Annotated in this window: 104 protein-coding genes, 1 pseudogene and 1 riboswitch (1 of these 106 cut by a window edge); of the genes and pseudogenes, 22 read left to right on the top strand and 83 right to left on the bottom strand. The window is 71.4% G+C overall.

From position 1 onward, the window contains the following. The 4 genes from LQ326_RS02405 to LQ326_RS02390 all read right to left on the bottom strand — a co-directional run. Nucleotides 1-713, bottom strand: partial view of a glycosyltransferase gene (locus LQ326_RS02405; protein ID WP_234531836.1) — the 5' portion only. The gene continues 493 nt to the left of window position 1, outside the view; the window shows 713 of its 1206 coding nt (coding positions 1-713); its start codon is at nt 711-713; its stop codon lies beyond the left edge, outside the window. Continuing rightward, a complete protein-coding gene (locus tag LQ326_RS02400) occupies nt 710-1840 on the bottom strand; it encodes a glycosyltransferase family 4 protein (RefSeq protein ID WP_234531835.1) in 1131 nt (376 codons plus the stop codon). Before LQ326_RS02400 ends, LQ326_RS02405 begins: the two co-directional genes overlap by 4 nt. A gap of 237 nt (nt 1841-2077) precedes the next feature. Next, complete coding sequence (locus tag LQ326_RS02395) at nt 2078-3496, bottom strand: HEAT repeat domain-containing protein (protein ID WP_234531834.1); 1419 nt, start codon at nt 3494-3496, stop codon at nt 2078-2080. Between the two features lie 301 nt (nt 3497-3797). Continuing rightward, entirely contained in the window at nt 3798-4190 is a 393-nt protein-coding gene (locus LQ326_RS02390) for an ankyrin repeat domain-containing protein (protein ID WP_234531833.1), read from the bottom strand. 294 nt (nt 4191-4484) lie between these two features. On the opposite strand from LQ326_RS02390, the gene LQ326_RS02385 reads away from it, so the two are divergent. Next, entirely contained in the window at nt 4485-4679 is a 195-nt protein-coding gene (locus LQ326_RS02385; RefSeq protein WP_046731976.1) for a hypothetical protein, read from the top strand. A gap of 45 nt (nt 4680-4724) precedes the next feature. Then, nucleotides 4725-6281, top strand: a complete 1557-nt coding sequence (locus tag LQ326_RS02380) for a P-loop NTPase family protein (protein ID WP_234531832.1) — start codon at nt 4725-4727, stop codon at nt 6279-6281. Nucleotides 6282-6361: 80 nt separating this feature from the next. Here the strand turns inward: LQ326_RS02380 and LQ326_RS02375 are convergent, their stop codons facing one another. Beyond that, a complete protein-coding gene (locus LQ326_RS02375) occupies nt 6362-7864 on the bottom strand; it encodes an SCO1417 family PLP biosynthesis transcription factor (RefSeq protein ID WP_234531831.1) in 1503 nt (500 codons plus the stop codon). Nucleotides 7865-7965: 101 nt separating this feature from the next. Here LQ326_RS02375 and yczE point away from each other — a divergent pair, with 101 nt between their 5' ends. From yczE to LQ326_RS02355, 4 genes are all read left to right on the top strand, one after another. Beyond that, entirely contained in the window at nt 7966-8619 is a 654-nt protein-coding gene (yczE, locus tag LQ326_RS02370) for a membrane protein YczE (RefSeq protein ID WP_234531830.1), read from the top strand. Next, nucleotides 8616-9383: a glycerophosphodiester phosphodiesterase family protein gene (locus tag LQ326_RS02365; protein ID WP_234531829.1), complete on the top strand. Its 768-nt coding sequence runs from the start codon at nt 8616-8618 to the stop codon at nt 9381-9383. Before yczE ends, LQ326_RS02365 begins: the two co-directional genes overlap by 4 nt. Before the next feature lie 39 nt (nt 9384-9422). Beyond that, nucleotides 9423-10772 (top strand): MFS transporter, encoded by a 1350-nt coding sequence (locus tag LQ326_RS02360; protein WP_234531828.1) that lies wholly within the window; start codon nt 9423-9425, stop codon nt 10770-10772. Between the two features lie 255 nt (nt 10773-11027). After that, nucleotides 11028-11402: an RNA polymerase-binding protein RbpA gene (locus tag LQ326_RS02355; protein WP_003977404.1), complete on the top strand. Its 375-nt coding sequence runs from the start codon at nt 11028-11030 to the stop codon at nt 11400-11402. An 82-nt stretch (nt 11403-11484) separates the two neighbouring features. Here LQ326_RS02355 and fxsA read toward each other — a convergent pair whose 3' ends face one another. The 4 genes from fxsA to LQ326_RS02335 form a co-directional block, all read right to left on the bottom strand. Continuing rightward, nucleotides 11485-12048: an FxsA family membrane protein gene (gene fxsA, locus LQ326_RS02350; RefSeq protein WP_234531826.1), complete on the bottom strand. Its 564-nt coding sequence runs from the start codon at nt 12046-12048 to the stop codon at nt 11485-11487. A gap of 78 nt (nt 12049-12126) precedes the next feature. Next, nucleotides 12127-12921 carry a polyprenol monophosphomannose synthase gene (locus tag LQ326_RS02345; RefSeq protein WP_234531824.1) on the bottom strand — a complete coding sequence of 265 codons (795 nt, stop codon included), beginning with the start codon at nt 12919-12921 and terminating at the stop codon, nt 12127-12129. Between the two features lie 626 nt (nt 12922-13547). Then, a complete protein-coding gene (locus tag LQ326_RS02340; RefSeq protein WP_234531822.1) occupies nt 13548-15152 on the bottom strand; it encodes an amidohydrolase in 1605 nt (534 codons plus the stop codon). A gap of 161 nt (nt 15153-15313) precedes the next feature. Next, nucleotides 15314-15754 carry an Lrp/AsnC family transcriptional regulator gene (locus LQ326_RS02335; RefSeq protein WP_234531820.1) on the bottom strand — a complete coding sequence of 147 codons (441 nt, stop codon included), beginning with the start codon at nt 15752-15754 and terminating at the stop codon, nt 15314-15316. A gap of 267 nt (nt 15755-16021) precedes the next feature. On the opposite strand from LQ326_RS02335, the gene LQ326_RS02330 reads away from it, so the two are divergent. Then, entirely contained in the window at nt 16022-16480 is a 459-nt protein-coding gene (locus LQ326_RS02330) for a hypothetical protein (RefSeq protein WP_234531818.1), read from the top strand. A gap of 589 nt (nt 16481-17069) precedes the next feature. Here the strand turns inward: LQ326_RS02330 and LQ326_RS02325 are convergent. The 6 genes from LQ326_RS02325 to LQ326_RS02300 all read right to left on the bottom strand — a co-directional run bounded on the left by LQ326_RS02325 (nt 17070) and on the right by LQ326_RS02300 (nt 23799). Continuing rightward, nucleotides 17070-18242, bottom strand: coding sequence for an acyl-CoA dehydrogenase family protein (locus tag LQ326_RS02325; RefSeq protein ID WP_234531816.1), 1173 nt, complete (start codon nt 18240-18242; stop codon nt 17070-17072). A 474-nt stretch (nt 18243-18716) separates the two neighbouring features. Next, nucleotides 18717-19376, bottom strand: coding sequence for a TetR/AcrR family transcriptional regulator (locus LQ326_RS02320; RefSeq protein ID WP_234531814.1), 660 nt, complete (start codon nt 19374-19376; stop codon nt 18717-18719). Nucleotides 19377-19441: 65 nt separating this feature from the next. After that, a complete protein-coding gene (locus LQ326_RS02315) occupies nt 19442-19582 on the bottom strand; it encodes an SCO1431 family membrane protein (protein WP_181803818.1) in 141 nt (46 codons plus the stop codon). 99 nt (nt 19583-19681) lie between these two features. Continuing rightward, complete coding sequence (locus LQ326_RS02310) at nt 19682-21106, bottom strand: C39 family peptidase (RefSeq protein ID WP_234531812.1); 1425 nt, start codon at nt 21104-21106, stop codon at nt 19682-19684. A gap of 200 nt (nt 21107-21306) precedes the next feature. Continuing rightward, nucleotides 21307-22761, bottom strand: coding sequence for an amino acid permease (locus LQ326_RS02305; RefSeq protein WP_234531927.1), 1455 nt, complete (start codon nt 22759-22761; stop codon nt 21307-21309). 87 nt (nt 22762-22848) lie between these two features. Continuing rightward, a complete protein-coding gene (locus tag LQ326_RS02300) occupies nt 22849-23799 on the bottom strand; it encodes a hypothetical protein (RefSeq protein ID WP_234531926.1) in 951 nt (316 codons plus the stop codon). Between the two features lie 245 nt (nt 23800-24044). Here LQ326_RS02300 and LQ326_RS02295 point away from each other — a divergent pair, with 245 nt between their 5' ends. Next, nucleotides 24045-24665, top strand: coding sequence for a uridine kinase family protein (locus LQ326_RS02295; RefSeq protein WP_234531924.1), 621 nt, complete (start codon nt 24045-24047; stop codon nt 24663-24665). Nucleotides 24666-25096: 431 nt separating this feature from the next. Continuing rightward, nucleotides 25097-26962: an AAA family ATPase gene (locus LQ326_RS02290; protein ID WP_234531809.1), complete on the top strand. Its 1866-nt coding sequence runs from the start codon at nt 25097-25099 to the stop codon at nt 26960-26962. A 234-nt stretch (nt 26963-27196) separates the two neighbouring features. Here the strand turns inward: LQ326_RS02290 and LQ326_RS02285 are convergent, their stop codons facing one another. The 10 genes from LQ326_RS02285 to LQ326_RS02240 all read right to left on the bottom strand — a co-directional run bounded on the left by LQ326_RS02285 (nt 27197) and on the right by LQ326_RS02240 (nt 36660). Next, the gene (locus tag LQ326_RS02285) at nt 27197-28285 is read right to left on the bottom strand and encodes a hemolysin family protein (protein WP_234531807.1); all 1089 of its coding nucleotides are present in this window, start codon (nt 28283-28285) and stop codon (nt 27197-27199) included. Further along, on the bottom strand, nt 28282-29610 hold the full coding sequence (locus tag LQ326_RS02280) for a hemolysin family protein (RefSeq protein WP_234531805.1): 1329 nt from the start codon (nt 29608-29610) through the stop codon (nt 28282-28284). Before LQ326_RS02280 ends, LQ326_RS02285 begins: the two co-directional genes overlap by 4 nt. A 256-nt stretch (nt 29611-29866) precedes the next feature. Beyond that, the gene (locus LQ326_RS02275; RefSeq protein WP_234531802.1) at nt 29867-30322 is read right to left on the bottom strand and encodes a PH domain-containing protein; all 456 of its coding nucleotides are present in this window, start codon (nt 30320-30322) and stop codon (nt 29867-29869) included. A 14-nt stretch (nt 30323-30336) separates the two neighbouring features. Then, a complete protein-coding gene (gene hisG / locus LQ326_RS02270; protein ID WP_234531800.1) occupies nt 30337-31185 on the bottom strand; it encodes an ATP phosphoribosyltransferase in 849 nt (282 codons plus the stop codon). A gap of 70 nt (nt 31186-31255) precedes the next feature. After that, nucleotides 31256-31528 (bottom strand): phosphoribosyl-ATP diphosphatase, encoded by a 273-nt coding sequence (locus LQ326_RS02265; protein WP_016434182.1) that lies wholly within the window; start codon nt 31526-31528, stop codon nt 31256-31258. Nucleotides 31529-31562: 34 nt separating this feature from the next. Further along, the gene (ribH, locus tag LQ326_RS02260; protein ID WP_234531798.1) at nt 31563-32045 is read right to left on the bottom strand and encodes a 6,7-dimethyl-8-ribityllumazine synthase; all 483 of its coding nucleotides are present in this window, start codon (nt 32043-32045) and stop codon (nt 31563-31565) included. Between the two features lie 72 nt (nt 32046-32117). Then, a complete protein-coding gene (locus LQ326_RS02255) occupies nt 32118-33497 on the bottom strand; it encodes a bifunctional 3,4-dihydroxy-2-butanone-4-phosphate synthase/GTP cyclohydrolase II (protein WP_234531796.1) in 1380 nt (459 codons plus the stop codon). Continuing rightward, complete coding sequence (gene pnuC, locus LQ326_RS02250) at nt 33494-34144, bottom strand: nicotinamide riboside transporter PnuC (protein WP_234531794.1); 651 nt, start codon at nt 34142-34144, stop codon at nt 33494-33496. The genes LQ326_RS02255 and pnuC overlap by 4 nt, the downstream gene beginning before the upstream one ends. Further along, the gene (locus LQ326_RS02245) at nt 34141-34746 is read right to left on the bottom strand and encodes a riboflavin synthase (RefSeq protein WP_234531793.1); all 606 of its coding nucleotides are present in this window, start codon (nt 34744-34746) and stop codon (nt 34141-34143) included. The genes pnuC and LQ326_RS02245 overlap by 4 nt, the downstream gene beginning before the upstream one ends. A gap of 155 nt (nt 34747-34901) precedes the next feature. After that, nucleotides 34902-35032, bottom strand: a riboswitch (FMN riboswitch). Between the two features lie 272 nt (nt 35033-35304). Beyond that, nucleotides 35305-36660: an ROK family transcriptional regulator gene (locus tag LQ326_RS02240; RefSeq protein ID WP_234531792.1), complete on the bottom strand. Its 1356-nt coding sequence runs from the start codon at nt 36658-36660 to the stop codon at nt 35305-35307. 130 nt (nt 36661-36790) lie between these two features. Between LQ326_RS02240 and LQ326_RS02235 the strand changes: the two genes are divergently transcribed. Continuing rightward, the gene (locus LQ326_RS02235) at nt 36791-37996 is read left to right on the top strand and encodes an MFS transporter (protein ID WP_372496702.1); all 1206 of its coding nucleotides are present in this window, start codon (nt 36791-36793) and stop codon (nt 37994-37996) included. Here the strand turns inward: LQ326_RS02235 and LQ326_RS02230 are convergent. Next, complete coding sequence (locus LQ326_RS02230) at nt 37956-38414, bottom strand: acyl-CoA thioesterase (RefSeq protein WP_234531790.1); 459 nt, start codon at nt 38412-38414, stop codon at nt 37956-37958. The two genes, LQ326_RS02235 and LQ326_RS02230, sit on opposite strands and share 41 nt — an antisense overlap. 656 nt (nt 38415-39070) lie before the next feature. On the opposite strand from LQ326_RS02230, the gene LQ326_RS02220 reads away from it, so the two are divergent. The 3 genes from LQ326_RS02220 to LQ326_RS02210 all read left to right on the top strand — a co-directional run bounded on the left by LQ326_RS02220 (nt 39071) and on the right by LQ326_RS02210 (nt 42284). Then, nucleotides 39071-40450, top strand: coding sequence for a uracil-xanthine permease family protein (locus tag LQ326_RS02220; protein ID WP_234531789.1), 1380 nt, complete (start codon nt 39071-39073; stop codon nt 40448-40450). Nucleotides 40451-40574: 124 nt separating this feature from the next. Beyond that, nucleotides 40575-41261 carry a DUF5995 family protein gene (locus tag LQ326_RS02215; protein ID WP_234531788.1) on the top strand — a complete coding sequence of 229 codons (687 nt, stop codon included), beginning with the start codon at nt 40575-40577 and terminating at the stop codon, nt 41259-41261. A gap of 93 nt (nt 41262-41354) precedes the next feature. Next, the gene (locus LQ326_RS02210; protein ID WP_234531787.1) at nt 41355-42284 is read left to right on the top strand and encodes an LLM class F420-dependent oxidoreductase; all 930 of its coding nucleotides are present in this window, start codon (nt 41355-41357) and stop codon (nt 42282-42284) included. A gap of 105 nt (nt 42285-42389) precedes the next feature. Here the strand turns inward: LQ326_RS02210 and LQ326_RS02205 are convergent, their stop codons facing one another. Continuing rightward, a complete protein-coding gene (locus tag LQ326_RS02205; protein WP_234531786.1) occupies nt 42390-44102 on the bottom strand; it encodes a flavin monoamine oxidase family protein in 1713 nt (570 codons plus the stop codon). 71 nt (nt 44103-44173) lie between these two features. Continuing rightward, entirely contained in the window at nt 44174-44962 is a 789-nt protein-coding gene (locus LQ326_RS02200; RefSeq protein WP_234531778.1) for a carbon-nitrogen hydrolase family protein, read from the bottom strand. A 265-nt stretch (nt 44963-45227) separates the two neighbouring features. Here LQ326_RS02200 and LQ326_RS02195 point away from each other — a divergent pair, with 265 nt between their 5' ends. Beyond that, the gene (locus LQ326_RS02195) at nt 45228-45416 is read left to right on the top strand and encodes a hypothetical protein (RefSeq protein ID WP_234531777.1); all 189 of its coding nucleotides are present in this window, start codon (nt 45228-45230) and stop codon (nt 45414-45416) included. Between the two features lie 25 nt (nt 45417-45441). Here the strand turns inward: LQ326_RS02195 and LQ326_RS02190 are convergent, their stop codons facing one another. From LQ326_RS02190 to LQ326_RS02170, 5 genes are all read right to left on the bottom strand, one after another. Then, on the bottom strand, nt 45442-46911 hold the full coding sequence (locus LQ326_RS02190) for an HAD-IA family hydrolase (protein WP_308401845.1): 1470 nt from the start codon (nt 46909-46911) through the stop codon (nt 45442-45444). A gap of 90 nt (nt 46912-47001) precedes the next feature. Further along, a complete protein-coding gene (locus LQ326_RS02185) occupies nt 47002-48066 on the bottom strand; it encodes an ABC transporter ATP-binding protein (protein ID WP_234531776.1) in 1065 nt (354 codons plus the stop codon). 6 nt (nt 48067-48072) lie between these two features. Continuing rightward, nucleotides 48073-48891, bottom strand: coding sequence for an ABC transporter permease (locus LQ326_RS02180; RefSeq protein WP_234531773.1), 819 nt, complete (start codon nt 48889-48891; stop codon nt 48073-48075). Continuing rightward, complete coding sequence (locus LQ326_RS02175) at nt 48876-49775, bottom strand: ABC transporter permease (protein ID WP_234531771.1); 900 nt, start codon at nt 49773-49775, stop codon at nt 48876-48878. The genes LQ326_RS02180 and LQ326_RS02175 overlap by 16 nt, the downstream gene beginning before the upstream one ends. Continuing rightward, a complete protein-coding gene (locus tag LQ326_RS02170) occupies nt 49772-50932 on the bottom strand; it encodes an ABC transporter substrate-binding protein (protein ID WP_234531769.1) in 1161 nt (386 codons plus the stop codon). The genes LQ326_RS02175 and LQ326_RS02170 overlap by 4 nt, the downstream gene beginning before the upstream one ends. Nucleotides 50933-51168: 236 nt before the next feature. Between LQ326_RS02170 and LQ326_RS02165 the strand changes: the two genes are divergently transcribed. Beyond that, a complete protein-coding gene (locus LQ326_RS02165) occupies nt 51169-51909 on the top strand; it encodes a GntR family transcriptional regulator (RefSeq protein WP_234531766.1) in 741 nt (246 codons plus the stop codon). Between the two features lie 179 nt (nt 51910-52088). Here the strand turns inward: LQ326_RS02165 and LQ326_RS02160 are convergent, their stop codons facing one another. The 3 genes from LQ326_RS02160 to LQ326_RS02150 form a co-directional block, all read right to left on the bottom strand. After that, nucleotides 52089-52541: an Lrp/AsnC family transcriptional regulator gene (locus LQ326_RS02160; RefSeq protein ID WP_234531765.1), complete on the bottom strand. Its 453-nt coding sequence runs from the start codon at nt 52539-52541 to the stop codon at nt 52089-52091. Nucleotides 52542-52697: 156 nt separating this feature from the next. Next, nucleotides 52698-54140 (bottom strand): GuaB1 family IMP dehydrogenase-related protein, encoded by a 1443-nt coding sequence (locus tag LQ326_RS02155; protein WP_234531764.1) that lies wholly within the window; start codon nt 54138-54140, stop codon nt 52698-52700. 277 nt (nt 54141-54417) lie between these two features. Next, nucleotides 54418-55383 carry a Dyp-type peroxidase gene (locus LQ326_RS02150; RefSeq protein WP_234531763.1) on the bottom strand — a complete coding sequence of 322 codons (966 nt, stop codon included), beginning with the start codon at nt 55381-55383 and terminating at the stop codon, nt 54418-54420. A 261-nt stretch (nt 55384-55644) separates the two neighbouring features. On the opposite strand from LQ326_RS02150, the gene LQ326_RS02145 reads away from it, so the two are divergent. Continuing rightward, on the top strand, nt 55645-56952 hold the full coding sequence (locus LQ326_RS02145) for an MFS transporter (RefSeq protein WP_234531762.1): 1308 nt from the start codon (nt 55645-55647) through the stop codon (nt 56950-56952). A gap of 68 nt (nt 56953-57020) precedes the next feature. Beyond that, the gene (locus LQ326_RS02140; RefSeq protein WP_234531761.1) at nt 57021-57611 is read left to right on the top strand and encodes a TetR/AcrR family transcriptional regulator; all 591 of its coding nucleotides are present in this window, start codon (nt 57021-57023) and stop codon (nt 57609-57611) included. Nucleotides 57612-57690: 79 nt separating this feature from the next. Here LQ326_RS02140 and LQ326_RS02135 read toward each other — a convergent pair whose 3' ends face one another. From LQ326_RS02135 to fmt, 4 genes are all read right to left on the bottom strand, one after another. After that, entirely contained in the window at nt 57691-58734 is a 1044-nt protein-coding gene (locus tag LQ326_RS02135; RefSeq protein ID WP_234531760.1) for a sugar-binding transcriptional regulator, read from the bottom strand. A gap of 78 nt (nt 58735-58812) precedes the next feature. Continuing rightward, complete coding sequence (gene rpe / locus LQ326_RS02130) at nt 58813-59499, bottom strand: ribulose-phosphate 3-epimerase (protein ID WP_234531759.1); 687 nt, start codon at nt 59497-59499, stop codon at nt 58813-58815. Nucleotides 59500-59646: 147 nt separating this feature from the next. Then, nucleotides 59647-61065: an RsmB/NOP family class I SAM-dependent RNA methyltransferase gene (locus LQ326_RS02125; protein WP_234531757.1), complete on the bottom strand. Its 1419-nt coding sequence runs from the start codon at nt 61063-61065 to the stop codon at nt 59647-59649. Nucleotides 61066-61148: 83 nt separating this feature from the next. Further along, a complete protein-coding gene (fmt, locus tag LQ326_RS02120; protein WP_234531756.1) occupies nt 61149-62081 on the bottom strand; it encodes a methionyl-tRNA formyltransferase in 933 nt (310 codons plus the stop codon). A 713-nt stretch (nt 62082-62794) separates the two neighbouring features. Here fmt and LQ326_RS02115 point away from each other — a divergent pair. Next, the gene (locus LQ326_RS02115) at nt 62795-63343 is read left to right on the top strand and encodes a hypothetical protein (protein ID WP_234531754.1); all 549 of its coding nucleotides are present in this window, start codon (nt 62795-62797) and stop codon (nt 63341-63343) included. Nucleotides 63344-63521: 178 nt separating this feature from the next. On the opposite strand, the gene LQ326_RS02110 is transcribed toward LQ326_RS02115, so the two are convergent. From LQ326_RS02110 to pyrR, 14 genes are all read right to left on the bottom strand, one after another. Then, nucleotides 63522-65693: a primosomal protein N' gene (locus tag LQ326_RS02110; RefSeq protein ID WP_234531752.1), complete on the bottom strand. Its 2172-nt coding sequence runs from the start codon at nt 65691-65693 to the stop codon at nt 63522-63524. Between the two features lie 282 nt (nt 65694-65975). Then, on the bottom strand, nt 65976-67199 hold the full coding sequence (metK, locus tag LQ326_RS02105) for a methionine adenosyltransferase (protein WP_234531750.1): 1224 nt from the start codon (nt 67197-67199) through the stop codon (nt 65976-65978). A gap of 239 nt (nt 67200-67438) precedes the next feature. Further along, nucleotides 67439-68668 (bottom strand): bifunctional phosphopantothenoylcysteine decarboxylase/phosphopantothenate--cysteine ligase CoaBC, encoded by a 1230-nt coding sequence (gene coaBC, locus LQ326_RS02100; protein WP_181803262.1) that lies wholly within the window; start codon nt 68666-68668, stop codon nt 67439-67441. A gap of 73 nt (nt 68669-68741) precedes the next feature. Next, the gene (gene rpoZ / locus LQ326_RS02095) at nt 68742-69014 is read right to left on the bottom strand and encodes a DNA-directed RNA polymerase subunit omega (RefSeq protein WP_181803263.1); all 273 of its coding nucleotides are present in this window, start codon (nt 69012-69014) and stop codon (nt 68742-68744) included. A 51-nt stretch (nt 69015-69065) separates the two neighbouring features. After that, nucleotides 69066-69659, bottom strand: coding sequence for a guanylate kinase (gene gmk / locus LQ326_RS02090; protein ID WP_234531749.1), 594 nt, complete (start codon nt 69657-69659; stop codon nt 69066-69068). A 60-nt stretch (nt 69660-69719) separates the two neighbouring features. Further along, nucleotides 69720-70043: an integration host factor gene (locus LQ326_RS02085; protein WP_003977346.1), complete on the bottom strand. Its 324-nt coding sequence runs from the start codon at nt 70041-70043 to the stop codon at nt 69720-69722. 310 nt (nt 70044-70353) lie between these two features. Next, entirely contained in the window at nt 70354-71199 is an 846-nt protein-coding gene (gene pyrF / locus LQ326_RS02080; protein ID WP_234531920.1) for an orotidine-5'-phosphate decarboxylase, read from the bottom strand. 8 nt (nt 71200-71207) lie between these two features. After that, nucleotides 71208-72314, bottom strand: coding sequence for a quinone-dependent dihydroorotate dehydrogenase (locus LQ326_RS02075; protein WP_234531748.1), 1107 nt, complete (start codon nt 72312-72314; stop codon nt 71208-71210). A 143-nt stretch (nt 72315-72457) separates the two neighbouring features. Continuing rightward, nucleotides 72458-75766, bottom strand: coding sequence for a carbamoyl-phosphate synthase large subunit (gene carB, locus LQ326_RS02070; RefSeq protein ID WP_234531747.1), 3309 nt, complete (start codon nt 75764-75766; stop codon nt 72458-72460). Then, nucleotides 75759-76901, bottom strand: a complete 1143-nt coding sequence (gene carA, locus LQ326_RS02065; protein ID WP_234531745.1) for a glutamine-hydrolyzing carbamoyl-phosphate synthase small subunit — start codon at nt 76899-76901, stop codon at nt 75759-75761. The genes carB and carA overlap by 8 nt, the downstream gene beginning before the upstream one ends. After that, nucleotides 76898-77467 carry a PH-like domain-containing protein gene (locus LQ326_RS02060; RefSeq protein WP_234531744.1) on the bottom strand — a complete coding sequence of 190 codons (570 nt, stop codon included), beginning with the start codon at nt 77465-77467 and terminating at the stop codon, nt 76898-76900. Before LQ326_RS02060 ends, carA begins: the two co-directional genes overlap by 4 nt. Next, nucleotides 77464-78777: a dihydroorotase gene (locus LQ326_RS02055; protein ID WP_234531743.1), complete on the bottom strand. Its 1314-nt coding sequence runs from the start codon at nt 78775-78777 to the stop codon at nt 77464-77466. The genes LQ326_RS02060 and LQ326_RS02055 overlap by 4 nt, the downstream gene beginning before the upstream one ends. A gap of 5 nt (nt 78778-78782) precedes the next feature. Next, entirely contained in the window at nt 78783-79763 is a 981-nt protein-coding gene (locus LQ326_RS02050) for an aspartate carbamoyltransferase catalytic subunit (protein WP_234531742.1), read from the bottom strand. Nucleotides 79764-79847: 84 nt separating this feature from the next. Then, nucleotides 79848-80465 carry a bifunctional pyr operon transcriptional regulator/uracil phosphoribosyltransferase PyrR gene (gene pyrR / locus LQ326_RS02045; protein ID WP_234531741.1) on the bottom strand — a complete coding sequence of 206 codons (618 nt, stop codon included), beginning with the start codon at nt 80463-80465 and terminating at the stop codon, nt 79848-79850. A gap of 254 nt (nt 80466-80719) precedes the next feature. Between pyrR and bldD the strand changes: the two genes are divergently transcribed. Next, entirely contained in the window at nt 80720-81223 is a 504-nt protein-coding gene (bldD, locus tag LQ326_RS02040; RefSeq protein ID WP_181803272.1) for a transcriptional regulator BldD, read from the top strand. A 255-nt stretch (nt 81224-81478) separates the two neighbouring features. On the opposite strand, the gene nusB is transcribed toward bldD, so the two are convergent. The 16 genes from nusB to LQ326_RS01960 all read right to left on the bottom strand — a co-directional run bounded on the left by nusB (nt 81479) and on the right by LQ326_RS01960 (nt 97793). Then, entirely contained in the window at nt 81479-81910 is a 432-nt protein-coding gene (gene nusB, locus LQ326_RS02035; protein ID WP_234531740.1) for a transcription antitermination factor NusB, read from the bottom strand. Between the two features lie 2 nt (nt 81911-81912). Continuing rightward, nucleotides 81913-82479, bottom strand: a complete 567-nt coding sequence (efp, locus tag LQ326_RS02030; RefSeq protein ID WP_181803274.1) for an elongation factor P — start codon at nt 82477-82479, stop codon at nt 81913-81915. A 52-nt stretch (nt 82480-82531) separates the two neighbouring features. After that, on the bottom strand, nt 82532-83638 hold the full coding sequence (locus LQ326_RS02025; RefSeq protein ID WP_234531739.1) for an aminopeptidase P family protein: 1107 nt from the start codon (nt 83636-83638) through the stop codon (nt 82532-82534). A 336-nt stretch (nt 83639-83974) separates the two neighbouring features. Beyond that, nucleotides 83975-84799, bottom strand: a complete 825-nt coding sequence (locus tag LQ326_RS02020; RefSeq protein WP_234531737.1) for a Pro-rich N-terminal domain-containing protein — start codon at nt 84797-84799, stop codon at nt 83975-83977. 142 nt (nt 84800-84941) lie between these two features. After that, nucleotides 84942-86033 (bottom strand): 3-dehydroquinate synthase, encoded by a 1092-nt coding sequence (gene aroB / locus LQ326_RS02015; protein ID WP_234531736.1) that lies wholly within the window; start codon nt 86031-86033, stop codon nt 84942-84944. Beyond that, nucleotides 86030-86512 carry a shikimate kinase gene (locus LQ326_RS02010; RefSeq protein WP_234531918.1) on the bottom strand — a complete coding sequence of 161 codons (483 nt, stop codon included), beginning with the start codon at nt 86510-86512 and terminating at the stop codon, nt 86030-86032. The genes aroB and LQ326_RS02010 overlap by 4 nt, the downstream gene beginning before the upstream one ends. 32 nt (nt 86513-86544) lie before the next feature. Beyond that, the gene (aroC, locus tag LQ326_RS02005; RefSeq protein WP_234531735.1) at nt 86545-87729 is read right to left on the bottom strand and encodes a chorismate synthase; all 1185 of its coding nucleotides are present in this window, start codon (nt 87727-87729) and stop codon (nt 86545-86547) included. Between the two features lie 237 nt (nt 87730-87966). After that, nucleotides 87967-88806 (bottom strand): shikimate dehydrogenase, encoded by an 840-nt coding sequence (locus LQ326_RS02000; protein ID WP_234531734.1) that lies wholly within the window; start codon nt 88804-88806, stop codon nt 87967-87969. Further along, nucleotides 88787-90493 (bottom strand): endolytic transglycosylase MltG, encoded by a 1707-nt coding sequence (gene mltG / locus LQ326_RS01995; protein ID WP_234531733.1) that lies wholly within the window; start codon nt 90491-90493, stop codon nt 88787-88789. Before mltG ends, LQ326_RS02000 begins: the two co-directional genes overlap by 20 nt. Before the next feature lie 123 nt (nt 90494-90616). Continuing rightward, the gene (gene ruvX / locus LQ326_RS01990; protein ID WP_234531732.1) at nt 90617-91081 is read right to left on the bottom strand and encodes a Holliday junction resolvase RuvX; all 465 of its coding nucleotides are present in this window, start codon (nt 91079-91081) and stop codon (nt 90617-90619) included. Between the two features lie 14 nt (nt 91082-91095). Then, the gene (alaS, locus tag LQ326_RS01985) at nt 91096-93768 is read right to left on the bottom strand and encodes an alanine--tRNA ligase (RefSeq protein ID WP_234531724.1); all 2673 of its coding nucleotides are present in this window, start codon (nt 93766-93768) and stop codon (nt 91096-91098) included. Continuing rightward, a complete protein-coding gene (locus LQ326_RS01980) occupies nt 93768-94115 on the bottom strand; it encodes a hypothetical protein (RefSeq protein WP_234531722.1) in 348 nt (115 codons plus the stop codon). The genes alaS and LQ326_RS01980 overlap by 1 nt, the downstream gene beginning before the upstream one ends. 12 nt (nt 94116-94127) lie before the next feature. Beyond that, nucleotides 94128-94568, bottom strand: a complete 441-nt coding sequence (locus tag LQ326_RS01975; RefSeq protein ID WP_234531917.1) for a DUF948 domain-containing protein — start codon at nt 94566-94568, stop codon at nt 94128-94130. Between the two features lie 240 nt (nt 94569-94808). Continuing rightward, nucleotides 94809-95423: a 30S ribosomal protein S4 gene (rpsD, locus tag LQ326_RS01970; protein ID WP_181803162.1), complete on the bottom strand. Its 615-nt coding sequence runs from the start codon at nt 95421-95423 to the stop codon at nt 94809-94811. Nucleotides 95424-95725: 302 nt separating this feature from the next. Then, the gene (locus tag LQ326_RS01965; protein WP_234531720.1) at nt 95726-97081 is read right to left on the bottom strand and encodes a replication-associated recombination protein A; all 1356 of its coding nucleotides are present in this window, start codon (nt 97079-97081) and stop codon (nt 95726-95728) included. Between the two features lie 55 nt (nt 97082-97136). Beyond that, the gene (locus LQ326_RS01960; RefSeq protein ID WP_181803164.1) at nt 97137-97793 is read right to left on the bottom strand and encodes a vitamin K epoxide reductase family protein; all 657 of its coding nucleotides are present in this window, start codon (nt 97791-97793) and stop codon (nt 97137-97139) included. 156 nt (nt 97794-97949) lie between these two features. Here LQ326_RS01960 and LQ326_RS01955 point away from each other — a divergent pair. After that, nucleotides 97950-98261: pseudogene (locus LQ326_RS01955) on the top strand (ATP-binding cassette domain-containing protein); the annotation flags it as partial. 223 nt (nt 98262-98484) lie between these two features. Here LQ326_RS01955 and hisS read toward each other — a convergent pair. Both hisS and LQ326_RS01945 read right to left on the bottom strand, forming a co-directional pair. Continuing rightward, on the bottom strand, nt 98485-99747 hold the full coding sequence (gene hisS / locus LQ326_RS01950; RefSeq protein WP_234531719.1) for a histidine--tRNA ligase: 1263 nt from the start codon (nt 99745-99747) through the stop codon (nt 98485-98487). A gap of 11 nt (nt 99748-99758) precedes the next feature. Continuing rightward, nucleotides 99759-100469, bottom strand: coding sequence for an MBL fold metallo-hydrolase (locus LQ326_RS01945; protein ID WP_234531717.1), 711 nt, complete (start codon nt 100467-100469; stop codon nt 99759-99761). Nucleotides 100470-100648: 179 nt separating this feature from the next. Here LQ326_RS01945 and LQ326_RS01940 point away from each other — a divergent pair, with 179 nt between their 5' ends. Next, nucleotides 100649-101470 (top strand): peptidylprolyl isomerase, encoded by an 822-nt coding sequence (locus tag LQ326_RS01940; RefSeq protein ID WP_234531714.1) that lies wholly within the window; start codon nt 100649-100651, stop codon nt 101468-101470. Between the two features lie 135 nt (nt 101471-101605). Beyond that, nucleotides 101606-102835, top strand: coding sequence for a DUF349 domain-containing protein (locus LQ326_RS01935; protein ID WP_234531713.1), 1230 nt, complete (start codon nt 101606-101608; stop codon nt 102833-102835). A 111-nt stretch (nt 102836-102946) separates the two neighbouring features. On the opposite strand, the gene relA is transcribed toward LQ326_RS01935, so the two are convergent. The 11 genes from relA to pdxS all read right to left on the bottom strand — a co-directional run bounded on the left by relA (nt 102947) and on the right by pdxS (nt 115290). Further along, complete coding sequence (gene relA, locus LQ326_RS01930) at nt 102947-105487, bottom strand: GTP pyrophosphokinase (RefSeq protein WP_234531710.1); 2541 nt, start codon at nt 105485-105487, stop codon at nt 102947-102949. A 381-nt stretch (nt 105488-105868) separates the two neighbouring features. Next, nucleotides 105869-106408, bottom strand: coding sequence for an adenine phosphoribosyltransferase (locus LQ326_RS01925; protein ID WP_234531709.1), 540 nt, complete (start codon nt 106406-106408; stop codon nt 105869-105871). Further along, the gene (secF, locus tag LQ326_RS01920; protein ID WP_234531708.1) at nt 106405-107514 is read right to left on the bottom strand and encodes a protein translocase subunit SecF; all 1110 of its coding nucleotides are present in this window, start codon (nt 107512-107514) and stop codon (nt 106405-106407) included. The genes LQ326_RS01925 and secF overlap by 4 nt, the downstream gene beginning before the upstream one ends. A 3-nt stretch (nt 107515-107517) precedes the next feature. Beyond that, nucleotides 107518-109314 carry a protein translocase subunit SecD gene (secD, locus tag LQ326_RS01915; RefSeq protein WP_234531707.1) on the bottom strand — a complete coding sequence of 599 codons (1797 nt, stop codon included), beginning with the start codon at nt 109312-109314 and terminating at the stop codon, nt 107518-107520. Between the two features lie 141 nt (nt 109315-109455). Beyond that, nucleotides 109456-109989, bottom strand: coding sequence for a preprotein translocase subunit YajC (yajC, locus tag LQ326_RS01910; RefSeq protein ID WP_234531706.1), 534 nt, complete (start codon nt 109987-109989; stop codon nt 109456-109458). A gap of 517 nt (nt 109990-110506) precedes the next feature. Next, nucleotides 110507-111580: a Holliday junction branch migration DNA helicase RuvB gene (gene ruvB, locus LQ326_RS01905; protein ID WP_234531705.1), complete on the bottom strand. Its 1074-nt coding sequence runs from the start codon at nt 111578-111580 to the stop codon at nt 110507-110509. A 27-nt stretch (nt 111581-111607) separates the two neighbouring features. Beyond that, on the bottom strand, nt 111608-112213 hold the full coding sequence (ruvA, locus tag LQ326_RS01900) for a Holliday junction branch migration protein RuvA (RefSeq protein WP_234531704.1): 606 nt from the start codon (nt 112211-112213) through the stop codon (nt 111608-111610). Continuing rightward, nucleotides 112210-112749 carry a crossover junction endodeoxyribonuclease RuvC gene (ruvC, locus tag LQ326_RS01895; protein WP_234531703.1) on the bottom strand — a complete coding sequence of 180 codons (540 nt, stop codon included), beginning with the start codon at nt 112747-112749 and terminating at the stop codon, nt 112210-112212. The genes ruvA and ruvC overlap by 4 nt, the downstream gene beginning before the upstream one ends. A gap of 204 nt (nt 112750-112953) precedes the next feature. Then, on the bottom strand, nt 112954-113706 hold the full coding sequence (locus LQ326_RS01890; RefSeq protein ID WP_234531702.1) for a YebC/PmpR family DNA-binding transcriptional regulator: 753 nt from the start codon (nt 113704-113706) through the stop codon (nt 112954-112956). Nucleotides 113707-113758: 52 nt separating this feature from the next. Continuing rightward, on the bottom strand, nt 113759-114364 hold the full coding sequence (gene pdxT / locus LQ326_RS01885; protein WP_181801788.1) for a pyridoxal 5'-phosphate synthase glutaminase subunit PdxT: 606 nt from the start codon (nt 114362-114364) through the stop codon (nt 113759-113761). Between the two features lie 20 nt (nt 114365-114384). Then, nucleotides 114385-115290 (bottom strand): pyridoxal 5'-phosphate synthase lyase subunit PdxS, encoded by a 906-nt coding sequence (gene pdxS, locus LQ326_RS01880; RefSeq protein WP_093505318.1) that lies wholly within the window; start codon nt 115288-115290, stop codon nt 114385-114387. Nucleotides 115291-115343: the final 53 nt, after the last annotated feature.

Raw genomic sequence — 115343 nt, 5'->3', positions numbered from 1 at the left:
CGGCCGCGCCGGACCAGCGCCTCCAGGGCGTCGATGGCGGTGCCGGGCCGTTTCTCCACGGACAGCCGGGAGCACATGACGAGCAGTGTCTCGTCCTCGCGCGCGTACCGGGCCCGCAGGTCGGGGTCGCGCAGCGAGGGGTGGCGGCCCACCAGGTCGACGCCCAGCGGGGCGCGTACGACGTTGCGCGCGCCGATGCGGATGAACTCGCGCTCGGCGAACTCGGTGGTGCACACCACGCGCGCGTACGAGTGCGCCGTGCGGATGTTGAGGGCGTCGGCGGTGCGCCGGGACATGTTCTCGGACATGCCCCAGGTGCGCAGGACTCCGTCGGCGGTCTCGTGGGAGACCATCACGGCGGGGACCCGGGCACGCCGGGCCCAGCGGCCGGTCCAGCGCAGGGTGGTGCGGTCGGAGACCTCCAGGCGGTCCGGGGCGAGGTGCTCCAGGAGGCTCTGGACCCGCTTCTTGTCGACGAGGACACGGTAACCGCCGGTGCCGGGCAGCAGCGGGCCGGGCAGCGTGATGACCCGGCCCTGCTCCTCGTACCGGTCCGAGTAGCGCTCGCCCGGCACGATCAGGACCGAGTCGTGCCCGGCCGCCACGAAGCCCTTGCCGAGCTCGCGCAGCGCGGTGCGCAGGCCGCCCGAGGCGGGGGCGACGAAGTTGGCCAGCCGGACGATCCGCAGCGGTCCCGACGAGGTGACGCTCATGCCGCCACCACCGGCCGGCGTGCCGCGAGCACGTCCTCGTAGTGGCCGATCAGCTGGTCGCCGACCGCGGCCCAGGTGCGGCCCTCGACCGTGGTCCGCGCGGCCAGGCCGAACGCGGCCCGCATCCCGGCATCGGCGACGAGGGAGGCCACGGCCTCCCGTACGGCACCGGCGTCGCGTGGCGGGACGAGGAACCCGGTGCGGCCGTGGTCGACCAGGTCGATGGGGCCGCCGACGGCGGGCGCGACGACCGGGACACCGCTGGCCATGGCCTCCTGGACGGTCTGGCAGAACGTCTCGAAGGGGCCGGTGTGGGCGAAGACGTCGAACGAGGCGAAGATCCGGGCGAGGTCGTCGCCGGTGCGGCGGCCGAGGAAGACCGCGCCGGGCAGCGCCTCGGTGAGGTGGGCCTGAGCGGGGCCGTCGCCCACGATCACCACCTTCACGCCCTCCAGACCGCAGACCCCGGCGAGGAGTTCCACCTGCTTCTCGGGGGCGAGACGGCCGACGTAGCCGACGATCACCTCGCCGTTCGGGGCGATCTCGCGGCGCAGCGCGTGGTCGCGGAACTGGGGACGGAAGCGGACGGTGTCCACTCCGCGCTGCCACAGCTGGATCCGGGGGACGCCGTGCGCCTCCAGGTCGCTGATCGAGGCGGTGGAGGGGGCGAGGGTGCGGTCGGCCGCGCCGTGGACGGACCGGATCCGCCGCCAGGCGGCCGCCTCGCCGGCGCCGACGTACGTCCGGGCGTATCCGGCCAGGTCGGTCTGGTACACGGCGACGGCCGGGATGCCGAGCCGGGCGGCGGCGGCCATGCCGCGGACGCCGAGGATGAAGGGGCTGGCCAGGTGCACCACGTCGGGTCGGTGCTCGATCAGTGCGGCGGCGAGCTTGCGGCTGGGGAGAGCCACGCGGACCTGGGGATAGCCCGGGAGCGGAAGGGAGGGGACGTGGACGACAGGGCAGGGCGCGGCGGCCGCGGCGAGCCTGTTGCCGGGGGCGGGGGCCGGAGCGACGACGAGGGGGGCGTGACCGCGATCGACGAGGTGTCGGGCAGTCTGGAACGCGCAGTGGGCCACGCCGTTCACATCGGGGGGAAAGGATTCGGTCACGATGACGACACGCATACCGGTGTTGTCGCCGCGCTGGACGTGGCCGCGCCAAAGTGGATCTTTCCGGCTGTTAAACGTCCCATGAGCGTTGCCCCGCACACCCGAGCGGGCCAGCCGGCGGCCATGCCCGGCCGGCCTGCCGGTCACCGGTTGTTCACCTGGCGGGCGGTCGTCCGCGCAGGAAAGGTGTACGGGATCCCCGCGGTTCCCGTGGTTCCCCGTGGCGGTGCGGTGGTCCGCCACGGTGACATGTCACATGGCGGCGGTGTCCGGTCCGATGCGGCTGCGTACGGCCGTCTGCACCTCCGCCTCCTCGGCAGGGTCGGCGGCGAGCCGGCGGAGCTGCTGCACGACCCGGGCGTCAGCGGTCTCGGCATGCCGGGCGGCGAGTTCGCGGGTGGTCTCCTCGCAGTCCCACAGGCATTCGACGGCGAAGCCGGTGGCGAAGGAGGGGTCGGTGGCGGCCAGCGCGCGGGCGGCGCGGCCGCGCAGGTGGGACGAGGCGGTCTCGCGGTAGACGTGGCGCAGGACGGGCGCGGCACAGACGATGCCGAGGCGTCCGGTGCCGTCGACCAGGGTCCACAGGGTCGGCGCGTCGGGGCCTTCGCCGCGGACGGCTTCCCGCAGCGCGGCGAGGACCAGTTCGCTGTCCTTGGTCCCGCCCCGGCAGGCCAGCATCCGGCCGGCGGCGGCGCCGAGGGCATCGGGCCGCCGGGCCCAGCCGCGGGCGCGCTCGACGGCGGCGATGCTGCGCATCCGTTCGAAGGCGTCGACGGCGGCCTCCATGACGGTGGCCGTGCCTTCGGCCACCGCGACCTCGATCAGGTGCAGCGCGTCGGGGTCGTTGCTGTCGGCGAGGTAGCGCAGGGCGGTGCAGCGGGCTCCGTCGGTGCCGTCCTTGGCGGCCTGGAGAATCTCCGGCCGGTCCTCGGGCCCGGCGACGGCGACCAGACAGCGGGCGGCCGGCACATGGAGGGCCGCGCCCCGCTCGACGCCCTGCTGGGCCCATTCGAAGACGGCCCGCACGCTCCACCCGGGACGGGGCCCGGCAGGTCTCATCTGGCGCTGCCAGCGGTCGAAACAGCCGGTCTCCTGCGCGGCACGCACGCGCGTGGCGATCGGTTCGCGGGGATCCTCGGCCCACAGCCGCCAGGGTCGTGGCTCGAACGCGTCCCGTACGGCGGCGGCCAGCTCGGCCTCGCCCTCGGCGTCCGTGGTGAAGCGCGCGAGCACCGGGCCGGCGAGGGCGCGCAGCCCCGCGTCGTCGTCGCGCAGCGCCAGCTCGTCCAGGGCCCAGGCCCAGTTCGAGCCGGTGGCGGCGTACCTGCGCAGCAGTTCGAGCGCGTCCCGCCTGCCGTAGGAGGCGAGGTGCCCGAGCACGGCCAGCGCGAGGCCGGTGCGGGACTCCTCGGTGTCGAGGACGTCCTCGGCGTCGAAGAGGTGCGCCTCGATGGCGTCCAGCTCGCCGTGCAGGTCGAGGTAGAGACGGGCGTAGTAAAGGGAGCGGTTCTCCACCTGCCAGTCGTGGCGGGGGTCGCGGAGCACACAGTGGTTCAGCGCCGCGAGCGCTTCGGCGCGGGGGGCGGTGAGCGCGTGCAGCGTGCCGTCGCCGCGGCCCCGCTGAAGCAGGCCGAGCAGCGTACCGCTGGGCGCTATGACCGGATCGAACATGGGAAACAGCCTCACATCAAGCGTCGACGCAACCGGAGAACACGAACTACCTGGCCGCGTGACACAACGTCGGGGCGCCCGCCGTCTCTTGCTTGCTGTAGACCATTTCTCTCTGCCTCTCGTCAGTGGCCCATGCGGGCCGCATCACGGCCCGCGCGGTGCGGCAACACCTGCCCAGCCATCGCGTCCGTGAATCACGACGTCATGATGACTCGGCACTCCGACCTGCCGCGACCGAAATTTCGGCGGCCCTGTACCGCCTCCCCCGTTTTGTGTGTTTTAGCTGCTCAGAGCAGATGGGTCAGGAGGTGCCGAACAGTTCCAGAACCTCTGCCTTGCCGAACATCCGTGCTGTGTCGACGGCCGACGGAGTGCCCGCCGCCGGGTCCGCGCCGGCCTCCACCAGCACCTCGACCACTTCCGTCTCACCCTTGAAGACCGCTCCGGCGAGTGGGGTCTGACCTCGGTCGTTGACCCGGTTCGCCTCGGCGCCCCGGGCGAGCAGCTCGCGCACCGCGTCGGCGTGCCCGTGATAGGCGGCGAGCATCACGAGGGAGTCGCCGCGGTCGTTGGTGAGGTTGGCCGGAACGCCCGCGTCGAGGTACGCCACGAGCGCTTCGGTCCGCCCCTGCCGGGCCAGATCGAAGATCTTGGTCGCCAGCTCCACGACCTCGGGGTCGGGGGCTTCGCTCATCGGCCGGACCGCCTCTCCTGTGCGCTGCGGGACTTGGGTGGACTGAGGGAGCGTACGGCAACGGGCGGACCGTGGGGCCGTACGAGTGAATCGCCAGCGTACTGGCCCAGGGTGAACATGACCGGATCTGCCCGAGGTAAAGATCACCGCAGCCACGCCGAACACCCGGGACGATCCACCAATCGGGTGAGATTCCTCCCATTTCACCCGATTGCACCTTTAATCGTATGGATACCTGGTGTGATCCTGGAAGAACTCATGGTGACTGTCCCCCTTCGACACCAGGAGATCTCAATGATCCTCTCCATCTCAGGCGTCATCGTGCTCGGCATCATCGTCTTCCTCTTCTTCCGCAAAGACGGACTGAAGCCGTCGCACGCCACGGTCTCGGCACTCTTCGGCTTCTATCTCGCCAGCACGGCCATCGCACCGAGCATCAAGGCAGGCGGCGAGAGCCTGGCGAGCCTGCTCGGCGGCATCAAGTTCTGATCCCGCTCCCGCCCGCACGCACGCACGCACCATGAGGAGACAGCAGTGGCCCGGCGCTCTCTTCCCCGCATTCTGAGCAACGGCACCGCGCAGCTCGTCCGGAGCCGGGAGCTGGCCCGGACGGCCGCCGACAGCGCCACCGACGTCCTCCACCCGCTCATCACCGTGACCCGCGGGCTGAGCAGGCTGGCCTCGGCCGGGCGGCGCAGGTGGGCGGAGACCCCGAAGGACAAGCGTGGGCCACTGCTGTTCCTGGCCGCCTCGGTCGTCCTGGTCGTGGCGCTGGTGCCGTACGGACCGCTGCTCGCCGTCATCACCCTGATGGCGGCGAGCGCCTGGCAGGGCCGGGACCGCACCCCGCCCCCGACGACGGGCCCCGACGAGTCGCAGACCCAGCGGCTCCAGTCCCTGTACGAGGCCCTGGTGCCCTACCTCTCGGCCCCCGAGGACCCGGCGCCGCTGTACGCGCACGGCGGGGAATGGGAGAAGGCCTTCGTCTCCCACGAGTTCGACGACGCGGGCCGCCTCGGCCAGCTCCTGCTCCGCTATCCCGCGTACTTCCCGGACGGCGAGCCCGAGGCCCGCGCGCGGATCGAGCACCTGCTCACCGCGAAGTCCGGGCGCGGCCGCGAGTACCACTTCGCGTGGGACGAGGAGGGAAACCGGCTCACGGTGACCGTCCTCGCCCCGCTGCCCACCGACATCGCCGCCCAGCGCTTCGTCACCGCGCCGGGCGAGACCGTCCTCGGGTTCACCGACCCCAGCGAGGTGCAGCGCACGCTCCCGCTCGGCTACGGAGACGAGCAGCGTGACGTGCCGCCGGTCGTCTGGCGCACCGGCGCCCGCTCCACCGAGCCGCACCTGCTGGTGCTGGGCCGCCCCGGCAGCGGCGTCTCGACCCTGGTGCGCTCCATCGCCCTGCAGGCCCTCCAGTACGGCGACGTCCTCGTCGTCGAGGGCGGCGGCACCGGCGAGTACATGTGCCTCACCGGCCGGGACGGGGTCCTCGCCGTGGAGTGCGCTCTCGCCGGGGCGCTGGCCAGCCTGGAGTGGGCCGCGAACGAGACGGAGCGGCGGCTCATCGCGCTCCACCGCGCACGCCAGGCGGGCCACCCGCCGCCGGACGACTGCAGGCGGCCCCTGTGGATCCTCCTCGACCGCCCGAGCGCCTTCGTCCACCTGGCCTCGGCGAACGGCCACCAGGACCCCCAGGCCCTGCTCCAGGTCCCCCTCCGGCACGGCCGCGCGGCGAACGTCACCGTGGTGATCGCCGAACAGCTCGACAGCGCGGACGCGCTGAGTGAGGCGGTACGGCAGCACACACGCGCGCGTGTCGTGCTGGGACCGGCGCTGCCGGACGAGCTGACGGCGGCGCTGGGGGCTCCGCCGCACACGACACCGCTGGCCCAGGTGCCGCCGGGGCGGGGCTATGCCCGGCTGGGGCACGGGCCGGTACTGCGACTTCAGGTGCCGGCGACTCCGGATCCGTACGACGACGCGACGAGCGAGGTGGACCGGGAGGCGGTGCTGGCCTTGCTGCCGCCGCGGAGCGAGGTGGTGGAGCAGGAGGTGCCCTTGGAGGCTGCCGTCGCCGAGAGCTGAGGGGGTGGGACGCCTCACCGGCACTCGCCGGGTGGCCGCCCGCGCCCACCCGTGCGTGGCGCCCCGGGGGTACCTCCCCGCTACGCCACAAACATCCGCGGCGCCTCCGCGCTCACCCCGCTCACCCCCGACTCCACCAACCGCGCCGCCGCGGCCAAGCGCGTCGCCGCCTCCTCGGCCACCGCTCCCGCCACGGTGAACGGAAGGCGCACATAGCCCTCGAAGGCCCCGTCGACCCCGAAGCGCGGCCCCGAGGGCACGCGTACCCCCACCCGCTCCCCCGCCTCCGCCAGCCGCGAACCGGACAGGCCCCCGGCGCGGACCCAGAGCGTCAGGCCGCCCTTCGGCACCTCGAACTCCCAGCTCGGCAGCTCCCGGCGTACCGCCGTCACCAGGGCGTCCCGGTTCTCGCGGGCCTGGGTCCGGCGCAGGTCGGCGGCCTGCGCCCAGCCCCCCGTGCTGAACAGCCAGTTCACCGCGAGCTGCTCCAGCACCGGCGTGCCCAGGTCGGCGTAGGCCCGCGCGGCGACCAGACTGCGGATCACGTCGGGAGCCGCCCGTACCCAGCCGATGCGCATGCCCGCCCAGAACGCCTTGCTGGCCGAGCCGACGGTGATGACGGTGGAACCCGCGGGGTCGAAGCCGCAGACCGGGCGGGGCATCTCCACGTCGTCCTCCAGCCACAGCTCGCTCATCGTCTCGTCGGCGACCAGCACCGTGCCCGCCGAGCGGGCCGCGTCCACCAGCCGGCGCCGCTGGTCGTCGTCGGCGAGCGCCCCGGTGGGGTTGTGGAAGTCGGCGACGACATAGGCGATCCGGGGCGCCGCCTCCCGCAGGACCTGGCGCCAGCGGTCCAGGTCCCAGCCGCCCAGCCCCTCGGCCATCGCCACCGGCACCAGGCGGGCGCCCGCCTCCCGCATCAGCTGGAGGATGTTGGCGTATGACGGCGACTCGACGGCGATGCGCTCGCCACGGCCGCCGAAGAGATGGCAGATCGCGTCGATCGCGCCCATCGCACCGGTCGTGACCATGATCTGCTCGGGCATGGTGGGGATCCCGCGCGCCGTGTAACGCTCGGCGATCATCGAGCGGAGGACAGGGAGCCCGGCCGGATAGTCGCCGTGGGTGTGGGCGTACGGCGGGAGTTCCTCCAGGGCGCCCTGGACGGCACGGGTCAGCCACGGCTCGGGGGCCGGCAGCGCGGCGCAGCCCAGGTCGATCACCGAGCCGAGCGCCTCGGGAGGCAGGGGTTCCAGGCCACGCGCCGGGAGCGGGTTGCCCGCCGGGACCGCGGTCCAGCTTCCCGCGCCCCGGCGGGACTCCAGGAAGCCCTCCGCGCGCAGCGCCTCGTACGCCGCCGCCACCGTCGTACGGCTGACGGACAGCGCGAGGGCCAGTTCGCGTTCGGCGGGCAGCCGGGCGGCGACCGGGACACGGCCCTCCAGGACCAGCAGCCGGATGCCGTCGGCGAGGGCGCGGTAGGCCGGCGGACGGCGGGTGCCGGGGCCGGCCGGACGGTCCTGCTGCGAGTTGAGCAGCCGGGCGAGCTGCGCGGGCCCCACCGCCGAGGTCCACTGGGCCATGAGAATCAGTCCACCTTCCCTGAATTGGCCATGGATGCCTTTTCCTTCCGAGCCACAGAGTGACACGGGTCAGGCCACCTTTACCACCAGGGGGGTATCCCTTGCCCGCACAAGACCGTCTCGGCCGGCGGCTGGTCCAGCTCTATACGGGGCTCACGCTGTACGGCGTGAGTTCCGCGCTCCTCGTCGAGGCGGGCCTGGGGCTGGAGCCCTGGGGCGTGCTGCACCAGGGGCTCGCCGAGCACACCGGGCTGGGCATCGGCACGGTGTCGATCATCGTGGGGGCGGCCGTACTGCTCCTGTGGATCCCACTGCGCCAGCGGCCGGGCCTCGGCACGGTCTCCAACGTCTTCGTCATCGGCCTCGCCATGAACGCCGCTCTCGCCGTCGCCCCCCAGGCGCACGCGTTCGCCGTGCGGATTCCGCTGATGGCGGCCGGCATCGTGCTCAACGGGGCGGCGACCGGCCTGTACATCGCGGCGAGCTTCGGGCCCGGTCCCCGGGACGGTCTGATGACGGGGATGCACCGGCGTACCGGCCGTTCGATCCGGCTCATCCGGACGGCGATCGAGGTCGCGGTGGTCGTCACCGGCTTCGTGCTCGGCGGGACCGTCGGCGTCGGCACCCTGCTCTACGCCGTGTCCATCGGCCCGCTCGCCCAGCTGTTCCTGAAGGTGTTCGCCGTCCCGCCGGCATCCGGCCGCAGCACGGTCGTTGCCGCGGGGTCACCCGGGCACGCGATACTGCGCCGGTGAGCACGCCGACCCGCCACCCGTACCTGGACCACCCCGGCCCCATCGCCTTCGCCCATCGGGGCGGAGCCGCGGACGGCCTGGAGAACACCGTGACGCAGTTCCGGCGCGCGGTCGAACTCGGCTACCGGTACATCGAGACCGATGTGCACGCCACGGCGGACGGCAGGCTCGTCGCCTTCCACGACGACACCCTCGACCGGGTCACCGACGGGGCCGGGCGGATCGCCGACCTGCCGTGGGAGGACGTACGGCACGCGCGCGTGGCGGGCCACGAGCCGCTCCCCCTCTTCGAGGAGCTGCTCGAGGAATTCCCGGAGGTCCGCTGGAACGTGGACGCCAAGGCGGAGCCGGCCCTGCGGCCGCTGCTCGACCTGATCGCGAGGACGGACTCCTACGACCGGGTGTGCGTGGGGTCGTTCTCGGAGGCACGGGTGCTGCGGGCGCAACGGCTGGCCGGGCCGCGCCTCGCCACCTCGTTCGGCACCCGCGGGGTGGTCGGGCTGCGGCTGCGCTCCTGGGGACTGCCCGCGGCGGTGCGCCGGTCGGCGGTCGCCGCCCAGGTGCCCGAGTCCCAGTCGGGGGTCCCGGTGGTCGACCGGCGCTTCGTGCGCGCCGCCCACGCGCGCGGGCTGCACGTCCACGTGTGGACCATCAACGAGCCCGAGCGGATGCACCGCCTCCTGGACCTGGGTGTCGATGGCATCATGACCGATCACATCGACACGTTGCGCGAGGTCATGCAGAAGCGCGGCGTCTGGTTCTGAGGCGCGGGCTGCACCGCTGCGGGAGAGGCGAGGGCACGGGTGGGCAACACCGAAACCGTGCGGACGGGGGTCTTCGACGAGGCCGCCGGGCTGCGCCGCGAACAGCGCGGCTGGTACTTCTACGACTGGGCGTGCTCGGTCTATTCGACGAGCGTCCTCACCGTGTTCCTCGGCCCGTACCTCACATCGGTCGCCGGCCACGCGGCGGACGCCGGCGGCTATGTGCATCCGCTCGGCATCCCGGTCCGGGCAGGCTCCTTCTTCGCCTACTCGGTCTCCCTCTCGGTGGTCCTCGCGGTCGTGCTCATGCCCCTGGTGGGCAGCGCGGCCGACCGCACGGGCCGCAAGAAGCAGCTGCTCGGCGTGGCCGCGTACACCGGAGCCGCGGCCACGACCGGCATGTTCTTCCTGGACGGCGACCGCTATCTGCTCGGCGGACTGCTGCTGGTCGTCGCGAACGCCGCCCAGTCCGTCGCCCTGATGCTCTACAACTCCTACCTGCCGCAGATCGCCCCGCCCGAGGAACGCGACACCATCTCCTCCCGGGGCTGGGCCTTCGGCTACGCCTCCGGTTCGCTGGTGCTGATCGTCAACCTGGTCCTCTACTCCGCGCACGACTCCTTCGGCCTCTCCGAGACCGAGGCGGTCCGCATCTGCCTGGCCGCGGCGGGCCTGTGGTGGGGCACCTTCACCCTCATACCGCTGCGGCGGCTGCGCGACCGGGGCGCCAGGGCGGCCGAGGCGACGGCACCGGGACTGCGCCAACTCGCGGCGACCGCCCGGGACATGCGCCGCCATCCGCTGACGCTCTCCTTCCTGCTGGCGTACCTCATCTACAACGACGGCATCCAGACCGTGATCTCCCAGGCGTCGGTCTACGGCTCCGAGGAGCTCGGGCTCGGCCAGTCGACGCTCATCGGCGCCGTCCTGCTGGTGCAGGTGCTGGCCGTGGCGGGCGCCCTGACGATGGGCCGGCTGGCCAGGACGTACGGGGCGAAACGCACGATCCTGGGATCGCTGGTGGCCTGGACCGTGACGCTGTCGGCCGGGTACTTCCTGCCGGCCGGGGCACCGGTGTGGTTCTTCGTCCTGGCGGCCGCCATCGGTCTCGTCCTCGGCGGCAGCCAGGCCCTGTCCCGCTCCCTGTTCTCCCATCTCGTGCCGCCCGGAAAAGAAGCCGAGTACTTCGCGGCGTACGAGATGAGCGATCGGGGGATGAGCTGGCTGGGACCGCTGCTGTTCGGGATCACCTACCAGCTGAGCGGGAGCTACCGCTCGGCGATCATCTCGCTGGTGGTCTTCTTCGTCATCGGGTTCGCGCTGCTGGCGCGGGTGCCGGTGCGACGGGCGATCGGCGAGGCCGGCAACCGGGTCCCGCAGAAGATTTAGCGTTCAACGCGGAAGGGCGGTAGTGTACGCGTTTGGCCTGCCAGGCGTACCGTTACTGCGCGTCAAAGAAGCCGAAACGCTGGGTGACATCTGTTAGTAGATGTGACAAACCGGGCGCCGGTGGGTACAACAAGGGGCGGCTACGACGGCGACGCATGACCCGGAACGGGAATCTTTACCGCCGACCGGACGTTGACCGGATGACGACGACAGCGACACCTGTCCTGTGGGCGACAAGCCCGGGAGGCACGATTCATGAGTGAGCGAGCTCTTCGCGGTACGCGCCTCGTGGTGACCAGCTACGAGACGGACCGCGGTATCGACCTGGCCCCGCGCCAGGCCGTGGAGTACGCATGCGAGAAGGGACATCGTTTCGAGATGCCCTTCTCGGTCGAGGCGGAGATCCCGCCGGAGTGGGAGTGCAAGGTCTGCGGGGCCCAGGCACTCCTCGTGGACGGCGACGGCCCTGAAGAGAAGAAGGCCAAGCCCGCGCGTACCCACTGGGACATGCTGATGGAGCGGCGCACCCGTGAGGAGCTCGAAGAGGTCCTTGAGGAGCGTCTGGCGGTTCTGCGTTCCGGGGCGATGAACATCGCGGTTCACCCCCGGGACAGCCGCAAGTCCGCATAGCTCCGTGTAACGGAAGCCGAGATAACAACCGAGGGCGCCGTACGTTCACAGAACGTACGGCGCCCTCGGTTTTCGGCGTGCGTCACCGTGTCAACGGCGGCCGTTCTCCCGACGGCTCGTCCCCCGGCTCGGGGCCGTCGTGGCGGATCACCTCACCCTGGACGACCTTTCCGTCCGGGCGGTGCATGCGGGCCTGCTGGAAGGCGTTGCCCAGGGTGCCGGGGGCGGCGGCGCGGAGTCTGCGGTCGACGGTGCGCTCCACGAGGCGGGAGACCGCCTTCTGGACCGGCGGCAGCAGGAGCAGCAGGCCGAGGACGTCGGAGACCAGACCGGGGATCATGAGGAGCAGGCCGCCCAGCATCATCAGGCCGTTGCCACCGCCGCGCTCCGGGGAGCCGCCGCGCTGGATCGCCTCGTTGAGACTCCGGAAGGCGCGCCGGCCGGCGCGCTTGACGACCACGGAGCCGGCGACGAAGCCCGCCACCAGCAGCAGGAACACGGTCATGCCGCCCGCCGCTCCCGCGACCAGCGTCAGCAGCCAGATCTCCAGCACCAGCCACGCCGCGAGACCCAGCGGCAGGTATCTGCCGAGCCGGGACCGCCGGGGCCGGGTGGTGTACGAAGGAGTCTGCGCGCCAGTCGTCATGCCCCCAGTGTGCCTGGGCCCGGCTCAGCGCGGCATAAGTGGATGATCAACCGTGACTGTGCGGTTCCGAGGCGTCGGCTAGGACGGCTTGCCCTTGCCGGTCACCCTGCTCACCCGCTCGCTGACGCCCCAGGAGGTGACCCGCCACAGCGCCTCGACCAGGATGTCGCGGCTCATCTTGGAATCGCCGAACTCGCGCTCGACGAAGGTGATGGGCACCTCGACGACCTGGAAGCCGGCCTTGACCGCGCGACGGGCCAGGTCCACCTGGAAGCAGTAGCCCTGCGAGGCGACCTCGTCGAGGCCCAGGCCCTCCAGGGTCTCGCGGCGGAAGGCACGGTAGCCGCCGGTGATGTCCCTGAGCGGCAGATCGAGCGCGAGCCGGGAGTACAGGGAGCCGCCGCGGGAGATGAACTCACGGGACTTCGGCCAGTTGACCACCCGGCCGCCGGGCACCCAGCGGGAGCCGAGCACCAGGTCGGCGCCCTTCAGCGCGGTCAGCAGCCGGGGCAGCTCCTCCGGCTGGTGGGAGCCGTCGGCGTCCATCTCGACGAGCACGCCGTAGCCGTTGTCCATGCCCCAGCGGAAGCCGGCGAGGTAGGCGGCGCCGAGGCCTTCCTTGCCCTTGCGGTGCAGCACGTGGACCTGGTCGTCCGCGGCGGCCAGTTCGTCGGCGAGCTTGCCCGTGCCGTCGGGGCTGTTGTCGTCCGCCACCAGCACGTGCGCCTCGGGGACGGCCTGGCGCACCCGGCCGACGATGGACTTGATGTTCTCCGACTCGTTGTACGTGGGAATGATCACCAAAGCCGTGCCGAGCGGGCCGAACCGCCTCCCCTGGGCCTGTGCCGCGAGGGTCCCGTCGCCGTCGTTCACTGCTGCCCCTTCATGTCGTACGCAGGGGACCACCATAGTGGCCACGGCCTGCACCGACGTGACAGCTCGTTCGTATGGTGGTGTCGATTGCGCAAGAACGGGGTAAGGATGCCCGTTTCGGGCACCTGCCATCCGCGCTTTCGTCATCGTGTTCCCCCGGGGCGCCCCTTTGTTCCCCTGCGGAGCCGCTCCTCTCCTGCGGATGGGGGCCCGGCGCCCTTCGGGCCGACCTGGGACCCGCTGGCTGCGGGTCGACCGAAAGCCGTTGTCTACTGAGCGTCCGGGCCCCACCCGGGTCACACCTCCCGACCGGCCGGAACGTCCCCTCGTCGGCGCGGGCGCTGAGCCTGGCTCCCAGTGACGGTGCCCCGGTGCGGCACACCGTCCCTGACCCAGCGGCGCTGCGACGAGTGCGCGAACTGTTCCCCGGTCGGGCGTCCGGTGGTGGACTTGGCCGAACCTACCGGCCCGCTGCCATTGGCTGTCAACAGTCGTTTGACCTGGGCAAACGACCTCAAACCCCTGGTCAGAGCGGAGGATGCGCAGGTCGCGCGACGGGGCGGCGGCCGTCGATCACGGCCGCGCCACCCCGGGAGATCACTCGCCCGGCCGTACGAATGCGCGGGTCACTCGCCCGGTCGTACGAACACGGTCCGGCCGCCCACCACGGTGCGCAGGCAGACCGGCAGTTCGCGGCCCGGGGTCAGGTCGGGCAGGCCGGGGGTGCCGGAGCGCGGATCGGTGGACCAGCGGGCGACCCGGTCGTCCGGCGCCTGCACCACCAGTTCGTCGGTGCGCCAGACCGCGTAGTCGGCGGGCGCGCCCGGGACCAGCACGCCCGCGTCGTCCCGGCCGATCGCCCGCCAGCCGCCACGCGTGTGCGCGGTGAAGGCGGCGCGGACCGAGATCCGGTGCTCGGGCGTGTGGTGGAAGGCGGCGGCCCGCACGGTTCCCCAGGGATCGAGCGGGGTGACCGGGCTGTCGGAGCCGAAGGCGAGCGGGACCCCGGCCCTGAGGAGGGCGGCGAACGGATTGAGGGTGCGGGCCCGCTCGGTGCCGAGCCGCTGGGCGTACATGCCGTCCTCGCCGCCCCAGAGCGCGTCGAAGGCGGGCTGTACAGAGGCGATCAGGCCGAGTTCGGCGAAGGCGGCGATGTGCTCGGGCGTGAGCATCTCGGCGTGCTCGACGCGGTGCCGGGCGGCTCGGACACGGTCCGGGCCGACCTTCTCGGCGGCGGCGCGCGCGCCTGCCACGACGGCGGTCACGGCGGCGTCGCCGATGGCGTGGAATCCGGCCTGCAGACCGGCCTCGGCGCAGGCGACGACATGGGCGGCGACGGCGTCCGCGTCCAGGTAGGCGGCGCCGGTGTGGCCGGCGTCGGCGTACGGCTCGTGCAGACAGGCCGTGTGGGAACCGAGGGCGCCGTCGACGAACAGGTCACCTGCGGCACCGAGCGCGCCCAGCTCGCGCGCCTTCTCGGCGTTCTCCTCGGCCCAGTAGCCGACGACCCGGGGTCCGGGCACCTGGGCGGCCAGCCGCAGCAGCCCGGTGAAGTCGTCCTCGGAGGAGATCTTCGGCCCGCCGCACTCGTGCACGGTGCCGATACCGAGGCCGGCCGCGTGCGCGAGGGCGGTGCGCTGGGCCTCGGCACGCTGGGCGGGCGTCACGGCCGCGAACGCGGCGGCGCGTACGGCGTGGTGGGCGTCGCCGGTGAGCGGGGCGTCCGGGCCCGGGACGGCGCCCGGGACCAGGTCCAGCAGGGCCGTGGTGACGGCCGCCGAGTGGACATCGATACGGGAGAGGTAGAGCGGACGTCCGCCGGTGGCCGCGTCCAGCTCGGCGCGGGTCGGCGGGCGGCCCCCGGACCAGCGGGCGGCGTCCCAGCCGTGCCCGAGCAGGACCCGGTCGTCCGGGCGGGCGGCGGCGAAGTCCCGTACCAGTGCCAGGGCCGCCTCCAGGGAACCGGCGCCGGACAGGTCGAGGCCGGTCAGTGCGAGGCCGGTGGACGTGGTGTGGACGTGGGCGTCCGTGAAGGCCGGGGTGACCAGTGCCCCGTCCAGGTCGACGACCTCGTCGACACCGTCCGCGAAGGCGTCGGCGGCGCCCTCAGAACCGACCCAGGCGACCTGGCCGCGCTCCACGACCATCGCGGTCGCGAACGGATCGGCGGGACTGTGCACCTCGCCGCGGCGAAGGAGGACGGTCTGGGGCTCGGGGGCGCGCTCACTCATGGGGAACAGTCTCGCCCCTGCCGCCGGCGGCTCTGGACACGGGGCGTCCCGAACGCGCCCCTCAGGGCGCGGGGCGGTGTTCATACACGGCTCCGCCGCGCGGGCGCGACCGGCAACAGTGCACCACCCGCGGGCGACGAACGGCCGAAAGCCCGGCGGCCTCAGATCTTCGGCGGTCTCGCCTCGTACGGCGTCGACAGCACCACCGTCGTCCGCGTCGACACGCCCGCCAGGCCGCGCAGCCGTGCCAGCAGTTCCTCCAGTTCATGCGGGGTCGCCACGCGCACCTTGAGGATGTAATTCTCGTCGCCCGCCACGCTGTGGCACGCCTCGATCTCCGGGACGTCGGCCAGGCGGTCCGCGATGTCGTCGGGGGCGCTGGGGTCGAACGGTTTCACCGAGATGAACGCCGTCATGGGCAGCCCCACGGCCTCCGGGTCGACGACCGCGGCATAGCCGCGGATGACGCCACGCTGTTCCAGCCTGCGCACCCGCTGGTGCACGGCCGACGTGGACAGACCCGTGGCCTTGCCCAGGTCCGTGTAGCTCATCCGCCCGTCCTTGACGAGCAGCTGCACGATTTGACGGTCCAGCTCCTCCATGGCGCAAAAACTACAGTGCGCCTGATCTCCTCGGGTAGCTCAGCAGCCCAGGTCATAGCCGGTTCGTGATGTCGGAGAGCGCGGACTGTGAGCCGCCTGAGGGACAAATCCACCGCAGCGGGCACCTGCGCTCGGCATGTGACGAACGCCACAGCCCTGGAACGGGCTCCGTGATGTCCTCGCGATTACCGCCGAGACCGGACGGGAAGTGCTTGCTGTGGTCGAGGCCGCAGTGCCGTAACGGCCCAGCCCGAGGGGGAGTTACCCATGCAGAGTCTTAAGCGCCCTGGTCGTACCGTGCCCAAGCGCCCGCAGTTGGTGGTCGAGCCTGAGCCGGAGGGCGTCGAATCCGACCTCTACGAGGCCGATGAGCTGGACGCCTATGACACCTTCGAGATGTTCCGGGTGATCTGCCCGGACTGCGCGCAGTCCATCGCGCTGCTGGCGGACGAGGAGTTCCTGCCGGAGCACGCGCTGTGCGCCTCGCCGTGGAACCCGTTCGGCCTCACGGTCTGTGGCGGTACGGGCCGCGCGGCGGCCGACGCCCCGTCCGCGGACGAGTCGGTCGAGCCGCTGGAGCAGGACACCGCCCTCCTGCTCGCCCTCCCGCAGGGTCTGGACTGGCGGACGCAGCCCTTCTCGCACGTCGGTGGCCCGAGTTCGCGCCCGATGCGGGTACCGGCGATGCGCCCCGGCGGCGCACTCGTCAGCCGTCAGGCCGCCTGAGTCACCGCACCGCATCCCCGTAGCCGTCCGGCACCATGGCGCGCAGCCCGCCGTGGTGCGGGATCAGCGTGTCCGGACCGCGGGGCCGCCTGCCGGTAGGCCACGCGCAGCGTGACGCTATCTGCCGCAGGGCGGCGTACCGGGTGCAGGAGCCAGGTCTCGCGACGTGCGGCCGGTCGGGCTCGCGTCCCGGAAGAAGGGGTGCGGGCCTTGCCGAGGCCCTTCAGGGCCCGCTGCCGTACGTCCGCGCTCCCCGGGGCGGACGACGGTCCGCCGGCAAGCGGGTGGAGGCCGGATCCGGGACCGGACGTCCGTGAACTCACGCGCGATTCGGTGGATCGGTGACCGGGGCGGCCGCCCCGGCGTTGGCCAGGTATGACGACCACCTACACCGCCCTCGGCCGTCAGCGCCGGATCTTCGTCCCACCGCCCGCGGCATCGCTTCCGTCACCCCCGCCGCAGGATCCGCCCATCTACCGCGATCTGCTGCGGACCTGGGCGGACCGGGGCCGTGCCCTGCCGGGCCGCCACGACCCGGAGTGGGTCAGGCTGGCGGCCCCGACGGTCGCACGCGGGCAGTTCAGCGACCTCAGCGGCTTTCCGGCCCCGCCACATGACGGGCGATGACCATCCGCTGGATCTGGTTGGTACCCTCCACGATCTGCAGGACCTTGGCCTCGCGCATGTAGCGCTCCACCGGGAAGTCCGCGGTGTAGCCGTACCCGCCGAGTATCTGGACGGCGTCGGTGGTCACCTTCATCGCGGTGTCGGTGCAGTAGAGCTTGGCCATGGCGGCCTGCTTGGCGAACGGGCGGCCCGCGTCGCGCAGCCGGGCCGCCGCCAGGTAGAGGGCCCGGCCGGCCTCGATCCGGGTGGCCATGTCGGCGATCATGAAGCGCAGGCCCTGGAAGTCGGAGATGGGGTGCCCGAACTGCCGTCGCCCGGTGGCGTAGCCGACCGCCTCGTCCAGGGCCGCCTGGGCCAGGCCGATCGCGCAGGCCGCGATGCCGAGCCGCCCGGAGTCGAGAGCGGCCAGGGCGATGGCGAAGCCCTGGCCCTCCTCGCCCAGGCGCCGCTCGTCGGGGACGCGCACGTCGTCGAAGTGGACCTGGGCCGTGGGCGAGCCCTTCATGCCCATCTTCTTCTCGGGGACCGCGCCGCTCAGCCCCTCGGCGTCACCAGGGACCAGGAAGGCGGTGATCCCGTGCGAGCCCTCGGCGCCGGTGCGGGCCATCACCGTGTAGAAGTCGGCGATGCCGCCGTGCGTGATCCAGGCCTTGGTGCCGTTGATCACCCAGTCGTCGCCCTCCCGGACCGCCTTCGTGCGCAGGGAGGCGGCGTCGGAGCCCGAGGCCGGCTCGGAGAGGCAGTAGGCGCCGAGCAGGCCGCCGCCGAGCATCGCGGGCAGGTGCTCGACCTGCTGCTGCTTGGTGCCGTAGGCGGCGAGCGCGTAGCTCGCGAGGGTGTGCACACTCACGCCGAGGCCGACGGTCAGACGGGCCGCGGCCAACTCCTCCAGGACCTGGAGGTAGACCTCGTAGGGCTGGTCACCGCCGCCGTACTCGGAGTCGTAAACCAGGCCGAGCAGGCCTGATTCCGAGAGCAGGGTGAAGACCTCGCGCGGGAAGCGCCCGGCGTCCTCCTCCTCGGCCGCCTTCGGCGCGATCTCACGGTGCGCGATCTCACGGACCAGCGCGAGCAGGTCCCTCGCCTCGTCCGTGGGCAGTTGACGCTCCACCGGCTGCGGGTCGCGGTCGGACATGGCGTCGCTCTCCTCCCTGTCGGGCAGCGGCGGCGACGGCCCGCGGGATAGGGGCGCCTCCGCCGTCGTGCGGGTGCGGCCGCGGCCGGTGTTCCGGGTCTCGGAAGCTGCTGACCTGCGGCTGCGCAGTGAGTATGCCCGATCGGGGACCTTCCGTCACCAGTTAACGACCGCTTACTTCAGGAATTCAAGAACAACATTCAAAACCCGCCAAATTGGTCCGAACCATTGACCAGACTGGTCTAGTCCTCCTAGGTTGACGACCAACGCTTCACCGCGCTCACGCCCATCAGCCCGTGTGCCGCGCCCCCCATCGCCCAGCGGGAGCACACCGTGACCCGGCAGGGCCGGGCGGCACCTACTTCAGGGAGCTGAGCGGCGGCACCACCGACGGCGAGCCGATCAAGGCCGCCGGCCAGCCCGCCGCACGGGCGCTTGGGGCGGGGGAACCACGAGCCCTCCGCCCCATCCGCGTCAGGCGTCCCGGCGGGCCGGGGCCGGGGCGCGGTAGGCCGGGTCCAGTTCCTCGATGGCGCGCAGGGTGCCGCCGAGCGTCTTGACCAGCAGCTCGCACAGGGTCTCGCGGGAGAGCCCGGGCCGGTCGATCCAGTCGAGGGTGGCGCCCTCCACGCTGCACAGCCAGGCGAGCAGGCCCGTCCTGGCGAGCGGGGAGATGTCGGTGCGGCCGTAGGCGCCCTCGGCCATGGTCGCGATGATCGCCTCGCGCACGCCGTCCCGGATGGCATGGACCTCGGTGTCGAAGCCGACGCCGCCGCTGACGATCGTGCGGTACGCGGCCTGGTGGTGCTCGGCGTAGCGCAGATAGCTGTCGATGGTCCGGTGGACGCGGTCCACCTGGGGCAGCTCCAGGCCGCTCGCGGCGAAGGTGACCAGGTCGGCGACGGAGTCCTGGATGATCGCCAGGTAGTAGCCGCGTTTGGACTGGAAGTAGTAGTAGATCAGCCCTTTGGCGACATGCGCCTGCCTCGCGATGTCGTCCATCGAGAGCGCGTCGTACGAGGTGTCGGCGAACAACTTCCGTCCGATGGCGATGAGTTCAGCACGCCGAGCCACGGAACGCTCGGTGCCGCGCGCCCGGGGCCGGGCGGCGGCACGCTGTTGACTAATATTCAATTTCGACCCCGGTCTCGACGGGCTGCGGGACATCCGCAGTATGTCAGGTCAGGTCGTGGGCCAGGTCACAGCAGACCGAGTTGGGTCACCAACATGGCGATGACCACGACGAGAGTCCAGCCCATCACATGTTCCAGAACCTTCGGGCCGTCGTCCTCGGGCCCGCCGGTACGGGCCCGGGCGGCGGTGGCGGAGTGCGTGGTCATGACGCCCACGATGCCATTGCTTGCGGCTTTTGCGACGGAGAGCTTGGTCACAGGAGAGCGGCCCCCGGGCCTCCCGGGGGCCGCCGTCCCGCTGCCCGGTCAGCGCACGCCGACCGCCGCGAGCGCCTTGCGCTGGGCCGGGGCAGGGCAGGCCGGGAAGTACAGGTAGCAGACACCACCGCTGCCGGAGACGACCTTGCCGCTCGCGTTGTACCGCTTGGTCCGCAGCCAGATGTTCTCGAACTCCCGCCGCAGGTAGACCCGCCGGACCGCGTCGTCGTCGGCCGAGGCCGGGTCGTTGGCGATCACATCGCCGTCCGCGGTGAAGCCGATCACGGCCATCAGGTGCCCGGAGGTGCCGTAACCGGCCCCGGTCAGCTCGCTCGCCAGGAACGACTGTGACGTGATGACCGGAATACCGGCCGCGATCAGGGTCTCCAGATCGGTGAGCGAGGCCAGTCGCGTGATCACGCCCTGGAGGTTCCGGTACGTCGACGCGTAGGCGGCGTTGAACGGCCAGTTGCCGCACCCTGCGTATTGGTAGTCGTAGGTGTAGCGGGCCGCGTAGCAGACCTGCGGGTCGGTGTAGGACGGGTCGACCCAGGCCAGCTGCGCGGCGGTGAGCCGGCCGCCCCAGTACTCGACGACCATCTGCGAGGAGGTGGGGCTGCACCATGCCTCGCCGCCGTTGTCGTACTCGGGGTACTGCCCCTTGTGGATCTCCTGGGAGTAGCGCGGGACCTTGAGTTCCTGGGCCAGGCCCGGGGTGGAGGCGGGGACGGTGAAGCGGTCCGGGATGTCGGAGCCCATGGCGCCGAGCCGCCAGACGGTCGGGGTGAGCCTGGTGCCCGGCCTGCGGTACAGGGTCAGGCGCAGCTGGTAGGAGGTGAGGCGCAGGCCCGTGGTGGCGTCGTCGATGGCGAAGGTGTCGGTCCAGATGGTGCTCTTGCCGTCGGTCTGGCCGTCCACCGAGGTCCGCTTGATGTCCTGGTCGCCGGCGGCCCAGCGGCCCATCACGTACCACGGGGTGTCGGTGCCGTCGGAGTAGGTGCCGTGCAACTCGACCTGGATCCAGGTGCCGGCCGGGGTGTCCGCGTTCCAGGAGGCGACGGTCTCGGTGGCGGGGACGGCGAGCCGGTGCACCGGGCCGGTCCAGGTGGCGTACTCCCAGTCGGCGGTGGTACCGGTGTGGGGGTCGGTGTAGGAGGTGGTGCCGGCCGGGGTGCCGATCACCACGCCGGGCCGGTCTCCGGCGACGGCCCTGGCGCCCTTGGCGGTGCCGCTCCGCCAGTCGCTGCAGGTCGTCCAGGAACGGTAGTCGATCGGCCGGGTTCCGTCCCGGCCGTGGCCGGTACGGCCGTTCCCGGCCCGGCGGGTCTCGGTTCGGGCGGTCTCGTCGGTGTCGGTCTCCGGGGCGGCGACCGCCGGCACCGCGGGGACCACGTTCTGGGCCACGGCCGCGGCCGCGACGGAGGCGGCGGCTGCCAGAAGGGTTCGGCGGGACGGCTGTTCGGCTCTGCTCATGGGTGGAGGACCCCCAGGTGTGCGCGTCACGGCTGATCCGGAGCAAGGGCTGCCGCCAACTATGGAGCAGGCGCCATGCCCCTGCCAGCACTTCCGCCCATGCCGCGCCCACCAATATTGGTCTCGTCCGCCGAAAGGGACCCCGGCGCGGTCGCCTGGGTCCCTTTTGGACGGCTCGGACCGGATCCGTCCGGGCCGGCTCAGATCAGATCCATCGCGGCGACCTCGTCGGGACGGCCGTAGCTGACGGGGCCCTGGAAGCGACGGCGGGCGGTGGCGAACCACCAGACCGTGGCCACGACCAGGACGACGGCCAGGGCGATCGGCGCGTAGTTGAAGGAGTCGACGGTGATCGGCGAGGCCTGCGGGAGCATGAACAGGACACTGCTGAGCAGGATCCAGGTCACCGCCAGCCAGCCGACCGGCCTGCTCCAGCGTCCCAGGTTCCAGGGACCCGGCTGGAAGCCGTCGCCCAGGCGCAGCCGCAGGAACACCGGGACGGCGTAGGCGAGGAACAGGCCGACGACGTTGACGCTGACGATCGCGGTGAACGCGGTGTGCGACCACCAGCCGGGCACCACCAGGGCGAGCGAGCAGGCCACCGCGAGCCAGACGGCCTTGACGGGCGTCCGGGTGCGGGGCGAGACCGAGTGCCACAGGCGGGAGCCGGGCATGGCGCCGTCCCGGGAGAAGGCGAAGATCTGCCGGGTGTTGCTGGTGAGGTTGGCGAGTCCGCAGAAGAGCATGGCGCCGATGACGACGAGCAGCATCGCCTTGGCCCAGCCCATGCCGAGGCCGTCGATGAGGATCTGGACGGGCGGCGCGGAGGAGCTCGCCACCTTGGCGTAGTCGCCGATGCTGTACACCAGCGCGAGCATCAGGATCAGGCCGGTGACCGCCGAATAGCCGATGGAACGGATGATCCCCCTGGGGGCGTTGACGGTCGCCTGGACGGTTTCCTCGGACATGTGGAAGCTGCCGTCGAAGCCGGTGAAGGTCCAGCTGGTGACCAGGAGCCCGAGCAGGCCGCCGTAAAGGCCGTTGGTGAAACCGGTGTTGTTCACGAAATGCGTCACGAAGGACGCCGACTGATGATGGCCGGGCATCACGATCAGTGTGCTCACGATCACTACGAGTCCGATGAGCAGCCACCAGACGGAAATCCGGTTCAGGAGGGCGACGAGCTGGACGGTGTAGGTGTTGGCGAGCCCCTGGACCACGATGATCAGGGCCGTGATCAGGACCGTCTGGTGGGCGGTCGGGGTGTACGAGGGCCACTGCAGGGCGATGAAGGCCTGGATGAAGGTGGCCGCCGCGTATCCGGTGGCGGCCGTGCCGCCGATCTGGCCCACGAAGTTCAGCCAGCCCGTGTACCAGGACCAGGCACCCTTGTGCCGTTTGGCGAGTTTACCGGCGGAGAAATACAGGGCGCCGCTCGTGGGATAGGCGGAGGCGACTTCCGCCATGGCCGCGCCGATGCACAGCACCATCACGCAGACGCCGATCCAGCCGAACACGAGAATGCGGGGTCCGCCCGCGTTCATACCGAATCCGAACGAGGAGAAAATCCCGGACAGGATATTGATGATGGTGAAGGAGATGGCGAAATTGTCGAACGCCTGGAATCGGCGGGTGAGTTTCCGCGGATAACCCATCGCGTGCAGGGTCGCGTCGTCGTCGAGCGTGACGGGGTCCGCTGTGCGTTCTGACACGTGCCGGCCTTTCGCTAGGACTCTGGGACTCTAGGAGGGGATGGGCAGGCCGCAGGCGCGGCGGGCCCGGGAGAGCTGGTCGGCCGGTTCGCCGAAGACGCTCCAGGGCATGCGTGTGGCGTACGGCCCCATGGCCGTGAAGGTCGCCCGGGCCTCGAACGCGCACTGGGCCATGACCAGCGCGTGTGCGAGGTAGGCCAGGTCGAGCACCGGGGTGAAGCGGTATCCGGCCACCGTGGGCAGCCAGTCGCGGTAGGCCGACAACGCGGTGCTCCGCCACTGGGGCTGTTCCCAGACCCGCTCGGCGAGCAGCTGGGTGGGGTTGTGGCTCTCCACCAGCGCGACCAGCGGCAGCAGCCGCAGCGCGGAGCCGGCGGGGGCCCGCTGGGCGAGGAAGGCGGCGACGTCCCAGGCCCCGTTGACCGAACCGCCGTACCGGGTGAAGAAGAAGGCCAGGAAGCGGTGGTGGGCCTCGCGGTGCCAGGGGTCGAGGGTGAGGGCGTGCGCGAACAGCCGCCAGGGTCCGGGCGGGGAGGTCAGCAGGCCGTCGGGGGCGGGGTCGTGCGGGCGGTGCAGCCGGGCCATGGCCAGCTTGGCGGCCCAGGGCGTGGGGTCGGCGGGGTTCATGGCACTGGCCCGGTCGCAGGCGGCGAGGGCGATCCGCTCCAGCGCCTCGGCCCGCTCGTCATGGGCGTCGGCGGCCCGGATCGCCCGCTGCACGGCCACCCGGGCCCACATCAGCGCCGACTCGGGGCCCGGCTCCTCGGCCAGCCACCGCTCCACCAGATCGGTGCCGGCCGCCTCGGAGGCGAGGACCAGGGAGCGGTGGGCGCGCAGGGCGAAGTCGGCACGGGTCTCGGCCAGTGCCTCACGGGCACTCAGATATCTTCCGGCGCGCACGTCCACACATACGCTCGCGAGCAAGCGGTCATCGGCCGCCGGATGCCATATGTACTGCCCCTCGAATAAGTCCGCGGCCATCTTCCCCTGTCCGTCCCCGTTCGACGCGTGCACGCTCGAGACACCCTACTCAGGACCGGGCGGACGGGAAACGCACGAGATCGACATATCGGTCAGCCGGTCGGACATATCAATGGAGCCCCGGAGAACGGCTCGAAATTAGTTCAAGCGAAGACCTTTCCGGGGCCGCGAACGCCCGCTATGCGCCGCACTACTAGAATGTTTCCGGAAAACGCCCCACACCTCAGCACACCTCGGGAACCGTCATTCACCAGCTCGCCTCCGCACTCCGGGCCCTGCCGCCCTCCTGCGGCCCGGTCCGCCTCGTCGGCGTCGACGGGCATGCCGGGTCCGGGAAGACCACGTTCGCCGGGCAGTTGGCCGTCGCCCTGGGCGAAGCGCCGGTGCTGCACCTCGACGACATCGCCAGCCACCAGGAACTGTTCGCCTGGACCGGCCGGCTCCTGACCCAGGTGATCGAGCCGCTGGGCCGGGGCGGACCGGCGCACTATTCCCCCTACGACTGGCGCACCCGCCGCTTCGGCCCGCCCCGCCCGCTGCCGCCGGCCCCGGTGATCCTCGTCGAGGGCGTCGGCGCCGGCCGCCGGGCCCTGCGCCCCTTTCTGGCACGGCTGCTGTGGATGGAGCTGCCGCCCGAGGAGTCCTGGACGCGCGGCAGGGCCCGGGACGGCGCGGCACAACGGGACTTCTGGGCCGAGTGGGTCAGGGCGGAACACCGGCACTTCGGCGAGGACCCCTCACGGCCCTACGCCGATCTTCTGGTGACACAGTCACAGAAGGGATACGAGGTACTGCCGGGGCCCGCCGAGACGGTTGGACCAGACCAGACCGTCACCCACCGTGACGGACCGTCCGCTGTGTGCTGAAGTCGTGAAGAACGCGACTTCAAGAAGTTGCCCGAGTCCCTCAACTCTGCTTGACCCGGGGGCCGTACAGGACTTACGTTTTCAAGAAGCGGACGCTCGAAGCCGCTCCAGAGACGCGAAGCCCCCGGTTGTTCCCCCGTGATCGGGGGCTTCGTCCTGCCCTTTATCCCTTTTGCGTGCGCCGCACGCGTCCTGCCGCTCACCCTCGGTCACCGACGCGTGTGCGCCTTTCCCGCGTCCACCTCGCCAAACGGCCTGTGCGCCACCCTTCGGCGGGCGGTGGAACCGCAGGTACGATGCCCTCGGTGCGACCTTCGAACGGCTGCTTCGCGCACCTGCAACTCCGGTCCGCGGCACAGCGGTTCGACCAACGGCGGCCATCGGGGGGAGCCCGGGGGCCAACCACGGGGGCACGGTTTGTGGGGGACGTGATGGATTTCGGCACGCAGGGCCCCGAGGCCCCGGCCGACCTCGCCTGGCTGCGAGGCGTGGACGCCTACACCATGGGGGCCTATCCGCAGGCGGAGGAGGAGTTCCGCACCGCGGTGCGGAACGATCCCGGGATGGCCGACGCCTGGCTCGGGCTGCACGCGCTGCGCGTCGACACGACGACCGCGCTGCTCAGGATGTTCCGGCACCGGGACCGCTTCGGCGAGCAGCGGGGCCGGCATCGGCGCACCCTCAACTCCTGGTACTGGCTGGGCTGGTGGGTGCAGCCGGTCCTTGAGAGCCCGCGCGATCTGCTGCTCGCCCATGCCTCCCACTGGCTGGACGGCCGGCACGTCCCGGAACTCGACCGGGCCCTCGCCGGGCTCCCGCCCGTGGACGCCGACGCCCAGGTGCGCTTCCTGCACGCCTGCCGGGCCTACCTGGTCAAGGACTGGGAGCAACTGGTACGGCACACCGACCCGCTCCTCGACGACCCCATGCTCGGCATCGAGGCGGGCCTGTTCGGCGGCATGGCCCGGGTCCGCCTCGAAATGTACGGGCAGGCCGAACCCCACCTGTCCGCCGCGCTGATGCGCTGCCGCAGCGAGCAGCCGCAGCGCAAGGAGCTGCGCTACTGGCTGGCCCGAGCGCACGAGGGCACCGGCCGCAGCGCCGCCGCGCTCCCCCTCTACCGGGCCGTGCACCGCGTCGACCCCGCCTTCATGGACACCTCCGCACGGCTGGCCGCGATAGCCGAGGGCGACGGGTACGACGACGAGGCGGCCGGCTTCGCGGCGATCACCCTCACCGGTGCCGGACAGGACGTCGTGGACGGGCCGGACATGCTCGACCCGCTCTTCGGTACCGAGGGGCGCGATCTGCGGCTCGGGGAGCCGGAACCGCCGGCCGGGGCGATGCCGTCGGTGATCGATCCGGCGGTGCGCGAGAAGGCTGTGCCGTCGCCCCCGCTGCCGACCGGACCGACCGACCCCGCGTTACTTGAGGAGGCGCTCGCCGAACTGGAGCGCATGGTCGGCCTTGAGCCCGTGAAGCGGCAGGTCAAGGCGCTGTCCGCGCAGTTGAACATGGCGCGGTTGCGGGCCGGGCAGGGGCTTCCGGTGCAGCCGCCGAAACGCCATTTCGTCTTCTCCGGACCGTCCGGGACCGGGAAGACCACCGTCGCCCGGATCCTCGGACGGGTCTTCTACGCGCTGGGGCTGCTGGGCGGGGACCACCTCGTGGAAGCGCAGCGCGCCGATCTGGTCGGCGAGTACCTGGGCCAGACCGCGGTGAAGGCGAACGAACTGATCGACTCCGCGATCGGCGGGGTGCTCTTCGTCGACGAGGCCTACTCCCTCTCCAACTCCGGCTACGGCAAGGGGGACGCCTACGGCGACGAGGCGCTGCAGGTGCTGCTGAAACGGGCCGAGGACAACCGCGACCACCTGGTGGTGATCCTGGCCGGCTACCCGGAGGGCATGGACCGCCTGCTGGCCGCCAACCCGGGGCTCTCCTCGCGCTTCACGACCCGCGTGGACTTTCCCTCCTACCGCCCGCTCGAACTGACCTCGATCGGCGAGGTGCTGGCCGCCGAGAACGGGGACGCGTGGGACGAGGAGGCGCTGGAGGAGCTGCGGTCGATCGCCGGGCACGTGGTCGACCAGGGCTGGATCGACGAGCTGGGCAACGGCCGCTTCCTGCGGACGCTGTACGAGAAGAGCTGTGCGTACCGGGATCTGCGGTTGTCCGCGTACCCCGGGGTGCTGACGCGGGACGATCTGGCGACCTTGCGGCTGCCGGATCTGATGCAGGCGTACGGGGAGGTGCTGTCGGGCAGGGGGCCGCAGGATCCGGCGGCCGGGATGTAGGTGCGGGAGGGGTGGGGCCGGGGTGGGACGCTTACCGGCGCCGGCAGGGTGCCTCCCCCAGCCTTCGGCCGGGGGACCCCCAGCGCCCACCCGGGCCGCCCTGCGGCACGCCTGCCCGCAGCTATGTAGCTGACGCGACTGCAGCGCCCCGCAAGGGGCGCGGGGCTGTATCGATGTGCGGCTCCGCCGCGTGGGCGCGGCCAGCCCCCACGCGCCCGCGGCCGGACTACCACCTCACCCGGCCATGGCCTCCTCCGGCTCCCCGCTCACCCTCGGCTCGGGAGCCCGCGGCGGTGTCGGCCGCTCCCGGTGTGCCGGGTCCGTGACCTCGCCCACCAGCAGCTCCAGGACGTCCTCCAGCGCCGCCAGGCCGAGCACCCTGCCGTTCGCGTCGGCCACCTGGGCCAGGTGGGTCGCCGCCCGGCGCATCACCGTCAGCGCGTCGTCGAGCGGCAGCTCCGCTCGCAGTGTCGTCATCGGCCGCCACATCTGCTGCGGTACCGCGCGGTCCGAGTCCTCCAGGTCGAGGACGTCCTTCACGTGCACATAGCCCATGAAGGCACCGGACTCCACGGCCACCGGGAAGCGGGAGTAGCCGGTGCGTGCGGTCAGTTCGACGATCTGCCCCGGGGTGACCGACGGCGGGACCGTGATCAGGGACTCGCGTCGCAGGAGCACGTCCGTCACCGGGCGGGAGCCCAGTTCCAGCGCGTCCTCCAGGCGCTCCTGCTCCTCGGGGCCGAGGAGACCGGCCTGGCCGGAGTCCTCCAGGAGCCGGTTGAGCTGCTCGCTGGTGACGACGGCCTCGACCTCGTCCTTCGGTTCGACCCGGAACAGCTTCAGGATGCCCTGGGCGCAGGCGCCGAGGGCGACGGTGATCGGCCGGCAGACGCGGGCGAACGCCACCAGGCCGGGGCTCAGCCACAGCGCCGCCTTCTCCGGCGCCGCCATCGCCAGGTTCTTCGGCACCATCTCGCCGATGACCAGGTGGAAGAAGACCACCGCGGCCAGTGCAATGACATAACCCAGCGGGTGAATCATGCCGTCGGGCAGGTGAACGGCCTCGAACAGCGGCTCCAGCAGGTGGGCCACCGTCGGTTCGGCCACCGCGCCCAGCGTCAGCGAGCAGACGGTGATGCCGAACTGGGCCGCGGCCATCATCTGCGGGAGGCGTTCCAGGCCGTAGAGGACCTGGCGGGCCCGGGCCGTGCCCAGGGGTTCGATCTGGCTGCGGCGGACGGAGACGAGCGCGAACTCGGCACCCACGAAGAAGCCGTTGGCCAGGACCAGCAGCGCGGCGAAGACCAGTTGGAGGACGCTCATCGGGCGGCCTCCGCGACGGCGGGGGCGGTGCGGACCAGGCGGACCCGTTCCGCGCGGTAGTGGCCGACCCGGCGCACCGACAGCCGCCAGCCGGGCAGTTCCGCGCGGTCGCCGGGCGCCGGGATACGGCCGAGGAGATCGGCGACCAGGCCCGCGACCGTCTCGTACGGCCCTTCCGGCACGTCCAGGCCTATCCGCTGGAGGATGTCGACGCGGACGCTGCCGTCGACGTCCCAGGCGGGCCTGCCGTCCTGGGAGGGGGCGGCGGCGAGTTCCGGGGCGTCCGGGCTGTCGTGCTCGTCACGGACCTCGCCGACGAGTTCCTCCACGATGTCCTCCAGGGTGACCACGCCCGCCGTACCGCCGTACTCGTCCACGACGACCGCGATGGGCTGCTCGGAGCGGAGCCGGGCGAGGAGGGGCTGGACCGGTAGTGTCTCGGGGACGAGCAGGGCCTGCCGGGCGATCCGGCCGACCGGGGTGTGCAGGCGTTCGTGCACGGGAACCGCCAGCGCGTCCTTGAGGTGGGCCATGCCGACGATCTCGTCGATCTTCTCCCGGTAGACCGGGAACCGGGACAGGCCGGTGGCCCGGGTGAGGTTGACGACGTCCTCGGCGGTCGCCGTGTCCTGGAGCGCGCTGACCTTCACCCGGGGGGTCATGACGTGCTGGGCGGTCAGCTCGCCCAGCGACAGGGTGCGGACGAACAGGTCGGCCGTGTCCTGTTCCAGCGCGCCGGCCTGGGCGGAGTGCCGGGCCAGGGAGACCAGTTCGCCGGGGGTGCGGGCGGAGGCCAGCTCATCGGCGGGTTCGACGCCGAGGGCGCGGACGAGCCGGTTGGCGACCGTGTTCAGCGCGGCGATCACCGGGCGCAGCAGGCGGGAGAAGCGGGCCTGCGGGCCGGCGACGAAGCGCGCGACCTGAAGGGGCTTGGAGACCGCCCAGTTCTTGGGTACGAGTTCGCCGATCACCATCTGGATCGCCGAGGCGAGCAGCATGCCGACCACGACGGCGATACCGGAGATGGCGCCGTCGGGCAGGCCGGTCGCGGTGAGCGGACCGTGCAGCAGCGCGGCCAGCGCCGGCTCGGCGAGCATGCCGACGACGAGGGAGGTGATGGTGATGCCGAGCTGGGTGCCGGAGAGCTGGAAGGACAGCTCCTTCAGCGACTCCACGACCGTACGGGCGCGGTGGTCGCCGTCGGCGGCGGCCTTCTCTGCCTCGGGCCGCTCCACGGTCACCAGACCGAACTCGGCGGCCACGAAGAAGCCGTTGGCGAGGATGAGCAGGAACGCGGCTGCCAGGAGCAGCAGGGGGGTGGTCATGATGCCGCCGCCTCCGACCCTTCGCGGACTGCGGAAAAGCGGTCCGCGGTATGTCGGGAGGGGGCGGCGCAGGTACTACAGGACGATCCGTCCATCGCCGGAGAGGGTCACTCCTCGGGTAGCAGGAACCCCTGTGCGCCGGGCGCGCGACGGGGGCGGAGGCGGGACGTGAAAAGCCTCCGCCAACAGATTAATCAAGACAGGGGCCGGTGCGGCAGGGGCGACGGCCCCCGGACGACCCCGAAGTTGCGTGATTTCAGCCCCGATGCTGATCGGGGTCGTGGACCGCGTGGGCCTCGACGAGGGCGCGCAGGGCCTTGGCGTCGGCGATGGCGCGCTGTTTGGCGATGCCCGGCTGGATACCGAGGGCGGGCAGACTGGTGCCGTCGCTGAGGTCGAGGAACACCCACGGGTCACCCGGGCGGAGGTTCACCCGGAGGATCTCCGCCCACTCCAGGCGCCGCTTGCCGGCGATGTTGACGACGGTGACCCCGGACTCGTCGGCGACCACCTTCACCCGGGCCAGCTGGGCCAGCACCCAGAAGATCAGCGCGCCGGTGACGACGAAGCTGAGCTTCTCCCCCGGGCCGAGCTGCTCCAGGAGCAGAGCGACCCCGGATATGGTGACGAAGATCGCGACACCCGCGGTGAGCAGGATCACGCGGGTGTGGCCCGGCCGGAAGGTGACGGGCAGCGAAGGAAGCTCGGACATCTCGCGCGGGGCCCTCAGAGGCGGCAGGCGTGGATGGCCGTGGTCAGGATCGCGCGGGCGCCGATGTCGTACAGGTCGTCCATGATCCGCTGCGCGTCCTTGGTGGGGACCATGGCGCGCACGGCGACCCAGCCCTCGTTGTGCAGCGGGGAGACGGTCGGCGACTCCAGACCCGGGGTGAGGGCGACGGCCTTCTCCAGCTGCTCGACCCGGCAGTCGTAGTCCATCATCACGTAGGTCCGGGCGACCAGGACACCCTGGAGGCGGCGCAGGAACTGCTGGACCTTGGGCTCCTCGGCGTCGGCGCCGGTGCGGCGGACGACGATCGCCTCGGACTTCATGATCGGCTCGCCGAAGACCTCCAGACCGGCGTTGCGCAGGCTGGTGCCGGTCTCCACGACGTCGGCGATGACCTCGGCGACACCCAGCTCGATCGCGGTTTCCACGGCGCCGTCGAGGTGGACGACGGAGGCGTCGACGCCGTTGTCGGCGAGGTGCCCAGCGACGATTCCCTCGTAGGAGGTGGCGACCGTCTTGCCCTTGAGGTCCGCCAGGCCGTTGGCCTCGCCGGGCCTGGCGGCGAAGCGGAAGGTGGAGCGGGCGAAGCCGAGCGGCAGGATCTCCTCGGCGTCGGCGCCCGAGTCGACGAGCAGGTCACGCCCGGTGACGCCGATGTCGAGGCGGCCGGAGGAGACGTAGATCGCGATGTCGCGGGGGCGGAGGTAGAAGAACTCGACGTCGTTGACCGGGTCGACGATGCGCAGTTCCTTGGACTCCCGGCGCTGCCGGTAGCCGGCCTCATGCAGCATGTCCGCCGCAGGGCCTGAGAGGGAACCCTTGTTGGGGACGGCGATGCGCAGCATGAGGTCGGCTTCCTTCGCTTCGAAAGAGGGGCTGAAAAGGGTACGGAAGAGGGGTGTCCGAAAGAGGTTCTTACAGGTGGGCGTAGACGTCGTCCAGCGAGATGCCGCGGGCGACCATCATCACCTGGACGTGGTAGAGCAGCTGCGAGATCTCCTCGGCGGCCGCTTCCTTGCCCTCGTGCTCCGCGGCCATCCAGACCTCGGCGGCCTCCTCGACGACCTTCTTGCCGATGGCATGGACACCCTTGCCGACCAGCTCGGCGGTGCGGGAGGTGGCGGGGTCGCCGTGGGCGGCCTTGTGCTGGAGCTCGGTGAAGAGCTCCTCGAAAGTCTTCTTGGACATGGTGAGCGCCAGACTACGCCAAACGCCGCCTCGCTCAGTGCCAGGGTTCGGATACTGAGCGGAGGGTGGCCGCGGTCGCCACCGCCGCCGTCACCGCCTCGTGGCCCTTGTCCTCGTGGGAGCCTTCGAGGCCCGCCCGGTCCAGGGCCTGCTCCTCGTCGTCGCAGGTGAGCACGCCGAAGCCGACCGGGACGCCGGTCTCCACGGAGACCTGGGTGAGGCCCTGGGTGACGCCCTGGCACACGTACTCGAAATGCGGGGTGCCGCCGCGGATGACGACGCCGAGGGCCACGATCGCGTCGTAGCGCCCGGCGAGGGCCTTGGCGGCGACCGGGAGCTCCCAGCTGCCGGGGACCCGGAGCAGGGTCGGCTCGTCGATGCCCAGGTCGCGCAGGGCGCGCAGGGCGCCGTCCACCAGGCCGTCCATCACCTTCTCGTGCCACTGCGCCGCGATGACGGCCACCCGCAGGTCGCTGACATTGCGTACGGACAGTTCAGGTGCACCCTTGCCGCTCACGTCTCTCCTCAGTGCTGTTTCTCTGCCGGTGGCCGCGGGGCCGCCGTTGCCGGTGGCCGGGGGCGGCCACAGTTACTGGTTTACACAGGTGGCCACGGCCGGGGTGTCCAGCCAGGGCAGGTCATGACCCATCCGGTCCCGCTTGGTGCGCAGGTAGCGGAGGTTGTGCTCGCCCGCCTGCACGGGCATCGGCTCGCGTCCGCTGATCTTGAGGCCGTGGCTGAGCAGCGCGTCGCTCTTGTCGGGGTTGTTGGTCATCAGCCGGACGCTGTGCACCCCGAGGTCGGCCAGGATCTGGGCGCCGGCGCCGTAGTCACGGGCGTCGGCCGGCAGGCCGAGTTCGAGGTTGGCGTCGAGGGTGTCGCGGCCGCGCTCCTGGAGTTCGTACGCGCGCAGCTTGGACAGCAGCCCGATGCCCCGCCCCTCGTGTCCGCGCAGGTAGACGACGATGCCCCGGCCCTCGTCCTGGATGCGCTGCAGGGCCTCGTCGAGCTGGGGGCCGCAGTCGCAGCGGGCGGAGCCGAAGACGTCCCCGGTGAGGCACTCGGAGTGGACCCGGACCAGGACGTCCTCGCCGTCGCCGATCTCGCCGTGGACCAGGGCGACGTGCTCGACGCCGTCGGTGGTGGAGCGGTAGCCGTACGCCGTGAAGGCGCCGTGCCTGGTGGGCAGGCTGACCTCGGCCTCGCGGCGGACGGTCGGCTCGGCGGCCCGGCGGTAGGTGATCAGGTCCGCGATGGAGATGATCGTCAGGCCGTGCCGGCGGGCGAACGGGATCAGCTCCGGGAGGCGGAGCATCCGGCCGTCCTCACCGGCGATCTCCACGATGGCACCGGCCGGGCGCAGGCCCGCGAGCCGGGCCAGGTCGACGGCGGCCTCGGTGTGGCCGGGGCGGACCAGGACGCCGCCGGGCCGGGCGCGCAGCGGGAAGACGTGGCCGGGGCGGACCAGGTCCGTCGGCTCCGCCCGACCGCTCGCCAGCAGCCGGAGCGTGGTGGCGCGGTCGGCGGCCGAGATACCGGTGGTGACGCCGTGCGCGGCGGAGGCGTCCACGGAGATCGTGAACGCGGTCTTCATGGACTCGGTGTTGGCACCGACCATCTGCGGCAGTTCGAGGCGGTCCAGTTCCTCGCCCTCCATGGGGGCGCAGATCAGGCCGCGGCACTCGCTCATCATGAACGCGACGATGTCGGGGGTGATCTTCTCGGCGGCGACGACGAGGTCGCCCTCGTTCTCACGGTCCTCGTCGTCGACGACCACGATCGGACGGCCGGCCGCGATGTCGGCGATGGCCTGCTCGACCGGGTCGAGGGTGAGACCGTCGATGCCGTTGGTGCTGTCGGTGCTGTCGGTGCTGTCGGTGCTGTCGGTGCTGTAAAGGACAGGGGGGACAGGAGGCACGGCGCGAAGCGCCTCGTCCGGGGTGGTGGCCGGCGACGGGAGGGCGGTCATGCTGGTGCTCCTTCCAGAGCGGGCCGCGAGCCCTGGCGGGAGCGCAGCCACCAGTCGCGCATGCCCCACAGGACGAGCGCGCCGTAGAGGACGTAGACGAAGCCGGAGAAGGCGTAGCCGTTGGCGAAGTTGAGGGGGACGCCGACGACGTCGACCAGGAGCCAGGCGATCCAGAACTCGACCATGCCGCGGGCCTGGGCGTACATCGCGACGACGGTGCCGACGAAGATGTAGGCGTCCGGCCAGGGGTCCCAGGACAGCGACGGGTAGGCCTTGAAGAGCAGGGCGACGGCGACCGTGCCGACGGCCGCGGCGGCGACCATCGCGCCGCGCTCCCGCCAGGTGGCGAACCGCGGGACGATGTGACCGTCCCCGCCGTCCTCGGCGCGGCCCTTGTCGCGGTTCCACTGCCACCAGCCGTACAGGGCGACCGTCATGACGACGACCTGCTTGCCGGCGCTGCCGGCGAGGTGCCCGTAGAAGGCGATGAACAGGACCAGGCCGGAGAGGAACTGCACCGGCCAGGTGAGCAGCGAGCGGCGCCAGCCGAGGGCTAGGGTGACCAGGCCGAGGATGTTGCCGATCATGTCCGACCAGATGATGTGCTGGCCGAGGACGGTGAAAGCCTGGGAGTTCAGCCAGTTCACCGGTTCGCTCCCTGCGTGTTCGCGAGCAGGCGCTCCACGTACTTGGCGACGACGTCGACCTCCAGATTGACCGGGTCGCCGGGCTGCTTGTGGCCGAGGGTGGTGAGGCCGAGGGTGGTGGGGATGAGGCTGACGGTGAAGTAGTCGGGGCCCGCCTCGACGACGGTGAGGCTGATGCCGTCGACGGTGATGGAGCCCTTCTCGACGACATAGCGGGCGAGGTCGGCCGGGAGAGAGACCCTGACGATCTCCCAGTTCTCGGAGGGCGTGCGCGCCAGCACCTGTCCGGTGCCGTCGACGTGGCCCTGCACGATGTGGCCGCCGAGGCGGGAGCCGACCGCGGTGGGCCGTTCGAGGTTGACCCGGGAGCCGACATCCAGGGCGCCGAGAGAGGAGCGCTTGAGGGTCTCCGCCATGACGTCGGCGGTGAACTCGTGGCCCTCGTGCTCCACCACGGTCAGACAGACGCCGTTCACGGCGATGGAGTCGCCGTGCTGTGCGCCCTCGGTCACCACGGGGCCACGGAGCCGGAAACGGGAGGCGTCGCCGAGGTTCTCGACGGCGGTGACCTCACCCAGCTCTTCGACGATTCCGGTGAACACTTCCCGGGTCCTCCTGCCTCAACGGGGCACGGACTCCGGGGCCTGTCGACGAACGACAGAAGGACGCACGATCATGCCGAGGGCGACGCCGAGAGGTTCCCGCCCGCGAAGGACAAGACCACATACGGCGGCGCGCACACCTGCATGCTCGCCCGCCGCGCACTGCCTCCCATCCGGACTTTAACCGTCGGTCCAGGAATTCCACCTGGTCAACCGGCCGCTGGAAGCGGACGGGTCGCGGACTGTAACCGCCGGTTCGGAGTTTCACCGACCCCGGAGTGCGCTGCTTCTGGTACAGGGCCAGTGTGCCACGCCCGGTCGTGGTCCATGCGGGGGGAGTGTGTGGGGTGCCTCACAGCTCGTGCAGCTGGACTTCCCAGCCGGTCCGCAATGTGCCCAACCGGTGCCCGGACCAGGACTCTTGACTCCGATTCACATCCATTGACCGCGCTGGTCTAGTCCTTTTATGGTTCGGACGGACCCGGTGACGGTGACGACGGCCCTTGCCCGTCGCCGGGCCCACCCACCCGGGCGGGCCGCCCCGGCCCGCGGCGCGGGTCAGCGCTCCGGTGCCGCGAACAGTTCGTCCTGGGCGCGCTCCCGCGCGGTCAGCAGGGCACCGCGCAGCACGGCGGCGCCGCCCAGCGTGCTCGCCCGCACCTCGGTGGCCAGCGGCGACATACGGCGGAGCCGCGCCTCGACCCGCGCGGCGAGGGCGGCGCCCCCGGCAGAGCCGATCTCACCGCCGAGAACCACACAGCCCGGGTCGAGGACGGCGACGACAGCGGCCACACCGACGGCGACGCGGTCGGCGAGGGCGTCCAGGAAGCGGGGGGCGCCTTCCGCGCCGGATGCCGGGTCGGGCCGTCGTCCGACTGCGGGCCGGCCGGATGCGGGCCGGTCGACTACGGGCCGGTCGACTGCGGGACCGCCGTGAGTCGCGGCGCCCCAGCGGAGGAGCCGCGGATCGCCGCCGCCCCCGTCCCGTCGGGGCGCGACCGGGTCGCCGCCCGCTGTCAGGCGCGCCGCCTCCTCGACCAGGCGGTGGGCGGACAGGCCTCCCGGTTCTGCGCCGTGCTCCCGCGCCAGTGCCACGATCGCCGCCGCCCCCACCAGTGAGTGGTAGCCCCCGGAGCAGTCGGTCGCCGACGGCAGTGCGGCCGTGCCCGGCACCGGCAGGAAGCCGATCTCGCCCGTGCCGCCGGAGGCGCCCCGGCGCAGGCCGCCGTCCAGGACGACGGCGGCGCCGCAGCTGTCCCCCAGCCAGAGCAGGACGAAGGTGTCGCGGTCCCGGGCGACACCCTCCCGCTGCTCGGCGAGAGCGGCCAGGTTGGTCTCGTTCTCGACGCTGACCCGGGCCTGCGGGAACCGCTGCTGGAGGGCGGCGACGAGCCGGCGGTGCCAGGCGGGCAGGCCGGCCGAGTCGCGGAGCTCACCGGTGGCCGGGTCGACGAGTCCGGGCGCCCCGATGCCCACGGTGTGCAGTCGCTCCCCGTCCCCGGGCACCCCCGCCTCCTTCACCGCCCGCTCCACCAGCCCCGTCGCCTGCTCGACCGCCGCCGCCTCCCCCGCCTCCGGGGCGACCGGCACCGACCCGTCGGCCAGCACCCGCCCCACCAGGTCGGAGACCAGCACCGAGACACTCTCGGTGCGCACGTCGAGGGCGGCCAGGTACGCGCGGTCGGCGACGATGCCGTACAGCCGGGCGTTCGGCCCCCGGCGCTGCTCGCCCGACTCGCCGACCACCGTGATCAGGCCCGACGCGGTGAGCCGTTCGACGAGGTCGGCGACGGTGGGCCGGGACAACCCGGTCAGCTGCTTCAACTGTGCTGCCGTCAGCGGGCCTTCCGCCTGGAGCAGGGTCAGCGCGAGCCGGTCGTTGATGGCCCGGGCGGTGCTCGGTGATGCGGGCATGGCGGGCATCCTCCCAGATCCGTATGGCCCAGGACGGCCATATGCTCCCTATCTATCAGGCAGGGTCCCTGATAGTTTACGCCGGGCAGCGGGGCGGCACCCGGCCGGGGAGGGCAGGACGATGAAAGACATGGGTCACGTGCAGCACGAGGTGAAACGCGCGCGGTACGCCGTCGCGGCCGTGTTCACCGTGCACGGTGCCGTCACCGGCTCGTTCGCCACCCGGGTGCCGTGGATCCAGGACCACGCCTCGCTCGGCGCCGGCCAGTTGGGGTTCGCGCTCGCGTTCACGGCGTTCGGCGCCTCGTGCGCGATGCCGCTGGCCGGCAGGATCAGCCACCGCTTCGGCAGCCGTACGGCGCTGCGCGGCCTGATCGCGATGTGGACGCTGTCGCTGATCCTGCCGTCGCTGGCCACCAACCTGTATCTGCTGTGCCTGGCGATGTTCGTGTACGGCGCGAGCGCGGGCATGGCGGACGTCGTGATGAACGCGCTCGGGGTGGAGATCGAGCGGCGGCTCGACAGGTCGATCATGTCCGGGCTGCACGGCATGTGGAGCGCGGGCACCCTGATCGGCTCGGCCGCGGGCACCCTCGCCGCGCACCTGGGCACCGACGCGCGCGTGCACTTCGCCCTGGCCGCGGCCGTGCTCACCGTGCTCGGCGTACTGACGGCCGGCTTCGTCCTGGACGTCCGGGCCGGCGAGGACGAGGAGCCGCCGCCACGGTTCGCGCTGCCGCCCAGGTCGGCGCTGCTGATCGGCACGGTGGGCTTCTGCGCGGTGTTCGCTGAGGGGGCGAGTCTGGACTGGTCGGCGGTGTTCCTGCGGGACCGGATGGACAGCTCGGCGGGGCTCGCGGCGGCCACCACCACCGGGTTCATGCTGGCCATGGCGGTGGCCCGGATCAGCGGGGACGCGGTGGTGAACCGTTTCGGTGCGGTCCGTACCGTGCGGGCCGGAGGCGTGCTCGCCGCGTTCGGCGGGCTGCTGGTGGTGTTGGCCGGGCAGCCCGCGGTGGCGATGACCGGGTTCGCGTTGATGGGCCTCGGCATCGCGGTCGTCGTACCGCTGTGCTTCGCGGCGGCCGGGCACGCCGGGCCGAACCCGAGTCAGGCGATCGCCGGCGTGGCGACGATCACCTACACCTCAGGCCTGATCGCGCCCAGCCTGATCGGCGGCGTCGCCCAGGCGACCAGCCTGGTGGTGTCGTTCTGCCTGGTCACGGCGCTGGCCCTGGGGCTGGTGGCGTTCGCGGGCGTGCTGCGCGCCGGGGCCCGGGGCTCGCGCGCGCAGGTCAGCCCCGAGGCCGCAGCAGTTCCCGGCCAACGGCCCTGAACGACTCGCTCCACGGGGCGGGGCGCAGGGTGGCCGCGTCCAGCCGGACGAGCACCCGGGTGCCCTGTGCGTAGGTGGTGGCCCCGTCGGGCGAGCACAGGCGGAAGCCGTAGGTCAGGCCGGTGGTGCCGAGCCGTTCCAGCCAGAGGTGGACGGCGTAGGTGCCCGGCCTGGTGACCGGCGCCTCGTAGCTGATCAGCAACTCCTTGACCACGTTGCAGGCGTCCCCGGCGGCGGCCCAGTCGCCGTCGAAGCGGATGCCGTGCCCCTGCCAGAGCTCCGTCCAGGCCCGCTCGACCAGCAGCGGGTAGCGGGCGTTGTGCAGCATCCCGAGCGCGTCGAGGTCGTCGAAGTGGACGCTGACCGGCAGCAGGCGGCCGTAGGAGAGGGCGGGGGCGGGCAGGGCTTCGGCGGTCACGGGTGGGGCTCCTGAGCTTGGGACGAAGCGGCGGGGACACTCCATCCTAAGCGGACGCTCAGCAGCCTCGGTCAGGAAGGGGACCTGGTCAGGCCGCTGTCGGGTCCAGCTGCTCGGCCGCGGGCCGCAGCACCCGGAGGCCACCGCCGGGCGGCGCCTCCAGCCGCCGTACCGCCTGCCGGGCCGCTTGCCGTCGGCGTCGGCCGCCGCGTGTCCGAAGTCACTCGCCGCACAGCGGTGGAACTCCGGCTCCGGGCAGGGCCGGGCGGCCGCCCCGGTCGCGGCCGGCGGCAGGTGGCCGAAGGCCCCGAAGGGGCTCTGGCCGTCCGGCCCCCGGCAGGCAGCGTCGGCACGGGCCCTCAAGTCGCGCCGCGCGCCCCGCAGTCGCGAGCCGCCGGCGCGCGGTCGGGCCCTGGTGCGCCGGAGCCGGACGCCGCCGAGGACGGCGGTGCCAGGGACCTTCTCAAGAGCCTGCGCCGGGGCCTTGGCCCTGGCATGGGCGGCAGCACCAGGACCGCTCCCAAGCCCACCAGAACCACCACCCGACATCAGATACGTGAACGCGGTCCATGAACAGGACCATGTGAGCGGAGAACCACGAGACAGCCGTGACAATGGTCCGGACCGTCTTCACGTACGAGGAAAGTGAAACCCCCATGGATCTCGGCGTCCGCTGGAAACTGCACGGCGACGGGCGCACGCCCGCGCCCGGAGCGGTGGTACGCCCCGACGAACGGCTCTCCTGGCCGCGCACGATCGGGCTCGGCGCCCAGCATGTGGTCGCCATGTTCGGCGCCTCGTTCGTCGCCCCGGTTTTGATGGGCCTGAATCCCAACCTCGCGATCATGATGTCCGGCGTCGCGACGGTGATCTTCCTGCTGGCGACGCGCGGCCGGGTCCCCAGCTACCTGGGGTGCTCGCTGTCCTTCGTCGGAGTGGCCGCCGTCATCCGCGCGCAGGGCGGCACCAGCGCCACCGTGACCGGCGCGATCCTGGTGGTCGGCGCCGTGCTGTTCCTGATCGGGCTGGCCGTCCAGCGCTTCGGCGCCCGGATCATCCACGCCGCGATGCCGCCGATCGTCACCGGCGCGGTGGTGATGCTGATCGGTTTCAACCTCGCGCCGGTCACCGCCTCCACCTACTGGCCGCAGGACCAGTGGACGGCCCTGCTGGTGATGACGTTCACCGGTCTGGCCCTCGTCGGTCTGCGTGGGTTCTGGTCCCGCATCGCGATCTTCCTGGGCCTCGTCTTCGGATACGTCCTCTCCTGGGCCCTGGACCGTGTCTTCGGCAAGATCCACTCCATGAGCCCGAGCGGCAAGGTCACCGACCACTGGCGCCTGGACCTCTCCGGCGTCGGCAAGGCCGACTGGATCGGGCTGCCGTCCTTCCACGGCCCGTCCTTCCAGTGGTCGGCGATCCTGGTCGCCCTGCCGGTGGTCATCGCCCTGGTCGCCGAGAACACCGGGCACGTCAAGGCGGTCGGCGAGATGACCGGTGACCCGCTGGACGACAAGCTGGGCACGGCGATCTCGGCCGACGGCGTCGCCTCGATGCTCTCCACCGCCGTGGGCGGCCCGCCCAACACCACCTACTCCGAGAACATCGGCGTGATGGCCGCGACCCGCGTCTACTCCACCGCCGCCTACTGGGCCGCCGCCGGCTTCGCGCTGCTCTTCGGCGTCTGTCCCAAGTTCGGCGCGGTCGTCGCCGCGATCCCGGGCGGGGTCCTCGGCGGCATCACGGTGATCCTCTACGGCATGATCGGCCTGCTCGGCGCCCAGATCTGGCTGCACGCCGAGGTCGATCTGCGCAATCCCCTGAACCTGGTCCCGGCGGCCGCCGGCATCATCATCGGCGTCGGCAACGTCAGCATGCAGTTCACCGACACCTTCTCCCTCAGCGGCATCGCCCTCGGCACGCTGGTGGTCATCATCGGCTACCACACCCTGCGTGCCATGGCCCCGGCCCACCTCAAGGGCCGGGAACCGCTCCTCGACGAGGGCACCAGCTCCTACGACGACACCCGGCCGTAGGCAGGCACCGCCCCCCTCCCGCCCGGCGCGGCCGCACTGCCCTCCGGCGGGTCCGTTCCCCCGTTCCGGGGAAGCGCCGGGCCCGTCGCCGCGCGGGCCGGGCCGGGGCTGGGACCCTTCCCCCATGGCGCAGTCGCAGCACCTCACCGCCCCGGTCGGCACCGTCGTCTCCCGGATGCGCGCCCTGGACGCGGAACTGCCCGAGCGGGACGGGATCGCGGTCTTCAACCGGGTGTACCTCGCCGTCACGGAGGAGGTGGAACGGCGCCTGGACGCGGGCGGGTTCACGGACCCCGGGGCCGCGGCCACCCTCGACGTGCGGTTCGCCGAGCGCTACCTGGCCGCCGTGGCGGCGGAGGCAACCGGCCGCCGGCCCCCGGCCTGCTGGCGGCCGTTGTTCCAGTTCCGCCGCCATCCCGGGGTCCGCCCACTGCAGTTCGCGCTGGCCGGCGTCAACGCGCACATCGGGCACGACCTGGCGCTGGCCGTGGTCGACACCTGCCGTACGCTCGGCTGCGAACCGGCCGATCTGGAGGATGAGTTCGACCGTGTCGGCGACCTGCTCGTCTCGCTGGAGGAGCGCGTCCGCGAGGATCTGATGCCGGGGCCCGACCTGCTCCAGATCGCCGATCCGCTGACCCATCTGATCGGTTCCTGGAGCCTGGAGCGGGCCCGGGACGCGACCTGGTCGGCGGCCAGAGCGCTGTGGGCGCTGCGCGGGTTCGAGGACCTGGTCGAGGAGTTCACCGAGCGGCTGGACGCGGCCGTGGGCCTGGCGGGCCGGATGCTGCTCACGCCGCTGGGCGGCTGAGGTGGCCGGATCCGGTCGGCCGCGAGCCGTGACCGGAATCCACGGCCGACGGCCGTACGTTCACGGCGGGTACCCGACTGCAAAGGAGCACCGATGACCGTCCGGCTCGGCCTTTCGCTTCCCCAGATGCGGCAGTACTCCCTCGGCACCGACGTCCCCGACGTGGCACGCGCCGCCGAACGGATCGGCTACGAGAGCCTGTGGGTCTTCGAGCGTGCGCTGTTCCCGGAGCCCGCCACCCAGGGGCTGTACGGCCTTGAGGGAGTTCCCTGGCCCGAGCGGTACCGGGGCGTGGCCGACCCGCTGGTCACGCTCACCCTCGCCGCCGCGGTCACCGAGCGGGCCCGGCTGGGCAGCAGCGTGCTGGTGGCGCCCCTGCACAACCCCTTCCAACTGGCCAAGTCGCTGGCCTCGCTGGACGCGGCGAGCGGCGGCCGGGTGGTGGCGGGCCTGGGCACCGGCTGGTCCCTCGACGAGTACGCGGCGGCCGGTGTCCGGCCGTTCGAGGAGCGCGGCCGGGTGCTCGACGAGATCATCGAGGTGTGCCGCGCGGTATGGGGCCCCGACCCCGTGCACTACGACGGGCGGATCACGAAGATCGCCTCCGCCGTGGTCGGCCCCAAGCCCGCCCGGCCGATCCCGATCATGCTGGGCGCGCACGGCGGGAAGGCCCTGCGCCGGCTGGTCGACCACGCGGACGGCTGGCTGCCCGTCGGCATGGGCGCCGAGCAGCTCGCCACGCAGTGGCGGGAGTTGCGGGACCTGGCGGCCGAGCGCGGCCGCCAGGAACCGATCGAGACGGTCCTGCGGGTCAACGCCGTGTACACCCTCAAGGCCTACGACGGCTCCGACCGCCGTCCCTTCCAGGGCAGCGTCGACCAGATCGTCGAGGACCTCGTGGCCCACGCGGCGGTCGGCCTGGAGGAGATCCTCATCGACCTCCAGGCCACCCCGCGCGACGCCCGGGAACTCAAGGACGTCGCCGCCGAGGTGTACGAGAAGGCGCGGGCGGCCGGGGTCTAGTCGGTCCTCCGCCGGTCAGTCCTCGGCCGATCAGTCATCGGCCGGTCAGCCCCCGACCGGTCAGTCATCGGCCGGTCAGCCCCCGACCGGTCGGTCCTCCGCCGGTCAGTCCTCGGGGAGTTCGACCGGCGCGATCTCGTCGTAGACGTCACCGGGGCCGGGGTTGGCCGGGTCGGTCGTTCCGCCGAAGTGGTGCATGACGCCCCAGACCGCGTTCAGCGCGGTCTGGACGGCGCCCTCGGCCCAGCCCGCCGTCCAGGAGATGTCGTCGCCGGCGAGGAAGATGCCCCGCTTGTTGGCCGGCAGCCGGTCCTGCATGAAGTGCGTGAACAGGCGCCGCTGGTAGCGGTAGTGGCCCGGCAGGTTGGCCTTGAACGCGCCCATGAAATAGGGCTCGTTCTCCCAGGACACGGTCACCGGGTTGCCGATGACGTGCTTCCTGATGTCGACCTTCGGGTAGATCTCGCCGAGTGACTTCAGCATCACCTCCATCCGCTCGTGCGCGGACAGCGGCAGCCACTTCAGACTGTCGTCGCACCAGGTGTAGGAGAGGCAGATGACGGCGGGCCGGTCCGGGCCGTCGTCGAGGAGGTAGGTGCCGCGCGTCATCCGGTCGGTGAGCGTCATCGACATGACGTCCCGGCCCGTCGGCTCTCCCCTCTCGTCGACGGCCTTGTCCAGCCAGAACGGCCGGTCCACCGGCACGAACAGCTTCGAGGACTCCATGTAGTGGGTGCGCTCGATCGCGGTCCAGTGGTCGATCGGGAAGAGCGAGTCGTCGCAGGCGATCTTGGAGAGCAGCATCCACGACTGGGCGGTGAAGATCGCCGCCTGGTAGGTACGGATGTCGCCGTCCGCGTCCGTCACGGTGATCCGGTTGCCGGTGGTGCGGTGCAGCCGGGTCACGGCCGGGCGGGGCGCGCCGTTCTCGTGCAGGGTCGCGAGCGAGGTCCCGTACGCCCAGTGCACGATCTTCTCCGGCTCGCGCTCCCAGAGCCGGAGCGGCAACTGCTGGGAGCCGCCGACGATGCCGCGGTGGTGGTCGTCCGCCTCCGTGTAGACGACCCGCAGGATCTCCAGGATGGAGTTGGGGAAGTCGGTGTCCCAGCCGCCCGTTCCGAAGCCGACCTGGCCGAAGATCTCGCGGTGCCGGAAGGACCTGAAGGCCTCGGAGTCGCAGAGGAAGCCGTAGAAGGTCTGGTTGTCGAGCTTCTCGACGAGCTTCGCCCAGATCTCGCGGATGCGCGGCACGTCCCGCTCGCGCATGGCGCGGTTCATGCCGGAGAAGTCGGCGCCCTCCTCCAGGCACTTGTTCCAGGCGTCGGCGACATCCCGGTAGACCTGCGGGAGATCGTCGATCGTCTCGGCGTAGTGCGACTCGCCCTTGAGGTCGACGACGGTCGAAGGGGTCGTCTCCGCGAGGGGGTTGGGGAACGGGCGGGTCTCGAGGCCCACCAGGTCGATGTAGTGCTGGAGCGCGGTGGAGGACGGCGGGAACCGCATCGCGCCCATCTCGGCTCTCAGCGAGGGGTCGCAGCCCTCGAAGCCGACGGTCCGCAGCCGGCCGCCGATCCTGTCGGCCTCGTACACGACGGGCTTCAGGCCCATCTTCATCAGCTCGTAGGCGGCCACGATGCCGGACAGGCCACCGCCGATGACGGCCACCTCGGTGCCGTGCCCGGTCGCCGGGATCTGCCCGAGGCCCGCCGGATGGGCGAGGAAGTCGTCGTAGGCGTACGGGAAGTCCGGGCCGAACATGGTGATCGGCGGCTGCTGCTCGTCGGCGTGCTCGACGGCGTTGGGCACCGTGGACGTCATGGGGTACGGACTCCTTGCGGAAAGCTGGAAGAAGAGCGAGAACGGGGGAAGGGGAAGAGCAGCAGGAGAGGTCAGATCAGGGACCCGTAGAGGCCGGGGCGGCGGTCCTTCAGATACGGGTTCGCCTCGCGGGAGGCGGCGAGCAGGGCGGGGTCGAGGTCGGCGAGGACGAGTTCCTCACCGCGGCCGGCGCGGGCGCGGGCGACCCCGTCGGGTCCGGCCAGCGTGGAGAGCCCGAAGAACTCGAACTCCCCTTCCTGGCCGACGCGGTTGGCGTACGCCACGTACATCTGGTTCTCCCAGGCCCGCACCGGGACCAGGGACTCGGCGACGAGCTCGAACGGGTGCATGTTCGCCGTCGGGACCAGCAGCAGGTCGGTGCCGGCCAGGGCGTGGGCGCGGACGAGTTCCGGGAACTCCACGTCGTAGCAGATCATGATCCCGACGGTGAGACCGTTCAGCTCCGCCTGGACGACCGGCTGGTCACCCGCGGTGAAGTGGTCCTGCTCGAAGCCGCCGAAGAGGTGGGACTTGCGGTAGTTCACGAGCCGGGTCCCGTCGGCGGAGATCAGCTGGGCGGAGTTGTGGACGCGGTCACCGTCGCGCTCCGGGTAGCCGTAGGCGACGGCCAGGCCGTGCCGGCGGGCCAGCCCGGCGATCGCGTCCGCGCTGTCGCCGCCGGCGGGCTCGGCGAGGCGGGCGATGTCGTCGCCGATCGCGTAGCCGGTCAGGAACATCTCCGGGGCGACGAGCAGCGCGGCACCCGCGGCGGCGGCCCGGCCGGCGGCGGCGTCGAGCACCTTGAGGTTCTCGGCGGTCGAGCCGGGGCGGCCGGAGCTCTGGAGCAGGGCGGTGCGCATGCGGGTCCTCACCGGTACGAAAGGGGGTCTGGGGGGCCGTTTAGACCGTACGGTCGGCGGGCCGGGCCGGACAAGAAGGAGCCGTTGCGTGCCGGTGAGCGGTTCGTTGCGTGCGACGGGGGTACGGCGGCGATTCGTTGCGCGGGGGCGGAGCTCCCGCGGCCGCTCCACGATCTCCTTCCGCGGCTCGGGGTGGCGGCGGGCCGGCCGGTGCCGCCCGGCGCGACGGATCGGTCCGTGCCGGGCCGGCGCGACGGATCGGTCCGTGCCGGGCCGGCGCGACGGATCGGTCCGTACCGGGCCGGCGCGACGGATCGGTCCGTACCGGGCCGGCCTCTGCGCGATCGCCGGGCGGCACGCGTCCGACGGTGAGCGGCAGGCCGGCGTCCGCGGCGAGCTCCACGACCGGCTGGGCGGCGCGCCGAGCCAGGCCGCACCGGACGCGGCTCCCTGACGGGCGGACGGCGCCCGCCGCGGGATCAGACGGCGAACACGGTGACGACGGCGGCGTGGTCGGAGGGCCAGTCGTTGCCCGCCACTTCGGGCCAGGGCGCCGGGTTCCCGGTGATCAAGGTCCGGGAGTCGAGCACGCGCAGTCCCCTGTGCAGCACGTAGTCGATCCGGTCCTGGGGTTCGGGCCGTCCGCCGCCGTCCTCGTGGACCGGGTGGATCGGCGACCAGGTGTGGCCGGGCGCGGCGGCCGGGTCCGGGTGCGCCTCCCGGTAGGAGTCACGGAACCCGGCCTCCTCCGCGGCCCTGGTCACCGGCCACTGGACCGCCGGCCAGTCCAGGTGGGAGGGGCAGTTGAAGTCCCCCATGAGCACCACGGGCACCTCCGGGTCCCCGATCCGCCGCAGGGCCTGCCGCATCTGCCCGAGCCGCACCTCCTCGTGGGCGATCAGCTCGTCGGCGCCGAGCCCGTCGAAATGGAACTCGTAGGGCCCGTACGGGGTGTAGTGCAGGTGCGCGGTCCAGATCTCGACCTCGCGGCCGGGGCGGACGGCGATCCGCACCCCGGCGGCTCCGTAGAAGCCGACGTCCGGGTCGCCCAGGCGGGCGGTGACCGGGAAGCGGCTGATGATCCCGAGGTTCTCGCCCGCCGTGTGGTGGTCCCAGCCGAGGGCGTCGGCGAGTTCTCGCGCGCTGGTCCCGGCGGTCTCCTGGAGGCCGACGACGTCCGCGCCCGCGTCCATGATGGCCTTGACCTGCTTGGCCCGGTGGTCGTCGACCGGGCGGCCGCCGAGCCACAGGTTCCAGGACATCACGCGGAGTTCCGGGACGGCCATCTCGCTCAGCTCCCTCGGGGTGACCCCGACCAGCGTGTCACGGACGGTCCGGCCGGGCGCGCCGCCGATCGGGGCGAGCGAGGGCACGGCCAGCACGGCGCATCCGGCGGCCTCGGCGGAGGCGACCCCGGTCTCGGTGTCCTCGACGGCGACACAGGCCGCCGGGTCGACGCCGAGGGCGCGGCAGGCTGCCAGGTACGGGTCGGGGGCGGGCTTGGTGCGGCCGGTGTCGTCGGCGGTGACGGAGACGGCGAACCGGTCCGGGCCGAGGGCGTCGAGGACGAGGTCGGCGACCGCGCGTGGGGACGCGGTGACCAGGGCGGTGGGGACGCCGGCCGCGGCCAGCGCGTCCAGCAGGTCGAGGGCGCCGGGGCGGGGCACGATGCCGGTGCGGACGCGGGCCGCGAACTCCCGGTGCAGGCCGGCCGCCAGAGCCGCGGCCGGCCTGCCCGTGGCGGCGGCGAGCCAGCCAGCGGTGTGCTCCACCGGCCGGCCGAGCACCTCGGGTTCGTCGGCCCGGGTGAGCGGCCGCCCGGCGACCTGTTCCACCGCCTCCCACCACAGTCGCTCGGTGTCGACGAGCGTTCCGTCCATGTCGAACAGGACGGCCCAGGGCGGGCGGGCCGGAACCTGGGTGTGCGGGAGTCGTGGGTGGGGGGTCACGTCGTCGTCGTTCCTCACTGCCGGCCTGCGGAAGCGCTACGGGCTGCCGCACTGCCGGCTGGTAGATGCACTGCTGGCCTGGTGGATGCGCTACTTCCGGACGCGTTCCGCCACGAGCACCGGCCGCTCGGGCAGCGACACGCTCACGGCTGATCCGGCGCCCAGCCCGGTGGCCTCGTGGGCGGGCAGGTCGGCCTTGGCCTCGGTGCCGTCGGCCAGCCGTACGGTGACCCGGACGACGGCGCCCAGGAAGGCGGTGGCGACGACGGTGGCCGTACCGGCGCCGTCCGCGCGCACCTGGACCGCCTCCGGCCGCACGAGCACGTCGACCTCGCCCGCGGCCGGCGCCTGCCCGTCGGCCGGCAGCCGCTGCCCGAGCACCTCGACCGAGCCGTCCTTGACCGTCCCCGGGATCCGGCTCATCGTGCCGACGAACTCGGCGACGAAGGCGGTGGCCGGGCGGCCGTACAGCTCGGCGGGTTCGGCGCACTGTTCGAGCCGCCCGGCGCGCATCACGGCGACCCGGTCGGCGATGGACAGCGCTTCCTCCTGATCGTGCGTCACGAACAGCGTGGTGATGCCGAGTTCCCGCTGGAGCCGGCGGATCTCCTCACGGAGGCTGAGCCGGACCTTGGCGTCCAGGGCGGACAGCGGCTCGTCGAGGAGGAGCACGCGGGGGCGCAGGGCCAGGGCGCGGGCCAGCGCGACGCGCTGCTGCTGGCCGCCGGAGAGCTGGTGCGGGAACCGCTCCCCCTTGTCACCGAGCCCGACCAGCTCCAGCAACTCGGCGGCCCGCGCCCGCCGTTCACTCGTGCGCACCTTGCGCATCCGCATTCCGAAGGCCACGTTGTCGACGGCGTTCAGATGCGGGAAGAGGCTGTACGACTGGAAGACCATCCCGGCGTCACGGCGGTGCGCCGGGACCCGGGTGACGTCCTCGCCGTCCACCAGCACGGCGCCGGAGTCGGGGTGTTCGAACCCGGCGAGCATGCGCAGCGCGGTGGTCTTGCCGCAGCCGGACGGGCCGAGCAGGGCGAGGAACTCGCCCTGGTGAACGGTCAGGTCGAGGCCGTCGAGGGCGACGGTGGCGCCGAACTCACGTCGAAGCGACCGGAACTCGACGGTGGCGGCCTTCTCAAGGGTGGCGGTGGTCATGGTGTCTCATCCCCGGGAGGAAGCGGTACGGTCACGGCCGCCGGCACCGGCGAGCGCGAGGAGCAGGGCCCAGGTCACCAGGAGACTGAGCACGGAGACGGCGACGGACATCTGGGCCTGCGAGCCGCCGACGTCGTAGATCCACACGGCGAAGGGTTCGAAGCCGAGCAGCCGCGCCACGGTGAACTCGCCGAGCACCAGGGCCAGCGTGAGGAAGGCCGCGTTGAGCAGCGCCCCCCGCAGGTTGGGCAAGACGGCGCGGACGAGGGCCTGCGGCCAGTTGGCGCCGCAGCTGCGGGCGGCCTCGACGAGGGTGCGCGCGTCGATCGCGCGCAGTCCGGCGTCCAGTGCCCGGTAGACGAAGGGCAGCGCCATCACGACGTAGGCGAGGACCAGGACGACCGGGAAGCCCGGGTTCTGGATGGCGACGAAGGTCTCGAAGAGCGGGGTCCGGGAGAGGTGGTCCGGCCCCCACTTGAGCACGCTCGCGATACCGGCGACGAACGCGATCGGCGGCACCACCAGCGGCAGCGAGCAGACGATCTCGACCACGGGGCGCAGCCTGGGCGCGCTGAGCCGCAGGGCGACCACGGCGGGCACCGTCAGCAGCAGCACGACGGCGATGGTGGCGACCGCCAGCTCCAGTGAGAGCAACAGGCTGGACACGAACCCGTCGGCGGACAGGATCTGGGTGTAGGCGTCGAAGGTGACGCCCTGGCCGGGCACGTCCACCGTGAAGAGGACGGAGGCCCCCAGCGGGACCAGGAAGTAGAGGGCGGCCAGGCCGAGGACGGCCCAGCGCCAGGGGGTCAGGCGTCGAGCCATCGCGCGCTCCGTCGTTGCAGGGGCAGGTACACGGCCATCACCACGCCGGCCACCAGCACCATGTCCAGGCTCAGGGCGAGGGCTACGTTCTCCTGGCCCACCAGGACGTTGCCGGAGAGCGCGTCGGCGATCTGCAGGGTGACCAGCGGGACCGCGCTGCCGACCATCGCGGCGGCGGTGGCGTAGGCGGCGAAGGCGCTGCCGAAGAGCAGCACGAGCCCGCCGAGCAGCGAGGGCGCGAGCACGGGCAGGGCCACGAACCGCCAGTACTGCACGCCGGTGGCGCCGTTGTTGAGCGCGGCCTCCCGCCACTGCGCCCGCAGCCCGTCCAGTGCCGGGGTGATGGTGAGGACCATCAGCGGAATCAGGAAGTACAGGTAGACGAGGACCAGCCCCCAGAAGCTGTACAGGTCCCAGCCGTGGTCCGCGAGGTGCAGGCGCACGGTCAGCACACCGGCGTTGCCGAGGGTCGCCACGAAGGCGAACGCCAGCGGCACGCCGCCGAAGTTGGCGAGCACACCGGAGGCGGTGAGCACGGCCTCACGCAGTGCCCGGGAGCGCGAGCTGACGACGGCCTGGGCGAGCGGCAGCCCGACGACGGCGCCGATGAGGGCGGAGAGCGCGGACAGCTTCACGCTGCCGACGAGCGCGGTGAGGTACGGCCCCTGGAGTGAGTCGGTGAGGTTGCGCCCGGTGTACGAGGAGACCCCGCTCGTCGGGTCCTTGACCGTGAAGGCGCCGTTCAGCATGGCCACGGCCGGCAGCCCGAAGGCGACGGCCGTGAAGACGAGGAGCGGGACCACGGCGATCCAGCCGGGGGCGCGGCGCCGCCGCTTCTGGGAAGCGGCGGACACCACGTCGGCCCGCGTGAGCGTGGCCGTCATCCGGAGACGGCCTTCGACCAGCCCGTCGTGAGCACCGTCTTGGCCTTGTCCTGCTGGGCCTCGGTCGGGAAGGCGGGCGTGCCGGTGACCGCGGGCAGCTTGGCGGCGGCGGTCTTGTCCAGGGTGCCGGCCTTCTCCATGGCGGACATCAGGACCGGACGCGCGTACCCCTTGAGCCACAGGTTCTGGCCCTCGGTGCTGTACAGGTACTCCTGCCACAGGCGGGCGGCCGCCGGGTGCGGGGCGTCCTTGTTGATGGCCTGGGAGTAGTACTGGGCGTACTGGCCGTCGCTCGGGATCGACACCTTCCAGTCCACGCCCTTGGACTTGAACTCGTCGGCGTAACCGGCGTTCAGGTAGTCCCAGTCGATGGAGATGGGCGTCTCGCCCTTCTCGACGGTGGCCGGGGTGGACTCGACGGGCGTGTAGTTGCCGTTCTTCTTCAGCTTGGCGAAGAAGTCCAGACCCGGCTGGATGTCGTCGAAGGAGCCCTTCTCGGCGAGCGCCGCCGCATAGACGCCGCCGAACGCCGAGCCGGACTTGGTCGGGTTGCCGTTGAGGGCGACCTGGCCCTTGTACTGCGGCTTGAGCAGGTCGGCGAAGGTGGTCGGGCAGGCCTTGACCCGCTTCGCGTCGCAGCCGATCGAGATGTAGCCGCCGTAGTCGTTGTACCAGCGGGCCTGCCCGTCCTTCTGACCCTCGGGGATGTCGGAGTACGAGGTCACCTTGTAGGGCGCGAGCAGCCCCTGCTGGGCCGCGCTGAGCGCGAACGACGAGCCGAGGTCGAGCACGTCCGGGGCCCGGTCCTGCCCCTTCCGCGACGTCACGGCGTTGATCTCGTCCTGGCTGGATCCGTCGGGGCTCTCGTCCTCGATCTTGATGCCGTACTTCTTCTGGAAGCCGTCGATGATGGCGCCGTAGTTCGCCCAGTCGCGGGGCACGGCGATGATGTGCAGCGTGCCCTCCTTCTTGGCGGCGGCGATCAGCTTGTCCATGCCACCGAGGTCGGCGGCGGAGGTGGCGGTGGCGGCGCTCTTGCCGCCGGAGGTGGTGGACGACGCGTTGTCGGGAGCGGCACCGCAGCCGCTCAGGGCGAGCGCGGCTACGGCGGCGAGGGAGCCGCCGAGGAGGGCGGTTCTCGGCAGGGACACGGGCACGGTCTCTCCAGGGAGTACACACGAGGGTGAGTGGCGCCGTGGACGGCGCCGAGTAAACTTGTCTGAACAAGTTGGCCCCAGTACGCCCGGCGTGGGTGTCGGCAACGTGAACGCCGCATAAATCCTGAACCCCAATTCCCTGCACAGTCCTGGCCGGTTCGGAGCTGGCACGAAACCGCCGGGGACGTCGATTAGGCTGGTCACGCTGTGCACAGCGGCCTACTCAGAGGGGAAGCATGACGGCGCGACACGAGGAGATCGCCGACGAACTGCGGCGCGCCATCGACCGCGAGGAGTACACCGTCGGCAGTCGGCTGCCCTCGGAGACGCAACTCGCCGCGGAGTACGGCGTCTCCCGCGGCACGGTCCGCCAGGCGGTCGCCGCGCTCACCGCCGAGGGGCTGATCGGCTCCCGCCAGGGCGCCCGCCGAGTGGTGCTGGCCAGCCGCCGCAGCCAGAGCTTCGCGGAACTGCGCAGCTTCGCGCAGTGGGCGAGGGCGATGGGCCGTGAGGCGACGGGGCAGGTGGTCTCCCAGGGGTACCGGGCGGCTACCCAGGAGGACGCCGTTCGCCTCCAACTCGGCACCGGCACGCCCGTGTTGCATGTACTGCGGGTACGCGGGCTGGACGGCGAACCGGTGTTGCTGGAGCGCACGGTGTACGCGGACTGGATCTCCGCGGTGGTGGAGGCGATAGAGCCGCAGTGCCCCTCGGTCACACAACGCCTGTACGAGGACAAGGGGTTGGTCTTCGCGTACGGCGAGCACGTCATAGACGCGGTGGCGGCGGGGGCACAGGATGCCGAGCTGCTCGGCATCCGCCGGACGAGCCCGCTGCTGCGGGTGCGGCGGGTGACGACGACGCGGGAGGGGCGGCCGGTGGAGTGGTCCGACGACCGCTACCGGTCGGACGCGGTGAGCTTCAGTGTGCACAACTCCATCGGGAACAACGCGTTGGCGAGGAAGACCGCCGAGTAGAGGTGACCGGGGGGTGCGGTGGTGGGCCGGATGCGGGCCGGTGGGGGTTGTTCGCGCGGTTCCCCGCGCCGCTTGGCCCGCGGTGGTACCGCGCCCTGAAGGGGCGCGGGGAACTGCGCGACCAGCCACGAATCAGCCGCACCCGGCGCACCACCGCGCCACCGGCCTCTCCCCCGCTCTCACCCCGGCGCCCCCGAGGAGAACCTCCTCAGCAGGGGCGACAGCACCAGCACCGACTTGGTCCGCTCCACGAACGGCTCCCCCGCGATCCGCTCCAGCACCCTCTCGAAGTGCCGCATGTCCGACGCGAAGACCTGCACGACCGCATCGGCCTCCCCGGTGACGGTCGACGCGGCCACCACCTCCTGGTAGCGCTCCAGCCCCCGCTGGATGGTCTCGGGCGACGTGTTGCGCCGGCAGTAGATCTCGACGAACCCCTCCGTCTTCCAGCCGAGGGCCGCCGGATCGACCCGTACGGTGAATCCGGTGATCGCCCCGGTGGCGCGCAGCCGGTCCACGCGCCGTTTGACGGCAGGCGCGGACAGGCCGACCAGTTGCCCGATGTCCGCGTAGGAGCGGCGGGCGTCCTCGGCGAGGGCGTGCACGATGCGTTCGTCGAGATCGTTCAGCAAGGGGTTGTTCAGCTCTCAGGTCGTGCAGGACGGGACCGGCGCTGGCCGTACACGAAGTAGAACACGAGCCCGAGGCCGCCCAGGAGCGGGCGGCGCCCCGACAAGCCCGGGGAACCGCGCGACAGGCCGCGCCGGACCCGCACCGGACAGCGGCGCCTAGCTCCAGCTCGCGTGCAGCGGCTTGCCCTCCGCGTACCCCGCCGCGCTCTGGATCCCCACGATCGCCTTCTCGGCGAACTCCTCGAGCGACCCCGCACCCGCATACGTGCACGACGACCGCACCCCCGCGATGATCGAGTCGATCAGGTCCTCCACACCCGGGCGGGCCGGGTCGAGGTACATCCGGGACGTGGAGATGCCCTCCTCGAAGAGCGCCTTGCGGGCCCGGTCGTAGGCCGACTCGTCCGACGTGCGGTTGCGCACCGCCCGCGCCGAGGCCATGCCGAACGACTCCTTGTACAGCCGCCCGTCGGCGGCCTGCTGGAGGTCGCCCGGGGACTCGTAGGTGCCCGCGAACCAGGACCCGACCATCACGTTGGACGCGCCGGCGGCCAGCGCCATGGCGACGTCACGCGGGTGCCGGACACCACCGTCGGCCCACACGTGCTTGCCGTACTTCCTGGCCTCGGCGGCGCACTCCAGGACCGCCGAGAACTGCGGCCGGCCGACGCCGGTCATCATGCGGGTCGTGCACATGGCGCCCGGGCCCACGCCGACCTTGACGATGTCCGCGCCGGCGTCGACGAGGTCCCTGACCCCTTCCGCGGAGACGATGTTGCCGGCCGCGATCGGAACGTGCGGGTCGAGGCCGCGGACCAGCCTGACCGCGCTGATCATCGACTCCTGATGACCGTGCGCGGTGTCGATGACGAGCGTGTCGACGCCCGCGTCGAGCAGCTGCTTGGCCTTGTCCGCGAAGTCCCCGTTGATCCCGACGGCGGCGGCGATGCGCAGCCTGCCCTTCGCGTCGGTCGCCGGGGTGTACAGGGTCGCGCGCAGGGCGCCCTTGCGGGTGAGGATGCCGGCCAGCTTGCCGTCCGGGTCGACCGCCGGGGCGTAGCGGCGGTTGGCGGCGTCCAGCTTGTTGAAGGCCTCGCGGGGGTCGATGTCCGCGTCGAGGAGCAGCAGGTCGCGGGACATGACCTCGGTGAGCTGGGTGAACCGGTCGACGCCGGTCAGGTCCCGGTCGGTGACGACGCCGACGGGGCGGCCGTCCTCGTCGACGACGACACCCGCGTTGTGCGCCCGCTTCGGCAGCAGGGCGAGGGCGTCGGCGACGGTCTGGTGCGGGGCCAGCACGATCGGGGTGTCCAGCACCAGGTGACGGCTCTTGACCCAGGTGATGACATCGGTGACCACGTCGATCGGGATGTCCTGGGGGATCACGACGAGTCCGCCGCGCCGGGCCACCGTCTCGGCCATCCGCCGGCCCGCGATCGCCGTCATGTTGGCGACGACCAGCGGGATGGTGGTGCCGGTGCCGTCCGGCGAGTCGAGGTCCACGCCCTGACGCGAGCCGACCGCGGAGCGGCTCGGCACCATGAACACGTCGTCGTACGTCAGGTCGTAGGCGGGCTGGATGTCGTTGAGGAAACGCACGTGCCGCACATCCCAGTCGATCAGAGGTGACCCCCGGACCGGCCGGCCAGGGGGAAGAGCACGTACTTCATTCTCCCATGCGGACCCGTACGTCGTGCCCGGGACGAACGTCCAGCCAGGTCAGAGCCTCCTTGGAGGAACCTCCAGGGACACCGCGGGCCGTCCCGTCACCCGCGGGCGGGGGCGAGGGGCAGCGCCGGTTCGCCGGCGGACGCGCCGGTGAGCACCCGCCGGGCGGTCTGCCACTCCGGGCCGGTCACCCGCGCGGACACCGGTGTCACCGTGCCCGCTCGCCGGCTTCGGGAAGCGCGGGCAGGTCGTCCAGGAAGTCGTCGGAGGGCACGAAGAAGAGCGTGCCGGTGAGCGCGGTGGAGAAGTCGAGGATCCGGTCGTGGGTGGCGTCCGGGGTGCCGAGGAACATGTTGCGCAGCATGTGCTCGATGACGTCCGGTGTCCGGGCGTACCCGATGAAGTAGGTGCCGAACTCGCCGCCGCCGGGGCTGCCGAACGGCATGTTGTCCCGCAGGATCTGCTGTTCCTCGCCGTCGGGTCCGGTGATCGTGTTCAGGTCCACGTGGGAGGCAGGCGCCGCCAGTTCGAGGTTGGTGGTCTTCGTACGCCCGATGATCCGCTCCTGCGCCTCGACGGGCAGCGCGTTCCAGGCGTCGAGGTCGTGGACGTACTTCTGTACGACCACGTAGCTGCCGCCGGCATGGCCGGGATCCTCCCCGCCGATCAGGACGGCCCGGCGGGCGGCGGCGCCCACCGGGTTCTCGGTGCCGTCGACGAAGCCCAGCAGGTCGCGGGCGTCGAGGTACTTGAAGCCCTGCACCTCGTCCTCGACGGTCACCGCGTCGCGCAGCCGGTGCATGATCTCGGCGGCGAGCCCGAAGCACAGGTCGAAGCGGGTGGCCCGGATGTGCAGCAGGAGGTCGCCGGGGGTGGCGACCGCGGTGTGCCGGGGGCCCTCCAGCGGCCGGAAGGGGCGCAGGTCCGCCGGGCGGGGGTGGTCGAACAGGCGGTCCCAGGCGGCGGAGCCGACCCCGGCCACGACGCTCAGCGCGGCCTCCGGGGCGCCGAACCCGAAACTGCGCTCCAGCGCGCGGAGATCGCCCAGCACCTCCCGCGCCGTCTGCTCGCCGCCGGGACGGACGGTGAGCACCAGGAAAATCGCGGCGGTGGTCAACGGACCGAGCACCGGCTGCGGTTCGGCTCCCGGCACGGACTGGGGTTCAGTGGTCAACGCGTCCTCCCGTTGTGATCGGCACACAGTACACATCCTCGGGGTCGCGGCGGCCAGTCGATGAAGACGCTCCACACGGTTACCGCCGTGCCTTCCGTACGCGGGCGCCGTCCGAGTGCGCGGAACTCCCGAAGAAACCTTCGCCCGCCGGAATAGACAGACCTGTCCATGGGGTTGAGCAGGCAAGGTAGACAGACAGGTCTACTCACCAAGGACCTCCGAACCGACGGTCTTCGGCCCCGTCCCCGCGAAGGATCTCCGATGAACCACCCCGCACCACACGAGCGGACCGAGCGCACCAGGGCATCACGCAGGCCGATCCCGCCGCGCGCGGCGTTCTACCTGCTCGCCTCCGTCATCGTCTCCTTCCTCGCCGCCTCCAGCGCGCCCACCCCGCTCTACGCGACCTACCAGGCCGAATGGGGCTTCACCTCGATCACCACCACGGTCGTCTTCGGCGTCTACGCGATCGCCGTCCTCTCCGGCCTGCTGGTCCTCGGCAAGCTGTCCGACCACGTCGGCCGCCGCCCGGTCCTGATCACCGCGATCGCCGCCCAGGCCGCCGCGATGCTGCTGTTCTCCACCGCCGGAGGCGTCGGCGAACTCCTCGTCGCCCGCGTCGTCCAGGGCCTGTCGACCGGCGCCGCGCTCGGCGCGGTCGGCGCCGCGATGATGGACCTCAACCGCTCCCGCGGCACCGTGGCGAACGCCTTCGCCCCCGGTCTCGGCACCGCGACGGGCTCGCTGGTCAGCGGCTTCGTGGTGCAGTACCTGCCCGCGCCGACCCACACCGTCTACCTCGGCCTGCTGGCAGTGTTCGCGGCCCAGGCGGTCGCCGTCGCCCTGATCGACGAGACCGTCACCAAGGAGCCGGGCGCCCTGGCCAGCCTGGTCCCCGAGATCCGGCTGCCCCGCACGGTCCGTGGCGCGGCCCTCTCCGCGGCACCCGTCATCTTCGCCGTCTGGGCGCTCGCCGGGTTCTACGGCTCGCTCGGCCCCGCCCTGATCCGCACCCTGGTCGGCTCCACCTCCGCGGTCTGGGGCGGCCTCGGCCTCTTCGTCCTCGCGGTCGTCTCGGCCGCCTCGGTCCTCGCCCTGCGCCAGTCCCGGGCCACGACCGTGATGTACACCGGCATCGGCGCACTCGTCGCCGGGGTGGCCCTGACCCTGGTGGCCGTGGACCTGAGCGCACCGGCGCTGTTCTTCCTCGGCACGGCCGTCGCCGGTGTCGGCTTCGGCAGCGGCTTCCAGGGCGGCATCCGCACCGTGCTGCCGCTGACCAGGCCCCACGAGAGCTCGGGCGTGCTGTCCCTGCTGTTCATGGTCGCCTACCTCGGCATGGGCGTCCCCGCAGTCGCCGCCGGCGCGCTGGTGGTGCACGGGGGCGGACTGGTCCCGACCTCCGAGGAGTACGGCGCGGTGGTCATCGCCCTGGCACTGCTGGCCCTGGCCGCCCTGCTGCTGCGCGGCAGGCCGCAGACCGGGCCCGGCGTGATGGTGACCTCCGGCGGCCCGCAGACGGTCCCGGTCCGCACGGAGCAGGAAGAGCCCGTCACACAGGCGCGATGACGGGCAGAGGAGCCTGAGTAGACCGGTCTGGTCAGCCGTAGACTGAAGATGTCGGGAAGGTGAGTGGCATGACGAAGACGTTGACCGCCGCCAAGGCCCCTACGGCCCGGGAGCGGCTGCTCGCGGCGGCGAACGAGCTGTTCTACGCGGAGGGCGTGCAGACGGTCGGCATCGACCGGATCATCGAGCGCGCCGGGGTCGCCAAGGCCTCGCTGTACAACACCTTCGGCGGCAAGGAACAACTCATCCGCGCCTACCTCGACTCCCGGCACGCCCGGGTGACCGAGCGGCTGCTGCGCGCTGTCGAGGGCGCCGACACCCCACGGGACCGGCTGCTGGCCGTCTTCGGCGCGCAGGCCGAGCTCTTCACCGAGCAGAGCTACCACGGGTGCGCCTTCGTGGCGGCCAGCGCCGAGGCCAAGCACGGCAGCGCCATCGAGGAGGCCTCCGACGCCGCTCGTGCCTGGATCCGGGCCCTGTTCACCGACCTCGCCCGGGACGCCGGCGCCCCGGATCCCGAGGGCCTCGCCCGCCGGCTGCACCTGCTGTACGACGGGGGCGGGGTGTCCGCGCGGATGGACCGCGACCCTTCGGCGGGCGCGGTCGCCCGCGAGGCGGCCGCCGTCCTGATCGACGCGGCACTGCCGACCGGGTCCTGAGAGCCCTTTGCCGCAGGGTCCGCCGGTCCGCCGCGGCAGCGTTGTCACCCCGGCTGCCGCGGCGCCCCGGCGGTCGCGGTCAGAGGCCGTCCGGGTCCGCGCGGTTCAGCGCGGGCTTGGGAGTGGTGCCCGCCGTCATCAGGTAGTCGGCGGCCGAGGTGTCGGTGACGAGGCTGGTGACCAGCCCCGACCGCAGCACCGCGTCGATCGCGGCCGCCTTGCGCTGCCCGCCCGCGATGGCGACGACCTCGGGGATACGGCGCAACTGGTCGGCCTTGACCGTGATGCAGCGTTCCCCCAGGTCCCGTCCGACCCGGCGGCCCTCGGCGTCGAAGAGGTGCGCGGCCATCTCGGCGGCGACCCCCAGCGTGGCGTAGTGCGCGCGCTCCTCGTCGCTGAGCATGTCGTGCACCGTGGAGATACCGGGCTCCCAGGAACCGATGGAGACACAGGCGACCGTGACCTTGTCGAAGTACTCGAAGGCCCGGGCGATCCCCGTCTGGTTGCGCAGCGCGGCCGCGGTGGCCGCGTCGGGCAGCAGCATCGGCGCGTAGATGGGGTGGGCGTCGCCGCCGGACACCTGGGCGGCTCGCCGTACGGCCTCGACCGAGCCGCGCTCGGAGGTCCCGGCGTCGTACACGCCGGTCAGCTGCACCACCGTGCACGGCGGCAGCCGGTCGAGCGCGGCCGCCATGTGGATGGTGGAGCGGCCCCAGGCGAGGCCCAGCACGTCCCCCTCGTTGACGAGTTCGCCGAGCAGGTCCGCGCCGACCTCGCCGAGGTTCTCGGGGTCGGGGGTCTCCTCCGCCTCGGCCGGGGACTCGACCACCACGGCATGCCTCAGGCCGTAGCGGGCGCGGAGCGCGTCCGAGCGCTCGGCGTCCAGTTCGGCCGGTACGCGGATCTCGATGCGTACGAGATCCCTTTCGAGGGCAGTCTCCAGTACCCGGGCCACTTTGAAGCGGCTGACGCCGAACTCCTCAGCGATCTGGATCTTGGACTTGCCTTCGAGATAGAAGCGGCGGGCCATGGCCGCCGCCTGCACCAGCTCTGCGGGTCCCATCCGCACGGCTGACCGGCCCGCCGACATACCCGACACGGCCATCTCCTCACTGCTGTTCACACTCTGGATACGCCGTTCATCCTTGCAGATCCGGCGCACTTGATCAGCCCTGATCGAAGCCGTTCACGTTCCCGTACCTCAGTGGTCGCACGCCCACGATGCCTGGGCGGTGGCCGTCTCCGCCTGCGTGCGTAGTGCACGTACCGCCTCTGCCGGGTCGTTTGCCCCGTACACCGCGGAACCTGCCACAAAAACGTCGGCTCCGGCGTCCGCGCACCGCTCGATCGTCGACGCGGAAACTCCACCGTCGACCTGGAGCCACAGTTCCAGTCCGTGCTTGCTGATCAACTCCCGGGTACGGCGGATCTTGGGCAGCATGATGTCGAGGAACGCCTGACCGCCGAAGCCCGGCTCCACCGTCATGATCAGCAGCATGTCCAGCTCAGGGAGCAGATCCTCGTAGGGCTCGATGGGCGTCGCCGGCTTGAGCGCCATGGAGGCGCGGGCGCCCTTCGCCCGGATCTCACGAGCGAGCCGGACCGGGGCGGCCGCCGCCTCCACGTGGAAGGTGACGGAGGAGGCACCCGCTTCGACGTACTGGGGCGCCCACCGGTCGGGGGCCTCGATCATCAGATGACAGTCCAGCGGGGTGTCCGTAGCACGGGCCACGGACTCTACGACCGGCACACCGAGCGTGAGGTTGGGGACGAAGTGGTTGTCCATGACGTCGACGTGGAGCCAGTCGGCGCCTTCGACCGCCTTGGCCTCGTCCGCGAGGCGGGCGAAGTCGGCGGAGAGGATACTGGGGTTGATCTGCACGGCCATGCCCCAAGCGTGCCATGCCCCGACGGGGAGGGCCGAATGGGGTTCGGAGGTGGTTGCGGCCGGGGGTGCGGCGCCGGTGCGTGCGGGCTGAGCACACGGTTCTCCGCACCCCTTTCGAGGCGTTTCGCCCCCGTTTATCACTCGTCGTCAGCCGGTCCGGCGGATCAGTGCCAGATACATCGCGTCCGTGCCGTGCAGATGCGGCCACAGCTGCACATCCGGCCCCTCCCCCAGCTCCGGCATCCCCGGCAGCCACGGACGCGCGTCCACGAGCTCGGTCTCCGGCCGCTGCTTCAGCACGTCCTGGACCACCGCCCGCGTCTCCGCCAGATGCGGGGAACAGGTCACGTACCCGACCACCCCGCCCACCCGCACCGAGTCGATGGCGGTACGCAACAGCGCACGCTGCAGCGGACCGAAGTTCTCGAGATCCTCGGGCCGACGCCGCCACCGCGCCTCCGGCCGGCGCCGCAGCGCGCCCAGGCCCGTGCACGGGACGTCCATCAGAACCCGGTCGAAGCTGCCGGCACGCCACGGCGGCCGGGTGCCGTCGGCGGCGATCACCTGGTACGGCCCCGGGTTGCCGTGCAGCGCCTTCGCGACCAGCCCGGCCCGGTGCGGCTGCTTCTCGGAGGCGAGCAGCACCGCCCCCCGCTCGGCGGCGAGCGCGGCGAGCAGCGCGGCCTTGCCGCCGGGTCCGGCACAGCCGTCCAGCCACTTCTCGTCGGGACCCTCGACCGGCACGCCCGCAAACGCGAGGGCGACCAGCTGGCTGCCCTCGTCCTGCACACCCGCCCGGCCCTCCTGCACGGCCGTGATGGCGCCGGGCTCCCCGCCCTCGGCGAGCCGCACGGCGTACGGCGACCAGCGCCCCGGTACGGCAGCCTCCTCACGAAGGAGCTCCTCGGTGGTGGCCCGCCCCGGCCGGGCGACCAGCGTCACCTCGGGCCGCTCGTTGTCGGCGGCCAGCAGCTCCTCGATCCCCGCACGGCCGCCGCCCAGAGAGTCCCAGAGCGCGGAGACGACCCACCGCGGGTGCGAGTGCACCACGGCCAGATGATCCTCGGGGTCCTCTTCGTAGGGCGGCGCGACCTTGGCGATCCAGCCGTCGAGATCGTCCTGCGCGATCTTGCGGAGCACGGCGTTGACGAACTTGGCCCGCCCGTCGCCCAGTACCACCCGGGCCAGTTCGACGGAGGCGGAGACAGCGGCGTGGCTGGGAATACGGGTCCCGAGCAGTTGATGCGCACCCAGGCTGAGCACGTCCAGTACCGGCGGGTCCACCTCGCGCAGCGGCCGGTCGACGCACTCGGCGATGATCGCGTCGTACGTCCCCTGCCGGCGCAGCGTCCCGTACACCAGCTCGGTCGCCAGCGCGGCGTCCCGCCCGTCGAAGTCGCCCTTCTCCCGGGCCTTGCGCAGCAGCGGCGGCAGCACGAGGTTGGCGTACGCGTCCCGCTCGTCCACGGCGCGCAGCGCCTCGAAGGCGAGGATGCGGACGGGGTCCTTCTGAGGACGGCGGTAGGGCTTGGCGGGCCTGCGCGGCCGCCGGGACTGCTCGCTCACGAAAAAGGTGCTCCGGTCATGGGAATGAGGCGGCTTCCAGCGTACGCCGGGTACGCCGCGAAGCCGCTGCTGGGAAAGGGGGCTCAGCCGCCGAGCGTCTCCCCGGCTCCGATGCGCACACCGCGCGCCCAGTCGGCGGCCCGCATCGGCTTCTTGCCCTGGGCCTGCACCCAGAGCAGCTCCACGGCGTACGACCCCGTCCCCACGTGCACGCTGTTCTTCCCGACGGCGACCTGCGCCGGAGCGAGATCGGTCCGCTCGGGCACCGGTGTGACCTGGATGAGCTTGAGTCGTTCACCGCGGAAGGTGGTCCAGGCACCGGGGGCCGGGGTGCAGCCGCGCACCACCCGGTCGACCCGCAGCGCCGGCGCCGTCCAGTCGACCCTCGCGTCCTCGACGGTGATCTTCGGCGCGAGGGTGATGCCCTCCCCCGGCTGCGGTACGGCCTTGAGCGTGCCGTCCTCGATACCGTCCATGGTCGCGGCGAGCAGCCCGGCCCCGGCGAAGGCGAGCCGGGTCAGCAGGTCACCGCTGGTGTCGGTGGGCCGGATCTCCTCGGTGACGGTCCCGTAGACGGGGCCGGAGTCGAGGCCCTCCTCGATGAGGAAGGTGGAGGCCCCGGTGATCTCGTCCCCCGCCATGATGGAGTGCTGTACAGGAGCCGCCCCGCGCCAGGCGGGCAGCAGCGAGAAGTGCAGGTTGACCCACCCGTGGGCCGGCACGTCGAGCGCGACCCGCGGCAGCAGCGCGCCGTACGCCACCACCGGACAGCAGTCCGGCGCGATCTCCGTCAGCCGCTCCAGGAACTCCGGGTCGCGGGGTTTGACCGGCCTCAGCACCTCGATCCCGGCCTCCATCGCCCGCTCGGCCACAGGCGAAGCGACCAGCCTGCGCCCCCGCCCGGCCGGCGCGTCGGGCCGCGTGACCACGGCGGCCACCTCGTGCCGTCCGGAGGAGACAAGAGCGTCCAGAGCAGGAACGGCGACTTCGGGAGTACCGGCGAAGACAAGCTTCATGGGCGACTGCGACCCTCTCCAACGACATCAACACGGGCAACAAACAAGTCTATGCCGCACCGATCAACCCCCCTCACGGACCACGACCGCTGACCGCCGCGAGCCGACCAACAGCCGACAGGCGCAGGCGACAACCCGCAGGCGCAGGCGCAGGCAACAACCCACAGCACAGGCACAGCCGACAGGCGGTTACCGCGCGACCGGCTGGCGGCGGTGGCGCCGGACGGCGCCCGCTCATGCGCCAGGCGACAGGCGCACGCGACACGCGACAGGTGCGGGCGAGAGGCGACAGGTGCGGGCGAGAGGCGACAGGCGAACGCGAAGGCCACAGCCGACAGGCAGGCCACACGCGCACAGGCACAGGCACAGGCCACGGGCCACAGGCCACAGGCCACAGGCCACAGGCCACTGATACCGGCGAAAGGCCTCAGGCCACAGGCCGCGGTTCGCGCGCCCCGCCCCATGGCCCCACGGCAAGCCGCCGACGGCGAGCACCCCCGCCGGTCGCTCAACCTCTCTGCCGACTGGGACGGGTGGTGCGCGGGTGGGCGAACTCCCGGGTGGTGCAACCCCCGCCGCACGGCGTACGCATATGCCCACACGCCCCCACACCGTGACCAGCGGAGCGCCCACGCGTTGGTCAAGGAAGAGTTGACCACAACGGGCCGCATACGCGGCCCATTCCTTTCAACGCCGGTTCGAGAGGCTTGTTCATGGCCGACCACGCAACCCACGACGCCCAGGCCCGGGCCAGCCTGCACTTGCTGGTGCGGGACATCGAGCGGGTCCGCCGCCAGGTGGACGCACTACGCACGCTCACCGCCCAGTTGGGCAACGTCTACCGCCCGCGCCGCTCCGGCCCGTCCACGGGCTTCGTCGTCTACGGGCGCGCCCCCGCCCCGACGGTCCGTCTCGCCCAGGAACTCCGGGACAGTGTCGAAACCCTGGTCACGGCCGCCGTCGACTTCGACCGTTCGCTCGGCTTCTCGTGGGACGCGGTGGGCTCCGCGCTAGGAGTCACCAAGCAGGCGGTGCACCGCCGTTACGGCGCCCGTCGCACCGCGGCCCCGACGGCGGCCACGGCCGAGCCCGACCGGTCCACGGATCCGTCGGGCACCCGCACGATCAACGTGGGCGGCGGCCTCCCCACCGTGCCGACGGTCCCGGCCGCCCGCTCCATGCCGACCCAGCCGACCGCCGGCAGCCCCACCCTCCGCGACGAGGCCAGGCCAACCGCCTTCCCCGGCCCCCGCAACGGCTGACGTCCCGAACAGCCGACGTCCCTGACGGCTGACCCACGCCACGGCTAACGCATGCCACGGCTGACCCACGCCACGGCCGGCGCACGCCACGGCCGACCGCCCCACGGCTGACCGCAAGGGCCGCCCCGTCCGCCCCTGCCCTCCCGGCAAGCATCCGGGAGGGCAGCCGCCGACCAGGTCACCCGATGTCCGGCGGGTCGATCCGCACCCGAACCGCCTCCGCGCCGCCACTCGCGCCACCGCTCCCGCTCCCCCGCGCCATCCGCGCGGCCTGAGCCGACTTCAGCGCGGCGGCGAGCGCCGCCCCGCTCCCCGGCGGCACCCGAACCAGCGCCCGCTCCCAGTGCTCCCCCGGCGGCGGCGCCCCCGCCCGCCGAGGCGCCCCGGCCCGCACCACGGGTAGCGGCACCGGCCCCAACACCTCGGCGTCCGGGGGAAGTCCGGCCGTACCGAGGAACTCGGCGAGCGCCTCCGCCGTCCCCGAGACCGCCGCCATCCGCGACACCGGCGGAAACCCGAGCTCCGCCCGCTCGGCCAGTTCCCGCACCGCGTGCCCGACGGGATCCCACCGGACCAGCGCCTGAACGGGCCGCAGGGTGGGCTCCGCGACCACGACCACGGTCCCCCCGTCCGCCTGCGGCCGCACCAGCGCCCCGGCCGCGATCCACCGGCGCAGCGCGTCCTCGCCGGCCCGCAGATCCGGCCGCCCCAGCATGGCCCACCCGTCCAGCAGCAGGGCCGCCGCGTACCCGCCCTCGGCGACCGGTTCCGCACCCGGTGTGCTCACGACCAGCGCGGGCGTCCCCGGCACGGTGTCCAGCACCTGCTCACGGCCCGAGGTCCGAACGGGTACGGCGGGAAACGCCCGCCCCAGCTCCTCGGCGGTCCGCCGGGCCCCGACCACCTGGGCGCGCAGCCGGAAGCCACCGCACTCCGGGCAGTGCCAGTCGCCCTCCTCGCGCCCGCACCACCCGCACCCCAGCGCCCCGGCGCCCCGCGCCTCCAGGGGACCGGCGCAGTGCCGGCAGCGCGCCGGTGCCCGGCACTGGGCGCAGGCCATCCGGGGCACATACCCCCGCCGGGGCACCTGCACCAGCACGGGCCCGTGCCGGAGTCCGTCCCGGACCGCCTGCCAGGCGAGCGTCGGCAGCCGCGCGGCCCGCGCCGCCTCGTCCCGCGCGAGGTCTCCGTCCCCTACCGTCCGTACCAGGGGCGCGGCCCGCCGCACCTCATCCCGCCCCGCCGCCAGGGGCCGTGCCCAGCCGTTCGCCACGAGCTGCGCGGCCTCCACCGTGCAGCTCCAACTCCCCAGCAGAAAACCGCATTTGTCCAGCGCGGCGCGCAACAGCAGCACGTCCCGCGCATGCGGCTGCGGCGCGTGCTGCTCGCTGTGGCTGTCGTCCCCGTCGTCCCAGATCGCGACGAGCCCGAGATCCCGCACGGGCGCGAACATGGCCGCCCGCGTCCCCACGACCGCCCGCACCGAACCGCGGCTGACGGCGAGCCACTGCGCGTACCGCTTCTCGGGCCCGGTGTCGGCCGTGAGCAGCGCATGCCGCCCTTCGCCCAGCACCTCGGTCAGCGCGGCATCGACCCGCGTGGCCGCCCGCCCGTCCGGTACGACGACGAGCGCGCCGCGTCCCGAGGCGAGCGTGGCGGCGACGGCCCGGGCGATCTCCTCGCTCCACCCGGGTCCCGGCAGGGCGTTCCACACCGCACGCGGCGCGCCGCCGGAGGCCAGCGCCTCGACGAAGGCGGCCCCGTGCTCGTACCGCGACCAGCTTCCGGTGCCCGGCGCGGGCGGGGGCGGCAGCGGCTCGGGGGACGGCCGTTTCTCGGCCCGCGCGCTGCGCGGCGGCACGGCCAGCTGCAGCACATCCGCGAGGCTCCCCGCGTACCGGTCGGCGACGGCCCGTGCGAGCCGCAGCAGTTCCTCGCTCAGCACCGGTTCGGGCGACACGACCTGGGCCAGCGCGGCCAGCGGCCCCGAGTAGTCGGACTCGGCGAGTCGCTCGACGAGGAACCCGTCGATGAGCCCCCCGCCCTCCCGGCGCCCGTCCCGCACCCGGTGCCGGCCGGCCCCGAACCGCACCCGCACCCGCACCCCCGGCTGCGCGTCGGCGTCCAGCTCGGCGGGGACGGCGTAGTCGAAATACCGGTCGAGGTGGAGCACGCCCTTGTCCACGAGCACCCGCGCGACCGGCAACCGCTCGGCCAGCGCGGCCCCCCGCCAGGTCCGCGGCTTGGCCCGGGGCACCTTGGCCCCTCGTACGCTCTCCCGGATGAGCGCGAGCTGCTCCGGCGGCGCCCCTCCGGCGCCCCCGCCCCCCTGCCCGTTCTCGCTGCTCACCCTTGCATTCTTACCAAACGCCGCTGACAACCGGCGCCGCCCGAGTTCGTTCCGGCGCGGAACACCGCACGGCGTCCTTCCGCCCCGGCCGCCCCAGCCACTCGGCCGTACCGGTCCCGCGCACACCGGACGGCACCGATCTCCCGCAGCGACCGCACCGGGAGGACCCCACGGCAGTGATCACCCCGTCTCGGCGGCCGGCCGGTTCCCGCGGGCCCGGGACAGGGCGAGGGCCCGGTCTCCCCGCGGGGAGACCGGGCCCTCGTCGAGGTGGCTTCGGGGTTACAGGCCCGCGGCCGTGCGCAGGGCGTCCACGCGGTCCGTGCGCTCCCAGGTGAAGTCGGGCAGCTCGCGGCCGAAGTGTCCGTACGCGGCGGTCTGGGCGTAGATCGGGCGCAGCAGGTCGAGGTCCCGGATGATCGCGGCCGGGCGCAGGTCGAAGACCTCGTCGATGGCCTTCTCGATCTTCTCGTGGTCGACCTTGGCCGTGCCGAAGGTCTCGACGAAGAGGCCTACGGGCTCGGCCTTGCCGATCGCGTAGGCGACCTGGACCTCGCAGCGGGCGGCCAGGCCGGCCGCGACGACGTTCTTGGCGACCCAGCGCATGGCGTAGGCGGCCGAGCGGTCGACCTTGGACGGGTCCTTGCCGGAGAACGCACCGCCGCCGTGGCGGGCCATACCGCCGTAGGTGTCGATGATGATCTTGCGGCCGGTCAGGCCGGCGTCACCCATCGGGCCGCCGATCTCGAAGCGGCCGGTCGGGTTGACCAGGAGGCGGTAGCCCTCGGTGTCGAGCTTGATGCCGTCGTCCAGGAGGGCCTTCAGCTCCGGCTCCACGACGAACTCGCGGATGTCGGGGGCGAGCAGCGACTCCAGGTCGATGTCCGAGGCGTGCTGGCTGGAGACCACGACCGTGTCGAGGCGGACGGCCTTGTCGCCGTCGTACTCGATGGTGACCTGCGTCTTGCCGTCGGGGCGCAGGTAGGGGATGGTGCCGTTCTTGCGGACCTCGGAGAGGCGCTTGGAGAGGCGGTGCGCCAGGAAGATCGGGAGCGGCATCAGCGTCGGCGTCTCGTCCGTCGCGTAGCCGAACATCAGGCCCTGGTCGCCGGCGCCCTGCTTGTCGAGATCGTCGGCCTCCTCAGCCGCGGCGGCACCCTCGACCCGCTTCTCGTACGCCGTGTCCACGCCCTGGGCGATGTCCGGGGACTGCGCGCCGATCGACACCGAGACGCCGCAGGAGGCGCCGTCGAAGCCCTTCTTCGAGGAGTCGTAGCCGATCTCGAGGATCTTGTTGCGGACCAGCGTCGCGATGTCCGCGTACGTCTTGGTCGTGACCTCGCCGGCCACATGCACCAGACCGGTGGTGATCAGCGTCTCGACAGCGACCCGGGAGGTCGGGTCCTCACGCAGAAGCGCGTCGAGAATGGTGTCGCTGATCTGGTCAGCGATCTTGTCGGGGTGACCCTCGGTCACGGACTCCGAGGTGAACAGGCGACGGGACACAACGCTCCCTGGGGTTGCAGCGGCTGCTGGCTGATCATTGGTGGACGACACGGGGGCTGCACCCGGGCATCGTCCGAGGACAGTTTATCGGTCGCACTCGTCCGCCGGCCCACCTGTCTCGACACTCGGGAGTGCTGTGACCTGCGGCACGGGCATTCTGCCCAATGGCCGGCGGCCTTGGCCAGAGTCACCGCACCGGAATGTCGCACCGGGGAAAGTTGACATATGGCTGAAACGAGTTAACCCAAACGGGCCGCCACGAGATCCCACACGGTGTCGGCGAGAGCCTCCTTCGGCCCGTGCGGCACCGGCGTCTCGCTGCCGTCGGCGCCGAGCACCACGGCCTCGTTCTCCTCGGAGCCGAAGGTCTTCCGCTCTCCCACCTCGTTCACCACGAGCAGGTCGCAGCCCTTGCGGGCCAGCTTGGTCCGGCCGTTGGCGAGGACGTCGTCGGTCTCCGCGGCGAAGCCGACGATCACCTGTCCGGGCCGCGCCCGGTCGGCCGAGATCTCCGCGAGGATGTCCGGATTCCGCACCAGGACGACCGGCTCGGGGTCCTGCCCGTCCTTTTTCTTGATCTTCCCGGCCGCGTAGACGGCGGGACGGAAGTCGGCGACGGCGGCGGCCATCACCACGGCGTCGGCGTCGGCGGCCGCCTTCAGGACCGCCTCACGCAGCTGTACGGCCGTACCGACCGGGACGACGTCCACGCCGGCCGGGTCCGGCAGGCCGGTGGTGTTCGCTGCGAGCAGCGTCACCCGGGCACCCCGGGCGGCGGCCGTGCGGGCGAGGGCGTAGCCCTGCTTGCCGGAGGAGCGGTTGCCCAGGAAGCGGACGGGGTCGAGGGGCTCCCGGGTGCCGCCGGCGGAGACGACGACATGGCGGCCGGCCAGGTCGGGCTCCCGCACTCCCCGGGCGAGGACGCGACGGCAGACCTCGAAGATCTCCGCGGGATCGGGCAGCCGGCCCTTGCCGGTGTCGACGCCGGTGAGGCGGCCGACCGCCGGTTCGATCACGACGGCGCCACGGCGGCGCAGCGTGGCCACGTTCTCCTGGGTGGCCGGGTGCTCCCACATCTCGGTGTGCATCGCGGGAGCGAAGACGACCGGGCAGCGGGCCGTCAGGAGGGTGTTGGTGAGCAGGTCGTCGGCGAGGCCGTGGGCCGCCTTGGCGAGCATGTCGGCGGTGGCGGGGGCGACCACGACCAGGTCGGCATGCTGTCCGATCCGGACGTGCGGGACCTCTTCGACGTGGTCCCAGACCTCGGTGGAGACGGGGTTGCCGGAGAGGGCGGACCAGGTCGCGGCGCCGACGAAGTGCAGCGCGGACGCGGTGGGGACGACCCGGACGTCATGGCCCGACTCCGTGAACCTTCTCAGCAGCTCACAGGCCTTGTACGCGGCGATGCCGCCGCTGACCCCCAGTACGACCTTCGGCTTGTCCACCGGGCCTCCACTCGTCGATTCCATGACGCCATCACACACCACAGGCCCGGCAGTCGGCTGCCGGGCCTGTGGATAAGTCAACTGCAGTGCGAAAGTACTACTGCGCCGGGCCTTCGACGGCCTCGGAGGTCAGCAGACCCGCGTTGATCTCGCGCAGGGCGATCGAGAGCGGCTTCTCGTGGACGTGGGTGTCGACGAGCGGACCGACGTACTCAAGGAGGCCCTCGCCGAGCTGCGAGTAGTACGCGTTGATCTGGCGGGCCCGCTTGGCCGCGTAGATCACCAGGCTGTACTTCGAGTCGGTGGCTTCGAGGAGCTCGTCGATCGGCGGGTTGATGATGCCCTCGGGCGTGGCGATGGAAGAGGACACGCTCTACCTTCCGATGGATGGGAAAGATTCAGTGTGCATGGTCAATGACGATCACACAACGTCCATCAAGGCTAGCAGCTCGCGCGCCACGTCCTCGACAGAGGTGTTGACCAGCGTCTCGTCGAACTCGGGCTCCGCCGCGAGCTCGATCTTGGCCGCGTCCAGTCGGCGCTCGATGACCTCGGGCGCCTCGGTGCCGCGTCCGGTGAGCCTGCGCACCAGTTCCTCCCAGGAGGGCGGGGCCAGGAACACCAGCCGGCCCTCCGGCATGGTCTCGCGGACCTGCCGGGCGCCCTGGAGGTCGATCTCCAGGAGGACCGGCACGCCGGCTTCGAGGTGCTCCAGCACCGCGGCACGCGGGGTGCCGTAGCGGTTGCCGGCGAATTCGGCCCACTCCAGGAGCTCACCGTTGGCGATCAGCTTGTCCATCTCCTCGTCGGAGACGAAGAAGTAGTGGACCCCGTGCTTCTCGCCCGGGCGGGGCCTGCGGGTGGTCGCCGACACCGAGAGCCAGACCTCGGGGTACTCCTTGCGCATATGGGCGACGACCGTGCTCTTGCCGACCCCGGAGGGGCCGGAGAGCACGGTCAGCCGCGGACGTGCGTCCGGGGGCTCGGGGGTCGTCCCCCGGAATGTTGCAGCCATGCAGCGATTATTCCAGCAATCGCGGGCTGCCCGGGACGGCTGTCCCGGGCAGCCCGGCGATCAGGAGCCGGTGCTGCCGAACTCACGCTCCAGGGAGGCGATCTGGTTGGACCCGAGGCCACGCACGCGGCGGCTCTCGGAGATCCCGAGTCGCTCCATGATCTGCTTGGCGCGGACCTTGCCCACGCCCGGCAGGGACTCGAGCAGGGCGGAGACCTTCATCTTGCCGATGACGTCGTTTTCCTGGCCCTGCTTGATGACCTCGTGAAGAGAGGCGCCGGAGTGCTTGAGTCGATTCTTGACCTCGGCCCGCTCCCGGCGAGCCGCGGCGGCCTTTTCGAGCGCGGCTGCGCGCTGTTCAGGGGTAAGGGGCGGAAGAGCCACGCCTACGTCACCTCGGATGTCGAACTGTCGGATACGGACCGGTGAGGAACCTAGTCGCCCCACACCTGGGGAGCTACGAGCAACACGCTTGCCCGTAATCCCCCACTACCTAAAGGGTGTGGGGGTGTTCCCACTGCTCGGAGACTAGCGGGCAAGTCCGCCGGAGTCAGCGAGAACAGCGGAAAAGTCCTGGTCAGCCTCCGCCAGGCCGGACATTTCAGACATACTGCCCCGGATTTGAGGATGTATTCACACTCGGGCCGCCGCCGAAGTGCTCGTCGCGGCAGCCGTCAAGGTCTCGTCGGAGCCCTCACCGACCTGCGACGACATCCCGGATCTCGCCCGCGAACCGCTCCGCGGCCGCCCGGAGGGCCGTCACATCCGGACCGTGACGCAAAACACCTCGGCTCACGTTTGGAACCACGTTGCGCAGCGCGGACCCGAACACCGCGGGGAGGTCGGCCGCCGTCGCCCCCTGCGCGCCCACGCCCGGCGCGAGGAGCGGGCCGTTGATGGCGAGGTCGTACGACGACAGGTCGCCGACCGTGGCGCCGACGACGGCGCCGAAGGAACCCAGCGGCTCCTCCCCCGCGTTCTCCGCGGCCAGGTGGGCCAGCATGGTGGCGCCGATCGTACGGCCGTCGGCACGCACCGCGTGCTGCACCTCGGGGCCCTCCGGGTTGGAGGTCAGTGCCAGCACGAACAGGCCGGCCCCGCTCTCCCGGGCCAGCGCGACGGCCGGGCTGAGCGAGCCGTAGCCCAGGTACGGTGAGACGGTCAGGGCGTCCGAGAACAGCGGGGCGTCCTTGTGCAGATAGGCCTCCGCGTACCCGGCCATGGTCGAGCCGATGTCACCGCGCTTGGCGTCCATCACGACCAGCGTCCCGGCCGCCCGTGCCTCCCGCACCACCCGCTCGAGGACGGCGATCCCACGCGAGCCGAACCGCTCGAAGAACGCGCTCTGCGGCTTCATCACGGCGACCCGGTCGGCCACCGCCTCGACAACGCCACGGCTGAACCGCTCCAGGCCCGCCACGTCGTCGTTCAGACCCCAGTCGGCGAGCAGCGAGGCGTGCGGGTCGATACCGACGCACAGCGGGCCGCGCTCGTCCATCACGCGGCGCAGCCGCGCGCCGAAGGGCTCCGACGGGCTCATGCGCTGGCTCATACGGGCTTCCTCACATCGGCGCCGACCGCGTCGGCGAGGGTGGCGTACGGGCTGGTGCGCAGGCGCGCCGCGAGGCCCTTGTGGATGGCGCGGCCCCAGAAGGGCCCCTCGTAGACGAAGGCGCTGTAGCCCTGGACCAGCGTGGCGCCGGCCAGGATGCGCTGCCAGGCGTCCTCGGCGTTCTCAATGCCCCCGACGCCCACCAGGGTGATCCGGTCGCCCACGCGCGCGTACAGCCGCCGCAGCACCTCGAGGGAGCGCGCCTTCAGCGGCGCCCCGGACAGCCCGCCGGCCTCCTTCACCAGGGCGGGGTCCGACCGCAGCCCGAGCTCGTCCCGGGCGATGGTGGTGTTGGTCGCGATGATCCCGTCGAGACCGAGTTCGACGGCCAGATCCGCGACGGCGTCCACGTCCTCGTCGGCGAGGTCCGGCGCGATCTTCACCAGCAGCGGTACCCGGCGGTTCGCCACCACGCGGTCGGCGGCCTCGCGCACGGCCGTCAGGAGCGGACGCAGCTGATCGACGGCCTGGAGGCTGCGCAGCCCCGGGGTGTTCGGGGACGACACGTTGACGACCAGGTAGTCGGCGTACGGCGCGAGCCGCTCGGCGGACTTCACGTAGTCGCCGACGGCCTCGGCCTCCGGTACGGCCTTGGTCTTGCCGATGTTGACGCCCACGACCGTCCGGAACACGGGCTCACGGGTCGCGAGCCGGGCGGCGACGGTGAGCGAGCCGTCGTTGTTGAAGCCCATGCGGTTGATCAGGGCCCGGTCGGCGACCAGCCGGAACAGCCGCTTCTTGGGATTGCCGGGCTGTGCCTCCCCGGTCACGGTCCCGATCTCCACGTGATCGAACCCGAGCATCGACATCCCGTCGATCGCCACCGCGTTCTTGTCGAACCCGGCGGCAAGTCCGAAGGGCCCGTGCATCCGCAGCCCGAAGGCCTCGGTGCGCAGCTCCTTGTAGCGAGGAGCCAGGGCGGCCGCGACGAACGTGCGCAGCACGGGAATCCGGGCGGCGAGCCGGATCCACCGGAAGGCGAGGTGATGGGCCTGCTCCGGATCCATCCGCTTGAAAACGAGCTTGAAGAAGATCTTGTACATGGAGTCCTCATGCGGAGGGGGACACCGAATCTCCGGTGCCCCCATCCATAGACGTCTGGGCAACGCGCCCCGTCAGGAGCGCCGGGCGGTGGTCAGCGGGGGCGCGACCGGCCCCCACCGGCCCGTAGCCGAACCATGGCCTCTCAGTCCCTCGCGGCCGTCAGACGCTCCGCGTGCTCCTGAAGCGACCGCACCCCCACGTCCCCGTGGTTGAGCGCATCGATCCCCTGCACGGCCGCCGCGAGCGCCTGCACGGTCGTCAGGCACGGCACCGAGCGCGCCACCGCGGCCGTCCGGATCTCGTACCCGTCCAGACGACCCCCGGTGCCGTACGGCGTGTTGACGATGAGGTCCACCTCGCCGTCGTGGACGAGCTGCACGATCGTCTTCTCGCCGTTGGGGCCCACCCCCTCCGACTGCTTGCGCACCACGGTCGCGTTGATGCCGTTGCGCTTGAGCACCTCGGCCGTGCCGGAGGTGGCCAGCAGCTCGAAGCCGTGGGCGACCAGCTCGCGCGCCGGGAAGATCATCGAGCGCTTGTCACGGTTGGCGACGGAGATGAAGGCGCGGCCCTTGGTGGGCAGCGGCCCGTACGCCCCGGCCTGCGACTTGGCGTACGCCGTGCCGAAGACGGAGTCGATGCCCATGACCTCGCCGGTGGAGCGCATCTCCGGGCCGAGGACCGTGTCCACGCCCCGGCCCTGGATGTCACGGAACCGCGACCACGGCATGACCGCCTCCTTGACGGAGATCGGCGCGTCGAACGGCAGCTCGCCGCCGTCGCCGCGGGCCGGCAGCAGCCCCTCGGCACGCAGCTCGGCGACGGTCGCGCCCAGCGAGATCCGGGCGGCGGCCTTGGCCAGCGGCACCGCGGTCGCCTTCGAGGTGAAGGGGACCGTGCGGGACGCGCGCGGGTTGGCCTCGAGGACGTACAGGATGTCCCCGGCCATCGCGAACTGGATGTTGATCAGACCGCGTACGCCGACCCCGCGCGCGATGGCCTCGGTGGAGGCGCGCAGCCGCTTGATGTCGAAGCCGCCGAGCGTGATCGGGGGCAGGGCGCACGCCGAGTCGCCGGAGTGGATGCCGGCCTCCTCGATGTGCTCCATGACGCCGCCGAGGTACAGCTCCTCGCCGTCGTAGAGGGCGTCCACGTCGATCTCGATGGCGTCGTCCAGGAACCGGTCGACCAGGACCGGCCGGGAGGGGCTGATCTCGGTGGACTCCGCGATGTAGGTGGCGAGGCGGGTCTCGTCGTAGACGATCTCCATGCCGCGGCCGCCGAGGACGTACGAGGGCCGCACGAGCACCGGGTAGCCGATCTCGTCGGCGATGGCCTTGGCCTCGGCGAAGGTGGTCGCCGTGCCGTGCTTGGGGGCCGGCAGGCCCGCCTCGGCCAGCACGCGCCCGAAGGCGCCCCGGTCCTCGGCCGCGTGGATGGCCTCCGGCGAGGTGCCGACGATCGGTACGCCGTTGTCCTTCAGCGCCTGCGACAGGCCCAGCGGCGTCTGGCCGCCCAGCTGGACCACCACACCGGCGACCGGACCCGCCTGCTGCTCGGCGTGCACGATCTCCAGCACGTCCTCCAGCGTCAGCGGCTCGAAGTAGAGCCGGTCGGAGGTGTCGTAGTCGGTGGAGACGGTCTCCGGGTTGCAGTTGACCATCACCGTCTCGTAGCCCGCGTCGCTCAGCGCGAAGGACGCGTGCACGCACGAGTAGTCGAACTCGATGCCCTGGCCGATGCGGTTGGGACCGGAGCCCAGGATGATGACGGCCGGCTTCTCACGCGGCGCGACCTCGGTCTCCTCGTCGTAGGAGGAGTAGAAGTACGGCGTCCTGGCGGCGAACTCGGCGGCGCAGGTGTCGACCGTCTTGTAGACCGGGCGCACGCCCAGCGCGTGCCGGACCTCGCGCACCACGTCCTCGCGCAGCCCCCGGATCTCGCCGATCTGCTGGTCGGAGAAACCGTGCCGCTTGGCGTCGGCGAGCAGGCCGGCGCTCAGCTCCGGCGCCTCGGCCAGCTCGTCGGCGATCTCCTTGATCAGGAAGAGCTGGTCCACGAACCACGGGTCGATCTTCGTGAACTCGAAGACCTCCTCGGGGGTGGCGCCCGCGCGGATGGCCTGCATGACGGTGTTGATCCGGCCGTCGGTGGGCCGTACCGCCTCGTGCAGCAGCGCCTGCTTGTCGCCGGGCTCACCGACGAAGGTGAACTGGCTGCCCTTCTTCTCCAGCGAGCGCAGCGCCTTCTGGAAGGCCTCGGGGAAGTTGCGGCCGATGGCCATCGCCTCGCCGACCGACTTCATGGTGGTGGTCAGCGTGGAGTCGGCCTGCGGGAACTTCTCGAAGGCGAAGCGCGGAGCCTTGACGACCACGTAGTCGAGCGTGGGCTCGAAGGAGGCCGGCGTCTCCTGCGTGATGTCGTTGGGGATCTCGTCGAGGGTGTAGCCGACGGCCAGCTTCGCCGCGATCTTCGCGATCGGGAAGCCGGTCGCCTTGGAGGCGAGCGCCGAGGACCGCGACACGCGCGGGTTCATCTCGATGACGATGACCCGGCCGTCCTCGGGGTTGACCGCGAACTGGATGTTGCAGCCGCCGGTGTCCACGCCCACCTCGCGGATGACGGCGATGCCGATGTCGCGCAGGATCTGGTACTCGCGGTCGGTCAGCGTCATCGCGGGCGCGACGGTGATCGAGTCGCCGGTGTGCACGCCCATGGGGTCGAAGTTCTCGATGGAGCAGACGACCACTACGTTGTCGTGCTTGTCGCGCATCAGCTCCAGCTCGTACTCCTTCCAGCCGAGGATGGACTCCTCCAGGAGCACCTCGGTGGTCGGGGAGAGGGTCAGGCCCTGGCCGGCGATGCGGCGCAGCTCCTCCTCGTCGTGGGCGAAACCGGAGCCGGCGCCGCCCATGGTGAAGGAGGGGCGGACGACGACCGGGTAGCCGCCGAGTTCCTCCACGCCGGCGACGACCTCGTCCATGGAGTGGCAGATGACCGACCGGGCGGACTCGCCGTGACCGATCTTCTTGCGGACCTCTTCCACGACCTCCTTGAAGAGGTCGCGGTCCTCGCCCTTGTTGATGGCTTCGACGTTGGCGCCGATCAGTTCGACGCCGTACTTGGCCAGGACACCGTTCTCGTCGAGGGAGATCGCGGTGTTCAGGGCCGTCTGGCCGCCCAGGGTGGGCAGCAGCGCGTCGGGGCGCTCCTTGGCGATGATCTTCTCGACGAACTCCGGGGTGATCGGCTCGACGTAGGTCGCGTCGGCGATCTCCGGGTCGGTCATGATCGTCGCCGGATTGGAGTTGACCAGGACGACCCTGAGGCCCTCGGCGCGCAGCACGCGGCAGGCCTGGGTGCCGGAGTAGTCGAACTCGGCGGCCTGACCGATGACGATCGGGCCGGAGCCGATGACCAGGACGGACTGGATATCGGTGCGCTTAGGCACGCTGGCCCTCCATCAGGGAAACGAAGCGGTCGAACAGGTAGGCGGCGTCGTGCGGGCCGGCTGCCGCTTCGGGGTGGTACTGGACGGAGAAGGCCGGCTGGTCGAGCAGCTGCAGCCCCTCCACGACGTCGTCGTTCAGGCAGACGTGCGAGACCTCGGCGCGGCCGAACTTCGTCTCGCTGACCTTGTCGAGCGGCGCGTCCACGGCGAAACCGTGGTTGTGGGCGGTGACCTCGACCTTGCCGGTCGTACGGTCCTGCACCGGCTGGTTGATGCCCCGGTGGCCGTACTTCAGCTTGTAGGTGCCGAAGCCGAGCGCGCGGCCGAGGATCTGGTTGCCGAAGCAGATGCCGAAGAGCGGGGTCCTCCGCTCCAGGACGGCGCTCATCAGGGCCACCGGGCCGTCGGCCGTGGCCGGGTCGCCGGGGCCGTTGGAGAAGAACACGCCGTCCGGCGAGACGGCGTACACGTCGTCCTCGGTGGCGGTCGCGGGCAGCACGTGCACCTCGATGCCGCGCTCGGCCATCCGCTGCGGGGTCATGCCCTTGATGCCGAGGTCGATGGCGGCGACGGTGAACCGCTTCGCGCCGACCGCGGGGACGACGTAGGCCTCCTTGGTGGCGACCTCCTCGTACAGTGAGGCGCCCTTCATGTGCGGCTGGGCCTGCACGCGCGCGAGGAGCTCGGGGTCGGAGGCGATCGCCTCGCCCGAGAAGATGCCGGACCGCATGGAGCCGCGCTCGCGCAGGTGGCGGGTGAGGGCGCGGGTGTCGATCCCGGAGATGCCGACCACGCCCTGCGCGACCAGTTCCTCGTCGAGCGAACGCTTGGCGCGCCAGTTGGAGGGCACGCGCGCGGGGTCGCGCACCACGTAGCCGGAGACCCAGATACGGCTGGACTCGTCGTCCTCGTCGTTCCACCCCGTGTTGCCGATCTGCGGGGCGGTGGCGACCACGATCTGGCGGTCGTAGGACGGGTCGGTGAGGGTCTCCTGGTAGCCGGTCATGCCGGTGGAGAACACGGCCTCGCCGAAGGTCTCCCCCACGGCCCCGTAGGCGCGGCCGCGGAAGATCCGGCCGTCCTCCAGGACGAGTACCGCGGGAACCTTGCCGGCTCCCCTTGTGGAGGTCGTCATCGTTCGGCGCCTTCCGTGCTGAGTGTCTTGATCATGGAGTTGATGGCGTCGACCCACTCGGTGTGCTCGGCCGCGTGGTCCGAGCGGAAACCGGAGTCGATCAGTCTGCCGCCGTGCGCCCAGGTCACCACGAGGAGTCCGCCCTCGGTGAGGACCTTGCCCGCGATGCCCTTGCCGAGCAGGGCCTCGCGGAGCGCGTCGGCGGGGATGAAGAAGTCGGTCGCGCCGGGGCGTACCACCCGCAGGCCCGCGTCGGTCAGCGTGAGCTCGACCCGGCTGCGGGAGCCGAGGCCGCGGGCCACGATGCGGTCCAGCCACTGCCCGGCGGTGGTGGAGCCGTGGTAGCGGCCGCTCATCGTCAGTCTCACGGCGCCGGGGTCGTCCGGCGCGCTGGGCAGCTCGGGGAGGTCGCCCTGGAGGGTGCCGCGCCACTTCCAGCCCTCGCGCATCAGCCAGTAGACGAGCGCGACGAAGAGGGCGAGGCCCACGAGCCAGCCGATACGGGCGGACCAGTCGGTGACCGCGGCCGACTTCTTCTCGTCGGCCAGCAGGATCAGAGGTGTCACGTCAGCTTCCCGTCCACGAGCGTCGCCTTGCCCCGCAGCCACGTGTGGGTGACACGGCCCGGCAGCTCGCGTCCCTCGTAGGGGGTGTTGCGGCTGCGCGAGGCGAAGCCCGCGGGGTCCACCAGGCCACGGTATTCCGTGTCGACGAGGGTGAGGTTGGCGGGCTCACCAGCCGAGACGGGACGGCCGTGACCGGCGGCCCGCCCGATCCGCGCGGGCTTGAAGGACATGCGGTCGGCGACGCCGGCCCAGGTCAGCAGGCCCGTGTCCACCATGGTCTCCTGGACCACCGACAACGCGGTCTCCAGCCCCACCATCCCCATCGCGGCGGCGGCCCACTCGCAGTCCTTGTCCTCGTGCGGGTGCGGGGCGTGGTCGGTGGCGACGATGTCGATCGTGCCGTCCGCGAGGGCCTCGCGCAGGGCGAGGACGTCCCGCTCGGTGCGCAGCGGCGGGTTGACCTTGTAGACCGGGTTGTACGACCGCACCAGTTCGTCGGTGAGCAGCAGGTGGTGCGGGGTGACCTCGGCGGTGACGTCGATGCCCCGGGACTTGGCCCAGCGGACGATCTCGACGGAGCCGGCGGTGGAGAGGTGGCAGATGTGGACGCGGGAGCCGACGTGCTCGGCGAGCAGGACGTCCCGGGCGATGATCGACTCCTCGGCCACCGCGGGCCAGCCCCCGAGCCCCAGTTCGGCGGAGACCACGCCCTCGTTCATCTGGGCGCCCTCGGTCAGCCGGGGCTCCTGCGCGTGCTGGGCGACGACCCCGCCGAAGGCCTTCACGTACTCCAGGGCGCGGCGCATGATCACGGCATCGTCCACGCACTTGCCGTCGTCGGAGAAGACGGTGACCCCGGCGGCCGACTCGTGCATCGCGCCCAGCTCGGCGAGCTTCTTGCCCTCCAGGCCGACGGTGACGGCGCCGATCGGCTGGACGTCGCAGTAGCCGTGCTCCTGGCCGAGCCGGTAGACCTGCTCGACGACGCCGGCGGTGTCGGCGACCGGGAAGGTGTTGGCCATGGCGAACACGGCCGTGTAGCCGCCGCCGGCCGCCGCGCGGGTGCCGGTGAGGACCGTCTCGGAGTCCTCGCGGCCGGGCTCGCGCAGGTGGGTGTGCAGGTCGACCAGGCCCGGCAGCAGCACCTTGCCGGCCGCCTCGACGACCTCGGCGCCTTCGGCGCTCAGCCCGGCACCACTCCAGTCGATTTCGCCCTGCCGGGCGGTGGCCACGATCGTCTCGCCGTCGATCAGGACGTCCTGCGGCTCACCGCCGAGGACCTTCGCACCACGGATAAGGATCTTGCTCATGGGTCTTACTTCTCCTCGGTGGTGCGGGCGTGGCTGACGGCGGGTTCGTTGCCGCCGAGCAGGAGGTACAGAACGGCCATCCGGATGGAGACTCCGTTCGCCACCTGCTCGACTACGGTGCAGCGCTCGGAGTCGGCGACCTCGGCGGTGATCTCCATGCCGCGCACCATCGGGCCGGGGTGCATCACGATGGCGTGCTCGGGCGTCTTCGCCATGCGCTCGCCGTCGAGGCCGTAGCGGCGCGAGTACTCGCGCTCGGTCGGGAAGAACGCGGCGTTCATGCGCTCGCGCTGGACGCGGAGCATCATCACGGCGTCGGACTTGGGGAGGACCGCGTCGAGGTCGTACGACACCTCGCAGGGCCAGTTCTCGACGCCGACCGGCACCAGGGTGGGCGGGGCGACCAGGGTGACCTCGGCGCCGAGGGTGTGCAGCAGGTCGACGTTGGAGCGGGCGACGCGGCTGTGCAGGACGTCGCCGACGATGGTGATGCGCTTGCCGGTCAGGTCCTGCCCTATCCCGGCGTCCCGGCCGACCAGGCGGCGGCGCATGGTGAAGGCGTCCAGGAGGGCCTGGGTGGGGTGCTGGTGGGTGCCGTCGCCGGCGTTGATGACGGCCGCGTCGATCCAGCCGGAGTTGGCGAGCCGGTAGGGCGCTCCGGAGGCGCCGTGCCGGATGACGACGGCGTCGACGCCCATCGCCTCCAGGGTCTGGGCGGTGTCCTTCAGGGACTCGCCCTTGGAGACGCTTGACCCCTTGGCGGTGAAGTTGATGACGTCGGCGGAGAGGCGCTTCTCGGCGGCCTCGAAGGAGATCCGGGTCCGGGTCGAGTCCTCGAAGAAGAGGTTGACGACGGTGCGGCCGCGCAGGGTCGGCAGCTTCTTGATCGGCCGGTCGGCGACCCGGGCCATCTCCTCGGCGGTGTCGAGGATCAGGACGGCGTCGTCACGGGTGAGGTCGGCGGCCGAGATGAGATGACGCTGCATCTGTCAGGCTCCGTAAGGCAGTTCACATATGGGGAGATTGCGGGCAGGCGTGGGCGCACCGCGGCGGTGCGGCACCTCGGCCGGCTAGGAGGTCGGCTTCGCGCCGAGCAGCACGGTGTCGCGACCGTCCTCCTCGGCGAGCAGGACCTTGACCGTCTCCCGCAGCGACGTGGGGAGGTTCTTGCCGACGTAGTCGGCGCGGATGGGCAGTTCGCGGTGGCCGCGGTCGACGAGGACCGCGAGCTGGACCGCGCGGGGACGCCCGATGTCGTTCAGGGCGTCGAGGGCGGCGCGGATGGTACGGCCGGAGAAGAGCACGTCGTCGACGAGGATCACCAGCCTGCCGTCGATGCCGTCACCGGGGATCTCGGTGCGGGCCAGCGCACGCGGCGGGTGCATGCGCAGGTCGTCGCGGTACATGGTGATGTCGAGCGAACCGACGGGCATCTTGCGGTCGGTGATCTTCTCCAGCTTGGCGGCGAGCCGCTGGGCGAGGAAGACGCCACGGGTCGGGATGCCGAGGAGCACCACGTCGTCGGCGCCCTTGGCGCGCTCGACGATCTCGTGGGCGATGCGGGTCAGCACCCGCGCGATGTCGGGGCCTTCGAGAACGGGCCGCGCGTCGGAAGCCTGCACCGCGGCGTCGGGCTTTCCCCGCTGCGCGGACTTTTCCTGCTGGTCGAACTTTTCCTGCTTGTCCATACGAAACGGACCCCCTTCTCCGCCTCACGGGACGGACCTTAAAGGACGTCGGATTTGCGCCATCCACGGTAGCAGGTGACCGAGAGGCCCCTCTTCACCCCCCTGGAGTAATCGGTCATCGCTGCCGCGGAAGAGTCGGTGCGGACCATTCGGCTTGACGCAACAGAGTAACGCTGCGTAACCTCACAGTGAGTTACCAGCCGCGCGGCGGGAAACCAAGGCCTACCGCGTCGACACAGTGTCCGGGGAGCCATATGTCCAGCGAATACGCCAAACAGCTCGGGGCCAAGCTCCGGGCCATCCGCACCCAGCAGGGCCTTTCCCTCCACGGTGTCGAGGAGAAGTCACAGGGCCGCTGGAAGGCCGTGGTGGTCGGTTCGTACGAGCGCGGCGACCGTGCCGTGACCGTGCAGCGCCTTGCAGAGTTGGCGGATTTCTACGGGGTTCCGGTGCAGGAGCTGCTGCCTGGCACCACCCCCGGCGGTGCCGCCGAGCCGCCGCCGAAGCTGGTCCTCGACCTGGAGCGGCTGGCCACCGTGCCGGCCGAGAAGGCGGGCCCGCTGCAGCGCTACGCGGCGACGATCCAGTCCCAGCGCGGTGACTACAACGGCAAGGTGCTGTCGATCCGCCAGGACGACCTGCGCACACTGGCCGTGATCTACGACCAGTCCCCCTCCGTCCTCACCGAGCAGCTGATCAGCTGGGGCGTCCTGGACGCCGACGCCCGCCGCGCGGTGGCCACCCACGAAGAGGTCTGACCCGCACACCGACTGAGCAGAAACGTGCCGCCGGGGTGGCCGGAACTTGACGGTTCCGGCCACCCCGGCGGCTTTTCGGCGTCCCGTAGGCGCGCGGGGCCGTATGGGGGTCCGGCTCCGCCGCGTGGGCGCGACAAGCCTCACCCCGCCCGCAGGCGCCACACACCCGCACCGTCCCACCCATCGGGCGCACAGAACGCCGGAGGGCCTGCAGCATGCCTTGCTGCAGGCCCTCCGGCGTTCGTCGTCGCCGGCTCACACCTCGCGGCGCAGCGACGGCTTCAGCTCCTTCAGACGCCCCAGAAGCCCGTTCACGAACGAGGGCGACTCGTCCGTCGAGAACTCCTTGGCGAGCTGCACCATCTCGTCGAGGACGACGGCGTCCGGCGTCTCGTCCACCCAGATCAGCTCGTAGGCGCCGAGGCGCAGGATGTTGCGGTCGACGACCGGCATCCGGTCCAGCGTCCAGCCGACCGCGTACTGGGCGATCAGCTCGTCGATACGCTTGGTGTGCCCGGCGTACCCCTCGACCAGCTGCATGGTGTACTCGCTCACCGGCGGCTGCCGGGTGTCGTCCCTGGACAGCCGGATCCAGTCCGCGAGGACGGTCAGGACATCGGCCCCGCGCTGGTCGCCCTCGAAGAGGATCTGGAAGGCACGCTTGCGGGCCGTGTTGCGGGCAGCCACGGTTAGCTGTTCACCCGGCCGAGGTAGTCGCTCGTGCGGGTGTCGACCTTGATCTTCTCACCGGTGGTGATGAAGAGCGGGACCTGGATCTGGTGGCCGGTCTCCAGGGTGGCCGGCTTGGTGCCGCCGGTGGAGCGGTCGCCCTGGACGCCCGGCTCGGTCTCCTGGATGGTCAGCTCGACGGCGGCCGGGAGCTCGACGAAGAGCACCTCGCCCTCGTGCTGGGCCACGACGGCCGTGAAGCCCTCGATCAGGAAGTTCGCGGCGTCGCCGACGGTCTTCCGGTCGATGTGCAGCTGGTCGTACGTGTCCATGTCCATGAAGACGAAGTAGTCGCCGTCCATGTACGAGAACTGCATGTCGCGCTTGTCGACAGTGGCCGTCTCGACCTTGACGCCGGCGTTGAAGGTCTTGTCGACGACCTTGCCGGACAGCACGTTCTTGAGCTTGGTGCGCACGAAAGCGGGGCCCTTGCCGGGCTTGACGTGCTGGAACTCGACGACGGACCAGAGCTGGCCGCCTTCGAGCTTGAGCACCAGGCCGTTCTTGAGGTCGTTCGTGGAAGCCACGGTTGCGGAATCTCCTGGACTGACGTGGACGACCCTGGGGCACGCACCTTGCCTAGAGTGCGAGCAGCTCCTTGGTCGTGATGGTGAGTAGCTCGGGTCCGCCGTCCGCCTCGGGGCGCACGACGAGCGTGTCATCGATCCGGACGCCGCCCCGGCCCGGGAGGTGGACCCCCGGTTCGACGGTGACCGGCACGCAAGCGTCCAGTTTACCCATGGCCGCGGGGGCGAGCTGCGGGTCCTCGTCGATTTCGAGTCCGACGCCGTGTCCGGTGAGGGGCTGCAGGCCCGAGGCGTACCCCGCGGAGTCCAGAACCTGGCGGGCGGCGCGGTCGACGTCGCGGCAGGCGGCGCCGGGCACGAGGCTCTCCCGGCCGGCCCGCTGGGCGCCGAAGACGAGGTCGTAGAGCTCGATCTGCCAGTCGGCGGGCGTGGTGCCGATGACGAAGGTACGGCCGATCTCGCAGCGGTAGCCGCGGTAGGTGGCGCCGAGGCAGACCGTCAGGAAGTCGCCCTCCTCGACCCGCCGGTCGGTGGGACGGTGGCCGCGGCGGCCGGAGTTCGGGCCGGTGGCCACGGACGTGGGGAAGGCCGCGCCGTCGGCGCCGTGGTCGACCAGGCGGCGCTCCAGTTCCAGGGCGAGGTGCCGTTCGGTACGGCCGACGAGGATCGACTCCAGGAGTTCGCCGAGGGCCTGGTCGGCGATCTCGGCGCCGACACGGAGGCAGGAGATCTCCTCGTCGTCCTTGACGACCCTGAGCTGCTCGACGGCGCTGCCCAGGTCGGTCAGGCGCAGGCGGGGCGCGACGGAGGCGAGGGCGCGGTGCCGGGCCACGGTGAGGTGGTGCTCCTCGACGGCGAGGACGTCGGCGTCCTGGGCGGCCGCGAGGTCGGCGGCGGCGACGGCGGGGTCGCCGCCGGGACCTGACAGGAGGTGGGGCCGCAGGGACTCGTCGGGGCGGGCCTCGGTGGGGCGGTCGTCCAGCGGGCCGGGGCAGACGAGGACGTCCTCGCGCTCGCCGAGGAGCAGGACGGAGCCGTGGGGTGCGGCGCCGGCGAGGTATCTCACGTTGGCCGGGTGTGAGATGACGGCGGACTGGCTGCCGACCGCGTGGCAGCGTTCCCTCAGCCTGGTTCGGCGGGCCGCGTACACGTCTGACATGAGTCGAGCGTAGGAGGGTTGGGCGTTTTGTGCCGGTTGAGGGGGGCCGAGTGGGGTGGCGGGGCGCCGTTGTGGGGTGCGGGTCCGTGGATTTGTGCGCAGTTCCCCGCGCCCCCGACACCGCGGGCCGTCCCTCAGCTGCAGGCTCGTGCGGCGTACTCGCGCACTTCCCCACGCCCCGACACCGCAGGCCGTCCCTCAGCTGCAGGCTCGTGCGGCGTACTCGCGCAGTTCCCCGCGCCCCCGACACCGCGGGCCGTCCCTCAGCTGCAGGCTCGTGCGGCGTACTCGCGCAGTTCCGCGCGGCCCCGAGAAGATGGGTGAGGTTCTCCCTGGCTACCAGCTCGGCGGGCTCGCTATTGCCCGTGCGAGGACGTCGTCCAGGATGCGGGCCGTGGACGGGACGTCCAGCTGGGAGTTGTCGATGATGGGGAGGCCCGAGCCGTACCAGCCCGCCATGCGGCCGTGGATGCGGGCCACCTCCTCGTCGGTGAGGCGGCGGTTGCCGGTGCGTTCGGCGTTGCGCTCCAGGACGATGTCGAGGCCGGGCAGCAGGACGACCGGGAGCAGGCCGGGGCCGACGTGCCGCTTCCAGCCGCCGAGGCCGACGACCGGGCGGTCCGGGAAGACCGCGTCGTCGAGGATGCACGAGATGCCGTTGGCCAGGAAGTTGCGCGCGGCGAAGCCGCAGGTGCGGCGGGCGAGGCGGTACTGGGCCTCGGAGTGGTCGTTCCACCCGGACTGGGGGTCGGCGAAGCCGGAGCGGACCCATTCGCGGACGTCGTCGAGGCTGATGTGGGCGGTGGGGACCCGGCGGTGGTCGGCCCAGTACTTGGCCACGCTGGTCTTGCCCGCACCGGCCGGCCCGATCAGGAGGACGGCCAGCGTGGTGGTCGTCGGATCGGGGACCGTGGCGGCGGGAGGCGGGCTCGGCATGCCCACCGGTGCGCCCGCCGGCAGCGGGACGTGGCCCGTGGTGTCGGGCGGCGGTGGAACCGAGGGAAGCGGCGGGAGCGGCGGCTGCGGAGGCGCGGGCGGTGGGGGCGGCACGGGCGCGGGGCCCTGCGGCGGTCCCGGGTGGTGTGCGGCCGGCTGCCAGCCGGCCGGTCCCTGCCCCGGCTGATGGGGCGGCGGCAGCGGAGATCCCACTGCGTGCTGCATCCGGTGCCACTCCGTCTCGTCATGTTCGGCCACGCTCGTTACCGAACGGTACCGCCCCCGGTCGTCGTTTGGTGAAACGGCCGGGGGCGGTCCGAAGTGCCCGTTCCGCAGGGCGAATCGGGCGGAGGGAACAGCGTCGGACTTACTGCCCGACCTCGCCGTACGCGGCGAGGAGGACGGCCGGGTCGGGGCCCTCCAGGACGGTCGGCTTGGCGAGGCCGTCGAGGACGATGAAGCGGAGCAGGTTGCCGCGGGACTTCTTGTCGACCTTCATCGTCTCGACCAGCTTGGGCCACTGGTCGTAGCGGTAGTGCAGCGGGAGGCCGACGGACTCCAGGACCGTGCGGTGGCGGTCGGCCGTCGCGTCGTCCAGGCGTCCGGCCAGCCGGCCCAGCTCGGCGGCGAAGTGCATGCCGACGGCGACCGCGGCGCCGTGCCGCCACTTGTAGCGCTCGTTCTTCTCGATGGCGTGGCCGAGGGTGTGGCCGTAGTTCAGGATCTCGCGCAGGCCCGATTCCTTGAGGTCGCACGAGACGACCTCGGCCTTCACCCGGATGGAGCGCTCGATCAGCTCGGCGGTGTGCGGGCCCGCCGGGGTGCGCGCGGCCTCGGGGTCGGACTCGATGAGCTCCAGGATCACCGGGTCGGCGATGAAGCCCGCCTTGATGATCTCGGCGAGCCCGGAGACGTAGTCGTTGACGGGCAGCGAGTCCAGGGCGGCGAGGTCGCAGAGGACGCCCGCCGGGGGGTGGAAGGCGCCCACCAGGTTCTTGCCCTCGGCCGTGTTGATGCCGGTCTTTCCGCCCACCGCCGCGTCGACCATGGCCAGCACCGTCGTGGGAACGGCGATCCAGCGGACCCCGCGCAGCCAGGTGGCGGCCACGAAACCGGCCAGGTCGGTGGTGGCGCCGCCGCCCACGCCGACGACGACGTCGGAGCGGGTGAAGCCGGACTGGCCGAGCGCCTTCCAGCAGTAGGCGGCGACCTCGGCGGTCTTGGCCTCCTCCGCGTTCGGCACCTGGATGGCGACGGCCTCGTAGCCCTGTCCGGCCAGGTCGGCGCGGAGCGCGTCCCCGGTCTCGGCGAGCGCCTCGGGGTGGATCACGGCGACCCGCTTGGCCTTGTCCCCGAGCAGTCCGCCCAGCTCACCGAGAAGCTGACGGCCCACCAGGACCTCGTACGGCTCGGTGCCCGCCGTGCCGCCGACCTGAATCCGGGTGACTGCCTCGCTCATGCTTCCTTCAACTCCAGTGCGTCCAGGGCCGCTTGGGTGACCTCTTCGGGCGTACGGCCGTCGGTCGCGACGACGGCGGTGGCGACCTCCTCGTACAGGTGCCGCCGGGCTTCCATCAGTTCGCGCCACTGCTTGCGCGGGTTGATGGCGAGCAGCGGCCGGGCCGCGTTCAGGCCCGTGCGCCTGACGGCCTCCTCGACGTCCATCGAGAGGTAGACCACCCGGCTGCCGGCGAGCAGAGCGCGGGTCTCCGCGTCGAGGATCGCGCCGCCGCCGAGCGCGAGGACGCCCTCGTGCTCGGCCAGCGCCACCCGCACCGCCCGCTTCTCGATCTCCCGGAACACCGGCTCGCCCTCGGCCACGAAGATGTCGGCGACGGTGCGGCCCTCGGCGGCCACGATGTCCTCGTCGGTGTCCCGGTAGCCGACGCCGAGCCGCTCGGCGAGCAACTGCCCGACCGTGGACTTGCCGACGCCCATCGGCCCGACCAGCACCACCTTCGGCGCGCCGGTCACCGGATGGCCAGGTGGTCGAGGTACGACCGCACGTTGCGCCGGGTCTCGGTCACCGAGTCGCCGCCGAACTTCTCGGCGACCGCGTCCGCGAGGACGAGCGCGACCATGGCCTCGGCGACGATACCGGCGGCCGGAACCGCGGAGACGTCGGAGCGCTGGTGGTGGGCCTGGGTGGCCTCACCGGTCGTCACGTCGACGGTCCGCAGGGCGCGCGGCACGGTCGCGATGGGCTTCATCGCGGCCCGGACCCGGAGCAGCTCACCGGTGGACAGGCCGCCCTCGGTACCGCCGGCCCGGCCGGAGACGCGGCGGATGCCCTCGGGGGTGCCCACGATCTCGTCGTGGGCCTTGGAGCCGGGCACCCGGGCCAGCTCGAAGCCGTCACCGATCTCGACGCCCTTGATCGCCTGGATGCCCATGAGAGCGCCGGCGAGGCGGGCGTCCAGCTTGCGGTCCCAGTGGACGTGCGAGCCGAGGCCGACGGGGACGCCGTAGGCCAGCACCTCGACCACACCGCCGAGGGTGTCGCCGTCCTTGTGGGCCTGGTCGACCTCCGCGACCATCGCCTTCGACGTGTCGGCGTCCAGGCAGCGCAGCGGGTCGGCGTCCAGCTTCTCGACGTCGGCCGGGGTCGGGTAGACGCCGGCCGGAGCCTTCACCGAGCACAGCTCGACGACGTGCGAGACGATCTCGATGCCGGCCGTCTCCTTCAGGTACGACCGGGCGACGGCGCCGAGCGCCACGCGGGCCGCGGTCTCCCGGGCGGAAGCGCGCTCCAGGACCGGGCGGGCCTCGTCGAAGCCGTACTTCTGCATGCCGGCGAGGTCGGCGTGGCCGGGACGGGGCCGGGTCAGCGGGGCGTTGCGGGCGAGTCCGGCGAGGATCTCCGGGTCGACCGGGTCGGCCGCCATGACCTGCTCCCACTTGGGCCACTCGCTGTTGCCCACCATGATCGCGACCGGCGAGCCGAGGGTCAGGCCGTGCCGGACACCGCCGAGGAAGGTGACCTCGTCACGCTCGAACTTCATACGCGCACCGCGGCCATAGCCGAGCCGCCGTCGCGCCAGGTGGTCGGCGACCATCTCGGTCGTGATCGGCACGCCGGCGGGAAGGCCCTCCAGCGTCGCGACAAGGGCGGGACCGTGGGACTCCCCCGCGGTCAGCCAACGCAGCCTGCTCAACGATGCTCCTCAGTGCTCGCGCCCTGGTACTGCCCTGCGTACGCGTGTCCTCGCGTACGGCGACGGCCGACCGGGTGCGCGGGCCCCGGTCCGCCACCTCCGATCCTCCCACGTCCGGGCGCCGGACCCGGCCGACGGTCCAGCAGTCGGACGCGGATCTGCCGCGTCCGCGCCCGGACGGGCGCCAGGACGGCGCCGCGGGCGAACGGGGCCGGCGCCGCGTCCTCGGCACAGCCCTCAGCGGTCGGCGAGCGCCTTCTCCCCGGCCCGGCGCATGGCCTCCAGCGGCGCGGGGGTGCGGCCGGTCATCTGCTCGACCTGGAGCACGGCCTGGTGCACCAGGAGGTCGAGGCCGCTGACCACGGCGCCCCCGAACATGGACCAGCGGGCGGCCAGGGCGGTGGGCCAGGGGTGGTAGAGGACGTCGAAGAGGGTGGTGGGGCGTTCGGGTACGGCGGCGGCGAGGGCGTCGGTGGTGCCGGCGGGGGTGGTGGCGATCACCAGGGGGGCGCGCAGGGCCTGCTCGGCGTCGGCCCAGTCGGCGATGCGGACCTCGACGTCGAGCCGCTCACCCCAGTGCCGCATCTCGGCGGCGCGCTCCGCGCTGCGGACGTGGACGACGACCTCGCCGGTGCAGATCCGGGCCAGCGCGGCCAGTGCCGAGGAGGCGGTGGCCCCGGCGCCGAGGATCGCGGCGGAGTCGACCTGTTCGATGCCGTGCTCGCGGAGCGCGGCGACCATGCCCGGGATGTCGGTGTTGTCCCCGAGCCGACGGCCGTCCTCGGTGAAGACGACGGTGTTGACCGCGTCGACGGAGGCGGCCGTCTCGCTGATCTCGTCGACCAGCGGGATGACCGCCCGCTTCAGCGGCATGGTCAGCGACAGCCCGGCCCACTCCGGCCCCAGCGCCCCGAGGAAGCCGGGCAGTGCGGCCTCGTCGATCTCGAAACGCTCGTACGACCAGCCGGTGAGCCCGAGTTCGTCGTACGCGGCCCGGTGCAGCACCGGGGAGAGGGAGTGGGCGATGGGCTTACCGAGCACGGCGGCCCGGCGGGCATCAGTTGCCCGAGTTGGCATTGAATTTTTCCTTGAGCTTCTCGAATTCGGCGTTGGTCTTGGCGAATTCGGTGTTGTTCACGCCGTCGGTCGCCACGAAGTACATCCAGCCGTCGTCGGTCGGATTCAGTGCCGCCTTCAGCGCGTCCTCGCCGGGGTTTCCGATCGGACCGGGCGGAAGCCCCTTTTGGGTGTAGGTGTTGTACGGGTCCCGGTTGCTGTTGATCTCCGACTCGCTGATGTGGATGTTGCTGGTGCCCTTCAGGTAGTTGAAGGTCGAGTCGAATTGCAGCAACTGGTTCGTCTCGGTGTTCGTCGGCTTGAGACGGTTGTAGACCACCTCCGCCATCTTGCGGAAGTCGTCGTGCGTCTTGCCTTCGGCCTGGACGAGGCTCGCGACCGTGATGACCTGCAGCGGGCTGTCCAGGTCGTACTTCTTGGCCTCCGCCGCGAGGTCGTAATTGGCGTACTCCTCCTTGGCCGCGGCGACCATCTGTTTCAGGATCGCGTCGGGCTTCATGCCCTTGGCCGCGGGATAGGTGCCCGGGTAGAGGAAGCCCTCCAGCGGGTCCATGATCTTGCTGTTGGTGTTCGCGTAGCTCGGCAGACCGAGGTTCTTGTATTCGGCCCTGGCGACCTTCTTGGAGGCACCCGCGGAAAGGCCGAGTTTCTTGTCGAGGGCCACATAGACGGCCGCGGCACGCTCGCCCGGGGTGACCACCACATTGGCCTGGCTCTTCGGGTCGAGCATCAAGAGCACGCAGCTCGCGGCGGACATCTCCTTCTTGAGGGTGTAGGCACCCGCCTGGATCGTGTCGCCCTTCGGATTCTGCGTCTGCGCGTGGACGAACGCGTCGACGCTCTTGACGACACCGGCCTCCTTCAGCCGGCGGCCGATCTCGTATCCGCCCGCGCCCTTGGGGATCTGGACGGTCACGGTCTCGGAGTTGCCGCTGCCCGCGTAGTCCGGGGCCGCGCCGAAACGATTTTGGTAGAAGTGCCAGCCGAAGTAGCCGACGGTGGCCGCGCCACCGCCGAAGACCAGGCAGACCACCATGCAGGCGCAGCCGCTGCGGCGCTTCTTGGCGCCCTTGCCGCCTTTGGCGTCCTTGCCGCGGCCACCACCGCGGCGTCCTTTCGAGTCGTCGTCACCGTCGTCGGCGTCGCCGTCGTCGGCGCCCGTGAAGAAGGGGTGCTGCTCTTCCTCCTCCTCGACGACGGGCTCCGGTTCCGGCTCGGGGCGCCGGCGGCCGGGCGGCTCCGGGGGCGGGTAGGCGTCCTCGGTGCCGTAGAAGTCGGGCTGCTCGCTGCCGTAGGCCACGGGCTGCTGACCGTAGGGGTCGCCGGGGTCGGCGGCGTAGGGAACGTGGCCGTGGGTGCCGGTCGCGTCCCAGGTGCCCTGGTGGTACTGCTGCGGAGCATGTCCGACGTACTGCTGGTCGTACTGCTGCTGACCGTGCCCGTCGGCGTACTGGAGTTGGCCCTGTTCGTCGTAGTACGCGTACTGCTGCTGGTCGTACCCGCCCTGCGGGTGCTGGCTCCAGTCGCCGTACTGCTGCTGCGACTGCTGCGGGTAGTGCTGCGGCTGACCGCCGTACGGGGACTGCTGGCCCACGTGGGCCTGCTGTCCGCCCCATCCGTCGTCCCCGTACAACGGGTCCTCCGGATGCCACGGTTCGGAGCCTGGGCCCCGGCCATACTCAGTCATCGATCCCCTAGAGCCGCGAGGCGGCGCGTCATGCGGCTGGTGGGCCGCTTGACCGTTCCGCCTCTTGCTGTGCGGTGGCTGTTCGAAAACCATCGCATCGCGCGGAACGTTACCGTATCGCGATCAGATGACCACTTCGACGCCCTCGCCGGGTGGTTTACCTGACACCCGTTCGGATTCCAGTGCCTGCTGGAGGATGATCACAGCGGCGGCCTGGTCGATGACCGAGCGGCCCTTCTTGGACTTCACTCCCGAGGCCCGCAGTCCCTGACTGGCCGTCACGGTCGTCATCCGCTCGTCGACCAGCCGGACCGGGACCGGCTTGATGCCCCGGGCCAGCTCCTCGGCGAAGGCCCGTACCTTGACGGCGGCCGGGCCCTCGCCCCCCTTGAGGGAGCGCGGGAGCCCGACGACGACCTCGATCGGTTCGTACTCCTCGACCAGTTGCCGCAGCCGGCGGTGGGCCGCCGGGACGTCCCGGCCGGGGACCGTCTCGACCGGGGTGGCGAGGATCCCGTCGGGGTCGCACGAGGCGACCCCGATCCGGGCGTCCCCGACGTCGATCGCGAGTCGACGTCCTCTGCGCATTTCCGACCGTTTCCTTACTTGGCGGTCTCGTCGACGAGGCGCTCGACGGCGTCGATGGCCTCGCCGACCGCGGCCGCGTTCTGGCCGCCGCCCTGGGCAACGTCCGGCTTGCCGCCACCCCCGCCGCCGAGGGTCTTGGCGGCGGCGCGGACCAGGTCACCGGCCTTGAGGCCACGGTCACGGGCGGCGTCGTTGGTGGCGATGACCGTGAGCGGCTTGCCGTTGTTGACCGTGAAGAGGGCGACCACGGCGGCGCGTCCGCCCTGGATGCGGCCGCGCACGTCGAGGACCAGCTTGCGCAGGTCGTCCGGGGTGGTGCCGTCCGGGACCTGACCGGTGACGACGGCGATCCCGCGCACGTCCCTGGCGGACTCGACGAGTCCGGCGGCGGCCTGCAGCACCTTCTCCGCGCGGAACTTCTCGATCTCCTTCTCGGCGTCCTTCAGCTTGCCGAGCATGGCGGAGACCTTCTCCGGCAGCTCCTCCGGGCGCCCCTTGATCAGCTCCTGGAGCTGCGCGACGACCGTGTGCTCACGGGCCAGGAAGTTGTAGGCGTCGACACCGACGAGGGCCTCGATACGGCGCACACCCGAGCCGATCGACGACTCGCCGAGCAGCTTGACCAGGCCCAGCTGGGAGGTGTTGTGGACGTGGGTGCCGCCGCACAGCTCCTTGGAGAAGTCGCCGATGGTCACCACGCGGACCCGCTCGCCGTACTTCTCGCCGAACTCGGCGATGGCGCCCTGCTTCTTGGCCTCGTCGATGCCCATGATGTCGGCGCGCACGTCGAGGTCGCGGGCGAGCACCTCGTTGATCTTCTGCTCGACGTCGGTCATCACGGCCGTCGGCACGGCGGACGGCGAGCCGAAGTCGAAGCGGAAGCGGCCGGGCTGGTTCTCGGAACCGGCCTGGGCGGCCGTCGGGCCGAGGGCGTCGCGCAGCGCCTGGTGGGTGAGGTGGGTGGCCGAGTGGGCGCGGGCGATCGCGGTCCGGCGGCGGGAGTCGATCGAGGCGTGGGCCTTGGCGCCGACCGTGACCTCGCCGACCTGGACGACGCCCTTGTGGACGTAGACGCCCGGGACCGGCTTCTGGGTGTCGCGGACCTCGATGACGGCACCGGTGTCGACCTTGATCCGGCCGGTGTCGCCGATCTGGCCGCCGCCCTCGGCGTAGAAGGGGGTGCGGTCCAGGACGATCTCGACCTCGTCGCCCTCGGCGGCGGCCGGCGAGGAGACACCGTCGACGAGGATGCCGACGATCGTGGTCTCGCCCTCGGTGTCGGAGTAGCCGATGAAGTCGGTCTCACCGGTCTTGTCGGCGATCTCGCGGTAGGCGCCGGCGCCGGCGTGCCCGGTCTTCTTGGCCTGGGCGTCGGCCTTGGCGCGCTCCCGCTGCTCCTTCATCAGGCGGCGGAAGCCCTCCTCGTCCACGGAAAGGCCCTGTTCGGCGGCCATTTCGAGGGTGAGGTCGATCGGGAAGCCCCAGGTGTCGTGGAGCAGGAACGCCTTGTCACCGGCGAGGACCTTGCCGCCGGCCTCCTTGGTCTCGGTGACGGCGGTGTCGAGGATGTTGGTGCCGGCCTTCAGCGTCTTGAGGAAGGCGTTCTCCTCGGCGACGGCGACCTTCTCGATGCGCTCGCGGTCGGTGACCAGCTCCGGGTACTGCTGGCCCATCATCTCGATCACGGTGTCGATGAGGTCGAGGACGACCGGGCCGGTGGCGCCGAGCAGGCGCATGTTGCGGATGGCGCGGCGCATGATGCGGCGCAGGACGTAACCGCGGCCCTCGTTGCCGGGGGTGACGCCGTCGCCGATGAGCATCACCGAGGTGCGCATGTGGTCGGTGACCACGCGCAGCGAGACGTCCGAGGCGTGGGCGGCGCCGTAGTGGACGCCGGTCAGCTCGGTGGCCTTCTTGATGACGGCCATGGAGGTGTCGATCTCGTACATGTTCTGCACGCCCTGCAGAATCATGGCGAGACGCTCCAGGCCGAGGCCCGTGTCGATGTTCTTGCTGGGCAGCTCGCCGAGGATCTCGAAGTTGTCCTTGCCGATGCCCTCGCCGCGCTCGTACTGCATGAAGACCAGGTTCCAGATCTCCACGTACCGCTCGTCGTTGACGGCGGGGCCGCCCTCGACGCCGAACTCGGGGCCGCGGTCGTAGTTGATCTCGGAGCACGGGCCGCACGGGCCGGGGACGCCCATGGACCAGTAGTTGTCCTTCATGCCGAGGCGCTGGATGCGCTCCTTCGGCACGCCGACGACGTCGTGCCAGATGCGCTCGGCCTCGTCGTCGTCCTTGTAGACGGTGATCCACAGCCGGTCGGGCTCCAGGCCGTAACCGCCCTTGTCCTGGGGGCTGGTGAGCAGCTCCCAGGCGTACTTGATGGCGCCTTCCTTGAAGTAGTCGCCGAAGGAGAAGTTGCCGCACATCTGGAAGAAGGTGCCGTGCCGGGTGGTCTTGCCGACCTCTTCGATGTCCGGGGTGCGCACGCACTTCTGCACGCTCGTGGCGCGGTCGAAGGGCGGCTTGACCTCCCCCAGGAAGTAGGGCTTGAAGGGCACCATGCCGGCCGGGACGAGGAGCAGAGTCGGGTCGTCCGCGATGAGCGACGCCGAAGGGACGACGGTGTGCCCGCGCTCCTCGAAGAAGCTCAGCCAGCGGCGGCGAATCTCAGCCGACTCCATCAGTGGTCCTCATTCCGGTTGTACGAGTACGTCGTCCTGTCGTCGGCGTACTCCGGGTTGCTGCGGTTCTCGATGGCGGCGAGCCGCCGGGGGGCGGGGAGTTCGGGGTTCGCGTTGATGCCCAGCGCCTCGCCCAGTTCGTCCTCCCGCTGGGCCATGTTGTCGCGGACGTCGAGTGCGAAGCCGACGGCCCGCTCCTTGATCCGGTGGCCCGTCTCCAGCGCCTTGTTCGCGGCGGTCGCGGCGAGGCTCTCGGGAGTCAGCTGCTTCAGCTTGCGGTTGACCTTGGTGGTGGCCCACACTCCGGCGGCGACACCAGTGGTGAACCAGAACGTACGGCGGAACATATGGCCTGGCTCCTACTTTCCCCGGTTCTTCCGCCGTGCGGCGGGGACGGTCCGGCCCACGATCACCGTACGCCTGGGCTCCTTCACGGGCACGTCCGCCTTGCGGCCGGCCAGCGCCCGGCGCACGCCGTACCCGAAGGCCGCGACCTTGACCAGCGGGCCGCCGAAGGTGGAGGCGACGGTGGTGGAGAGCGCGGAGGCGTTGGACGTGACCTCCTGGACGTCGGAGGCGATCGCGTCGACCCGGTCGATCTGGGTCTGCGCGGAGCGCACGGCCGCGGAGGCGTCGGCGAGCAGCGGGACGGCCTGGTCGGTCACATCCGCCACGAGCTTGGTGGTCGCCTTGAGCGTCTGGGCCAGCCTCACGAGTGCCACCGCGAGGAAGGAGACCAGGATCGCCCAGAAGACGGCCACCAGCATCCCGGCCACCTCTCCACCGGACACCGCGTGCACCCGCTCCCTGTCTCGTGCCTGGACCACGTGGATCAACTGCAACGTGGATCAACTACAAGTGGATCACCATCGAAAAGTCTGCACCCGAGCCTATCGCGCCGGGGATGTGACTCCGTACCGGATTACCGCGCGCGGAAGCCGGACTTCGAGGGTGCCGAGATGCGGAAGCCCGCCGCCTCGGCCGCCCGGAAGGGCGGGGAGACGGCGGGCTGACGCTGAGGTGCTACACCCGGCTGTTGATCAGCGGGCGTAGTACTCGACGACGAGCTGCTCGTCGCAGATGACCGGAACTTCCTTGCGGTTCGGCTCGCGGTCCAGGCGGAAGGCCAGGGCGCGGAGGTTCACCTGCAGGTAGCGGGGGGTCTCGCCGTCGGGGGCGAAGCCGCCCTCACGGGCGATCTGGAAGAGCGTCTTGTCCTTCGAGCGGTCGCGGACCTGGATGACGTCGTCCGGACGCACGCGGTAGGACGGCTTGTCGACCTTCTGGCCGTTGACCTGGATGTGGCCGTGGACGACCATCTGGCGGGCCTGGTAGATCGTGCGGGCGATGCCCGAACGCAGGACCAGCGCGTCGAGGCGGCGCTCCAGCTCGACGATCAGGGCCTCACCGGTCTTGCCCTGCACCTTGGAGGCACGCTCGTAGGCACGGACCAGCTGACGCTCGGAGATGTCGTACTGCGCGCGCAGACGCTGCTTCTCCAGCAGACGGACCTTGTAGTCCGAGTTCTGCTTGCGGCCGCGGCCGTGCTCACCCGGCGGGTAGGGACGGGCCTCGAAGTACTTGACGGCCTTCGGGGTCAGCGCGATGCCGAGGGCACGCGACTTCTTGACCTTGGGGCGGGACTGGTTCGCCACTGTCTCTTTCTTCCTTCTGGTTTTCGGCTTGTCAGGGTTGAGGGAGGTCGCAATCCGCAGCCGGGGAAACCCGCCGGGACCCGTTGCCGGGTCTGGTGGGCAGCCGCTCCCCTGGTCTGGGCACATACGTGCAGCACGCGAGGGCCCACCGACCGGTCCCGCCGTGCGACGGATGGTGGTGGGCTGCCCGCGACACCGTTCGACGGTGCGCGACGCTCCTGGATCCCCCTTGCGGGGGTTCCGGCTGACTGTCCCGCTCTGACAGCGCGGGACTCAGCGCTTCGAGGGATTCTACAGGCTGTTCAGGACCGCCTGCGACCGAGGTGCTTCCTGGTCCACTCGACCGCGTCGGCGTACCGCGCCTCCGAGCCGTGCCGGGTCGGGGTGTAGTACTCGCGGTCCTTGACGGTGTCCGGGGCGTACTGCTGCTCTGCGATGCCCTCGGGCAGGTCGTGCGGGTAGACGTAGCCCTGCGCGTGGCCGAGTTTGGCGGCGCCCTTGTAGTGCCCGTCGCGCAGGTGCGGGGGCACCTGGCCGACCAGGCCCTTGCGGACGTCCTCCAGGGCGGCGCCGATCGCGGTGGTCGCGGAGTTGGACTTGGGGGCGAGGGCGAGGGCGATGGTCGCGTGGCTGAGGGTGAGGGCGGCCTCGGGGAAGCCGATCATGGCGACGGCCTGGGCGGCGGCCACGGCTATGGGCAGGGCGTTCGGATCCGCGAGTCCGATGTCCTCGCTCGCCGAGATCATCAGGCGGCGGGCGATGAAACGGGGGTCCTCGCCGGCCTCGATCATGCGGGCCAGGTAGTGCAGAGCGGCGTCGACGTCCGAGCCCCTGATGGACTTGATGAGGGCGCTGGCGACGTCGTAGTGCTGGTCGCCGTCGCGGTCGTACTTGACCGCGGCGCGGTCGACGACCTCTTCCAGGGTGCCGAGGCCGATCTCGGTCTCGGCCTTGTCGAGGGCGGCGCCGGCGGCCGCCTCCAGGGCGGTCAGGGCACGGCGGGCGTCGCCGCCGGCGATGCGCAGCAGGTGCTGCTCGGTGTCCTCGGGAAGCGCGACGGCGTTCTTGAGGCCGCGCTCGTCGGCGAGGGCCCGGCGCAGGAGCCCGCGGACGTCGTCGTCGGTGAGCGGTTCGAGGGTGAGCAGGAGGGAGCGGGAGAGGAGGGGGGAGATCACCGAGAAGTACGGGTTCTCGGTGGTCGCGGCGATCAGGGTGACCCAGCGGTTCTCGACGGCCGGGAGCAGGGAGTCCTGCTGGGCCTTGCTGAAGCGGTGGATCTCGTCGAGGAAGAGGACGGTCTCCTTGCCGTAGCCCCCGGTGGCGCGGCGGGCTCCGTCGATGACCGCGCGGACCTCCTTGACGCCGGCGGTGATGGCGGAGAGCTCCACGAACCGCTTGTCGGTCGCCTTGGAGACGACGTACGCGAGGGTCGTCTTGCCGGTGCCGGGCGGCCCCCAGAGGATCACGGACGACGGTCCGGCCGGGCCGCCGGAGCCCTCGCCGACCAGTCTGCGCAGCGGGGACCCCGGCTTCAGCAGGTGCTGCTGGCCCACCACCTCGTCGAGGGTGCGCGGGCGCATCCGCACCGCCAGGGGGCTGCCCGTCGGGTCCTTCTCCTGGCGTTCTTCTGCGGCGGCGGTGAACAGGTCGGGTTCCACCCTGAAACCCTAAGTCACACCACTGACAATCCCCGCGGGGCCGGTCGCCGGGCCGTCAGCTGGTCCAGAAGTCCCACCACCGGGTCAGGATCAGCATGCCGATGATGCCGACGTGCAGGACCGGCAGCACCCAGGTGAACTCGCCGAAGAACGACTTCAGCCAGGTCGGGGCCGGCAGGAAACCCTTGCGGATGTTGAACGAGGTCACGTACCAGAACATGGTGATCGTGGCGACCCAGGCCAGCGAGCACCACAGGCACAGCGCGTTGATCCGGTACAGGGACTGGAACTGCAGCCAGGTGCAGAAGCCCACGCCGAACAGCGTGCCGAAGTTGAAGGTCAGCCAGTACCAGCGCGGGAAGCGGACGCGGGTCAGCAGGCTCACGCCGACGCAGATGACGATGCCGTAGCAGACCAGGCCGAGCATCGGGTTCGGGAAGCCGAAGGCGGCGGCCTGCTTGGACTCCATGACGCTGCCGCAGGAGACGACCGGGTTGAGGCTGCACCCGGGGGTGAACGTCTTGCCCTCGACCTTGGCTTCGAGCAGCTTGAACTTGTCGATCGTGATGACCCACGCGGCCAGCAGGCCGGCGGCGCCCGTGATGATCAGCAGCAGCGCGAAGGCCCGGCTGCCGCCCTCCGTGCGCGATGCCGCGGAGGTGTGCTCGGGCTCGGGCTCGGTGGAGACGTCCTTGACTGTCGTCTTGCTCATCACGCCGATTCCGTCTGTTGGGGAGTTGGAACTTCTTCGGGCAGGGGCCATCAGGGGTCATTGTGCCGCACGAGGCGCCCCGTCCACCGTTCGGTGGACATAAGGAAGTACGCACGGTCGTCCCGAAACGCTCGGTTCCGGCCGATGCTCAGGGGCATGACAGCACAGGGATACGAACTCGCGGTGGACGTCCGCGGACCGCGCAGGCGACACGGCGACGTGACCGCGGTGCAGGGCGTCTCTCCGGGCATCCGGCGGAGCGCGGTGTTCGGCCTGCTCGGACCCCACGGGGCGGGCAGGAGGACGAGGGTGGAGATCATCCAGGGCAACCGCGCCGGGGACGCGGGCGAGGTCCCGGTCCCGGGCGCGGACCGGGCGACGGGTACGCGCGCGTGGAGATCCCGTGTGCGCATCGTCCGGCAGGATGAACCGGCGCCCGGCGGGTTGACGGCCCGGCATTTCGCGCGGTCCTCGGACGACCTGAACATCGGCGGTGACATACCCGATGCGGCCGGGCCTGGTGGACTGGCCGTTCCCGCGACCCGCCCGAGAGGCGACGAAGACTTTCCGTCTCGCTTCTCCCGCACCACGTCGGTGGCGGGCGGAGGGACATCGGGACCGAGAGGGCCGAGCTCTCGGAGACAGGACGGGCCGGGGTGAAGAACACCCCGGCGCCGCCCCGGCCGACCGGTCAGCCCAGCCGGGACTCCAGCTCCGCGACGATCTCGTTGACCCCGATCGCCGACTGCTCGCCGGACTCCATGTCCTTGAGCTGGACGATGCCCTCGGCGAGGTCCCGCTCGCCGGCGACGATCGTGTAGCGGGCGCCGCTGCGGTTGGCGTTCTTCATGGCGCCCTTGAGCCCCTTGGCGCCGTAGGAGAAGTCCGCCGCGATGCCGACCCGGCGCAGCTCCGTGACCTTCGCGAAGAGCACGCGGCGCGCCTCCTCGCCGAGCGGCACCGCGAAGACGCTGGTCGCCGACGGGATGCCGAGTTCGATGCCCTCCGCCTCCAGGGCCAGCACCGTGCGGTCGACGCCCAGCGCCCAGCCGACGGACGGGAGCGAGGGGCCGCCGATCATCTCCGACAGCCCGTCGTAGCGGCCGCCGCCGCCCACCGCGGACTGGGCGCCCAGGCCGTCGTGGACGAACTCGAAGGTGGTGCGGGTGTAGTAGTCGAGGCCGCGGACCAGTTTCGGGTCGTCCTCGAAGGAGACCCCCGCGGCCGTGATCAGATCACGGACCTCCTCGTGGTACGCCTTGCACGCGTCACAGAGGTAGTCGCGCAGGAGAGGCGCGTCGCCCAGTTGCTTCTGGACCGACTCGCGCTTGTCGTCCAGGACGCGGAGGGGGTTGATCTCGGCCCGGCGCAGGGTGTCCTCGTCCAGGTCCAGTCCGCGCAGGAAGTCCTGGAGCGCCGCGCGGTACACCGGGCGGCACTCCTTGTCGCCCAGGCTGTTGAGCAGGATGCGGAAGTCGCTCAGGCCCAGCGAGCGGTACGCCTGGTCGGCCAGGATGATCAACTCGGCGTCCAGGGCCGGGTCCTCGGCGCCGATCGCCTCCGCGCCGACCTGCGAGAAGTGGCGGTAACGGCCCTTCTGCGGACGCTCGTAGCGGTAGTACGAGCCGGAGTACCAGAGCTTGACGGGGAGGTTCCCGGCCTTGTGGAGGTTGGCTTCCAGGGCCGCGCGCAGGACGGAGGCGGTGCCCTCGGGGCGCAGCGCCAGCCGGTCGCCGCCCTTGGTCTCGAAGGCGTACATCTCCTTGGTGACGATGTCGGTGGACTCGCCGACACCACGCGCGAAGAGCTCGACGTTCTCGAAGCCCGGGGTCTCGATGTAGCCGTACCCCGAGTTGCGCAGCGGCGCGGCGATCGCCTCGCGGACGGCCAGGTACTTGGCGCTGTCCGGCGGGATCAGGTCGTACGTGCCCTTGGGGGCCTTGAAGGTGCTCACGGAAGTTCTCGTCACATTCCTCGTCGGGGAGCGTCGGCGTGCGCTCCCGGGCCGGCGGCCACCTGCCGCAGATAGGGGTTGGTGGCGCGCTCCTGGCCGATGGTCGTCTGGGGGCCGTGGCCGGACAGCACCACGGTGGAGTCGTCGAGCGGCAGACAGACACGGGCCAGCGAGGCCAGCATGTCGTCCATGGAGCCGCCCGGCAGGTCCGTGCGTCCGATGGAGCCGGCGAAGAGCAGATCACCCGAGAAGAAGACCGAGGGGATCTCGGCCGTCTCCGGCATCCGGAACGTCACCGACCCCCTGGTATGGCCCGGCGCGTGCGCGACGGAGAGTTCGAGTCCGGCCAGCTCCAGCCGTACGCCGTCGGCCAGTTCGAGGACGTCGTCCGGCTCCCCCACGGTCAGCTCGCCGAGCAGCGGCATGCCGATGGACCGGCCGATGCCCTTTTCGGGGTCGCTCAGCATGTACCGGTCCTCGGGGTGGACCCAGGCCGGTACGCCGTGCGCTCCGCACACGGGGACGACCGAGGCCACATGGTCGATGTGGCCATGGGTGAGGACGACCGCGACGGGCTTGAGCCGATGCTTCTTCAGTGCTTCCTCGACGCCTTCGGCGGCCTGATGGCCCGGGTCGATGATCACGCACTCCTCGCCGGCGGCGGGGGCGACGAGATAACAGTTCGTCCCCCAGGCCCCGGCGGGGAACCCGGCAATGAGCACGATCGTCCTTCGTTGTGTCGATTCGGGTGGCTACAAGCTGTGGTCCAGAGCCTACCGGCGCTGCCGTTTCCTCAGCGAACCCATATACGGTACGGGGGCTACACGCAGCAGTCGGCTCACACAGCGCACAGGACGCACGCGTACCCGTCGACACACGACACGCATGAGGAGAGAACCCGGTGGTCAGCCAGGAGCAGCGGCGGCGTCAGCTCGCCCGGGAGAAGTTCTTGCGGCAGCAGCAGCGGCGTACCAGCGCGCGGCGCAAGGCGCGCATGCGCAACTCCGTGATCGCGTCCGTGCTCGGCGTGATCGTGATCGGCAGTGTCGTGCTGTACACGACCGGTGCGCTGAAGAACCACGACGACAAGGCGAACGCCAGCTCGGAGACGACTCCCAGCGCCTCCGCCACCAGCAAGGCGCCCGATCCGTGCGAGAAGGCCGCCGCCGGCTCGGTGAAGAAGATGAGCTGGAAGAAGGAGCCGGCGACGACGATCGACACGTCGGCGAAGTACACGATGACGCTGGCGACGACCTGCGGCGACATCGGCATCGCGCTGAAGACGTCGGCGGCCCCGCACACCGTGAACTCGTTCAACTTCCTCGCGTCGAAGGGCTACTTCGACCACAGCAAGTGCCACCGGCTCACCACCAACGGCATCTACGTGCTGCAGTGCGGCGACCCGACGGGTACCGGAAGCGGCGGTCCGGGGTACACGATCCCTGACGAGAACCTGAAGGACAAAAGCCTGAAGGGCGGTGTGTACCCGGCGGGTACGGTCGCGATGGCCAACACGGGCCAGAAGCACACCGGCGGCAGCCAGTTCTTCCTGGTCTACCAGGACAGCCAGTTGCCTGCCAGCTACACCCCGTTCGGCACGGTCGACGCGGCCGGAATGAAGATCCTGAAGAAGATCGCCGCCGCGGGTGAGAACACCGGCCAGGGTGACGGAGCCCCCAATGCGACGGTTGTGATCAACAAGGCCACGGTCACGAAATCCTGACCACCAACTGCGAGATTTCGGTCGCGCGGGATGCGGACAGGCAACCCGCCGGTCGCCTATGTTGGCCGTGACGAAACTGTGGACGATGCCCGGGGGCGCTGAGGCCCCTCGCGGGCATCATGTGGAGGAGGCGCTGTGAGCAGCGACCCGTGGGGCCGCGTCGACGAGACGGGGACCGTGTACGTGCGTACGGCCGACGGCGAGCAGGTCGTCGGTTCCTGGCAGGCCGGCTCCCCTGAGGAGGCGCTGGCCTACTTCGAGCGCAAGTACGAGGGCCTGGTTGTCGAGATCGGCCTCCTCGAGAAGCGAGTAAAGACCACCGACCTCTCCGCGAAGGACGCCCAGGCCGCCATCGACCACCTGCGCGAGCAGGTGGAGGCGCACCACGCGGTCGGTGATCTGGAGGCACTGCGCACCCGGCTCGGCGAACTGGTGAAGACCGTGGAGTCGCGCCGCGAGGAGCGTCGGGCGCAGCGTGCCAAGCAGTCCGACGAGGCCCGGCAGGCCAAGGAGGACCTGGTCGTCGAGGCGGAGCAGCTGGCGCAGTCCGACCAGTGGCGGGCGGCCGGTGAGCGGCTGCGGTCCCTGGTGGACACCTGGAAGGGCCTGCCGCGCCTCGACCGCAAGTCGGACGACGAGCTGTGGCACCGCTTCTCGCACGCCCGGTCGGCGTTCTCCAAGCGCCGCAAGGCGCACTTCGCGCAGCTCGACGCCCAGCGCGAGGACGCCCGCAAGGCCAAGGAGAAGCTGGTCGCCGAGGCCGAGGCGCTGTCGGACTCGACGGACTGGGGTCCGACGGCCGCGCGCTACCGCGAGCTGATGGCCGAGTGGAAGGCCGTCGGCCGCGCCCAGCGCGAGCACGAGGACGACCTGTGGAACCGCTTCCGCGGCGCCCAGGACGTGTTCTTCGCGGCGCGCGGTTCGGCCTTCGCCGAGCGGGACGCGGAGCAGACGGAGAACCTGAAGCTGAAGGAGGAGCTGGCCGCCGAGGCCGAGAAGCTCCTGCCGATCACCGACCTGAAGGCCGCGCGGTCCGCCTTCCGCTCGATCAACGAGCGGTGGGAGGCCATCGGCCATGTGCCGCGCGACGCACGTCCGAAGGTCGAGGGCCGGATGAGCACGGTCGACCGGGCCATCCAGGAGGCCGAGGAGGCCGAGTGGCGCCGGACCAACCCGGAGGCACGCGCGCGTGCCGCGGGTCTGACCGGCCAGCTGCAGGCCGCCGTGGACAAGCTGACGACGCAGATCGAGCAGGCCCGCGCCCAGGGCAACACGTCGAAGGCGGAGAAGCTGGAGCGTGAGCTGGAGGGCCGCCAGGCACTGCTGGACCAGGCCCTGAAGGGCCTGCAGGAGTTCGGCGGCTGAGTTCCCCGCACAGTTTCCCCAGGAACACCCAGAGGGGCCCCGTACACGGCGTACGGGGCCCCTCTCGTCGTCTCTCGCCGCCCTGCAGCCCTCGCTGCCTCGCTGCCTCCGCTACGAGCGGCTGCGCGCCGAGGTGACCCGGTAGACGTCGTACACGCCCTCCACGCCGCGTACGGCCTTCAGGACGTGGCCCAGGTGCTTGGGGTCGCCCATCTCGAAGGTGAAGCGGGAGGTGGCCACCCGGTCGCGGGAGGTCTGGACGGCCGCGGAGAGGATGTTGACGTGCTGGTCGGACAGGACGCGGGTGACGTCCGAGAGCAGCCGGGAGCGGTCCAGGGCCTCGACCTGGATGGCGACCAGGAAGACCGAGGACTGGGTGGGCGCCCACTCGACGTCGAGGATGCGCTCGGGTTCGCGGGACAGCGACTCGACGTTGACGCAGTCGCTGCGGTGCACCGACACACCGCTCCCACGCGTGACGAAGCCGATGATCGGATCGCCGGGGACGGGTGTGCAGCAGCGGGCCAGCTTGACCCAGACGTCGTCGACGCCCTTCACGACCACGCCGGGGTCCTGGCTGCTGCGCCGCTTGCTGCGGCGGCCGCGGGCCGGCGGAACCGCCTCGTCGATCTCCTCGGTGGCCGCCTCCTCGCCGCCGAGCGCCTGCACCAGTTTCTGCACGACGTTCTGCGCGGCCACATGGCCCTCGCCGATCGCCGCGTACAGCGAGGAGATGTCCGGGTAGCGCATCTCGTGGGCGAGGGTGACCAGCGAGTCGCCGGTGAGGATGCGCTGGATGGGCAGGTTCTGCTTGCGCATCGCGCGGACGATGGCGTCCTTGCCCTGCTCGATCGCCTCTTCCCGGCGCTCCTTGGAGAACCAGCCCCGGATCTTGTTGCGGGCGCGCGGGGACTTGACGAAGCCGAGCCAGTCGCGGGACGGTCCGGCGCCGGTCGCCTTGGAGGTGAAGACCTCGACGAGGTCGCCGTTGTCCAGGGTCGATTCGAGCGGGACGAGACGGCCGTTGACCCGGGCCCCTATCGTCCGGTGACCGACCTCCGTGTGGACCGCGTACGCGAAGTCGACAGGGGTGGCCCCGGCCGGGAGCGCTATGACGTCGCCCTTGGGGGTGAAGACGAAGACCTCGTTGCGGGAGAGATCGAAGCGCAGGGACTCCAGGAACTCGCTGGGGTCCTCGGTCTCCTTCTGCCAGTCCAGCAACTGCCGCAGCCACGCCATGTCGTTGAGGTGGTCGTCCTTGCCCTTGCCGGACGACTTCGGCACGTCGGTGCGGACCTTGGAGGCGCCGGCGACGGCCTCCTGCTTGTACTTCCAGTGCGCGGCGATGCCGTACTCGGCGCGGCGGTGCATGTCGAACGTGCGGATCTGGAGCTCGACCGGCTTGCCGTTGGGGCCGATGACCGTCGTGTGCAGCGACTGGTACATGTTGAACTTGGGCATCGCGATGTAGTCCTTGAACCGCCCCGGAACCGGGTTCCAGCGGGCGTGCACGGTGCCCAGGGCCGCGTAGCAGTCCCGGACGGTGTCCACCAGGACGCGGATGCCCACCAGGTCGTAGATCTCCGCGAAGTCCCGGCCGCGGACGATCATCTTCTGGTAGACGCTGTAGTAGTGCTTCGGGCGGCCGGTGACGGTCGCCTTGATGCGGGCGGCGCGCAGGTCGGCCTGGACCTCGTCGGTCACTATGGCCAGGTACTCGTCGCGTTTGGGGGCGCGCTCGGCGACCAGCCGCACGATTTCGTCGTACATCTTGGGGTAGAGGATCGCGAAGGCGAGGTCCTCCAGCTCCCACTTGATGGTGTTCATGCCCAGCCGGTGGGCGAGCGGCGCGTAGATCTCGAGCGTCTCGCGCGCCTTCTTCTCCTGCTTCTCGCGCTTGAGGTAGCGCATGGTGCGCATGTTGTGCAGGCGGTCGGCGAGCTTGATGACCAGGACGCGTGGGTCCTTGGCCATGGCGACGACCATCTTGCGCACGGTCTCGGCCTGGGCGGCCTCCCCGAACTTGACCTTGTCCAGCTTGGTCACGCCGTCGACGAGCAGCGCGACGACGTCACCGAAGTCGCGGCGCAGGTCCTCCAGGCCGTACTCGGTGTCCTCGACCGTGTCGTGCAGGAGGCCGGCCATCAGGGTCGCCGGGTCCATGCCCAGTTCGGCCAGGATCGTGGTCACCGCGAGCGGGTGCGTGATGTACGGGTCGCCGCTCTTGCGCTTCTGGCCGCGGTGCCAGCGCTCGGCGACCTGGTAGGCGCGCTCGATCTGGCGCAGGGTGGCGTTCTCGATCTTGGGGTCGTTGCTGCGGACTATGCGCAGCAGCGGCTCCAGGACCGGGTTGTACGGGTTGGCGCGCTGCACACCGAGGCGGGCGAGGCGGGCACGGACGCGGTTGGAGGAGCCCGAGCGAGCGGGCTGGCCGGCGTTGGGGCGGACCACGGGGGCGGTCTTGGCTCGCTCGGACGGGGCCGGCTTGGGACGCGACTGCTCGGCCGACTTGTCGACAGGCGCGGACTGGGCGTGCTCGACCGGCCCGCGAACATCGTTCTTCGCGAGCGGCGCGCTCGGCGCGGGCTTGGCCGCGGCCGCCGAGGCGGACTCGGGCTTGGCGGCGGTCAGGTGCTGGGCCTCGTCTGGCAAGAGGACTCCTCGTGCGCGATCCGGGTCCCCCAGTCAGGCTCCGGAAGACCCATCGTAGCGATCCTGGGCTCCGGCATCGCCTGGAGGACGATGTGAGAGCCGTCCATCCGAGAAACGCAAGGGGCGGGCCCCGGATTCCTCTGGGGCCCGCGACGGGCTCGCGGCAGCTCCGGGAAAGGAAGCCGCGGCAATCGAAGTGGCAGCCGCAATCGGTCTCATGCGCAAGAAGACAATCCCGCTGCCGACAAATACCTTCCGGCGCCCGAACCCGCGGTCACGCGATTCGGTACAGCGCGGTCAAAGGCGCAAACAGAAACGGTGCCTTCGCGATGCGTTGGCACAACGCATCGCGAAGGCACCGTGACGTGCCGTAGGAGCCGGTCAGACCACGATCAGCGCTTCCAGCGGGGCACCCATCAGCGCGGGCTCGAGCCGCGCGCGCCCCCGCAGGAACCCCAGCTCCATCAGGACCGCGACGCCGACGACCTCCGCGCCCGCGCGGTGGACGAGCTGGATCGACGCCTCCGCGGTGCCGCCGGTGGCGAGCACGTCGTCGACAATCAGGATCCGGTCGTCCGTGCCGAGGTCCTCGGCGTGCACCTCGATCTCGGCCGAGCCGTACTCCAGCTCGTAGGCCTGCCGGAGGGTGGCTCCGGGGAGCTTGCCCGCCTTGCGGACCGGGATGAAGCCGAGGCCCGCGCGGACGGCGACCGGAGCGCCCAGTATGAAGCCCCGCGCCTCCAGGCCGACGACCTTGGTGGCGCCGGTGCGCCCGGCGATCTCGGCGAGGGCGTCGGTGAGCGCGGTGAACGCTGCCGGGTCCGCCAGGAGCGGCGTGATGTCCTTGAACATCACGCCCTGCTCCGGATAGTCCTCGACGTCCCGGATACGGCTCAGCAGCAGTTCCTTGATGTCGGTCACCGGCGCTTCCCCGAGGGGCGGCCACGGCCGCCCCGGTTACGGGACGCGGGCTGGTTGCGCGGGCCGACGACGGCCGGAGCGGCGTCCTCGGGTCCCTCGGCCCCGTCGCCCCGGGCCTCGGCCGTCTCCTCCTCGGCGGCAGCCTGGGCGCGCTTGGCGAGGACGCGCTTCTTCAGGGCCTTCATCTGCGGCTCGGCCTCCTTGAGGTCGGCGACGAGCGGCGTGGCGATGAAGATCGAGGAGTAGGCACCGGCGGCGAGACCCACGAACAGCGACAGCGAGATGTCGTTGAGCGTGCCCGCGCCGAGGAATCCGCCGCCGATGAACAGCAGGCCCGCGACCGGCAGCAGCGCGACCACCGTGGTGTTGATCGAACGGACCAGGGTGCCGTTGATCGAGTGGTTGGCGATGTCGCTGTAGGTGAAGCGGGTCTGCTTGGTGATGTCCTTCGTCTGCTCCTTGAGGCTGTCGAAGACGACGACCGTGTCGTAGAGCGAATAACCGAGGATCGTCAGCAGACCGATGACCGTGCCGGGCGTGACCTCGAAACCGACCAGGGCGTAGATGCCGGTCGTGATGGTGATGTCGTGGATCAGCGCGACCAGGGCCGCGAGCGCCATACGCCACTCGAAGGCGATCGCCAGGTAGATCACCACGAGGACCATGAAGATCCCCAGGCCCTCCCAGGCCTTGTTGGCGATCTCGTCACCCCAGCTCGGGCCGACCAGGTCGGAGTTGATGGACTCGGGGTCCACCTTCATGTCCGTGGCCAGCTTGGCCTTGGTCGCGTCCGACTTCGCGGTGTCCATGCCGGCGATCTGGATGCGCAGACCGCCCGTGCCGAGCTTCTGCACGACCGCTTCGTGGCCGGAGGCCTCCTTCGCGTAGGTCTCCGCCTGGGCCACCGAGACGCTGGTCTTCGAGGTGGTGAAGACGGCGCCGCCCTGGAAGTCGATGCCCATGTTCAGGCCGCGCACCGCCAGGCCGACGATGGCCGTGATGGTGATCAGGATGGAGACGCCGTACCAGATCTTGCGCTTGCCGACGAAGTCGTAGCTGATCTCGCCGCGGTGGAGTCGGGCGCCGAGGTTGCCGAGTTTCGACATCGCTCACGCTTCCTTCGGGTCGACAGGGCCGGCGGCGGGGCCGGCGGGACGGCGGGTGCGGCGCAGCGGGGCCTTGGCGCCCAGGCCCTTCGGGTCGAGCCCCGACCACTTGTGGCCGTTCGCGAAGAACTTACGCCGGGCGAGGACCGTCATCAGCGGCTTGGTGAAGAAGAAGACGACGACCACGTCGAGCACGGTGGTCAGACCGAGGGTGAACGCGAAGCCCTGGACCTTGCCGACGGTCACGACGAACAGCACGGCGGCGGCCAGGAACGACACGAAGTCGGAGACCAGGATGGTGCGCCGGGCGCGCGGCCAGGCCCGCTCGACGGCGGGGCGCAGCGTGCGGCCCTCACGGATCTCGTCCCGGATGCGTTCGAAGAACACGATGAACGAGTCCGCCGTGATGCCGATCGCGACGATCGCACCGCAGACGGCCGGCAGGTTCAGCGCGAAGTGGATCGTGGGGCCGAGCAGCGACATGATCGCGTACGTGAGGATCGCGGACACCAGCAGCGAGGGGATCGCGACGAGCGACAGCCCGCGGTAGAAGGCGACCAGGTAGATGATGACGAGCGCGAGGCCGATGGCACCGGCCAGCAGACCGGCGTGCAGCTGCTCGCCGCCGAGGGCGGCGGTGACGGTGGTGACGCTCTGCGTCTTGAAGGAGAGCGGGAGCGCGCCGTACGACAGCACGTTGGCGAGGCTCTGGGCCTCTTCCTGGGTGAAGCTGCCGGAGATCTCCGCCTGCCCGCCGGTGATCGACTGGCTCACGGTCGGGCTGGAGACGACCTCGCCGTCGAGGACGATGCCGAACTCGTTCGTCGGCGGGGAGGTGTTCTTGGCGAGTTCGGCGGTGACGTCCGCGAACTTCTTGGCCCCGCCACCGGTGAAGGTCATCTGGACCTGCCAGCCGGCGGCGCCCTGCGTGTCGAAGACGGCCTGGGCCTTCTTGACGTCGGTGCCGTCGACTCGGGCCGGGCCGAGCACGTACTTGTACCAGACGCTGCCGACCTGGCCGCAGGCCACGGTGGTGTCGCTCGGCTTGGCGGTCTTGCCGGCCGTGGCGCGCTGCGTGGCCTTGGAGCAGTCCAGCGCGGTGTACTCGGCCTCCAGCTTCGAGGCCGCGGCGGAGGCGCCCGCGTCGGCCGAGGAGGTGGCGGAGGGGCTCGCCGACGAGGAGGCGGACGCCGAGGACGACGGCGTGGAACCGGCCTTCAGGGCGTCGGTGACGGCGCGGCCCTGCGAGGTGGCCGAGGACGACGGCGAGGCGGAGGACGAGCCGGTCGCCTTCGCGGACGCCGACGCGCTGGTCGACGGGGAGGCGCTCGGGGAAGCGCTGGAGCTGCCGCCGGCGGACGCGCTCGGGGAGGCGCTCGGGGTGGCGCCGGCGCTGGCCTGCTGGGCCAGGACCGGGCGGAAGTAGAGCTTCGCGGTGGTGCCGACCTGCTGGCGGGCCTCCGCGGAGTTGGTGCCCTTGGGGATGTTGACGATGATGTTGCTGGTGCCCTGGGTCTGAACCTCCGCTTCGGAAACGCCCAGACCGTTGACACGGCGGTTCATGATCTCGACCGCGGTGTTCATGTTGGTCTTGTTGATCGCGTTGGGCTGGCCCGGCTCGTTGTGCGCCTGCAGCGTGATGCTCGTACCACCGGCCAGGTCGATACCGAGACGCGGAGTGGTGTTTCCGGAGGCGAACATTCCGCCGGTGAGCGCCGCGATGGCGATCAGGATGAGGGCCAGCGAGCGCCCTGGCTTGCTCTGGGCGCTCGCGCTCCGGCCCCTCTTAGGTGCTGCCACCTTCTTGTACTCCCTCTCGGGCCGCCGTGCCCCTGGTCGGCGCGGTCGGCCATGACATGGTGTCGGGATCCCGTGCGGGAAACAGACGCGCCCGGGGTACGAGGTGCGCGTGTCATGCGCGCACCGCTTCCCGGGGCACGCCTACTTCGTGTCGGAGTCGCCGTCGGTCTTCTTCGGCTCTTCGTCAGCCTTCGCCTCGGCGGTCGCGGACTCGGCCGGCCCTTCGGTCTTCTTCTCCGCTTCCTCGGTCTCCTCCTCGGCGGTGTCCTTCTTCCCGAGGTCGACGGCCTTGTCGTCGGAGGCGGCGGCAGCGTCGGCGGACTCGTCGTCGGTCTCGGTGAGAGAGGAGGCGTCGTCCGGGACGACGTCGGCGTCGGACTTCAGGTCGTGCTCGATGCCGTGCACGATGCGGTTGTACTCGTCGTCCGTGAGGATGGCACCGATCGAGTTCTTCGCGAAGAGGAGCTCGACGCCCGGGCCGGCGTCGAGGAGGACCGTGTCCTCGTTGACTTCCTTGACCGTCGCGTACATGCCCCCGATGGTGCGGACACCGTTGCCGGGCTGGATCTCGTTCCGCATCTGCGTGGCCTGCTGCTGGCGCTTTTTGGTGGAGCGCGTCATCAGGACCATGGCCGCGATGAGGACGATGAACACGAGAAGAGGCAAGCTATTCACGGGACGGAATTTCCTTCGCGCAGCCGCGGCGGTGAGCGGCCTGGATGATGGGGGTGTGGTCGGCGCCGCCCGCGAAGGCGGCATCGGCGGAGTCTAAGCGAGTCCGCGCGCATGGAACAACGTTCAGCATGGCACCTGGGTTCCTGGGGCCGCCAATGCCCCGCCGTCACGAAGCGATCACGTCTGGGGCCGAAGTCTGGCTCGGCGGGCGCCGACCGTCCGAACCGAGGGCGAAGACGCGTCCATGCCCCACGCCCGGGATACGGCGGCCCGTCACGTTTCCACCGGCAACGGCCCGGACACCGGCCACGGGGGCCGGGGACCGTGCCGCAGAGGCGGCCCACCGCCCGGGGCCACCCGCCCGGGGCGGGCGCGCCGGTGCGCCCGCAGGTCTGGGCCCCGCGGCCGGTCCGGGCCCCCGGCCGATCCGGCCCCGCGGCCGGTCCGGGCTCCCAGCCGGTCCGGCGTGGCGCCCAGAGCCGTTTCCGGGTGCCGCCGGGGCGTCGACGGCTCGGGGTCAGGTGCCGAAGAGGTCCTGCTGGCCGGTTCCGCCCGCCGGGCCGCGCGGGGCGGTCAGACCCAGGTGGGCCCAGGCGGCGGGGGTGGCGACGCGGCCGCGCGGGGTGCGGGCCAGCAGGCCCTCGCGGACCAGGAAGGGCTCGGCGACCTCCTCGACCGTCTCGCGCTCCTCCCCCACCGCGACGGCGAGGGTGGACAGGCCGACCGGGCCGCCGCCGAAGAGTTTGAGCAGTGCCTCCAGGACGGCGCGGTCCAGCCGGTCCAGGCCGCGTTCGTCCACCTCGTAGACGGCGAGCGCAGCGTGCGCGATCTCGCGCGTGATCCGTCCGTCCGCCTTGACCTGCGCGTAGTCGCGGACCCGGCGCAGCAGCCGGTTGGCGATGCGGGGCGTGCCGCGCGACCGGCCGGCGATCTCGGCGGCGCCGGCCGGCTCGATGGCGACGTCCAGCAGATGCGCCGAGCGGTGCACGACCCGCTCCAGTTCGCGCGGCTCGTAGAACTCCATGTGCGCTGTGAAGCCGAAGCGGTCGCGCAGCGGGGGCGGCAGCAGGCCCGCCCGGGTGGTGGCACCGACCAGCGTGAACGGCGGCAGTTCAAGGGGGATGGCGGTGGCACCCGGACCCTTGCCGACGATGACGTCGACCCGGAAGTCCTCCATCGCCATGTACAGCATCTCCTCGGCGGGCCGCGACATGCGGTGGATCTCGTCGAGGAAGAGGACCTCGCCCTCCTGGAGAGAGGAGAGGATCGCGGCCAGGTCGCCGGCGTGCTGGATGGCGGGGCCCGAGGTGATGCGGATCGGGGCCCCCATCTCGGCCGCGATGATCATCGAGAGGGTGGTCTTGCCCAGGCCGGGGGCCCCGGAGAGCAGCACATGGTCGGCGGTCGCACCCCGCGCGCGTGCGGCGCGCAGCACCAGGTCGAGCTGCTCGCGGACCTTCTCCTGGCCGATGAACTCGCCCAGGTCCTTGGGGCGCAGCGCGGCCTCGACGGCCTGGTCCTCACGGTCGGCGACGGCGCCCACCAGCCGCTCCGCGTCGGCGCCGGTGTCGGTCGTGTCGTCCCAGTTCATAAGTGATGTGCCTCAGCGGTGGTGGGGTCAGCGGGCGCGGTTGAGGGTCTGCAGGGCCGCCTTGAGCAGCGGGCCGACCTGGGGCGTGCCCCCGGCGGCCTCGGCCTGCGGGGCGACGGCGGTGACGGCCTCGTCGGCCTCCCGGGTCGCGTATCCGAGGCCGATCAGGGCGGCGTGCAGCTGGTCGCGCCAGCCCTGGCTGACCGGTGCGCCGACCACGGGAGCGCCGACGGGGGCGCCGAGGCGGTCCTTCAGCTCCAGCAGCAGTTTCTGCGCGCCCTTCTTGCCGATGCCGGGGACGGCGATCAGCGCCTTCTCGTCGCCGGTGGCGACCGCGCGGCGCAACGCGTCGGGGCTGTGCACGGCGAGCATCGCCTGGGCGAGCCGCGGTCCGACACCGCTCGCCGTCTGCAGCAGCTCGAAGACCTGGCGCTCGTCGTCGTCCACGAAACCGTACAAGGTGAGCGAGTCCTCCCTCACGACCAGCGACGTGGCGAGCCTGGCCGGCTGGCCCATGCGCAGTCCGGAGAGGGTGTTGGGGGTGCACTGGACGGCGATGCCGATCCCGCCCACCTCGACGACCGCGGAGTCCGGGGCGAGGGCGGCGACCGGGCCGCTTACGAAGGCGATCATGCCGTACGGCCTTTCGTTGCGTTGGCTGCGTGCAGGGCGACGGCCTGCTGGAGTCGGTTCTGCGCGGGGGCGCGCCAGATGTGGCAGATGGCGAGCGCGAGGGCGTCGGCGGCGTCGGCGGGCCTGGGCGGGGCGCTGAGCCTGAGCAGCCGGGTGATCATGGCGCCGACCTGGGCCTTGTCGGCGCGTCCGGAGCCGGTGACGGCGGCCTTGACCTCGCTCGGGGTGTGCAGGGCGACGGGGATGCCCCGGCGGGCGGCGCACAGCATGGCGACGGCGCTGGCCTGGGCGGTGCCCATCGCGGTCCGTACGTTGTGCTGGCTGAACACCCGCTCCACGGCGACGAATTCGGGCCGGTGCTCGTCCAGCCACTGCTCGATGCCCTGCTCGATGGCGACCAGGCGACGGCCGAGTTCGGCGTCCGCGGGCGTGCGGACGACTCCCACGCCGACCATGGTGAGCGGCCGCCCGGCGACGCCCTCGACGACACCGACACCGCACCGGGTCAGCCCGGGATCCACCCCCAGTACACGCACCGCGCCCCCTCCCCTCTTTGCGGCTGAACCGCCGCCGCTCTCGCGGACCCGGCTGAGCGCCGTCGTGGTTCCTCAATCGATGGTTGCGGCCCGTGGACGGCCATCCGCGGACGGCGCCAGGCTAGCCGCTGCCACTGACAACGGCGGCGGGCTGGTGGGACGTGTCCCACCAGCCCGCCGAATCCGCTCAGCTCGCGGCGTGCCCTACGCGTCGACCTTCTCCATGACCTCGTCGCTGACGTCGAAATTGGCGAAGACGTTCTGCACGTCGTCGCTGTCCTCAAGGGCGTCGATCAGCTTGAAGATCTTCTTGGCGCCCTCCTCGTCCAGCTCGACCTGCATGGTCGGGACGAAGTTGGCCTCGGCGGAGTCGTAGTCGATCCCGGAGTCCTGGAGGGCGGTGCGGACGGCGACCAGGTCGGTGGCCTCGCTGAGCACCTCGAAGGACTCGCCGAGGTCGTTGACTTCCTCGGCGCCCGCGTCCAGGACCGCGCCGAGCACGTCGTCCTCGGTCAGCTCGCCCTTGGGGACGATCACGACGCCCTTGCGGTGGAAGAGATACGACACCGAGCCCGGGTCGGCCATCGAACCGCCGTTGCGGGTCATGGCGACACGGACGTCGGAGGCGGCGCGGTTGCGGTTGTCGGTGAGGCACTCGATGAGCACCGCGACGCCGTTCGGGCCGTAGCCCTCGTACATGATCGTCTCGTAGTCGGCGCCACCGGCCTCGAGACCGCCGCCGCGCTTGATCGCGGAGTCGATGTTCTTGTTCGGGACCGACTGCTTCTTCGCCTTCTGGACGGCGTCGTAGAGAGTCGGGTTGCCTTCGACGTCCACGCCGCCCATCCGCGCCGCGACCTCGATGTTCTTGATCAGCTTCGCGAAGAGCTTGCCGCGCTTGGCGTCGATCACGGCCTTCTTGTGCTTCGTCGTGGCCCATTTAGAGTGGCCGGACATCTGCCTGTCTCCTTCGCGTAACCCATCCAAACAACGAACGCCAGAGATCCTACTAGGACTCGGCCGCCCGGTTCGCGTGGACCATGTCGGCGAACAGGGAGTGCACGCGGTGGTCGCCGGTCAGTTCCGGGTGGAACGACGTGGCGAGCGCGTTGCCCTGGCGGACCGCGACGATGTGGCCGTCGTGCTCGGCGAGCACCTCGGCCCCGGCGCCGACCGACTCGACCCAGGGGGCGCGGATGAACACGCCCTCCACAGGATCGCCGTCGATTCCGCGTACGTCGACCGCCGCCTCGAACGACTCGTTCTGCCGCCCGAAGGCGTTGCGGCGCACGATCATGTCGATGCCGCCGACGGTCTCCTGGCCCGAACGCGGGTCGAGGATCTTGTCGGCGAGCATGATCATGCCCGCGCAGGTGCCGTAGACGGGCATTCCGTCGCGCACACGCGCGCGCAGCGGCTCCATCACGCCGAACAGGACGGCCAGCTTGGAGATGGTGGTGGACTCGCCGCCCGGGATGACGAGGCCGTCCACCTCAGCGAGTTCCTCGGGGCGCCTGACCGGCCTGGCCACGGCGTCGGCCGCGGCCAGGGCGATGAGGTGCTCCCGTACGTCGCCCTGGAGGGCCAGGACGCCTATGACAGGTGCGTCGGTCATGTGTGCGAAACCCTCTGGCCTTACCAGCCGCGGTTGGCGTAGCGCTCGGTCTCGGGGAGGGTGTCGCAGTTGATGCCGACCATGGCCTCGCCGAGGTTGCGGGACGCGTCCGCGATGATCTTCGGGTCGTCGTAGAAGGTGGTCGCCTTGACGATGGCGGCGGCGCGCTTGGCCGGGTCGCCGGACTTGAAGATGCCGGAGCCGACGAAGACGCCCTCGGCGCCGAGCTGGCGCATCAGCGCGGCGTCGGCCGGGGTGGCGACGCCACCGGCGGAGAACAGCACCACCGGGAGCTTGCCGAGCTCGGCGACCTCCTTGACGAGCTCGTAGGGGGCGCGCAGCTCCTTGGCGGCGGCGTACAGCTCGTTGTTGTCGCAGCCGCGCAGCTTGGCGATCTCGCCCTTGATCTGGCGCAGGTGGCGCACGGCCTCGACGACGTTGCCGGTGCCGGCCTCGCCCTTGGAGCGGATCATGGCCGCGCCCTCGGCGATCCGGCGCAGGGCCTCACCGAGGTTGGTGGCGCCGCAGACGAAGGGAGTGGTGAAGGCCCACTTGTCGGAGTGGTTGACCTCGTCGGCCGGAGTGAGGACCTCGGACTCGTCGATGTAGTCGACGCCGAGCGACTGCAGGACCTGGGCCTCGACGAAGTGGCCGATACGGGACTTGGCCATCACCGGGATCGAGACCGCCTCGATGATGCCCTCGATCATGTCCGGGTCGGACATCCGGGCCACCCCGCCGTCCTTGCGGATGTCGGCCGGGACGCGCTCCAGCGCCATGACGGCGACGGCGCCCGCGTCTTCGGCGATCTTCGCCTGCTCCGGCGTGACGACGTCCATGATCACGCCGCCCTTGAGCTGCTCGGCCATGCCGCGCTTCACACGGGCGGTGCCGGTCTCGGGGGTCTGGTTCTCACTGGTGGACACGGGTACCTCACTCGCTGAAAAGAGGGTTTCTGCAAACACCGAGGAAACGCGAG

The sequence above is a fragment of the Streptomyces shenzhenensis genome, assembly GCF_021462265.1.
In the GTDB taxonomy this organism is placed as follows: domain Bacteria; phylum Actinomycetota; class Actinomycetes; order Streptomycetales; family Streptomycetaceae; genus Streptomyces; species Streptomyces shenzhenensis.
Note: the sequence above shows the minus strand (reverse complement) of the source record. Positions and strands in the feature narration are given on the sequence as shown.

Coding starts and splice junctions, on each gene's coding strand:
- LQ326_RS02205 (WP_234531786.1), bottom strand. CDS start 44,102: ATGACGTCCACGGTGCCCAACGCCGTCGAGCACGCCGACGAGCAGCAG.
- LQ326_RS02115 (WP_234531754.1), top strand. CDS start 62,795: ATGGCCGACCACGCAACCCACGACGCCCAGGCCCGGGCCAGCCTGCAC.
- mltG (WP_234531733.1), bottom strand. CDS start 90,493: ATGACTGAGTATGGCCGGGGCCCAGGCTCCGAACCGTGGCATCCGGAG.
- LQ326_RS02185 (WP_234531776.1), bottom strand. CDS start 48,066: ATGACCACCGCCACCCTTGAGAAGGCCGCCACCGTCGAGTTCCGGTCG.
- LQ326_RS02385 (WP_046731976.1), top strand. CDS start 4,485: ATGATCCTCTCCATCTCAGGCGTCATCGTGCTCGGCATCATCGTCTTC.
- fmt (WP_234531756.1), bottom strand. CDS start 62,081: ATGAAGCTTGTCTTCGCCGGTACTCCCGAAGTCGCCGTTCCTGCTCTG.
- LQ326_RS02140 (WP_234531761.1), top strand. CDS start 57,021: ATGACGAAGACGTTGACCGCCGCCAAGGCCCCTACGGCCCGGGAGCGG.
- secF (WP_234531708.1), bottom strand. CDS start 107,514: ATGTCGAAACTCGGCAACCTCGGCGCCCGACTCCACCGCGGCGAGATC.
- gmk (WP_234531749.1), bottom strand. CDS start 69,659: ATGGCTGCAACATTCCGGGGGACGACCCCCGAGCCCCCGGACGCACGT.
- LQ326_RS02215 (WP_234531788.1), top strand. CDS start 40,575: ATGGCGCAGTCGCAGCACCTCACCGCCCCGGTCGGCACCGTCGTCTCC.
- carA (WP_234531745.1), bottom strand. CDS start 76,901: ATGACGACCTCCACAAGGGGAGCCGGCAAGGTTCCCGCGGTACTCGTC.
- LQ326_RS02235 (WP_372496702.1), top strand. CDS start 36,791: ATGGGTCACGTGCAGCACGAGGTGAAACGCGCGCGGTACGCCGTCGCG.
- coaBC (WP_181803262.1), bottom strand. CDS start 68,668: ATGGAATCGACGAGTGGAGGCCCGGTGGACAAGCCGAAGGTCGTACTG.
- LQ326_RS02010 (WP_234531918.1), bottom strand. CDS start 86,512: ATGGGCGTCGGCAAGTCCACGGTCGGGCAGTTGCTCGCCGAGCGGCTC.
- LQ326_RS01890 (WP_234531702.1), bottom strand. CDS start 113,706: ATGTCCGGCCACTCTAAATGGGCCACGACGAAGCACAAGAAGGCCGTG.
- LQ326_RS02165 (WP_234531766.1), top strand. CDS start 51,169: ATGACGGCGCGACACGAGGAGATCGCCGACGAACTGCGGCGCGCCATC.
- LQ326_RS02280 (WP_234531805.1), bottom strand. CDS start 29,610: ATGACCACCCCCCTGCTGCTCCTGGCAGCCGCGTTCCTGCTCATCCTC.
- rpe (WP_234531759.1), bottom strand. CDS start 59,499: ATGGCCGTGCAGATCAACCCCAGTATCCTCTCCGCCGACTTCGCCCGC.
- pyrR (WP_234531741.1), bottom strand. CDS start 80,465: ATGGACAAGCAGGAAAAGTTCGACCAGCAGGAAAAGTCCGCGCAGCGG.
- LQ326_RS01980 (WP_234531722.1), bottom strand. CDS start 94,115: ATGTTCCGCCGTACGTTCTGGTTCACCACTGGTGTCGCCGCCGGAGTG.
- alaS (WP_234531724.1), bottom strand. CDS start 93,768: ATGGAGTCGGCTGAGATTCGCCGCCGCTGGCTGAGCTTCTTCGAGGAG.
- LQ326_RS02220 (WP_234531789.1), top strand. CDS start 39,071: ATGGATCTCGGCGTCCGCTGGAAACTGCACGGCGACGGGCGCACGCCC.
- LQ326_RS02285 (WP_234531807.1), bottom strand. CDS start 28,285: ATGAGCGTCCTCCAACTGGTCTTCGCCGCGCTGCTGGTCCTGGCCAAC.
- LQ326_RS02340 (WP_234531822.1), bottom strand. CDS start 15,152: ATGAGTGAGCGCGCCCCCGAGCCCCAGACCGTCCTCCTTCGCCGCGGC.
- pyrF (WP_234531920.1), bottom strand. CDS start 71,199: ATGAGCCCGTCGGAGCCCTTCGGCGCGCGGCTGCGCCGCGTGATGGAC.
- LQ326_RS02265 (WP_016434182.1), bottom strand. CDS start 31,528: ATGTCCAAGAAGACTTTCGAGGAGCTCTTCACCGAGCTCCAGCACAAG.
- LQ326_RS01960 (WP_181803164.1), bottom strand. CDS start 97,793: ATGAGCAAGACGACAGTCAAGGACGTCTCCACCGAGCCCGAGCCCGAG.
- LQ326_RS02180 (WP_234531773.1), bottom strand. CDS start 48,891: ATGGCTCGACGCCTGACCCCCTGGCGCTGGGCCGTCCTCGGCCTGGCC.
- ruvX (WP_234531732.1), bottom strand. CDS start 91,081: ATGCGCAGAGGACGTCGACTCGCGATCGACGTCGGGGACGCCCGGATC.
- LQ326_RS02200 (WP_234531778.1), bottom strand. CDS start 44,962: ATGCGCACCGCCCTGCTCCAGAGCTCCGGCCGCCCCGGCTCGACCGCC.
- pdxT (WP_181801788.1), bottom strand. CDS start 114,364: ATGACCGACGCACCTGTCATAGGCGTCCTGGCCCTCCAGGGCGACGTA.
- LQ326_RS02240 (WP_234531792.1), bottom strand. CDS start 36,660: ATGCCCGCATCACCGAGCACCGCCCGGGCCATCAACGACCGGCTCGCG.
- LQ326_RS02310 (WP_234531812.1), bottom strand. CDS start 21,106: ATGAGCAGAGCCGAACAGCCGTCCCGCCGAACCCTTCTGGCAGCCGCC.
- LQ326_RS02400 (WP_234531835.1), bottom strand. CDS start 1,840: ATGCGTGTCGTCATCGTGACCGAATCCTTTCCCCCCGATGTGAACGGC.
- LQ326_RS02210 (WP_234531787.1), top strand. CDS start 41,355: ATGACCGTCCGGCTCGGCCTTTCGCTTCCCCAGATGCGGCAGTACTCC.
- LQ326_RS02055 (WP_234531743.1), bottom strand. CDS start 78,777: ATGAGCAAGATCCTTATCCGTGGTGCGAAGGTCCTCGGCGGTGAGCCG.
- LQ326_RS02175 (WP_234531771.1), bottom strand. CDS start 49,775: ATGACGGCCACGCTCACGCGGGCCGACGTGGTGTCCGCCGCTTCCCAG.
- ruvA (WP_234531704.1), bottom strand. CDS start 112,213: ATGATCGCCTTCGTAAGCGGCCCGGTCGCCGCCCTCGCCCCGGACTCC.
- LQ326_RS02000 (WP_234531734.1), bottom strand. CDS start 88,806: ATGCCAACTCGGGCAACTGATGCCCGCCGGGCCGCCGTGCTCGGTAAG.
- LQ326_RS02325 (WP_234531816.1), bottom strand. CDS start 18,242: ATGTCCGACCGCGACCCGCAGCCGGTGGAGCGTCAACTGCCCACGGAC.
- fxsA (WP_234531826.1), bottom strand. CDS start 12,048: ATGACGACTGGCGCGCAGACTCCTTCGTACACCACCCGGCCCCGGCGG.
- LQ326_RS02255 (WP_234531796.1), bottom strand. CDS start 33,497: ATGACCGCCCTCCCGTCGCCGGCCACCACCCCGGACGAGGCGCTTCGC.
- LQ326_RS02075 (WP_234531748.1), bottom strand. CDS start 72,314: ATGTACAAGATCTTCTTCAAGCTCGTTTTCAAGCGGATGGATCCGGAG.
- LQ326_RS02290 (WP_234531809.1), top strand. CDS start 25,097: ATGGATTTCGGCACGCAGGGCCCCGAGGCCCCGGCCGACCTCGCCTGG.
- LQ326_RS02395 (WP_234531834.1), bottom strand. CDS start 3,496: ATGTTCGATCCGGTCATAGCGCCCAGCGGTACGCTGCTCGGCCTGCTT.
- LQ326_RS02145 (WP_234531762.1), top strand. CDS start 55,645: ATGAACCACCCCGCACCACACGAGCGGACCGAGCGCACCAGGGCATCA.
- LQ326_RS02020 (WP_234531737.1), bottom strand. CDS start 84,799: ATGCAGCACGCAGTGGGATCTCCGCTGCCGCCGCCCCATCAGCCGGGG.
- LQ326_RS02050 (WP_234531742.1), bottom strand. CDS start 79,763: ATGCAGCGTCATCTCATCTCGGCCGCCGACCTCACCCGTGACGACGCC.
- LQ326_RS02390 (WP_234531833.1), bottom strand. CDS start 4,190: ATGAGCGAAGCCCCCGACCCCGAGGTCGTGGAGCTGGCGACCAAGATC.
- LQ326_RS02300 (WP_234531926.1), bottom strand. CDS start 23,799: ATGGCCGCGGACTTATTCGAGGGGCAGTACATATGGCATCCGGCGGCC.
- LQ326_RS02275 (WP_234531802.1), bottom strand. CDS start 30,322: ATGTCCGAGCTTCCTTCGCTGCCCGTCACCTTCCGGCCGGGCCACACC.
- LQ326_RS02305 (WP_234531927.1), bottom strand. CDS start 22,761: ATGGGTTATCCGCGGAAACTCACCCGCCGATTCCAGGCGTTCGACAAT.
- LQ326_RS02335 (WP_234531820.1), bottom strand. CDS start 15,754: ATGGAGGAGCTGGACCGTCAAATCGTGCAGCTGCTCGTCAAGGACGGG.
- bldD (WP_181803272.1), top strand. CDS start 80,720: ATGTCCAGCGAATACGCCAAACAGCTCGGGGCCAAGCTCCGGGCCATC.
- LQ326_RS02315 (WP_181803818.1), bottom strand. CDS start 19,582: ATGACCACGCACTCCGCCACCGCCGCCCGGGCCCGTACCGGCGGGCCC.
- ruvB (WP_234531705.1), bottom strand. CDS start 111,580: ATGAACTGGGACGACACGACCGACACCGGCGCCGACGCGGAGCGGCTG.
- aroB (WP_234531736.1), bottom strand. CDS start 86,033: ATGAGCGAGGCAGTCACCCGGATTCAGGTCGGCGGCACGGCGGGCACC.
- hisG (WP_234531800.1), bottom strand. CDS start 31,185: ATGCTGCGCATCGCCGTCCCCAACAAGGGTTCCCTCTCAGGCCCTGCG.
- LQ326_RS02025 (WP_234531739.1), bottom strand. CDS start 83,638: ATGTCAGACGTGTACGCGGCCCGCCGAACCAGGCTGAGGGAACGCTGC.
- LQ326_RS02375 (WP_234531831.1), bottom strand. CDS start 7,864: ATGGCCCAGTGGACCTCGGCGGTGGGGCCCGCGCAGCTCGCCCGGCTG.
- LQ326_RS02355 (WP_003977404.1), top strand. CDS start 11,028: ATGAGTGAGCGAGCTCTTCGCGGTACGCGCCTCGTGGTGACCAGCTAC.
- LQ326_RS02330 (WP_234531818.1), top strand. CDS start 16,022: ATGCAGAGTCTTAAGCGCCCTGGTCGTACCGTGCCCAAGCGCCCGCAG.